Origin of the sequence: Lentzea sp. (genome assembly GCF_036380075.1) — a bacterium.
GTDB lineage: Bacteria > Actinomycetota > Actinomycetes > Mycobacteriales > Pseudonocardiaceae > Lentzea.
Map to the genome: position 1 here is coordinate 1 of NZ_DASVFL010000363.1, position 84153 is coordinate 84153.

The window sequence follows — 84153 nt, forward strand, 5'->3', positions numbered from 1 at the left end:
ACTAGTGGCTCGGCCGGTCGCGAAGCTACCGGCCTTTTCCGGCCGACCCAGCGCCTCGCAAGGGCCCCGAAGTCAAGCCCCAATCGCGGATCGTCGCACAGCGGCGATGAACACCTCTAATTCGTCCGAGTTGCATGACCACGCTGGAACAGGCACCGGGGACAACGCAACAGAACCACGCTGGAACCCCAAAAACGCCGAAAGACCCGGCTCGCCAAGGGCGAACCGGGCCTCTCAGAGGTGGAGCAGGTGGGACGGACTCAGAAGTCCATGCCGCCGGCGTCCGGAGCGGCCGGAGCCGCGTTCTTCTCCGGCTTGTCCGCGACGACGGCCTCGGTCGTCAGGAACAGCGCGGCGATGGACGCGGCGTTCTGCAGCGCGGAACGCGTGACCTTGGCCGGGTCGATGATGCCCGCGGCGACCAGGTCCTTGTACTCGCCGGTCGCGGCGTCCAGACCCTCGCCCGCGGGGAGGTTCTTCACGCGCTCGACCACGACGCCACCCTCGAGACCGGCGTTGACCGCGATCTGCTTGAGGGGAGCCTCGACGGCGACCTTGACGATGTTCGCACCGGTGGCCTCGTCGCCCGACAGGCGCAGACCCTCGAAGGCGGCCTCGGCGGCCTGCAGCAGCGCGACGCCACCACCGGCGACGATGCCCTCTTCGACGGCGGCCTTCGCGTTGCGGACGGCGTCCTCGATGCGGTGCTTGCGCTCCTTGAGCTCGACCTCGGTGGCCGCGCCCGCCTTGATGACGGCGACGCCGCCGGCGAGCTTGGCGAGGCGCTCCTGGAGCTTCTCGCGGTCGTAGTCGGAGTCCGACTTGTCGATCTCGGCGCGGATCTGGTTGACGCGACCCTGGATCTGGTCGGCGTCGCCAGAGCCCTCGACGATGGTCGTCTCGTCCTTGGTGACGACGACCTTGCGGGCCTTGCCCAGCAGCGAGATGTCGGCGTTCTCCAGCTTGAGGCCGACGTCCTCGGTGATGACCTGGCCACCGGTGAGGGTGGCGATGTCCTGGAGGATGGCCTTGCGGCGGTCGCCGAAGCCCGGGGCCTTGACGGCGACGGACTTGAAGGTGCCGCGGATCTTGTTCACGACCAGGGTCGCGAGGGCCTCGCCCTCGACGTCCTCGGAGATGATCAGCAGCGGCTTGCCGCCCTGCATGACCTTCTCCAGGAGCGGGAGCAGGTCCTTGACCGTGGAGATCTTGGAGCCGAACAGCAGGATGTACGGGTCCTCGAGGACCGCTTCCTGGCGCTCGGGGTCGGTCACGAAGTAACCGGAGATGTAGCCCTTGTCGAAGCGCATGCCTTCGGTGAGCTCGAGCTCGAGACCGAGGGTGTTGCTCTCCTCGACGGTGATGACGCCTTCCTTGCCGACCTTGTCCATCGCCTCGGCGATGAGCTCGCCGATCGTGGGGTCAGCGGCGGAGATGGACGCGGTAGCAGCGATCTGCTCCTTCGTCTCGATCTCCTTGGCGTTCTTCAGCAGCTGCTCGGCGATGGCCTCGACGGCCTGCTCGATGCCGCGCTTGAGGCCCAGCGGGTTGGCGCCGGCCGCGACGTTGCGCAGACCCTCGCGAACCAGTGCCTGGGCGAGAACGGTCGCGGTCGTGGTGCCGTCACCGGCGACGTCGTCCGTCTTCTTCGCGACTTCCTTGACGAGCTCGGCCCCGATCTTCTCCCACGGGTCCTCGAGCTCGATCTCCTTCGCGATGGAGACGCCGTCGTTCGTGATCGTCGGCGCACCCCACTTCTTCTCGAGCACGACGTTGCGGCCCTTCGGGCCGAGCGTCACCTTGACGGCGTCAGCGAGGGTGTTCATACCCCGCTCGAGACCGCGGCGGGCGTCCTCGTCGAACGCAATCATCTTGGCCATTGCGGTGTGTTCCTCCGCCTTTGTGGTTTCTGGGCCACTGCGGGCCGGCAGAGCCCACAGCGGAACACGGTGCGATTGGCCAGGTTCGGTGCCCGCGACGGACGACCCCGGAGGGCCTCACCTTCCCAGCCTCACTTCGTTGGCACTCGACTGAGCCGAGTGCTAAGACGTGTTTAGCACTCGGGCACGGCGAGTGCAAGCGACCTCAGGTGACTCTCAGCGTGACGTGCGCACCGGCACGGAGGTGGGCAGCGGCTTGCGCGAGGTCGGGCCCTCGTCGCCGATGTTGAGCGTCGGCGAGGAGTTCGTCTTGGGCTGACGTGCCGGTTCGTCGCCGGGCGACAGGATGATCACCACGATGACGATCACCACGATGGCCACCGCGGCCGCGATGACCGGCGCGAACCAGGCGGGGCGCTCCTTGCGGCCGGACGTGAACGCGCTCACGCCCACCTGGTTCGGCGGGCGCAGGCGGACCGGGTCGGCCAGCGGCTGCTGCTGGTACCCGCCCTGGTAGGGGTTCTGCTGCGGCATCGGGCCCGACACCGGCGACTGGCCCTGGGCCGCGACCGAGCCGGACTGCGGCCCGAGTTGAGCGGGAGCCGAGCCGAGCGCGATCCCGGACAGCGCGACGCGGGCGGCGTCGACCAGCTCGGCGCAGGTCGCGTACCGCTGCGACGGGTCCTTCGAGGTGCCCTTGCGGATGACCTCGTCGATCGCCGGCGGCAACGCCACGAGCTGCGACAGCGCGGGCACGTTCTGGCCCAGGTGACCTGCGATGACCTCCTGCACGCCGCCCTGGAACGGCGGGCGGCCGGACAGACAGGCGAACAGCATGCAGGCCAGCGCGTACTGGTCGGTGCGGCCGTCGACGGGCTCGCCGCGCAGGTGCTCCGGCGCCGCGTAGGTCGGCGACCCGAGGAAATCACCCGTCCGGGTGCGGTGCCCGGTGGCGCCGCGGCGGGTCAGGCCGAAGTCGGCGACGTAGACGTGCTCGCGCGACCCCTCCTTGGTGGTGACCAGCACGTTCGCCGGCTTCACGTCGAGGTGCACGAGGCCCTTGCCGTGCAGCATGTCGAGCGCCTCGGCGACCTGGCCGAGCAGCGTCAGCGTGCGCGCGGGGGTGAGCGGGCCCTCCTTGATGTGGCCCGCCAGGTCCTGGCCGTCCACGAGCCGCATGGCGATGTACAGCAGGCCGTCGACCTCGTCGAAGTCGTACAGCGGCACGATGTTCGCGTGGTCGATGGCGGAGGTGTTGCGCGCCTCGTCGACGAACCGCTCGCGGAACTCCGCGTCGGGCGCGAGGTGCTCACCGATGACCTTGAGCGCGACCTTGCGACCGAGCCTCACGTCCGTGGCCCGGTAGGTCACGCTCATGCCACCGCGGCCGAGCACGCCGTCGATCCGGTAGTGCGCGATCCGCCGTCCGCTCAGGTCCTCCGACACGCGAGGCAGCCTAACGCCCGGCGAGATCGAAGTGCTCGGGGTTGGTCCAAGCTGTGATCAGGAAGGCTCACCCGGCGCGGCGCACGTCCGATGCCTGGCTGCGCCCGTCGCGTCCCGCCTGCACCTCGAACTCCACGCGGTCGCCCTCGGAGAGCGTCCGGAAGCCTTCCATCTGGATCGCCGAGTAGTGCACGAACACGTCGGGCCCGCCGTCGGTTGCGATGAAGCCGTATCCCTTTTCGGAGTTGAACCACTTGACGGTACCGAGAGCCAAGGCTTCCTCCTTCAGATCACGCAAACGCAGAACGCAACGCTAAAAGAAGAAAAGGCACGCGGATACCTCCTTACGGAGTCATGAACGCGAGCTGACTCCGTTGGCGCGCAACCAGGTGGAGAGCCGCCGCGGTCCGCGCGTCTGGGTGATGACCGCGCCGGGACCGGCGAAGTCGAACACCAGACCCTCACCGGTGTGAATGGATTGCACGCCATCGGGGACCGACGGGCGCAGCCGGCATTGCAGGGTGTCCGCGAACGCCACGACGTGGTCACTGCTGATGGTCACGGCCTCCCCCACCGCCAGAGTCACGAGGTCGAGGGCGCCGCAGCAGGCGAGCACGACGGCGCCCTGGCCGTGCGCGTAGTTCAGGAAGCCCTCGGCGCCGCCGAAGAGCGCCTTCATGGGCGGCGACTCCGGGTTCATCGCCACCGTGCTGCTGGACGCGACCCAGCCGTGCCGGGAGACGCACCAGCCGTTCTTCCCGTCGAGCTCGACGAGGTGCAGGTCGCCGGGCAGCACGGGGGCCGCGTCGAGCCAGCCGCCCTCCGCGCCCGCCGTGCACAGCGCCACGGCCTTCGCGCCGGCGCCCTTCACCTCGACCGCGAGCCCGTAGCTCGTGGCCGCGATGGTCATGGGGTCGACCAGCACCATCTCGCCGGGCGCGAGCACGAGCCTCGCCACGCCGAACGTCGGTGTGTGCCTGGTCCTGACCTGCACGAACAACACCTCCGGTGGAGAACTGGGCAAGGCGGTCGTCACGCCCGGCGCGACGTTGGCAGTATGCAGTCGTGCCCCCCACCTCTGTCGCCGAACACCGCCAACGCGTCGCGGAGCTCGTCGGGCTGATGCCCGTGCTCCAGCTGCCGCTCGAGGAGTGCCTCGGGCTGGTGCTCGCCGCCGACGTCATGGCGCCGCTCTCGCTGCCGCCGTTCGACAACTCCGCGATGGACGGGTACGCCGTGCGCGCCGCCGAGCTGGGCGAGCTCCCGGTCCGGCTGCCGGTCGCGGACGACATCCCCGCGGGCCGCGTGGAGCTGACCCCGCTGGAGCCGGGCACGGTGCAGCGGATCATGACCGGCGCGCCGGTGCCGCCCGGCGCGGACGCGGTGGTCCAGGTCGAGTGGACCGACGCCGGCACGGAGGCGGTGACGATCAACCGGGCCGTCGAGGCCGGCGCGAACATCCGCACCGCGGGCGACGACGTGGGCAAGGGCGACCCGGTGCTGGTGGCGGGCACCGTGCTGCGCCCGTCCACGCTGGGGCTGGCCTCGGCGCTCGGGCTGGCCGAGCTGCCGGTGCGCCGCCGCCCGCGCGTGCTGGTCCTGTCGACGGGCTCCGAGCTGGTCGAACCGGGCAGGCCGCTGCTGCCGGGGCAGATCTACGAGTCGAACGGCATGATGCTCGCCTCCGCCGTGCGCGAGGCGGGAGCCGTGGCCCTGCAGCTGCGGTTCGTGCCGGACGACGTCGACGCGTTCCACGAGGCCCTGCGGCCGTACCTGGGCGCGGTGGACGTGATCGTCACGTCCGGCGGGGTCAGCGCGGGCGCCTACGAGGTGGTCAAGGACGCCCTCGCGAGCCACGACGTGGAGTTCACGAAGGTCGCGATGCAGCCGGGCGGGCCGCAGGGCTCCGGCCGCTACGAGGGCCTGCCGGTGCTGACGCTGCCGGGCAACCCGGTGAGCGCGCAGGTGTCGTTCGAGGTGTTCGTGCGGCCCGCGCTGCTGCGCTCGATGGGCCACCCGCAGGTCGAACGCACGACCGCGCGCGCCTCGCTGTCGGCGGGCCTGACCTCCCCCGCGGGCAGGACGCAGTTCCGGCGCGGCCTGTACGACCCGGCGTCCGGCCAGGTCGTGACGCCGGTCGGCGGGCCGGGCTCGCACCTGCTGTCGGCGCTGGCGCTGTCCAACTGCCTGATCGAGGTGCCGGAGGAAGTCACCGAACTGGCTGCGGGGGACGAGGTCGTCGTGAGATACCTGCAGTAGTTCTGGACTACCTGGGGGAAGCACGGCATGAGAGCGGCACTGGGGCTGGCCATGCTCGCGGGGTTCTTCGTGCTCGCGGTGGCCTTGTTCACGGGTTTCGGCTGGGCCGCGTTCACGCTCTTCCAGCGCGGCGAGATCAAGGGCGGCGTGCTCCTCGCGGTGCTGGCGCTCACGGTGGGCGGTTCCCCGCTGCTGGCGATGGCCCTCGCGATGTGGGTGACCCCGCGCCCCGAGGGCGTCGCGCTGACCAGGGCGACGCACCCCGAGCTCTGGCGGCACGTGGACGAGCTGGCGAGGGTCGCCGGCACCCGCGGCCCCGACGACATCCGGCTCGTCGGCAACGCGAACGCGAGCGTCTGGGAACGCAACGGGACGCGGTACATGGAGCTCGGCCTCCCGTTCGTCGCGGGCATGGGCATCGGTGAGCTCAGGTCGGTGCTGGCGCACGAGCTCGGCCACTACGGCGGCGGGCACACCAGGGTCTCGGCGCTCACGCACCGCGCGACGCTCGCGCTCAGGCTCACGGCCGAGCGGTTCGACTCGCTCGGGGTCCTCTACGCGTGGGCCCGCCTGTACGCGCTGGTCGCCGCCTCGGAGAGCCGCAAGCACGAGCAGTTCGCCGACGAGGTAGCGGTCGCCGCGGCGGGCCGGGAGGCGGCGACGCGGGCGATGCTGCGGATCGGTCCGGTCACCGAGGCGTGGAACGACTACCTGCACTGGTACGTCTCGCTCGCCGCGCACGCGGGCCGCACCCCGCCCCTGGTCGAGGGCTTCCGCGCCTACCTGGACCACCCGCGGCGCGTGCACCGGCTGCGGAAGCTGGAACCGGTGCTCGCGGAGCAGGAACCGACGTCGGTGTTCGACAGCCATCCGCCGGTCCGCGAGCGGGTGGCCGCGATGAGGGCCTTCCAGCCGGCCGCGGCGGGAGCGGTGGTCGTGGACGCGATCGACGAACGCCCCGCCCACGTGCTGCTGGACGGCACCGCGCCGGAGCAGGTCGCGGACCTCGTGAAGGTGGCCGGGCCGCCGGTCGCGTGGGAGGAGCTCGTCGCGGCGAGGGCTCCGGAGCTGCTGCGCTGGAACGCGGAGAAGCTCCGGCACGCGGGCAGGGTGAGCAAGATCGGCGACACGCTCGGTGCGGTGCTGACCGCCCTCGAGCAGGGCAGGTTGCACGACCTCACCGGCCGGCCGGTCGACGCGTCGCTGAGGACCGAGCAGGTGCACGACGCCGCCGTCCGCGTCGTGACGGAACTGCTCGGCTGCATGGTCGCTGACCAGCTCGTGACAGCTGGACGAGCGACGCCGGAACTCAACTGGGGCGGCCTGGTCCGGCTGCGCATGCCGGACGGAGCTGCGGTCTACCCGGACGACCTGGTCGAACCCGCCGTCCGTGACGCCAACCAGGTCGCCGGGGCGCGGGCCCGGCTGCGGGCCCTCGGACTCGACGGACCGTGACGGAACGCTCACCCGACGACACTGTTGACTCCATGTGACCGGGATTACACTGGTTGCAGGCGCCGGTCGGCGCGTGCGTTCGTCGGGGGATGCACGGGCCGACCGGCCACTTGTCTTCCCGGCGGTCCCGACGGGCGGTTCGGCGTGTTGCCGTAGCGTGATGCCGCCCGACACCCCACCGACGCTACGGAACCCACAGACACGATGAGCAGCGAGAAGCCCGTCTCCCACTTCCTCGAACTCGCGCGCGGCATGGTGCCGCCGATGCACCCGGCAGGGCGCCCGTTCGTCGCCGGTGCGGCGATCGCGACCCTCCTCGTCCGGCTGCGCTTCAAGCGGCTCGGCGTCGTCCTCGGCCTGGTCACGGCGTGGGTGGCGTGGTTCTTCCGCGAGCCGAAGCGCGTGACGCCGACCCGTCCGAACATCGCCGTGGCCCCGGCCGACGGCACCGTCTCGCACGTGGTCGACGCCGTCCCGCCCGCCGAGCTCGGCCTCGGCACCCAGCCGATGACGCGCGTCAGCGTATTCCTGTCGGTCTTCGACGTGCACGTGCAGCGCGTGCCCGCCGACGGCGAGGTCGTCCAGGTCTCGTACCACCCCGGCAAGTTCCTCTCGGCCGACCTCGACAAGGCCTCCGAGGAGAACGAGCGCAACACCGTGTGGCTGCGCACGGTCGACGGCCACGACCTCGTCGTCGTGCAGATCGCCGGCCTGGTCGCGCGTCGCATCGTGTGCGAGGTCGCCGAGGGCGAGAAGGTCGCCGCCGGCCAGACCTACGGCCTGATCCGCTTCGGCTCGCGCGTGGACCTCTACGTGCCGCGCGGCAGCCGCGTCCTGGTCGAGGCCGGCCAGCGCACCATCGGCGGGGAGACCGTCCTCGCCGAGCTCCCGGAGGCCTGATGGCTCCCAGCGGGCCCGGCGTTCGCCTGCTGCCGAACGCGATCACGGTCCTGGCGATGTGCGCCGGCCTGTCCGCGGTGCACTTCGCGAACGTCGGCATGTGGGGCGCGGCCATCGCCTCGATCGCGGCGGCCGCCGTGTTCGACGGCCTCGACGGCCGCATCGCCCGCCTGCTGGACGCGACGTCGAAGATGGGCGCGGAGCTGGACTCGCTGGCGGACGCCATCTCGTTCGGCGTCGCGCCCGCCCTCGCGATCTACCTGTGGAAGTTCGAGGGCAACCGCGCCGGCTGGGTCATCGCGCTGATCTTCGCGGTCTGCATGGTGGTCCGCCTGGCCCGCTTCAACACGTTGCTGGAGAAGGAACAGCCGCCGTTCGCGAAGGAGTTCTTCGTGGGCGTCCCCGCTCCGGCGGGCGGCCTGCTCCTGCTGCTACCGCTGATCATCGAGGAGCAGGTCCGCACCGACGGCTGGTGGAACTCACCGGTCGTGGTGGGCGTGTGGACGGTCGTGGTCGCGATCCTGCTGGTGTCGCGCATCCCGACGCTGTCCGTGAAGACGGTGAAGGTGCCGCCGCGCGCAGTGGCCCCCCTGCTGGTGGCCGTCGGCCTGCTCGCCGCCGCCGTGATCACGTACCCGCTGGTGGCGCTGATCATCGCGATGGTCGTGTACCTCGCGCACCTGCCGTACTCGGTGCGCCGGTACATGTGGCTCTCCAAGCACCCCGAGGCGTGGACCGTCACCGGGGCCGACCGTCGCGCCATCAAGCGCGCGCACGGCGTGGCTGCTCGTCGCCTCGGCCTGCGTCAGCCGTTGCAGAGCCGCGTGGCCGGTGCAGCCAAGCGCGCGGTGCGTCGTCCACGGCGTGACGCTTCCACCGCTGCTGCGGCGGAGGGCACGGCTCCTACCGCTGGGAACCGGCGGCGGTCCTGGCGGCAGCTGGGGCTGAGGCGTCAGTCGAAGCCCTGATCCTCTTTGCTGTGCTTCCGGGCCGGACACGTTTCGAACGTGTCCGGCCCTCGGCTTTTGAGATCGACTACTCGCCCTCGGTGATTTCTTCCACGATCGCGTCGATGCGCTCATCGGACACGGCGGGCGGCATCCAGTTCAGGCCCGCGGCCCATTCGACGAACTCAGCGGGTAGCGAGATGTTGTAGGTCCTGACGTAGTGGGAGAGATCGAAAGGCCAAATCCAGACTCCATCGGTGCGCGTGCCATAGCGCCCGATCTCCACCTCTTCGTCGGCCAGCACGTCGTAGGTCGGCTCCGTCGTGACGGACAGCAAGTCGGCACGATCGAGGTACTCGGCGATGCGTTCCCGGATCCCGGAGTCACCCCGCGACACACCGTCACGCAAGGACGGAGCGTTGGCCTCCCGCGACGAGAGCTCCCGGAAGTCGAGGAACTGGACACTCATCAGACATCTCTCCGAATCGACGACAGGGGTGGACCCGTGCTTTCCGAACCTCACACCATCCGGAGACGAAGTCGCAAAGGTCCAGCGACCACACCCTGTCCGCACGCACGCTGTTCGTTGATCTCCGACCGACCGCCACGTCCGCCCGCCAGGAACTAGAGTCGTCTTCGTGATCACGCTGACGGCTCGCCTGTCCCCGTCCGCTCTGGACACCCGGCGCGGCGTCGTCCGCCTGCACCCCGAGGTGCTCGACGCCCTGGGGCTGCGCGCATGGGACGCCGTGAAGCTGACCGGTGCCCGCGTCAGTGCCGCCCTCGCCGCCTCCGGAGGCGAGCAGCCGCCCGGTGTGGTGCTCGTCGACGACGTCACGCTGACGAACCTCGGCGTGGTCGAGGGGGCCGAGGTCGTCGTGGCGCCGGTGCAGGTGGCCGGGGCCCGGTCGATCACCGTCGCGGGCTCGCGGCTGGCGACCACCGCGTTGACGCCGGAGCACGTGCGCATGGCGTTGACCGGCAAGGTGCTGACGGTGGGCGACAGCGTGTCGCTGCTGCCGCAGGACCTCGCGCCACCGCCTGGTGCGAACGTGTCCGAGACGCGGCGGAAGCTGTCCAACGCCATCGGCATGACGTGGACGAACGAGCTGATCACCATCACCTCCACCGACCCGGCGGGGCCGGTGGCCGTGCAGCCGTCGAGCGTCGTGGGCTGGCGTTCGGCCTCGGCGCCGGCCGCCGAGGTGACGCCGGTGGTGGTGCAGGAGAAGCACGAGGCGTTGCCCGTCGCGGACCTGGTCGGTCAGCGCGAGCAGGCCAAGCGGCTCACGGAGTGGCTGGAGCTGATGTTCCGGCAGCCCGAGCTGCTGACGAAGCTGGGCGCGTCCGCCCGCCTCGCCGCGATGGTCAGCGGCCCCGAGGGCGTCGGCAAGGCGACGCTGGTGCGCGCCGTGGCCCGGTCCGTCGGCGCGGACGTCGTCGAGCTGGCCGCGCCGAGCATCGCCGTGCTGGAGCCGGGCGCGATGGCGAAGCAGCTCGGTGACGCGATCTCCGTCGTGCCCGAGCAGCCCACCGTGCTGCTGCTGACCGACATCGACGCGCTGCTGCCGACCGCTCCCCCGCCGGTCGCGACCGTGGTGCTCGACATCCTGCGCACGGCCGTGTCCCGCCCGAACCTCGCCCTGGTCGTCACCTCGGCCCGCGCCGAGTCGGTGGACGCCCGCCTGCGCGCGCCGGACCTGGTGGACCGCGAGCTGACGCTCCCCCTGCCGGACGCGGCCGGACGCACCGAGCTCCTGCGCGTGCTGCTGCGCGACGTGCCCGTCCAGTCCGATGTGGACTTCGGCGAGGTCGCCGCCCGCACACCGGGTTTCGTGGCGGCCGACCTCTGCGCACTGCGCCGCGAAGCCGCCGTGCGCGCAGCACTGCGGCAGCGCGAAGCGGCGGAACCCCGCGTGGGACAAGAAGATCTGCTCGGCGCGCTCAACACCGTGCGACCGATCTCCATGTCGGCCTCCGACACCGTCCAGACCGGCGGCCTGACGCTCGACGACGTCGGCGACATGAAGGAGGTGAAGCAGTCCCTGACGGAGGCGGCCCTCTGGCCGCTACGCTACCCGGACTCCTTCGCCCGCCTGGGCGTCGACCCGCCCCGCGGCCTGCTCCTCTACGGCCCGCCGGGATGCGGCAAGACGTTCCTGGTCCGCGCACTGGCAGGCTCCGGCCAGCTGAACGTCCTGACGGTCAAGGGCGCCGAACTGATGGACAAGTTCGTGGGAGAGTCGGAACGAGCAGTCCGCGAGCTCTTCCGCCGCGCCGCAGACGCGGCCCCGGCCCTGGTCTTCCTGGACGAGGTGGACGCCCTGGCCCCACGCCGAGGCCAGTCGTCCGACGCGGGAGTGGCAGACCGGGTGGTAGCCGCCCTCCTGACCGAACTGGACGGCGTGGAACCCCTCCGCGACGTGGTGGTGATCGCCGCGACCAACCGCCCCGAACTGATCGACCCGGCCCTCCTGCGACCGGGCAGGCTGGAACGCCTCGTCTACGTGCCACCACCGGACGCCGAGGCACGCACGGAAATCCTCAAGGCCTCGTCGCGCAACACGCCTCTGGCAAGCGACGTGGACCTGGCGACCCTGGCCACCGAACTGGACATGTACTCGGCGGCAGACTGCGCGGCCCTGGTCCGAGAGGCCGCACTGACGGCAATGCGGGAGTCCCTGGAAGCAGCCGAGGTGACGCAAGCCCACCTGGCGAAGGCCCGCACGGTGGTCCGACCGTCACTGAACCCGGCACAGCTGGCATCACTGGCGGCCTACGCCGCAGGCCGCTAGCAGCAGCAACGCACACCCGGGAGCAATGCGAAGCGAGCTCCTGGGTGATGGCCCATTCTTCGGCGTCGCGAAGCGGCGATGCACCCCGCTCTTTCGTCCGAGGTGCACGCCCACGCTGGAACCCAGCCCTACTTGCTCTTGGAAGCACCCTGATAATCGTTGGTGACGATCAAAATGATCCCGGGCGCGGAAGACTCGATCCCGTCGAACCGGGGCTCGACCCGGGCCCGCAACACCGCAGCCAACTCCTTGGCGGAGGCTTCCTCAGCAGTCCCGGGCCGGAAGTACACGGTGGTGGTCGGGATGGTGCCCTGCGAGTAGTTGCCGGTACCGGCAACGGTCCACCCGTTGGCCCGAACCTCGTCGGACGCCTTGGAAGCCAACCCGGTGATCGTCGAGTTGTTGTAAACCCGAACGGGCTCCTTCGCGACACCCGGCTGGGTGACGGGCGGAGGCGGCACGGCAGCGGACGTGGTGGGCGGGGCCGTGGTCGTGACAGGAGGTGCGGATGACGGCGTTGTCGGCGCGGCCGACGACTCGGTGGACGAAGCCGGGGCAGCGGACGTCGTGGCCGGTGGCGGCGCGGAGGACGACCCCTCCGCGGACGGCGGGGTGTCGGACCCCCCGCCGAACAGGCTGATGACGCCGATCACCAGCGCGACGGCGGCGACGCCGAGCAGGGCGAAGCCGGCGGCCTTGGCGGGACGGGACGGACTTGCGGACTCGGGGGAGGTCATCGGTCCTCGGTGCTCCTGGCGCGTGCGCGCACCCTTTGGCGGCCTGTCCGCACGCCCCGCAGCCGTTTGACCAGCATCGGGTCCGCGGCCAGTGCGGCCTCGGACTCGATCAGACCGTTCAACAGCTGGTAATAGCGGGTGGCGGACATGTCGAACAGTTCCCTGATGGCCTGTTCCTTGGATCCCGAGTACTTCCACCACTGACGCTCGAACGCGAGCATCGTGCGGTCGCGGCTGGTCAAGCCGTCAGCGGAGGTGAGCGTCTCGGTGTGATCCATCTGGCTCCCCACGGTCGCCACACCATCTCAGGTGCGGGCAATTCAATCACGTGATCGTTCCAACCTACCGCGCGACACCGACAGTTTTGGCTCGCTTAAAGTTTGCCCATGGCCGTGCACCGCATCCGCATCGTTGGCAACCCCGTGCTCCACAACCCGACGCGCGAGGTCACCGAGTTCGGCGCCGAGCTCAAGGCTCTCGCCGACGACATGTTCGAGACGATGGCAGCGGCGCGCGGAGTCGGCCTCGCGGCCAACCAGATCGGCATCGACCTGCGGATCTTCGTGTACGACTGCCCCGACGACGAGGGCAAGCAGTACCGCGGCGCCATCTGCAACCCGGTGCTGGAGACGTCCGAGGTCCCCGAGACCATGCCGGACCCGGACGACGACTTCGAGGGCTGCCTGAGCGTGCCCGGCGAGGCGTACCCGACCGGACGCGCCCGGTGGGCGAAGGTGACCGGGCTCGACCTCGACGGGCAGCCGTTCGAGGTCGAGGGCACCGGCTTCTTCGCGCGCTGCCTCCAGCACGAGACCGACCACCTCAACGGCTTCACGTACCTCGACCGCCTCGTCGGCCGGTACAGGAAGGAGTCGAAGCGGATGCTGCGCGACAACGACTGGAACCAGCCGGACCTGTCCTGGGACCCGTCCGACCCCGCCAACTTCGGCGACGACGAGGACTAACGCAGCACCGACTCCACCTGCGCCAGCTCGTCGGCCGTCAACGCGCCGAACGCCAGCGCGCCCGCGTTCTCCTCGACCTGCGCCACCGTCCGGACGCCCGGGATCGGCACCAGCCGGGGAGAACGCGCCCAGAACCACGCCAGCGCGCCCTGCACCAGCGTGCGGCCGCCGGACGTCAGCACGTCCCGCACGGCCTCGCGAGCCGCGAAGTACGACGGTGACGGCTTGCCGTCGACGAAGAACCGCAGCCACGACGGGTTCGTGACGCGCACGTCGTCGGCCGGCAGCTCGGGGAACGTCTCCCGCGCCAGCAGCCCCATCGCGAGCGGGCGGCGGCACAGCACCGCGAAGTCGTGCGCGTACATCTCCGGGTTGTCGAACAGCAGGTTGACGTCGGCCTGCGCCGCGATGCCGTGCTCGCCCTCGCAGAAGAACCGCGCCCGTTCGACGTCGTCCGTGCTCCACCCGTAGGCGCGGATCTTGCCCTCGGCGACCAGCGCCTCGCACTCGTCCCGCAGCGGCCCGGCCTCCTCGAACGACAGGTCGCCGACGTGCAGCTGGTACAGGTCGATCCGATCGGTCCCCAGCCGCCGCAACGACCCCTCGACGGCGCGGCGCAGGTAGGGAACCGACCCCTCGTTCCCGGTCATCCTCTTCGAGGCCGAGTCGAACCCGCAGCCCCACTTCGTGGCGATCGACACCTGGTCACGCACGGTCGCAAGCGCTTGCCCCACGACCGTCTCCGCGTGCCCGCAGCCGTAGACGTCCGCCGTGTCGAACAACGTCACGCCCAGCTCGACCGCCCGCCGCAGCGCCTTCGCCGACTCCGCGTCGTCCGCGGGTCCCCAGCCCACCGGCAGTCCGTCCGGGCCCGAGAACGGGCCGCCCATCGCCCACGTGCCGAATCCCAGCTTCCCCAGTTCCAAGGTCATGCCGACCACCGAACATCCTGGAGCGCGCTCCAGGTCAAGAAACGAGTTGCGGCCGGAGCGACCATCGATGGCATGCCACTCGGAAACATCGTCGCCTTCGTCGCGGCCTCGTTCCTCATCGCACTGTCGCCAGGACCCGGCACGGCCATGGTCCTGCGACAGTCGGTGCACGGGCGGAGGGCCGCGCTGGCGACGGTGTTCGGCATGGAGGTCGGAGTGGCCTGCTGGGCCGTCGCCGCTGCGCTGGGGCTCAGCGTCCTGCTCACGGCGTCCGAGATCGCCTACCACGGGCTGCGGATCGCCGGTGCGGTCTTCCTGATCTACCTGGGCGTGAAGGCCTTGCTGAGCAAGAGCCTGCCGGACGCCGAACCGCCGCCGGCGAGCCGCGCGTTCCGCAGCGGGCTGGTCGTGAACCTGGCCAACCCGAAGCTCGGCGTGTTCGCGATCTCGTTCCTACCGCAGTTCGTGCCTGCCGGGGAGGCCGGCAAGGGGGTTCTGCTCTTCCTCGCCGTCGGCTGGGTCGTCATCGACACCCTCTGGTACCTCGTCATCGTGTCGGTCCTGCACACGATCCGCGGCTGGCTCAGCCGCCCGCGCGTCCGCCCTGCTCTCGAGAAGCTGTCGGGCGGCGTGCTGCTGGCGCTCGGAGTCAGGCTGGTACTCGACCCGCGTTGAGATCGGGTCGCCCCTGCGCCAGAAGAGCTCGGGCAGCCCGGCCAGCTCGGCGAGGGTGTGGCAGGCGGCCATCGTCGCGTAGCCGCCGGCCAGCACGTGCGCGCGGATCCGGTCCAACCGGCCGAACTCGATCACCTCACCGGCGATCAGGAACGGCAGCACCAGCTGCCAGGCCTGCACCACGGCCGGACGACGCCGGTGAGGTGCGCGCAGGGCGGCGCGGGCGACGCGGAGCAGGTGCTCGTTCGCGCTCATCGTGGACGGGTGGGCCGAGTGGTCCCAGTTCCACCGGCGCTCCTCCGTGACCGCGCACCGCACGCACTCGACCGGCCCGGTGCCGAGCTCGGCACCGCAGCGCGAGCACGCCAGCAGCGTCATCGCCCAGTCGACGCACGTCCAGGGGTACTGGCCGACGTCGGCGGAGGTCACCAGCTCGGCCAGCTCCCGGTCCGCGAGCTGCGACGACGTCCGCAGGGCCTCCCAGTCGGCGAGCCAGAACTGGTCGAGCAGCTCGGCGCAGAAGCCGCAGTCGGGGTAGCCGCGTCCGGCCAGCTCCCCGCACGAAGGGCATGCCGAGACCACGGCGGGACGTTGACCGCGACGCGCGCCGGGCGGGAACGGCTGATGATCCGCCACGGGAGAGAACATTAGGGCCAAACCGCGCCCTTGGCAGCTGCGGCGCGCTCTGACTATGGTCGGGTCTCGACAACTCAACAAGAACGCGGGAGCTCGCGCCTGAGCGGGCTGAGAGGGTGACTGGCTGTGCAGCCGGTGTCACCGACCGCCTGAACCTGACCGGGTAATGCCGGCGTAGGGAGGAATGTCGTGACGGCACTTGACGACCGTTCGGTCAAGCCCAGTGTGACCACCGGCCCGATCTCGGGCTCCCGCAAGGTGTACCGCGAGGTCGACTCCGACATCCGGGTGCCCTTCCGCAGGGTGGAGCTGACCAACGGCGAACACGTCGACCTGTACGACACTTCCGGTCCGTATACCGACGAGAACGCGACCATCGACGTCCACAGTGGACTTCCCGCCCGCAGGGCGGGGTGGGTCGCCGCACGCGAACCGATCGGCGGGGCTGTCAGCCAGCTCGCGTACGCGAAGGCCGGGATCATCACCCCGGAGATGCGCTACATCGCCGCACGCGAGAACCTCGACGCGGAGTTCGTGCGCGCGGAGGTGGCCATCGGACGTGCGGTGATCCCGTTGAACCGCAAGCACCCCGAGGCCGAGCCGATGATCATCGGCAAGAAGTTCCTCGTGAAGATCAACGCCAACATCGGCAACTCCGCCGTGTCGTCGTCGATCGAGGACGAGGTGGAGAAGATGGTCTGGGCGACCCGCTGGGGCGCCGACACGATCATGGACCTCTCCACCGGCAAGCGGATCCACGAGACGCGCGAGTGGATCCTGCGCAACTCCCCCGTCCCGGTCGGCACCGTGCCGATCTACCAGGCGCTGGAGAAGGTGAACGGCGACCCGGCGGCGCTGTCGTGGGAGGTCTACCGCGACACGGTGATCGAGCAGTGCGAGCAGGGCGTCGACTACATGACCGTGCACGCGGGCGTGCTGCTGCGGTACGTGCCGCTCACCGCGAAGCGCGTCACGGGCATCGTCTCGCGCGGCGGGTCGATCATGGCCGCGTGGTGCCTCGCGCACCACCGGGAGAGCTTCCTCTACACGCACTTCGAGGAGCTCTGCGACATCCTGCGCACCTACGACGTGACGTTCTCGCTGGGTGACGGGCTGCGGCCGGGTTCCATCGCGGACGCCAACGACGAGGCGCAGTTCGCCGAGCTCAGGACGCTGGGCGAGCTCACGCACATCGCGCGCTCCCGCGACGTCCAGGTGATGATCGAGGGCCCCGGCCACGTGCCGATGCACAAGATCGCCGAGAACGTCCGGCTCGAGGAGGAGTGGTGCGGCGAGGCGCCGTTCTACACCCTCGGCCCGCTGGCCACGGACATCGCGCCGGCGTACGACCACATCACGTCGGCGATCGGGGCCGCGCAGATCGGCTGGCTCGGCACGGCGATGCTCTGCTACGTCACGCCGAAGGAGCACCTCGGCCTGCCGAACCGCGACGACGTGAAGACGGGCGTGATCACGTACAAGATCGCGGCCCACAGCGCGGACCTCGCCAAGGGCCACCCCGGCGCCCAGGACTGGGACGACGCGCTGTCGAAGGCGCGCTTCGAGTTCCGCTGGGAGGACCAGTTCAACCTGTCGCTCGACCCGGACACCGCGCGCTCGTTCCACGACGAGACGCTGCCCGCGGAACCGGCGAAGACGGCGCACTTCTGCTCGATGTGCGGGCCGAAGTTCTGCTCCATGAAGATCACGCAGGACGTGCGGCGCTACGCCGAGGAACGCGGACTGTCCACTGTGGAGGCGATCGAGGCCGGCATGGCCGAGAAGTCGGACGAGTTCGCCGGCACGGGGAACAAGGTCTACCTCCCGGTCGTGGAGACGTCGTGACGCAGGCACCACCCAGGGTCCTCACCATCGCCGGAAGCGACTCCGGCGGTGGTGCGGGCATCCAGGCCGACCTCCGCACGCTCTTCGCGTGCGGAGTGCACGGCTGCGTCGCCCTCACGGCCGTGACGGTCCAGAACTCGCTGGGCGTCACGGGCGTCGCCGAGATCCCGCCGGACACCGTCGCGGCGCAGGTCGTCGCGGTGGCCGAGGACATCGGTCTGCAGGCCGCGAAGACCGGCATGCTGGCGTCCGCGGCGATCATCGAGGCCGTCACGCCGGCACTGGACCGCGTCGGGATCGGCCGTTCGGGCAGGACGCCGTTCGTCGTCGACCCCGTCTCGGCGTCGATGCACGGCGACCCGCTGCTGGCCGACTCGGCGCTGGACGCGTTGCGGGGCCTGCTCTTCCCGCGCGCGACGCTCGTGACGCCGAACCTCGACGAGGTGCGGCTGATCACCGGCATCGCCGTGAAGGACCGCGCGGACCAGCGGGTGGCGGCGGAGGCGTTGCACGCGCTCGGCCCCGAGTGGGTGCTCGTGAAGGGCGGCCACATGTGGGACGACCCGGAGTGCCTCGACCTGCTCCACGACGGCCGCGAGTTCATCGAGCTGCCCGGACCTCGTTACGACACCGCGCACACGCACGGCAGCGGTGACACGCTGGCGTCCTCGATCAGCGCGGCTCTGGCCCTGGGCGCGTCGGTGCCGGAAGCGGTGCGGTTCGGCAAGGACTTCATCGTGCGGTCGGTCGCGGCCGCGTACCCGCTGGGTGCGGGCGTCGGGCCGGTGTCACCGTTCTGGAAGCTCACGGGCTGAGCGGTGATCCGAGTCTTCGCCTGAGAATTTCATTCGCCTTCCGCAAGCAATTCCCGACGACCCGTCAAATTCATCCGCGCATTTCGCCTGCCCCGTCACTTTCACTCGGACAGCCCACGGCTCGAACATGATCCAGGAGTAGGGTCGAACCCGGCCGCCCGACAACGGGGACGGTGCGGCCGGGGGGCTGCCACGAGAAGTGGCCGGCAGGTGCTCGACTTCGTCGGGGGATTCATTCAGCAGCGCGCGCCGCACCGTTTCGCGATGTCTGCAGAGATCGAGCACAGGTCGAAGAGGGATCGATTCGGCAGCGTCGGCGCCGACTTCACGAGGCCACCCCCTGCGCAGAAATGATGAACAGAGGGGTGGAAATGGTCAGAATCAAACGCGCGTCGATTCTCTTGTCCGCCGTGCTCCTGACAGCCTTTTCGGCATCGTTCCAATCGGGCGCGGTAGCGGCATCGGCGCCTGACCTGTCCCGGGCCCAGGCGCAGGAACTGCTTCACCGGTATCTGGCGGAACGGGCGTTCAAGGTCACGCAGCTTGCGGCCGTCACCGCCGGTCAGTCGCTGACCGCCGTGCCCACCACGCCGGCGTTGCGGACACGGCTCGATGCCGAGTCGCACCAGCTCGACCGGGCACGCGCCCTCACCGCGAACACGTCGTGGCGGGGTTACGCGAAGGCCGACGTCAATGTGGTCGTGGACCGTCTCGAAGCCGATGGCCAGTCCAGGGTCGACGTGCACGCCACGGAACGGACGAAGTTGTACTTCGGCAAGGTGGAGGGCAGTGCGCCGCAGTTCGAGGCGTACAGCCTCGGGCACCACTTCGCCTTCGTCCGGCAGGGTGGGGCCTGGGTGCTCGACGCCGCGAAGCCCGAACTGGACGGCGGAGGACCGCCGATGGCGACCCAGTACGGCGTCGAGGTCGCCCGCGAGGACGGCGGCCACAAGCCGTCGTCGTCACCGGGGTCGCTACCGTCCGCGAACGTCACCACCGCGGCCCAGGCGGGAGTCCGGGCTCCCGCGGGTGTGACCGACAAACTCCAGATCGCCAAGTCGGACGTTTCCGCTCAGTACGACTACGGCGCGATGTACAACTACGCGATCGCCCATTGGGACAACTACAACTCGGCCTACCGGACGTTCGACAACGACTGCACCAACTTCATCTCCCAGATCGTGGAGGCCGGGGGCTGGACCCACGAGTCCGGTTTCTACCAGGACAACCACTACTGGTGGTACAACTTCCTGAACCAGACCTACAGCTGGGCCGGCGCGCACAACTGGGGGCTGTACGCGCAGGTGTACTCGCATCGGACGGCGCCACTGGCGAACGTCTACGAGATGCTGACGACCGACGTCCTGCAGGCGGACTGGGAAAACGACGGGAACATCAACCACACGATGATCGTGACCGGATATTCCGGGTCCCCGGGAGCGGCGAGTGAGATCTTCCTGACCTATCACACGACGAACCGGTTGAACGTGCCTTTCTGGGGCTGGCTGCTGCCGCAGGAACCGGGAGCTGTCTGGTTCGCCCACCGCACGTGATGGGATATTCTGCAAAGCCATGAGCAGTCGCCGGCACAGTGCTTGGCAGCGCTTCCGGGGGTGGCCGGTGCTCGTGCTGGTCACCACCGGAGTCGTCGCCGCGGTCGTGGTCGTGCTGCTGGTCTCGCGTGGCTCGTCCGGCGGGGCGCCCACCCGGGAGGAAGCGGTCGCGTCGTACGTGGACGCGGTGAACCGCCGCGACGCGGAGGCCTTGCGGCGCATCTCCGGCAACGACGGTCCGGCCCTCACAGCGGGCGTGCGACGACGGCTCGACGCGTACGGTGGCCGCGAGATCAGGTTGACCGGCTCCGAGATCCTCGACGGCGCCACTCCCGACCACTCGTACGCGGTGCTGTCCGGGTCGATGACCGGTGCCGGAGCCGGCCGGCAGGACTACCGCGAACGCCTTTACCTGCGGGACGAGGACGGCCGCTGGTACGTCGACCTCCGCGAACCGCTGTCCCCGACGGACTCCCGCCCGCTGGCTCCCGCGAACACCGTGCCGTCGACGGGCTGATCGGCCGGAACCTGAGCCGGCCGCTACTTCGGTTCCTCGCCGACCAGCGTCTCCAACGCGTCCAGCGCGTTCACCAGCGCCGAGACGTGCTCGGGCGTGAGCTGCTCGATGCGGCGCTGCAGCTCGCGGACCCGCGCGGACCGCACGCCGGAGACCATCGTCTCGCCCTCGGGCGTGGGGGTGGCGAGCCAGGCGCGGCCGTCCTGCGGGTCGGGTTCGCGCTTCACGTAACCGGCTTCGACCAGCGCGGCGACTATGCGGGAGAGCGTCGGGGGTGCCACGCCCTCCTTGTTCGCGAGGTCGCCGAGGCGCATGGGGCCGCAGCGCGCGAGGGTGGCCAGCGCGGAGACCGCGCCGGGGCCGAGTCCGGGGGAACCGGTGCGTCGCAGCAACCGGGCCAGCCGGCCGATCGCCAGGTACAGGCGCGCGGTCGCGTCCTCGACCTCGGCGTCAATGGGGGCCGTCACGGCTTGTCGTCCTCCTCGGCGGGTTCAGGTGGTCAGCAATCATCCCCCAACACGTGAGTACCCACGGTAGCGACCTCAGAGACCCGGCGAAGACGCTTGGGCCCAAAAGCGCTGCGGAATTCGTCCGGCCAAGCGCGCCAGACGTCCGCCCTCGACCGCACAACGCATGGCGGCGCCCATGCGTTCCGGGTCCTGCGCCCTGGTGACGGCGGTCGCGAGCAGCACCGCCGAACACCCGAGCTCCATCGCGAGCGCGGCGTCGGACGCCGTGCCGATGCCCGCGTCGAGCACCACCGGGACGGACGCCCTGGACGTGATCAGCTCGATGTTGTGCGGGTTGCGGATGCCGAGGCCCGTGCCGATGGGGGAACCCAGCGGCATGACCGTCGCGCAGCCGACGTCCTCCAGCTTCCGCGCCAGCACCGGGTCGTCGCTGGTGTAGGGCAGGACGACGAAACCGTCGTCCACCAGCCGTTCGGCGGCGTCGAGCAGCTCGACCGGGTCGGGCAGCAGCGTCTCCTCGTCGTGGACGACCTCCAGCTTGACCCAGTTCGTCTCCAGCGCCTCGCGCGCCAGCTGCGCGGTCAGCACGGCCTCGGCGGACGTGCGGCAGCCCGCCGTGTTCGGCAGGACCTCGATCCCCAGCCGTCGCAACAACTCCAGCACGCCGGTCTGCCCGGCGGCGTCGACGCGGCGCATCGCCACGGTCGTGAGCTCGGTGCCGGACGCGACCAGGGCGCGTTCCAGCACGGACAGGTTGGCGGCACCACCGGTGCCGGTGACGAGCCTGGACCGGAACTCCCGGCCCGCGATGATCAACGGGTCGTCCACGTCAGCCTCCCTGGACCGCGGTCAGCACCTCGACCACGCCGCCGTCCGGCACGATCGTCTTCTCCCACAACGCCCTCGGCACCACGGCGCCGTCGAGCGCGACGGCGACGCCCTTGTCGGGAGCGCCGACGAGCGACACCACCGCCGCCACCGACGTGCCGTCGGCCAAGTCGCGCGGCGTGCCGTTGACCTGTGCTTTCACGGGCTTCCTCCCTGGAGCAGCTCGACGACGCGGCGAGCGGTGTGCGGGGCGAGCAGGAGTCCGTTGCGGTGGTGGCCGGTCGCGGCGATGACGCCGGGTTCGAGCCTGCGCACGACGGGAACGTTGTCGGGGCTGCCCGCGCGGAACCCCACGGCGGCCTCGGTCAGCGCGTACTCGGTGATGCCCGGCAGCACGGTTTCCGCGTCCCGCAACAGGTCCCGCACGCCCGCGACCGACACGTCGGTGTCGAACCCGGCCTCGTACTGGGTCGCGCCGACGACCAGGCCGTCGTCCCGGGGAACCAGGTACACGGGCCGGCCCGAGACGAGCGCCCGGATGGTGTGCCGCGGCGGTGGCAGGGCTCCAGGCCGGTGGCTGAGCCTCAGGATCTCGCCCTTCACCGGCCGGATCACGTCCTTCAGCGCGGGGTGCAGCTCCCCGCTCCACGCCCCGGCGGCGATCACCGTGACGCGTCCCTCCACATCGGACACCACACCGACGTCCAGACAAGCCTTCCGCAGCGAGGAAAGCAGCAGCCGGTTGTCCACCGCGAGATCACCGGAGGCGTAGACGCCACCGCGCACCGCCGGTCCGAGCGAGGGTTCGAGAGCGCGGATCTGCCGCGACGTCAGCACTTCCCCCGAGTGCCGCAGATCCGCCAGGTCACCGGGCTGGGTCCCGACGGCCAGCGTCCCGGCGGTGAACAGCGGCACGCCGATCGAGGCGGCGAACGCGGGCCACATCGCGAGGGCCTCGACCCCCTGTGCCACCACGTCTTCCTCGCCGGGCCAGGCCTCCGTCGCCGGCGCGAGCATGCCGCCCGCGACCCGTGAACCCGCGTGCGGCGACCCCACGTCGCGCACGGACACCGAGAACCCGGCCCGCGCCGCGGCGAGCGCGACGGACAGGCCGATGACACCGCCACCGAGGACGGCCACTTCCACGCTGCTCAAGGCATTCACGCTCCCTGCGCCGGCATGACCCGGATCAGGTTCGACGGTCGGAGCGAACCACGCTCCCTCTCAGCCCGGTCTTCTCCAGGCTCCCGTGCGGACCAAGGCCAACATAACGGTTAACGTGCGTGCGTGCCAGGACTCGACGGAAACCTGATCAGGCAACGACTCGCCGACGCGACCCTCTACCTCTGCACACCGGACCGGCCCGACCTGGCCGAGTTCGCGGACGCGGCCCTCGCGGGCGGCGTCGACATCATCCAGCTGCGGGACAAGTCGTTGGAGGCCAAGCGGGAGATCGCGGCGATCGAGGTCCTCGCCGAGGCCACCGGACGCCACGGCAAGCTCCTCGCCGTCAACGACCGCGCCGACATCGCGCACGCCGTCGACGCCGACGTGCTGCACCTCGGCCAGGACGACCTGCCCGTCCCGCTCGCCAGGAGGATCGTCGGCGACGACGTGGTGATCGGCCGCTCCACCCACGACGTCGGCCAGATGCGGGCCGCGGCGGAAGAACCCGGCGTCGACTACTTCTGCACGGGCCCGTGCTGGCCGACCCCGACCAAGCCGGGCCGTCCCGCGCCGGGACTCGACCTCGTCCGGGCCACGAAGTCCGCACGGCCGTGGTTCGCGATCGGAGGCATCGACCTCGCGAACCTCCACGAGGTCAAGGAAGCCGGCGCCACCCGCGTGGTCGTCGTCCGGGCCATCACCGACGCCGAGGACCCCCGCGAGGCGGCCAGGTCGTTCAAAGTTGAACTTAGTCGTTGAAATTTGAACTAAACGGCGTACGCTCGGAGACGTGAGCGCACCAGTTCTGTACCTGAGCCACGGGGCACCCCCGCTGGCCGATGACGAGACGTGGACCAGAGAGCTCAGGGACTGGTCCGCTTCCCTCCCGCGCCCGGAGGCCGTGCTCATGGTCTCCGCGCACTGGGAGGAGGCGCCGACGACCATCGGCGCGACCACCACCGTGCCGCTGGTCTACGACTTCTGGGGCTTCCCGCAGCGCTACTACCAGGTCACCTACGCCGCACCCGGCGCGCCGGAACTGGCCGACGACGTGCGCAAGCTCCTCGGCGGACACGTCGAGCAGGACGAGGCGCGCGGTCTCGACCACGGCGCCTACGTGCCGTTGAAGGAGATGTTCCCGGACGAGGACGTGCCGGTGCTCCAGATGTCGCTGCCCACGCTCGACCCGCGGGAGCTGCACGAGGTCGGTCGCAAGCTCGCGCCGTTGCGGGACAAGAACGTCCTGATCGTCGGCAGCGGCTTCATGACGCACAACCTCAGCTGCGTGAACTTCCCGGCCGGACCGGACTACGAGCCGCCGTCGTGGTCGAGGGAGTTCGACGACTGGGCGCACCAGCAGCTGGCGAACGGCGACGTCGACGCGTTGCTCGACTTCCAGCGGAAGGCACCCGCAGCCGGGATCGCCCACCCGCGGACTGAGCACTTCGCCCCGCTGTTCGTGGCGCTGGGCGCCGCGAGCGACGAGAAGGCCCGGACCGGCGTCGACGGCTTCTGGTACGGCCTGTCGAAGCGGTCGGTGCAGTTCAGCTAGCGAGGTCGGCCGGCCGCACCTTCGAGGAACAGGGTGGCGAACCGGCGCGCGGCGGCCGGCGTCGCCACCCGCACGCCGCTGCTCGCCATCAGCAGGAGCACCAGGTCGTCGACCGTGAAGTCCGCGCGCAGCCGGCCCGTCGCCTTGGCCCTGCGCACCAGCTCCGCGAGCTGCCGGAACGCCGTGGAGCGAACCGCCGCGAAGTCGATCGCCGCGGGGAACGCGGTCAGGAACGCCGCCGCGAACCCCCGGTTCAGCACGTGGACGACGCAGACCTCCTCCACGGTGTGGCGGAACCCCTCCCACGCGTCGGCGTGCTCCAGCCCTGCGCCGACCGCGGCCGCGCACGCCGCCATCTGCTCCGAGAACACCTCCACCACCAACGCCTCCTTGGTGGGGAACCGCCGGTAGAGCGTGGCCGGACCGACTTCCGCGCGGCGCGCGATCTCCCGCATCGACACGTCCAGCCCGTCCGCGGCGAACGCCGCGCGCGCGACCTCCAGGATCCGGTCGCGGTTGTCCCTCGCGTCCGACCGCAGGTTCTGAGTCACTTCCGCCGTCACCGTCTCAGTTTGCGCTAAGCGGACGCCCTGTTCCACTACGTTCGCCGCCATGCGAGCACTCCGGTACACCGACTTCGGCCCTGCTGACCTGCTGGAAGTCGGCGAGGTGGCCGAACCCCACCCCGGCGCGGGCCAGATCCGCATCGCCGTCCGCGCGTCGGGCGTCACCCCCGCCGACACCGCGCTGCGGTCGGGCCGGCTCGGGCACCGCGTCCCGCTCCCCCACGTGCCGGGCGTGGACGCGGCGGGCGTCGTCGACGAGATCGGCGAGGGGGTGACCGGCGTCCGACCGGGAGACGAGGTCTTCGGCATCGTCGACCTGCGGCAGCTCGGCGGCGCCAACGCCGACCACGCCGTGCTGGCCGCGTGGGCGCCGAAACCGGCCGCCCTGAGCTGGGAACAGGCGGGTGGTGCCGCGGCGAACGCGGAAACCGCCACCAGGGCGTTGGACCTCCTCCAAGTCGGCGAGGGCACGACGTTGCTCATCGCCGGGGCAGCGGGCGGCGTCGGCACGCTCGCGATCCAGCTGGCCGTCGCGCGCGGCGCTCAGGTGATCGGCACCGCGGGTCCGGCGACGCAGGACTTCGTGGCTGGTCTGGGTGCCACCCCGGTCGTCTACGGCGAAGGCCTGGCGGAGCGGACCGGGAAGGTGGACGCGGCCCTGCACTGCGCGGGCGCGGTCGCGGACCTGGTGCCGATCGCGGGCCGGGTGCTGACGATCGCGGACATGTCGCCGCCGGAAGGCGTCCAGGCGTCGTTCATGGCGGACCCCACCACGTTCCGGCAGGCCCTGCACGGACTCACCGACGCCGCGGAGCTCGCCGGGAAGGGGCTCTTCACCGTGCCGCTCGCCGGAGTCTTCCCGCTGGAGGAAGGCCCGGCGGCGCACAGGCTGAGCGAAACCGGCCACGCCCACGGCAAGATCGTCCTGGTGAACTGAGAACGCCGCGGCACCCGGAGGTGCCGCGGCGCTTCACGAGCTGGAGGACTAGCCGCGCGTCAGGGTGAGGCCGTAGCGCGACAGGATCGGGTTGACCGGCTGGAAGTAGGTCGTGCCGCCGGAAGAGCAGTTGCCCGAACCACCGGACGTGACGCCCTGGGCCTGGCTGTAGTTCGAGCCCGCGACCCACGAACCACCCGAGTCACCGGGCTCCGCGCAGGCGTTCGTGCGGGTGAGACCGCGCACGGTGCCCTGCGAGTAGCTCACCGACTGGTTCTTGGCCTGGACGGTGCCGCAGCGCCAGCCCGTGGTGGAGCCGGACCGGCAGATCGCCGCGCCGACGGCCGCCTCGCTGGAACCCGTGATCGTCACGTTCGAGCCGTTGTAGCGGTTGACCCACGGACGCGGGGTCCAGTTGGAGTTCGTGCGCACCCAGGAGTAGTCGTTGCCCGGGAACGTCGAGCCCGCGAAGGAGCCGGCCGAGACGCGGTTGAAGCCCTGGACGGCCGTGCCGGTGGTGCCGCAGTGGCCCGCCGTGACGAAACCGCCGGTCACGGAGAAGCCGAGGGAGCAGCGTCCGCCGCCCATGTAGATGGCGTCACCACCACGCAGGTCGTACAGCGTCCGCGGGTTCTCGGTGACCTCTTCGACCGTCACGGTCGAACCGATCGACTTCGCGGTGGCGATGAACTTGTCCGCCGCGGCGTCACGGGTGTTCTTGTTGACCTCGACCACGACGGAGTTCGACTTCTCGTCGACCCGCCAGCTCGTGATCGCCGCGGGGGCGCTCATGAGGTCGAGGACCGACTTCGTCCCGTTCAGCTTGCTCAGCGAGTTCGACACGACCTTCGTGTCCGCGCCGGTCACGGAGAGTCCCGGCTTGGTCACGGCGACGGTCAGTCTGCCGCTCGCCTGGTCGATCCACGCTCCGCCGAACGCGTCGCCCAGAGAGGCCTTCGCCTGCTCCGCGGCTTCGCCCGCTTTCTGGTCAGAGGCCAACCGGACGCGTGCCTGGTCAGCGTTCAGGCCCAAATCGCGTTGCATCGCTTGGAGCAATTCGGCCGGGTAGCTCTCCGTGTCGGAACCGGTTGGGGCGACTGGTGCGGCAGGCGCGCCAAACGCCGGTACGCTGAGAGCAGTCACGACTCCGGTGGCGAGCAACACGGCACCGGTTACACGGGCCGCACTCGTGCGGTTCATCAAGACGTCTCCCTCACTTTCGGGTGCAGGGGAACCCGAGAGATCGGTTGCAGGGACCTTCTCTCGGGGGCTCTAGGGGGACGGGTGGTGGGGCGGCGGCAGGGGTCGCCCCACCCCTCCCAATCCCGTCCTCGGTGGTGCCGATCCGAGGGCGCCGCGCTCAAGTGGTGCTTCCACGAGCCTCATCGCGCCCTCCCTCTGTCTCTTTTGGGGCCTAAAACTTCGCCCGTTCGAGTGACGTTTCCGAACTTCCGGCTATGACGCCCGGACCCGTTCGTGGACGAAGTGTGTCACAGCTCACGACAGATCAACTCCGTTGCGTAGCAATTGACAGTTAACTGTCGCTCAACGTAGTGAAGTGATCACCGAATGGGATCGGAAGTAGACGAAGGCGCCGGACTGCCGCTCGGCTGTTCGGAAGTCGTCGTCGAAGAGGGCGGCGCGGTCGTCGTGGTGCTCTCGGCGGGCGACTGACCGGACGTGCTCGGCGGGACCGTGACGGTACGGGTCTCGATCTTGGTCGTCTCGGTGCGCGTCTCGGTCTCGGTGTGGGTGCTCGTGGTGGGTCCGCCGGGGTCGGCGGTGACCGGTTCGCCGCTCACGAGCCGGACGCTCGTCGCGGCGAGGACGGTCACCACGAAGACGAGCAGAGCGCCCACAGCGATTATCTGCCAACGCTTTTCACGTTCCATCGACCGTTGGTAGAACACGGCGCCGACCGTGGTCACCACACTCGCGAGGATGGCACCGACGATGGTGCCGACGAGGTTGAGGCGAAGGCTCAGCACGGCCGCGGTGACGGCGGCGAGCACACTCGCGACGAGCTTGACGGGGGTGATCTTCTCCTTCTCAGCCATGACACACGTAGGACGTTGGGCACAGTTCACGGGTTGTGGCCTGGTGACGTGCATCATCGACGACATGCGCCTGGTGACTCTCGAAGACGTCCAAGCGGCTGCCGCCGCGATCGCCCCGCATGTCGTCCGCACACCGCTGCTGACGTTCGACTCCGGCCTGACGATCAAGGCGGAGAACCTCCAGCCGATCGGCGCCTTCAAGCAGCGCGGTGCCGTGAACGCGTTGCAGCGCATACCTTCCGAGGACCGCTCCCGCGGTGTCGTGGCGTACTCGAGTGGTAACCACGCGCAAGCGGTCGCCTTCGCCGCCAAGACGCTCGGCATCCCCGCGGCGATCGTCGTGCCGGAGAACACGCCGCAGCTGAAGATCGACGCGACGCGCGCGCACGGCGCCGAGGTGTTCGTCGTCGGCATCACCGAACGGGAGTCGCGCGCCGCGGAGCTGGTGGAGGAGCGCGGTGCCACGCTCATCCCGCCGTTCGACCACCCGGACGTCATCGCCGGCCAGGGCACCGTCGGCCTGGAGATCGTCGAGGACTTCCCCGACGTGGCAACGGTTCTGGTGCCGGTGAGCGGCGGCGGCCTGATCTCGGGCGTCGCGACGGCCATCAAGGCGTTGCGCCCCAACGTCCGCGTCGTCGGCGTCGAACCGGAGCTGGCGGGTGACGCCACCGCGTCGTTCGCCGCCGGTGAGCTGGTGCGCTGGGACGCCCACGACCGCGCCCGCACGTCCGCCGACGGCCTGCGCGCCGAGCCCTCGGACCTGACGTGGGCGCACATCCGCGAGTACGTCGACGACTTCGTCACCGTCTCCGAGGACGAGATCCGCGACGCGGTGAAGCAGATCGCCCGCCGCACGCGCGTCGTCGCCGAACCGAGCGGCGCCGTCCCCGTCGCCGCCTACCTGAACCGCGATCTGATGGGCGGACCGACCGTCGCGGTGGTGTCCGGCGGCAACATCGAGCCGGCACTGCTCGCGTCGATCCTCGGATGATCACGTTGTCAGAAGTCCGCTCGGCGGCGGCGGTGATCGCACCCCACGTGGTGCGCACACCGCTGCTGCCGTTCGGTCCTGGATGGATCAAGCCCGAGAACCTCCAGCCGGTCGGCGCTTTCAAGCTGCGCGGTGCGCTGAACGCGTTGGCGCGGCTGACGAACAGCGCGAACGGCGTGGTCGCGTACTCGAGCGGCAACCACGCCCAAGCCGTGGCGTACGCGGCCCGGCTGCACGGCGTTCCCGCCGCGATCGTGATGCCGGACAACACCCCGGCGGTGAAGATCGAGGCCACGAGGGCACTGGGAGCCGAGGTCTTCATCGTCGGCATCACCGAACGCGTCGAACGGGCGGAAGCGCTGGTCGCCGAACGGGACGCGGTGCTGATCCCGCCGTTCGACCACCCGGACGTCATCGCCGGTCAGGGCACGATCGGCCTGGAGATCGTGGAGGACCTGCCGGACGTCGACACCATCGTGGTGCCGATGTCGGGCGGCGGCCTGATCTCCGGCGTCGCCACGGCGGTCAAGTCGCTGCGCCCGGACGTCCGAGTAATCGGCGCGGAACCCGCACTGGCCGCGGACATCGCGGAATCGCTCGAAACGGGCGAACTGGTGCGCTGGGACCCGTTGCGGCGCGCCGAGACGGCCGCTGACGCGCTGAGGGACGAGCCGTCGGCGCTCACCTGGGCGCACATCGCGAAGTACGTGGACGACGTCGTCACGGTGTCGGAGGACGAGATCTTCGAGGCCGTGGGCGCGCTCGCCCGCCGGGCGCGGCTGGTCGCCGAGCCGAGCGGGGCCGTCGCGGTGGCGGCGCAGGCCAAGCTCGGGACCGGCGTCGCCGTCGTCAGCGGCGGCAACGTCGACCCCGCCCTACTGGCGCGCCTTCTCGCCTGACCTGATGTGCGTCGGAGGCCCCTCGACGCCGCAGTGCAGGCACTCGCCGGGGTGCGGCGCCTCGTCCTGCTCGGGCGCGGCGGCCAGCACGCGGTTGTCCACGCCGAACGCCAGCAGGCCGCCGACGATCGCCGCGACCGCGCACAGCACGAGGGCCATCTGCCAGCCCGCGGTCATGACCGACGGGTTCGCGTAGTCGTCGCCGACCAGGCCCACCGCGGCGGGCAGCACGGCCGTGGCCAGCAGGCTTCCGGTGCGGGCCACGGCGTTGTTCACGCCGGACGCGACCCCGGCGTGGTGGTCGGGCGCCGACGCCAGCACGGTCGCGGTCACCGGGGCGACCACGGCGGCCAGGCCGACGGCGAACACCAGGACGCCGGGCAGCACGCCGGTGAGGTACGAGCTGCCGGGAACGGTGTTGCGCAGCAACAACATCCCCAACCCGATGAAGATCGGCCCGGCGACCAGCTGCACCCGCGGGCCGTAGCGCTGCGCGAGGCGGCCCGACGTCGAGGACGCCAGCAGCATCACGATCGTCAGCGGCACGCTGGCCAGGCCGGACGCCGTCGGCGAGTACCCGAGCGAGATCTGGAGCTGCAACACCAGCAGCACCATCACGCCGCCCAGTGCCGCGTACACCAGGAACGTCAGGACGTTGGCGAGCAGGAAAGTCCGGTTCGCGAAGAGCCGCGGCGGGACGAGCGGTTCGGCGGACCGCCGCTGCACCAGCCCGAACGCGATCATCGCGACCACGCCCGCGACCGCGAACACGGACGACTGCTCGACCAGCCCACCCGTCAGCAGCGCGAGCCCCAACGCTCCCACCAGCGCGGACAGGTAGTTCGGGTGCCCGGCCTCGTCGTCCTTCGACTCCGGCACGAACCGCAGCGCCAGGAACACGCACGCGGCCGCGACCGGCAGGTTCACCAGGAACGCGAGCCGCCACGACCAGGCCTGCACGAGCAGCCCGCCGACCAGCGGCCCGATCGCCGTCGCCACACCGGACAACCCGGACCAGGCGCCGATCGCGCGGGACCGGTCCTCCCGGTTGAACGACGACTGGAGGATCGCCAGCGCACCCGGTGTCAGCAGCGCCGCACCGACGCCTTGCAGCACACGGGCGGCCACCAGCACCGGGACGTTCCACGCGGCACCGCACAGCAGCGAGGCCAGGCCGAACCAGATCACGCCGGCCACGTAGACCCGGCGGCGCCCGAACCGGTCGCCGAGCGACCCCGCGATCAGGATCAGCGAGGCCAGCGCGAGCAGGTACCCGTTGAGGATCCACTGCAGGTCGGTGACCGACGCGCTGAACTCCGCCCCGATCCGGGGCAGCGCGACGTTGACGATCGTGCCGTCGAGCATCGCCATGCCCGAGCCGAGGATCGTCGTGGCCAGCACCGCGCGGGCGCGCGGTGTGCCCCAGGCGATCAAAGCGGCCGGTTCAGCGTGGCGACGAACTTGTAGCGGTCACCTCGGTACACCGAGCGCACCCACTCGATCGGGTTGCCCTCGGTGTCGAACGAATGCCGCGACAGCAGCAGCATCGGCAGGCCGATGTCGGCACCGAGCAGCTCCGCCTCCTCCGGCGAGGCGAGCGCGGTCTCGATCGTCTCCTCCGCGTGGCCCATCTCGACGCCGAACCGCTCGGACAGCACCTGGTACAGCGACGCTCCGGGCGCCAGGTACCGGCGCAGGCCGCGGAACCGGCCGAGCGCGAGGTGGGTCGTCTCGATCGCCATCGGCTCGTTGTCGGCCAGGCGCAGGCGGTGCAGTCGCAGCACCTTGGCGCCGGGACGCACGCCGAGGTAGCGGGCGAGCTCCGCCTCAGCCGGCATCTCCGAGGCCTCGATGAGCTTGGACGACGGCACGCGGCCCTGGGCGCGCATGTCCTCTGTGTACGAAGACAGCTGCAACCTCTGGGCGACCTTGGGTTCGGCCGCGAAGGTGCCCTTTCCCTGCACACGGAGCAGGCGGCCTTCCACCGTCAGCTCGGCAAGCGCCTGGCGAACGGTCGTCCTGGAGACGTCGAACTCCGCCGCGAGCGACCGTTCCGTGGGGATCGGCGACCCCGGTGGCAGCGCCCTGAGCAGGTCGAGCAGGTGCCGCTTGAGACCCCAGTACTTGGGTTCGCGTTGCGCACGCGTCCTGGCGTCCACGCCCGTCGCAGGCGTCGTCTCCAGCATGGCCCCTCCTCGCACTCCAAGTCACGCCACACAAGGATGCCTTGTCCACGCCGGTTCGCGCGTGCGAACCCCCGCCAATCGACACAATAAAGGTCCGAGGACTCCGCAACGCTTTGGCAACGCGCTTGACAGGACCGGTGACGCAGCACACGCTGTTCCGCATTGGTCTACACCACTTGGACGTTCCGGCGAGGGCCGGGCTTGGTGAAAGGGCGCGACTGTGAAGGGCTGGAAAGGACTCGCTGCTGGTGCCGCCGCACTGGCAGTGGCCGTGTCCGGATGTGGCACGAGCACGAACAGCGGTAGCAGCACGGAGACCAAAGAGATCACCGTGTGGCTCATGGACGGCTCCGCGCCGACGACCCTGACCGACGCCTTGAACAAGGAGTTCGAGAGCGCGAACGGCATCAAGGTCAAGTACGAGGTCCAGAAGTGGACCGGCATCCAGGAGAAGCTGACCACGGCACTGGCCAGCAGCACGCCCCCGGACGTGATCGAGCTCGGCAACACCCAGACCGCGAGCTTCGCGGACCAGGGCACCCTGGCCGACCTCACGGCGGACAACGGGCAGTTCAACGGCGGTGAGTGGCTCGGCGGCCTCAAGGACTCGCTGACGCTCAACGGCAAGCAGTACGGTGTGCCGTTCTACGCGGCGAACCGCACGGTCATCTACCGCACCGACCTGCTCCAGGCAGCGGGTGTCGCGCAGCCGCCGACCTCGCGCGCCGAGTGGCTCGACGCGATCAACAAGCTCAAGGCCGCCAACGCGTCCAACCCGGACTTCCAGGCCCTGTACCTGCCTGGTCAGTCCTGGTACTTCCTGCTCTCGCTGATCTGGGACGAGGGCGGCGACATCGCCAAGCAGGACGGCGGCAAGTGGACCGGCACGCTCGACACCCCGCAGGCGAAGGCGGGCTTCGAGGCCTACAAGGCGCTCTACGACGCGTCGGCCGCCAAGAAGGTCCCGGCTGACATCGACGAGGCGAAGCCCCAGCAGATGGAGGTCTTCGGCACGGGCAACGTCGGCATGATGGTCGGTCTCCCGTGGGAGCTCGCCGGTGCCGTCAAGGCCAAGCCGGAGCTGAAGGACAAGACCTCGGCGTTCCCGATCCCGTCGAAGAAGGCCGGCTCCGCCGCGCCTGTCTTCCTCGGTGGCTCGAACCTCGCGATCCCGGCCTCCAGCAAGAACGCGGACGCCGCCAAGAAGTACCTGGCGCTGCTGTCGTCCAAGAAGTACCAGGACCAGCTCGCCGAGGGTGGTGCCGTCCCCGGTACCTCGAAGGACACCGCGAAGCTCGCCAGCAACGCGATCGGCAAGGCCATGGCGGACTCGTCCCCCAACGGCAAGGTCACCCCGGTGACGCCGAAGTGGGCGGCCGTCGAGGCGGGCCAGAACCCGCTGAAGGACGCGCTCACCGCGTACCTGACCGGCGCGAAGACGCTGGACCAGGCGACGAAGGACGCGAGCGACGCCGTCACCAAGGCGATGGCCTAGCCACGCCGATATGACGGCCGTCAAGACGACCGAAGCGGCAGCGCCGGCGGGGAACCTCCCCCCGGCGCTGCCGCCTGCCGTGAAGGGTGGCGCACCGAAGCGCCGCCGGGGCAGCACCTTCGACAGGTTGCTGCCCTACCTGCTGCTGGCACCCGCCCTCATCGCGATCCTCTGGCTGATCGGCTGGCCGGTCGTCTCCGTCTTCGTGACGAGCTTCCGCCAGCTGAACCTCGGCGAGCTGGTGCGCGGTGAGGTCGTGTGGACCGGCTTCGACAACTACGCGACCGTGCTCCAGGACGAGCGGTTCTGGACCGTCTCGCTGCGGACCGTCGTGTTCACCGTCGCCGTCGTCGGCGCCTCGGTGGGCATGGGTCTCGGGATCGCACTGCTGATGCGCGTGCTCACCCCGTGGGTGCGGATCGCGTTGCAGATCGCGATGCTGTGCGCGTGGGCGATGCCGATCCTGGCGTCCACCACGGTGTACCAGTGGATGTTCGACCAGAACTACGGCATCTTGAACAAGACGCTGGTGCAGCTGGGTTTCGACTCCTTCGCCGGCTACTCGTGGTTCTCCTCCGGCACCTCGACGCTGTCCGTCGTCGGCGTGCTGATCGTGTGGCAGGCGATCCCCTTCCTCGCCTTCTCGCTCTACGCAGGCCTCGTCGGCATCCCCCGCGACCTCTACGAGGCGGCGGGCATCGACGGTGCGACGGGCTGGCAGACGTTCCGCGCCGTCACGTGGCCGGAGATCAAGTCGCTGCTGATGATGGTGACGTTCCTGTCGACGCTGTGGGACTTCAAGGTCTTCGCCCAGATCTGGGTGTTCCGCGAGGGCGGTCCCAGCGGTGAGAGCACGACCCTGCCGGTGCTGCAGTACCTGGAGGGCATCGCGAAGAGCCACTTCGGCGTCGCGGCCGCGATCTCCGTGCTGATGATGGTGATCCTCGGCCTGATCACGTTCCAGTACCTGCGCAAGCTCCTGCAGACCGAGGAGGGGAAGATCTGATGCTCAAGAAGTCCGCGGCCAACGTCGTCGGTCTCGCACTGGCGCTGTTCTTCCTCTTCCCGACGTACTGGATGATCACGTCGGCGCTCAAGCCCAAGGGCACGACGATCACGTCGGACTACGACCTGATCCCGTTCTCGGTGACGCTCTCGAACTTCGCCACGGCGTGGACGAAGCCGGGCTTCCTGTCGTCGCTGGGCAACAGCCTGCTCGTGACGCTGACGGCGGTGCTCGCCGCGATCATCGTCGGCATCACCGCCGCGGTGGCCATGTCGCGCTTCCGGTTCCGCGGGCGCAAGGGCTTCGTGCTGCTGATGCTGGTGGCGCAGATGGCGCCGTTCGAGGCGTTGCTCATCCCGATGTTCCTGATGATGCGCGACCTCCAGCTGTACGAACACCTGTCGTCGCTGGTCCTCGTGTACTTCGCGGTGACGCTGCCGTTCTGCGCGTGGACGTTGCGCGGGTTCGTCAACGGCATCCCCCTCGAGCTCGAGGAGGCCGCGATGGTCGACGGCTGCGGGCGGTGGGGCGCCTTCCAGAAGGTCACCCTGCCGCTGCTGGGTCCCGGTCTCGTGGCGACGTCGGTGTTCGCGTTCATCACGGCGTGGAACGAGTTCCTGTTCGCCAAGGTGCTGATCCGCAGCCAGGACAGCGAGACGCTGCCCGTGTGGCTGTCCGGGTTCCAGACCGCGTTCGGCACCGACTGGGGCGGCGCGATGGCGGCGTCGGTCCTGTTCACCGTGCCGGCACTGGTGTTCTTCCTGATCGTGCAGCGCAAGATGGTCGCCGGTGTCACCGCCGGTGCAGTGAAGGGATGACGCGTGGATCAGTTGGCCGCAGCCGTTCTGCTTCCCGGTTTCCACGGAACGACCGCCCCCGACTGGTTGCTGCGGCGCGTCGCTGACGGCCTCGGCGGCGTTGTGCTCTTCGGGCGCAACGTCGTCGACGACGCCCAGGTGACCGCGCTGTCGCGCGAACTGCGTTCGGCGCGCCCGGACGTGGTGATCGGCATCGACGAGGAGGGCGGCGACGTCACGCGTCTCGACGCGGGCCGCGGCTCCGAGGTGCCGGGCAACCACGCCCTGGGCGCGGTGGACGACCTCGACCTGACCCGCTCGGTCGCCGCGTCCATCGGCTCGCGGCTGGCCAAGTGCGGGGTCTCGCTCAACCTGGCGCCGTCCGCCGACCTCGTGCTGACGCTGGACGACCCGATCATCGGCGTCCGCGCGTTCGGCTCCGACCCGGTCAGGGCCGCGCGGCACGTCGCCGCGTGGGTCGAGGGTCTGCAGGCGGTGGGCGTCGCCGCGTGCGCCAAACACTTCCCCGGCCACGGTGCGTCCACAGAGGACTCCCACGAGCAGCTCCCGGTGCTCCCCCGCACCGAGGAACAGCTCCGCGCCGTCGAGCTCGTGCCGTTCCGCGCGGCCGTGCAGGCAGGCGTCCGCTCGATCATGACCGGCCACCTCGTGGTCCCCGAGTGGGGTCCGCAGCCGGTGACGTTGAACGAGCACGCCATCGGCCTGCTGCGCACCGAACTGGGCTTCACCGGCGCGGTGATCACCGACGGCCTGGACATGAAGGCGGTCGGCGGCGACCTGGCCCACGGCGCCGTCCGCGCGCTGGCGGCGGGCGTGGACGCGTTGTGCCTGGGTGGCATCGCCCTGGGCGACGACGACCTGCAGTGGCTGATCGACTCGATCGTCGCCGCGGTGAAGTCCGGCGAGCTGTCCGAGGAACGCCTCACCCAGGCGGCCACCCGCTCGCTCGCACTGGGCCTGCCCCCGTCGACCGTGGACGCCCACGACGCTGAGATCGGTCTCACGGCCGCTCGACGCGCTGTTGAAGTGCGCGGCCGGGTTAGTGTCGGGAGCGACCCGGTGGTGGTCGACCTCGTCGTCGACCCGTCCATCGCGGTGGGCGACGTCCCGTGGGGCCTGGGCCCCTACCTGGCCGAGGTGCTCCCCGGCACCGAGGTGATCGCGGCACGTGACATCACGGCCGACGAAGTTGCGAAGACCGCCGGCGGCCGCACGATTGTCGTGGTGACCCGCGACGCGCACCGCCACCAGGCCGCTCGACAACTGGTAACAAACTTAACTAATCTGGGGTTCGAGGTGGTGCACGTCGAGACCGGCGTGCCGGGCCCGGACCTGGGCAGCGTCGCCCGCATCGACACCCACGGCGGTTCTCGGGTGAGCCTCCGAGCCGCGGCCGAGCTGATCCTGAAAGGCACGACATGACCACGCCCCAGCCAGGCAGGCACATGGCGGCGGAGATCGCCGCACAGCCGGAGATCTTCTCGTCCCTGTACGCCTCGCGCGCGGCCATCGCCGAGGTGGCCGCGGTGATCCGCGAACGCGCCCCGCGCTTCGTGCTCTTCGCGGCCCGCGGCTCCAGCGACCACGCCGCCATCTACGCGAAGTACCTGACCGAGGTCCTGCTGGAGCTCCCCGCGGGCCTGGTCTCGGCCTCGACCACCACGTTGTACGGCGCCGAGCCCGACCTGCGCGACGTCCTGCTGGTGACGGTCTCGCAGTCCGGCGGCTCGCCCGACCTGCTGGAGGTCACCGCCTCCTACCGCAGGCGCGGCGCCCTGACCGTGGCCGTCACCAACACCGCCGGCTCCCCCCTGAACGCGGCCGCCGAGCTCTCGGTGGACGTCTCGGCGGGCGTGGAGCACGCGGTGGCCGCCACCAAGACCTACTCGGCCACGCTGCTGGCGCTGTACCTGCTGATCGACGCCGTCCGCGGCGGCAACGGCGAGGCGGCCGCGTCCCTGGGCGAGCTGGCCCAGGTGACCCTGGACGCGTCGGCCCCGACGGTGGAGGAGGCCGTGCGCCGCTACCGGTTCGTGGACCGCGTCCTCACCACCGGCCGCGGCTACTCCTACGCCACGGCCCTGGAAGCGTCCCTGAAGCTGGCGGAGACCTCCTACCTGGCGGCCCGCGCGTACAGCGGCGCGGACCTGCTGCACGGCCCGGTCGCGGCCGTCGACGGCGAGACGGCCGTCCTGGCGATCACGTCCCTGGGCAAGGGCGGCGACTCGCTGCGCGACGCTCTCGACGTGGTGCACCAGCGCGGCGCGGACGTCGTGGCGGTCGGCTCGGCGTCGGAGAAGGTCGGGGCGACCCTGGCCGTCACGATCCCGGAGACGGCCGAGGAGGTGGCGCCGGTGCTGGAGATCCTTCCGGTGCAACGCCTCGCGTACGGCCTGGCACTGGCCCGCGGCGGCGACCCGGACAGCCCGCGGGGCCTGAACAAGGTCACCCGCACCCTGTAGGTCCTCAACGCGAAAGGGCCCGCCCGGAACACCTCCGGGCGGGCCCTTCGTCCGTGCTCAGCCGAACACCGCGGCGATGAGCTTCTGCACCGCCTCCTGGTACACCGCGGCCAGCGACAGGTCCGCGTCGTCGACGTAGTTCAGCGCGGCGGTCAGCGTCTTGCCGCCGTCGGCCGTGGTGTACATCAGCGCGGCGTGGCCGAAGGCGCCACCGTTGTGCGTGACCAGCTTGCCGCTGCCCGAGTCCTGCACGAACACGCCCAGGCCGTAGCCGACCTTCGGGTGCACGTCGAGCATCTCCACCAGCAACGGCGCCGGCAGGAGCTCACCGCGGACCAGCGCGGTGATGAACGTGCTCAGGTCCCGGGTCGTCGAGATCATGTCCCCGCCGCTGGAGATCCACGACGGGTCGAGTCGGGTGACGTCGACCGTCCTCTCCTCGCCGGCGTCGTCGTAGCGGTAGTACGCGTGGGCGTGCGGCTCGTCGATCTCCGGCCCGGCCGGTACCGAGGTGCCGGTCAGTCCGAGCGGTCCGACGACCAGCCGGTCCACCTCCTCGGCGAGGGATCGGCCCGTGACGGCCTCGACCAGCAGCCGGGCCACGACGTAGTTGGTGTTGGAGTAGCTCCAATCCGTGCCCGGCTCGAACCGCGCTGGCTTGCCCAGCGCGAACCGGACGAGGTCCTCCGGCCGGCGGAAGTCGAACCGGCTGTCCACCCACGCCTTGCCCTGCCAGGGGATGCCCGGCGCGACGGTGCCGTCCTCGTAGTACTCGCCGGTGTGGTTGAACAGGCCGCTGGTGTGCTGCAACAGCATCCGCACCGTGATCCGGCCGTCGAACCCGTACTCGGGCAGGTGGCGCGCCACCGGGTCGTCCAGGGAGATCCTGCCCTCCGCGACGAGCTCGAGGACCACGACCGCGACGAACGTCTTGGTGTTGCTGCCGACGCGGACGTGCCCGTTCGGCGGTGGTTCCGCGCTTCCTTCGCGCTCGCTCAGGCCGGCCAGGAAGACCTGGTCACCCCGTTCGTCGCGGACGCGGATCTCCACACCGGTGACCCCGGCGTCGACGATCCCCTGGGCGATCGACTGCAGCTGCTCGGTCATGTTCGTGATCCCTTCTGGTTGGTTGGTCAGAGGCCGCGGGCGGTGATGTCGCCGTAGGCGGTCGTGGCGTGGATGTGCAGTGCGGTCGTGCCGTCGTTCTTGAGGGAGTTGTGGACCCGGCCGTAGGTGGTGCCGGCGTCGAGGGAGGCGGACAGCGCGGTGGCGACGGTGATGTCGCCCTTCTGCGTGCTGATCTCGGCGGAGCCGGTGAGGCGGCCGACGGTGACGTCACCGGCCTGGGTGCTGACCTTCAGCCCGGCGACCTCGTCGATCTTGACGTCGCTCTGCGCGGCCTCGAAGGCGACGTCGCCGAGCCGGCCGACACCGCGGAGCTCGACGGCGGCGGCCTTGGCCTCCACGCGGGAACCCGCGGGCAGCTGGACGGTGATCTCGACGGCCCCGGACGGGCCGAGCGACCTGCCGGCGTCCCCGGTGATCCGCAGGACGCCGTCGGCGAACTCGACGCGGGTCTTCTCGGCGGCCTCGACGTCGCGCCTCTTGGCGGCGTCGGCGGGGCGGACGTCGACGGCGGTGTCGTCGCGGTCGGCGGCGATGAGCTGGACGCGCCCGGCGGGGACGTCGAGGACGGTGGCGATCGGGGCGGGGGTGGCGAAGTTCTGCATCTCGGGCTCCTGCGGCTCGTTGTTTCTGACATCGCAAACGCTACGTTGCGTTCGCAGATGACAGCAACCATGTCCATTGCTCACAGGATGCATCTTTGCAGTTCAAGACGTACTTATTGTTGCAATCAGCTCTATTTTCAACGCAACGATCATCCTCGCGTTCATTGCAATGAACTGATTTTGAACGCTACGGACATGCCGAAGGGCGCCTTCCCCGTGCGACGGGGGAAGACGCCCTTCGGTTCGTTCGTCCCTACTGGCCCGCGGTCGCGTACCCGGCGGCGACCGGCGCCACGGGCACCTCGGCGTCGAACACCACCCGGCCGTCGACCCAGACCTTCTTCGGCCGCAGCTCGTCGTCCCACCAGACGAGGTCTGCGACGGCACCCGGTGCGAGCCGGCCGAGACCGGACTCCCCGATCACCTCGGCCGGCACGATCGTCGCCGCGGCCAGAGCGTCCGCGACGGGCACCCCGACCGAGACGATGTTCCGCACGGCGCGGTCGAGGGTCAGAGCCGACCCCGCGATCGTGCCTTCCGGCGACCGCGGCACACCATCCTCGGTGAGCAGCACGTCCGCACCACCGAGGTGGTAGCGGCCGGGCGGCATCCCCGCGGCGGCGACCGCGTCCGTGACCAGCGCGACCCGCGCCCCGGCCGCGTTGAACACCAGCCTGCACACGTCCGGCCCGACGTGCGCGAGGTCGGCGATCAGGCCGAGCGTGAACCTCTCGTCGACCAGCGCCACCCCGGGCACACCGGGTTCCCGGTGACCGAGCGGACGCTGGGCGTTGAACAGGTGCGTCACCATGCGGGCGCCGGCGTCGGCGGCCTCACGGGTCTGCTCGCCGGTCGCGTCGGAGTGCCCGACGGCCACCAGCACCCCGGCCTCGACGAGACGGCGGACCGCCTCTAGGCCACCGGGCTGCTCCGGTGCCATCGTCACCATCCGCAGCGCACGGCGGAGCGTGTCGTCCTCCAGCAGCGCCGAGATCTGGGCGGGCCCAGGCTCGACCATGAACGACGGGTCGTGCACTCCGGCCCGTTTCGGCGACAGGAACGGTCCTTCGAGGTGCACTCCGAGCGGCCGGGCCCCGACCCCGTCCGGCAACGCGGCCGAAGCCGAGAGGACGGCACGGGCCTGCCTCAGCACCACGTCGACCGGTGCGGTGATCAACGTGGGCAGGAACCGGGTCACCCCGGTCGACGGCAGGGCTTCGGCGACGGCGCGCATCCCGGCGGCGTCCACCTCGGCGAAGTCGACGCCGACGGCGCCGTTCACCTGGACGTCGACCAAGCCCGGCGTCAGCAGTCCGTCGGACAGGACCTCTGCGCCAGGTGGAGCTTCACCGGTGGTCACCTCGACGATGCGGCCGTCCCTGATCCGCACCGAGGCAGGACCGACGATCGTGCGACCGAGCAAAGCGCGCGGTGCTGCGACAACGGCGTCCAAGATCCCTCCTTGAATGGTCCAGACCATTATGGCGACAACAAGGCCCCTCGTCACCTGTCGTTACCAGATAACCATCTCACAGATCATTCGGTGAATGATGGCCAGAAATGCCGGGTTGGCACGAACGTGACCGACTTTGTCGCATACTGGACACCAGACATCCGAGGTCTACGACGAGTTGAGGGTGCCAGTGGCAGTCACCGACGATGCGATCCTGCGCGTCAAGGAGATGATCGTGTCGGGCGAGCTCAAGCCGGGCGACCGCCTCCCACGAGAGGCTGACCTGGCAGAACGCCTCGGTCTGTCCCGCAACTCCCTGCGCGAGGCCGTCAAGGCGCTGTCGCTCGTCCGGGTCCTGGACGTCCGCCAGGGCGACGGCACGTACGTCTCGTCACTGCGCGCCGACGACCTCCTGGGCGCGTTGTCCTTCGTGCTCGACCTGCACCGCGGCGAGGACTCGGTCTTGGAAGTTCTCCAAGTCCGCCGCATCCTGGAGCCCGCCGCGGCCGCCATGGCCGCCCAAAGGGTGGACGCCGACGAGATCGTGAAGCTCCGAGCCCTCTGCGACGCGGCCGAGTCCGCCAAGTCCGTCGAGGAGCTGGTCGAGCACGACCTGGAGTTCCACCGCGCCATCGCCCAGGCCTCCGGCAACGCCTACCTGGCCCAGCTCCTCGACACCCTGGCCGGCCCCACCGTGCGGGTGAGGATCTGGCGCGGCATCACCCAGTCGAACGCCGTGGACCGCACGGTCGCTGAACACCGCGCCATCGTGGACGCCCTGGCCGCGCACCAGCCGGAGCTCGCGCGCTCGTGGTCCACGGTGCACGTGGCCGGTGTCGAGCAGTGGTTGTCAGACCTGGCCTAGGTCGCCGCGCTTGACGACGCGAGATGCACGCTCGCCCGGACGTGGCAGAAACCGGATGAGGGCAAAAAGAAACCCGGCCCACGAGGGACCGGGCGGATATGCCTGAATGCTAGCACGTCGCCGCGCATGCATGCGTGGATCACCAACCGGGCGGCCGCGTGTAGCGACCTGCGGGGTCGGGCAGCTGGTGGTCTTGGTAGTCGGTCGTTGTCAGTGTGCGCCACCAGTGATGACCCGAGCCCACGCCTGTACCGGCGTTCATCGACAACGCCCCCGCCGTGTAGCCGCTGCCCGGGTTGACCACCCCCACCGGCACCCTCCGCCAGGCGTGCTCGACGGGCAGTTTGAGATCGCTGTCGTTGCTGACGAGCACGACAGCGTCGACTGCCGCGGTCAGCACGTCGACGAGCAGGTGAGAAGCGACGTTGACGTCGGAGCCCTTCTCCTCGAACGTCGCGACCGATGCCATGAACAACGCTCCGGGGACTGGCTGCCCCTGCGCCTGCACCTTGATCGGCCAGTCGGGCTGGACCAGCACGGGACGGCCGCGATTGTTCTCGGTGGCCAGGGGACGCTTGATCACCTTGCTGATGTAGTTGCCGTATTCGATGTGGTCCACACTTCGAGCGGCGAGCAACGCCTTCAGGTAGACGTCCTGGTCCTGCGAACCGGATGCGTTGTGGGCTGAACTGATCCTCGCCGTGCAGTAGACGATCCGATCGATGTGGGCGCCCGGCCAGTTCGCGGACTGCTCACCCAGCAAGGAGTTGGCCAGTGCTCGTACGTCGAGCCAACGCCATCCCGCGGTTCCGCGGCCGCAGTGTTTTCTTCCGCCGTAGTACAGGTTGTAGCCATCCACGTAAACGCCCACACGCATTGGCCGAAGATAGACCGCACTTGCACCGGACCCAAACGAGTGAAGGCACCTACATCTGCCGGAGCTGTTCCAAGACCACCCGAACGGCTGGCTGCCCATCGGCCCGGTTCCGCACAACCGCTGACACAGTGCGGAAAACCTGCTGCTTCAACGGCCGCAAAGCCACCCCGGGCCGACGAGCCACGGAAGGCACCAAAGCCACCCCGAGACCGGCCTCGACCAACCCGCACATCACCCCGAAATCATCGCAATAAGCTTGCGCCCGAGGAACGAACCCGGCCGCCCCGCAAGCCCGTTGCGTCAGCTCATGGCAAGAGGCATCGGTCCGAGGCATGATCCACGGCCGATCGGCCAGCACCGAGAGATCCACAGAATCCTGCTGCACCAACGGGTCTGACAACGGCAGTGCGACGTTCACCGGTTCCACGAACAGTTCGAACGACTCGCACGACTCCGGCAGCGAGCGCGGCATGATGTTGTACGAGTGGATCAGGGCGATGTCGACGTCCCCGCGCCGCAACGCCGGCAGCGAAGCCTCCGGCTCCATCTCGTGGACGAACAAGTCCACATCGGACCCGTGTGCCGACCGCAGCACCTGGATCACCCGCGGCAGCAACGCGGCCACCGACACGAACGCGCCGATCCGCACCACGCCCGACACGGACGTTCGCAGAGAAGCCAAGTCAGCTTCGGCGGCCGCCAGCTGATCCAGGACGAGCTGCGTGTGCGCCGCCAGCACGTGTCCGGCACGCGTAAGGGACAACCGCCGCCCGTCCCGTTCGACCAGCGGGACTCCGGCCTCGCGCTCCAGGGCGGCCAGCTGCTGGGACACCGCGGGCGAGGTCACGTGCAGGGCCTCGGCGGCGGCCGTGACCGTGCCGTGGACCGACAGAGCGTGGAGCAACCGGAGCCTGCGCACGTCCAACACAAAGCTGAGCTTAACGTTCCGAGCAGAAACTCTAACTGGAACTTCGCGAACACTGGAGTCACGCTGGAGTCATGTTCGGACGAGTGCTGGTAGCGATGGTCACCCCGTTCACCCCCGACGGTGACCTGGACCTCAAGGGTGCGCAGGAGCTGGCGGCGCACCTCGTCGACAGGGGCGGCGCCGACGGGCTGGTCGTCAACGGCACGACCGGTGAGGCGCCGACCACGACCGACGCCGAGAAGGCGCAGGTCATCAAGGCCGTGAAGGAGGCCGTCGGCGACCGGACGCAGATCCTCGCGGGCGTCGGCACCAACTCCACGCGCCACACCATCGAGCTCGCGCACCAGGCGGAGGCGAACGGCGCCGACGGGCTGCTCGTCGTCACGCCGTACTACAGCAAGCCCACGCAGGAAGGCGTCGAGAACCACTTCCGGCAGGTGGCGAACGCGTCCGGGCTGCCCGCGCTGCTCTACGACATCCCCGGCCGCACCGGCACGGCCATCGACACCGAGACGCTGCTCCGGCTCGCCGAGCACCCGCGGATCGTCGGTGTGAAGGACTGCAAGGTCGACCTGCTCGCGACCGCCCGCGTCATCGCCGAGACCGGGCTCGACTACTACTCCGGCAACGACGAGCTGATCCTGCCGCTCTACTCGATCGGTGGCGTCGGCACGGTCAGCACCGTCGGCCACGTCGTCGGCAACGAGATCAAGGCCATGCTCGACGCCTACGACGAGGGCGACAACAAGGAAGCGCTGCGCCGCCACCAGGCGTTGCTGCCGGTCATCACGGCGATCATGACCCGCGAACCCGGTGCGGTGGCGGTCAAGGCCGCGCTCACCCTGCTCGGGCTGCCGTCCGGACCGGTCCGCGAGCCGCTGGTCGGAGCGACCCACGAACTGATCGACGAGCTCAAGGCCCTCTTCGCCTAGATCCCGTAGACCCGGCGGGCAGTGCCCGAGAAGATCTCGGCCTGCTCGCCGGCGGACAGCTCCGACACCAACTCCTGAGCCGCGCCAAGCCATTCGGTGTACGACGCGGCCAGCAGGCACACCGGCCAGTCCGAGCCGAACATCACCCGCTCGGGCCCGAACGCGTCCAGCACCACCTCGAAGTACGGCCGCAGGTCGGCGACGCTCCACGACTTCCAGTCGGCCTCGGTGACCAGGCCGGACAGCTTGCACGTCACGTTGTCGTGCGCCGCCAGCGACCGGATCAGCTCGGCCCACTCCCCGAGATCCGACCCGATCGCGGGCTTCGAGCAGTGGTCCACCACGAACTCGACCTGCGGCAACGCGGCCACGGTCCGGCGGGCGGCCGGCAGCTGCACCGGTACGGTCAGCAGTTCGTAGACCAGCCCACGCGCGCCCACGGCAGCCAGCCCGTTCCAGACGTCCTTGCGGCACAACCACTCCGGGTCCGGTTCGCTCTGCACCTGGTGCCGGATCCCGCGCAGCCACGAGCCGTGCGCGCCGTCCACCAGCGCGTCCAGCGCGTCACCGACGGCGGGCGAGGTCAGGTCCGTCCAGCCCACCACCGCCGCCACGACGTCGGAGGACGCGGCGACGGCCAGGAACTCCGGTGTCTCCTCCGGCACGCACACCGTCTGCACCAGCACGGATGCCGACACGTCAGGCGCAGCGGCGATGAAGTCCGGTTCCAGGAAAGACCGCCGGATCGCGCCCATGGGCGGGTCGGTGATCCAGTCCTGGTCGCGGACCGACAGGTCCCACAGGTGGTGGTGAGCGTCGACGATCACGGCGTCGGCACCTCCGAACCCAGCAGCCCCGACGACTTCAGCTCCTCCCACAGACCGGGCGGGATCGAGGCCGAGAAATAGGCGGCGTTGGACGTCATCTGCTCAGCGGTCCGCGACCCGATCACCACCGACACGACGGCCGGGTGACCGAGGGCGAACTGGATCGCCACCTCCGGCAACGTCACGCCGTGCCGCGAGCACACCGAGGCGATCTCGCGGGCACGGGCGACCAGCTCCGCGGGCGCGTCCGAGTAGTTGTACTTCGCGTCATCGGCGACGACGGGCTTGGAGAGCAGGCCGGAGTTGAAGACACCGCAGGCCACTACCGAGACCCCGCGCTCGACGCACGCGGGCAGGAACGACGGCAGCGCGGGCTGCTCCAGCAACGTGTACCGCCCGGCCAGCATGACCACGTCGATGTCGGTCTCGCGGACGAACCGCTCCGGCATCTGCCACTGGTTCATGCCGACACCGATCGCGCCGACGACACCCTGCGACCGCAACGACTCCAGCGCCGGGTACGCCTCTCCGAAAGCCTCGTCCCAGTACTCGTCGGGGTCGTGGATGTAGACGATCTCCACCCGGTCCGTCCCGAGACGCTCCAAAGAGGACTCGAGAGATCGGCGGACGCCGTCCGCCGAGTAGTCCCGCACCCGCCGGAACGTGCGCGGGACGGCGAAACCCTCGTCGTCGAACCCGGCACCGTCGGACGGCTCCAGCACCCGCCCCACCTTCGTCGAGAGCACGAACGAGTCGCGCGGCCGACCGGCCAGGGCGGCGCCGAGCCGGCGTTCCGACAACCCGAGCCCGTAGTGCGGCGCGGTGTCGAAGTACCGGACCCCGGTCTGCCAGGCGGCGTCGACGGCACCGGACGCCTCGGCGTCGGAGACCTCGCGGTAGAGGTTGCCGATCGGCGCGCCGCCGAAGCCCAGCCGGGACACGTCGACCTTCACGGCAGCTCCCACACGAGTCGCACAGCGGGTTCGGCGCCGGAGTAGTCGTCCTCGACCTCCAGCAGCTCGGCCATCCGGGCTTGCCACGGGACGTTCGCCGGGTGCGAGGCCAGGAACTGCCGCATGGCCCGGTAGTCGTCCACCTCGACGAGGTGGAACAGCTCGCGCCCGGACCGCCAGATCCGCCAGGAGTGCACCCCGGCCTCGCGCAACGCGCCGTCCAGCTCGGCCGGGATCGTCGCGTGGATCCGGTCGTAGTCGGCCTCGCGCCCGGCGCGAAGCCGGGTGTGCAGTGCAACGGTCTCCACAGAGCTCACTCCTGCTTCTGCCCGGTCGCGAACCGCGTCACGACCAGCGCGAGGATGATCACCGCGCCGTACGAGGCCTTGATGTAGAAGCCGGACACGCCCTGCAGCCGCAGGATCTGCTCGACCAGTCCCAGCATCAGCACGCCCGACAGGGCGCCGAACAGCGTGCCCTTGCCGCCCTGCAACGAGATGCCGCCGATCACCGCGGCCGCGAAGACCTGGAAGATCATGCCCTCGCCCTGCGTGGCGGCCACGGACCCGAGGCGTCCGGTCATCAGGATGCCCGCGACCACGGCCAGCACGGAACCGATGATCAGCACGGTCCACGTCACCCGGTCGACCCGGATGCCGGCGGCACGCGCGGCCTCGGAGTTGCCGCCGATCGCGTACAACGACCGGCCGGCGCGCAGGTACTTGAGTACGAAGATGCCCACGGCGTAGCAGACGATGCAGATCCACACCGCCGCCGGCAGCCCGAGCCACGTCGTGGAACCCAGGTACAGGAACGACTCCGGCACGTCGACCAGCGACTTGCCCTCGGTGATCGCGAGCTGCAGGCCGCGCAGCATCGTCAGCATGCCCAGGGTCACCATGAACCCGGACAGCCCGACCTTCAGGATCAGGAACCCGTTCAGCCCGCCGATCACCACACCGATGAGCAGGCACAACGGCAACGCGAGCCACGCCACCAGCCCGACGTCGAGCCCGCCGGCCGACGACGGGATGATCAGCGCGACGGCCAGCGCGGGCGCGAGGCCGACCGTCGACTCGAGCGACAGGTCCATCTTGCCGACGATCAGGATCATCGCCTGGCCCAGCACCAGCAGCGACAGCTCGCTCTGCTGGGTCAGCACGGCGATCAGGTTCGCGGGAGTCAGGAAGATCGGCGACAGCACGGCGCCGATGACCAGCAGGATGATGATCACCGGGACCAGCGCGAGGTCCTGGTACCGCGCCAGCCGGAACTTCTGCTTTCCCGGCGCGGGTGCCGCCACCGGCGGAGTCATGGCCTTGGTCATTGCGAGCTCATTCCTTCGATGGCAGAGATGAGTTCCTGGTCTCGCCAGCCGCGGGCGAACTCCCGCACGACCCGGCCGTGGAACAGCACCAGGACGCGGTCGCAGACCCGCAGGTCGTCCAGCTCGTCCGAGACGACGATCGCGGCCCTGCCCCGGCGCGCCTGCGCGTCGACGACCCCAAGCAGCGACTCCTTGGACTTCACGTCGACGCCCGCGGTCGGGTTGATCAGCACCAGCACGGACGGATCACCCGCCAGCGCCCGCGCCATCACGACCTTCTGCTGGTTGCCGCCGGACAGGTCAGCCACCGGCTGGTCCGGACCGGCGGCCTTCACGTCGTAGGACGCGATCGCCGTGCTGCCCGCGTCCCGTTGCGCGGCGGGCCAGACGAACGCACCGGCCGTGCTCATCGTCGCGTTCTCTGCGATCGACAGGTCGAGCACGAGCCCCTGGTGGTGCCGATCCCGTGGCACACAGCCGATTCCGGCTTTCAACGCCGAGGGCACGTCACCGCCGCGCACCGCGGTCCCGTTCACCGAGATCGACCCGGACGACGGCTTCCGCAGCCCGTAGACGGTCTCGGCGAACTCGTGCTTGCCCGACGACGCACTGCCGGCGAGCCCGATGACCTCGCCGCGGGTCGCCGACAGCGAGATGTCCGAGAAGTGGTCGCCGCTCAACGACGACACCTCCAGGACCAGCTCGCCGGACGACGGCCGGTCCTCGCCGCCGGGCACGTTCAGGCCGCCGGCCTCGCCGGTCATCGCCTCGATCAGGTCCGGCTTCGACATCTCGGCGACCGGGGCGGTGACGATGTGCCGCGCGTCGCGGTAGACCGTGACCGTCTGGCAGACCTCGTAGACCTCCTGCAGGTGGTGGGAGATGAACAGGAACGTCACTCCCCTGTCCTGCAACGACCTCATCCGGTCGAAGAGCCGCTCGATCGCCGGGCCGTCGAGCTGCGCGGTGGGTTCGTCGAGGATCACGAACCGCGAGCCGACCGACAACGCCCGCGCGATCTCGACCAGCTGCCGCTGCTCGACGGTCAACGACGAGACCAGCGCGTCCGGGTCCACCGCCACGTCGTAGGTCTCCAGCAGCTCCGAGGCCTGCAGGCGCAGCTTCTTCCAGCTGATCAGCCTGCCGCCGAGGTCCTGCCGGTTGATGAACAGGTTCTCGGCGACCGACAGCTCCGGCACGACCGTCGACTTCTGGTAGACGCACGCGACGTGCCTCCGCCACGCCGCGCTGTCGGCGACGGGCGGCGCGGGTTCGCCGAAGAAGCTGACCTCGCCCGCGTCCGGCACCTGCATGCCGGTGAGGACGGAGACCAGCGTCGACTTGCCGGCGCCGTTGCGCCCGACGAGCGCGTGCGACTCACCGGCCCGGATCTCGATGCCCACGTCGTCGAGCGCGAGCGTCTGACCGAACCGCTTCGTCACGCCCCGCGCGATGGCCGCGAACTCGGTCATTTGGCGATCTGGTTGCCCCAGAAGGCCTTGTCGTCCACGTTCTCCTTGGTGATCAGCGGTGCCGCGAGCTGGTCCTCCAACCGGCCGCCGCCGGTGTCGACGATCTCGGAGTCGTGGTCGGTCTTGCCGGGCTGGAACGTCTTGCCCTCCACGGCGGCCTTCGCGTAGAACAGCGCCCACTGCGCGTACAGGTCGGCCGGCTGCGAGACGGTCGCGTCGATCTCGCCCTTGCGGATCGCCTCCAGCTCCTGCGGGATGCCGTCGTTGGAGACGATGAAGATGTGCTTCGGGTCGGTCGGCGGCACGATGAGGTTCTTCTGCCGCAACACCTGCAGCGTCGGCGTGAGGAACGCGCCGCCGGCCTGCATGTAGATGCCGTTGATGTCCGGGTGCTGGTTGAGCCGGGTCTGCAGCGCGGCGGACGCCTTCGGGCCCTCCCAGTCGGTCGGCTCCTCGAAGATCGTGATGCCGGGGTAGTCCTTCTTCATGCAGGCGGCGAACGCCTCGGACCGGTCGCGGCCGTTGATCGACGCCAGCGCGCCCTGGAACTCGACGACCTTGCCCTTGCCGCCCAGCTTGTCGCCGAGGAACTTGCAGGCCTTCTCGCCGTACGCCTTGTTGTCCGCGCGCACGACCATGTAGGTCTTGCCCTTGTCGGGACGGGTGTCGACGGTGATGACCGGGATGTTCGCCTTGTCCAGGCGGTCCAGCGTGCTGGCGATGGCCCCGGTGTCCTGCGGCGCCATGATGATCGCCTTGGCGCCCTGCGACTGGAGCGACTGGGCGTTCGCGACGAGGTTCTCGACCTTGTTCTGCGAGTTGGTCGGGTTCAGCAGGTTGACCCCGAGGTCCTTGGCCTTGTCGGGGAAGTACTTGATGTAGGAGTTCCAGAAGTCGGTGTCGGCACGCGGGTGGTCGGCACCGATCGGGCCGACGCCTCCGCCTCCGGTGCCGGCCGCCCCGCCGCCGCAGGCGGACAGGGTCAGGGCACCGGCGAGGGCGAGGCACACCGCGGCGGTGAGGTTGCGACGCTTCATCGTTGAGCCGCCTTTCAGGACAGCGAGCGCTCAGTTCTGGGGACGCAGGCGCAGACCGTGCATGCCGCCGTCGACGGCGAGGACCGTGCCCGCGGTGGAACCCGACAGCGGGCTCGCCAGGTAGGCGATGGCTCCCGCGACCTCGTCGGCGGAGACGAGCCGGCCGTGCGGCTGGCGCGCGTTCAACGCGGCTCGTTCGGCCGCCGGGTCCGGCGCCGAGTCGAGCAGGCGGCCCACCCACGGGGTGTCCGCCGTGCCGGGGGCGACCGCGTTGACGCGGATGCCCTCGCGCACGTGGTCCGCGGCCATCGCGAGCGTCAGCGAGTACACCGCGCCCTTGCTGGCCGAGTAGAGGGCGCGCTGCGGGAGCCCGGCCCAGGCAGCGATGGAACAGGTGTTGACGATCGCGGCGGACGGCGACTTCCGCAGGTGCGGCAGTGCTGCCCGCGCCACCCGGACCATGCCCAGGACGTTGACGTCCAGGACCTTCGACCACTCCTCGTCGGAGTTGGCCAGGACGTCGCCCTGCGCGCCGATGCCCGCGTTGTTCACCACCACGTCGATTCGCCCGAACCGCTCGACGACCTCGTCGACCGCGGCCTGGACGCTCTCGCCGTCCGAGACGTCCGTGCGGATGCCGACGAGCGGGTCCGGCACGTCCGGGTTGAGGTCAAGTGCCACCGCGGTCGCGCCGCGCGACGAGAGCAGCGTCGCGGTGGCCAGGCCGATACCGGACGCACCTCCGGTGACGACGGCGACGAGTCCCTCGAAGTCAGTCATCCCGGCCCTCCAGCTCCGTCCACACAGGACCTTCGGGGTAGGCGTACTCGACCAGCGTCCGGTCCTTGAGCTGGGCGGAGAAGCCCGGTTCGGCCGGCGCGAGGTAGCGGCCGCGTTCGACGACGGCCGGGTCGAGGAAGTGCTCGTGCAGGTGGTCGACCCACTCGATCACCCGCTCGCCGATCTCGCAGGAGACCGCCACGTAGTCGAAGAACGACAGGTGCCTGACCAGCTCGCACAGTCCGACACCGCCGGCGTGCGGGCACACCGGGACGCCGAACTTCTTGGCCAGCAACAGGATCGCGATGTTCTCGTTCACGCCCGCGACCCGGCACGCGTCGAGCTGGAGCACGTCGATCGCGCCGGCCTGGAGGAGCTGCTTGAACACCACGCGGTTCTGCACGTGCTCGCCGGTCGCGATCTTGATCGGCGCCAGCGCGGCGCCGATCGCGCGGTGCGCCAGCACGTCGTCCGGCGAGGTCGGCTCCTCGATCCAGTACGGGTCGAACGGCGCCAGCTCGCGCATCCAGCTCACCGCCGCGCCGACGTCCCAGCGCTGGTTGGCGTCCACCGCGACGCGCACCTCGTCACCGACGACCGCGCGGGCGAGCTTCATCCGCCGCACGTCGTCGTCGAGGCTGCCGCCGACCTTGAGCTTGATCATGTCGAAGCCGTCGGCCAACGCCTGGCGCGCCAGTCCCGCGAGCTTCTCGTCGGAGTAGCCGAGCCAGCCCGGTGACGTCGTGTAGGCCGGGTACCCGTCGCGGGCGATGGTCTCCGCGCGGCCGGCCTTGCCGTGCTCGGCCGCGCGCAGGATCCGCAACGCCTCGTCGGGGGTCAACGCGTCGCTGAGGTACCGGAAGTCGACGAGGCTGACGATCTCCTCCGGCGACATCCCGGCGAGGAACCGCCACACCGGAAGCCCTGCCCGGCGGGCGGCGAGGTCCCAGGCCGCGTTGACGACGGCGCCGATCGCCATGTGCGCGACGCCCTTCTCGGGTCCGAGCCAGCGGATCTGCGAGTCGCCGATGAGCTCGAAGTACAGCGCCGCCAGGGCTTGCGCGTCCTCGGGCACGTCCTTGCCGACGACGTGCGGTGCAAGCGCCTTGATCGCGGCGGCCTGCACGTCGTTGCCGCGGCCGATCGTGAAGGCGAGGCCGTGGCCCTCCGGGCCGTCGTCGGTCCGCAGCACCACGTACGCGGCGCTGTAGTCGGGGTCCGGGTTCATCGCGTCGGAGCCGTCGAGCTCCCGGGACGTGGGGAACCTGATGTCCAGCACGTCGAGTTCAGTGATCTTGGGCATGGGCTCAGGCCTGCCCGAGGATCTGCCGCTGCCTGCCGAGTCCCTCGATCTCCAGCTCGACGACGTCGCCCGCCCGCAGGTACGGCTTGGGCTCCGGCTGGCCGAGTGCCACTCCTGCGGGTGTACCCGTGTTGATGACGTCACCCGGACGAAGGACAAGGAACTGGCTGAGGTAGCGCACGACCTCCGCGATCGGGAAGATCATGTTCTTGGTGGACGAGTTCTGCTTGATCTCGCCGTTCACCCAGAGCCGCATCTCGAGGTTCTGCGGGTCGGCGATCTCGTCGGCGGGCACGAGGAAGGGTCCGAGCGGGTTGAACGTCTCGCAGTTCTTGCCCTTGTCCCACGTCCCACCGCGTTCGATCTGGAACTCGCGCTCGGAGACGTCGTGCGAGAGCACGTACGCGCCGACGCACGCCAGAGCCTCCTCGTCGGTCTCCAGGTAGCGAGCCGTGCGACCGATGACGACGCCGAGCTCGACCTCCCAGTCGGTCTTCACGGACCGGCGCGGGACGAGCACCTCGTCGTACGGGCCGACGATCGTGTCCGGCGTCTTGAGGAACACCACGGGCTCGGCGGGGATGTCGGCGCCGGTCTCCTCCGCGTGGTCGCGGTAGTTGAGGCCGATGCAGATGACCTTGCCGGGGTGCGCGAGCGGCGGCCCGACCCGCACGTCCTCGGTGCTCAGCGCGCCCAGCTCACCGCCTTCCAGCGCCGCGCGCACGCGGTTGACGCCGTCGTTCGCGAGGAACGCGCCGTCGACGTCGGGGGTGATCGGCAGGAGGTCGTACGTGGTCCCGTCGGCGGTCCTGACTGCAGGACGTTCATCGCCGACCGGCCCGAGGCGCAAGAACTGCACGGCCGTTCCTCCTCTGCTCACACGCATGAAATACATCGGATGTATAGCCCTGCGAGTGCACATCCGTCTAGGCCTTGGCGATAAGTCGTCCGATGACTAACAGGGGTTGATCATGAAATTGGTGGCCGCATCCCTCCTGACAGGCGCGCTGCTGACGCCGTCGGCCCCGATGGAGCCCGTGACGGTGTTCGTGGAGCTGACCTCGGCACCGGCGGTCGAGGCGCGCAGTGCCGACCAGGCGCGCACGGCCAGGGACAGGACCTCGGAGCAGGCCTCGCGAGTCGTGTCGCGGTCCGGCGGCAAGGAGGTGGCCCGCACGACCAACGCCGTGCCCGGCGTGGTGCTGGCGACCTCCCGGACCCGCGTCTCCGACCTGGCGCGGATGCCCGAGGTCCGCGCGGTACATCGGATGACCCCCAAGAAGCTCACCAACGCCTCGGCCGTCCGGCTCACCCGCACGTCCGACGTGTGGAAGTCGCTCGGGCGACTCGGCGACGGCGTGCGGATCGGCGTGGTCGACACCGGCATCGACTACCGGCACGCGGACTTCGGCGGCGGCTCGTTCCCGAACGCCAAGGTCGTCGGCGGCCACGACTTCGCCGGCGACTCCTACACCGGCAGGCCGGGCGCGGTGCCGGAGCCGGACGCCGACCCGGTGGACTGCCAGGGCCACGGCACGCACGTCGCCGGCACCGCGGCCGGGTTCGGGGTGAACGCCGACGGGACGACCTACCGCGGCCAGTACTCGTCGGTCGACCTCGACTCGCTGAAGATCGGGCCGGGAACGGCGCCGCACGCGTTGCTCTACGCGCTGAAGGTCTTCGGCTGCGAGGGCGGCACGAACCTGACCGCGCAGGCGCTGGACTGGGCGCTCGACCCCAACGGTGACGGCGACTTCTCCGACAAGCTAGACGTGGTGAACCTGTCGCTGGGCAGCGACTTCGGCGCGGCGGACGACCCGGACTCGCTGTTCGTGCGCAAGCTCGTGCAGCACGGAGTCGTCGTGGTCGCGGCGGCCGGCAACGGTGGCGACTTCTACGACGTGTCGGGCTCGCCGGGCAACACGCCGGAGGCCATCTCCGTGGCGAACAGCCGCGACGCGTTCTCGATGCTGGACGGCCTGGAGGCTTCCGGGCAGCGGTGGGCCGGTCAGTACAGCCTGAACTACAAGGAAACGGTCGACCTCACCGCACCGGTCGCACATCTGTCGTCCGATGTGGACGGTTGCAAGCCCGTGTCCGAGGACCTCACTGGCAAGATCGTCTGGCTGGAGTGGGACGACAGCGACGCGACCCGCGCCTGCGGTTCCGGTGCCAGGACCGACAACGCGTGGAAGGCCGGAGCGGCCGGGGTGCTGCTGCCGACCGCGTTGCCGACGTTCGCGGCGGGCATCGCCGGCAACGCGCACATCCCCGCGTTCCAGCTGACGGCGGCGGCCTCGAAGGCGTTGCGCCCCGCGATGGAGGCCGGGACGTTGACGGTGCACCTGACCTCGGCGTTGAAGCAGGGCGTCCCGTCGGTGGAGCCGTCGATCGAGGACACGATCACGCCGTCGTCGTCGCGGTCCCGTTCGTCGATCGCCGTGGCCGCGCCGGGCGACACGATCTTCTCCGCCGCGTCCGGGACCGCCTCCGACGGCGTGTCGATGGGCGGCACGTCGATGGCGTCACCGCACGTCGCGGGCATCGCGGCACTGCTGCGCGAGGCTCATCCGCAGTGGACGGTCGCGGAGGTCAAGGCGGCGCTGATGAACACCGCGTCCGGAGTCGTGCGGTCCGCCGACGGCGTGCGGGAGGCCCCGATGCGCGTCGGCGCCGGGCGGGTGGACGGGCTCGCGGCGCTGTCGTCCGACGTGCTGGTGCTGGGCGACGCGTCGTTCGGCACGGTCGAGGCCGGTGGACCGGTGGTGGCGGAACGCGAGCTGCGGCTGGTGAACAAGGGCACCGAGACGGTCTACCTGCACGCCCGGTACGAGCCGGTCACGTCGGTGCCCGGGGTGTCGTTCCAGGTCGCGAAGCCGGAGGTGGTGGTGCCGGCCGGCGGGTCGACGACGGTGACCGTGCGGCTGCGGATCCCCCGCCCGGCCGCGCTGCGCAAGGCCGCCGACCCGACCGTGTCGCTGGACGGCGGACGGCAGTTCCTGGCGGAGGCGTCCGGGCTGGTGACGTTCACGGGTGACCGGACGCTCCGGGTGCCCGCCTACGCGGCGCCGAAGCCCGTGTCGGCCCTGTCGGTGGTGGCCGGCCGCGTCGCCGGGCAGGGCCTGGACCAGCAGGACTACCGGTCGCGCCTGACCGTTCTGCAGCTCGGCGCGAGCTCGCCCCGGCTGCCGGACTGCGATCGCGACCTCCAGGACGACTGCGCCGCGAACCGCACGGCCCGCGGCGGCGACATCCGCTACGCCGGCGCGACGGCGACGCCCGACCTGCTGGCGTTCGGCGTCGCGACCTGGGACACCTGGGCGGACCTCGGCGGCAACACCAAGCCGCAGGTGCGGTTCTCGGTGGGCGGCAAGGACTTCGTGACCACCGCCGTGAAGCAGACCAACGCCGACGGCGACGTGACCGCGGACGTGTGGTCCGCGCGGACCGTCGCGGCCGGGACCGACGAGGTGGTGGACGAGCAGCCGTTGAACGGTTGGGACGGTTCCACGGACACGAACCTGTTCGACAGCGACGTGGTCGTGCTGCCGGTGTCGCGGGCGAAACTGCCGTCCGGCCCCGTCACCTACACCGCCGGAGTGCTCAGCCGGTACACCGCGCCCGCCGACTCCGACGAGCTCGTCGACGTGGTTCCTCCCGCGACGTTCGACTACGGCCTGACCGTCCCGACACTGTCCACTGTGGTCCGTCCGGGTGATCCAGTTGCTCCGGGGACGCTGGTCTTCTTCCACCACAACGCAAGCGGTAACCGAGCCCTGACCTCGTGACACCCGGTTGGGCGTGCCTCCCGCGACCGTCTCTCGGCATACTCGGTCCCTATGGATCTGGTCGTGGGACTCGACGCGGGCGGCACGTCGACGAGGGCGTTGGTGCTCGATCTCGACGGCGCCCGCCTGGGCCAGGGCCTGGCGGGCGGCGCGAACCCGAACTCGCACCCCCCTGCGGTCGCCGCCGCTCACATCACCGAGGCGCTGACCGAGGCCCTCGACGGCCTGGACTCCCGCAAGGTGCGCAGCGGCGTCCTGGGCATGGCCGGCGCGTCGCGGATGGCCGACCCCGCCGTCCTGGACCTGTTCCAGGCGGCCTGGGAACGAGCGGGCCTGCACTGCCCGATGCGCGTGGTCACCGACTGCGAGGCGGCCTTCGCCACCGGCACCTCGTCCCCCGACGGCACGGTCCTCGTGGCGGGCACCGGTTCCATCGCGGGCCGCATCGCCGACCACCGCATGGTCGGCCAGTCCGGCGGCTACGGCTGGCTGATCGGCGACGAGGGCTCGGCGTTCTGGCTGGGCCGCGAGGCCGTGCGGGCAACGCTCCGGCTGCTCGACCTGGACGCACCGCTGGAAGGCCTGGCCACCGCCGTGCTGACCACCGCGGGCGCGCGCAACCGCGGCCAGCTGATCACCGCCGTGAACGCCCGCCCGCCCATCGCGCTGGCCCAGTTCGCACCCCTGGTCAGCTCTGCCTACCACCACGGCGACCCGGAGGCGCTGGCGATCGTGTCGACCGCCGCCCGGTTGCTCGCCGACACCGCCTCGGCCGTGCGGTCGCCTTCCGACACGTCGCCGATCGTGCTGGTCGGGAGCCTGATCAAGACTCCGGTGGGGACGCACCTGAAGCAGGAGCTGCTGGCCCGGTGCAACGCTCAGGTGATCATGGCCACGGAGGGTGCGGCGGGGGCTGCGTGGCTGGCGGCGGTGGACGTGCTGGGTCCGACCGCGCCGCGCCCGGTGTCGTGACGATCCAGCGAACTCGTCGGGTTTTCGATCGGAGTGGCGATCTCCGGTGCACCAGCCGACCGAGTGCCGCCCTCTACTCGCCGGGCGCTGTCGCCGGCAGTCCGATGGAGGCGGCGGCCGCCGCCAGGCGCTTGTCGTAGGTGACGAACGCGGTGACCTTCTTGTCCGACGCCACCAGAACGTCTGCGGTGGCGAGGTGAACAGCGTCCAGCGACCGCAGCATCGGATCGGCGTACGCGGCCGCGGTGGCACGAACAGCAGCGTTGATCTCCACCCGGTGCAACCGGGCCAGCACGCCCGCGACAGCACCCAGCACGCCTGGTGAGCTGCGCCGAAGAGCACGAGGCAACTCGACCTCGATCAGCGCGGACGACACGAGCGCCTGATCCGTGGCGTTGTTCAGCCACTCGACCAGCGCGGCGGTCTCCCGTTCCTCGCGGACGAGTTTCACGACCGCGGCCGTGTCGAGGTAGATCACCAGCGCTCCTCGTCGCGCATTCGCGAGAGCAGCTCACCCGCATCGGCGCCGGGCTCCGCCTTGGCACGCGGCATCGGAATCGGGCCGACCATCGTCGGCGGCGTGACCACACCGGCGACGATCAGGTCGTCGAGCTCACCCTCGACCACCGGCACGATGCGAGCGATCGGCTTGCCCCGGTTGGTGATCTCGACCGTCTCGCCGCGTTCGACGAGCTCCAGCACACCCGCGGTGTTCTGGTTCAGCGTTCGAATGGGGATCTGCTCCATGACACCATCGTACTACTTTTTGTACTACAATGACCTAAGAGGCGGACTCCGGCACCCGCGGATGCCGGAACCCGGGGTGGTCCGCCGGCAACGCCTTCCGCAGCATCCACCCGGACACCAGGACGCACACGATCTGCAACGGCCACGACAACGCGATCCGCAACGTGGCCAGCCAGTACACCTGCGCGTCCAGCCACAACGGCGTGAACACGGCCACCCGCAACGCGTACTGCGCGACCCAAGGCCACGAAGCGATCGAGTAGGCGCGCAAAAGCGCGGGATCCCGCCGCCACCGGGTCTTCTGCCCCAGCAGCGTCCCGACGACGACGCCGAGCAACGGCCACCGCACCGCGATGGACCCGGCCCAGGCCAGCGCCGAGGCCACGTTGGACAGCAGCTGGACCAGGAAGAAGTCCTCGACGCGTCCGGTGTAGAGCGCCACCAGCGACGCCGCCACCACGGCCAGGACGGAGAACACGACGGCTCGGGGCTTCTGGCCGCGGACGAACCGCACGACCCCGATGACCACGCCGCACAGGACGGCGGCGACGGCACCGGCACCGATCGAATGCCCGAACAGCAGCCAGCCCGCGACGAACGCCAGAGGCGGCAGGGTGGCGTCGAGGGCGCCGCCCCGGCCTCCGAGCAGTGATGCGAGCGACTCCTGGCGCACGTCCGTCATGGTTCCAGGGTGCCTTAGGCCAACCTAAGTCAGGTAACGGACCCGTATCGGGGATTGACCGCGGTGAGCCGGGTCACTACCGTCTGCGGAAATCGTCTGGAAAGTTAACAGACAGGAGCGGACCAGTGCGTGCCGGAAGCCCACGACTGCTGCGGGAGATCAACGACCGCGCAGCCATCGAGGCTCTGCTGCGCAACGGGTCGCTCACCAGGTCGGAACTGGAGGGCCTGATCGGCCTCTCCAAGCCGGCGACCGCGCAGCTGCTCACCCGGCTGGAGACCTCCGACACCGTCGTCCGCAACGGGCTGCGGGGCGGTGGGCGCGGGCCGCGGGCCCAGCTGTGGTCGGTCAACGGGACGCTGGCGCACATCGCCGCCGTCGACCTGACGCCCGAGACGGTCGACATCGCCATCGCGGACATCACCGGTGCCGTGCTCACCGAGCACAAGGCGCCGATGCCCGCGAAGCACGGCGTGCTCGAGGCGTTCGTCAGCGCGGTCGGCAAGGCGTGCGGGCAGGCCGGGCTGAGCGCCGACCAGCTGCTGCACGTCGTGGTCGGCTGTCCGGGAGCGGTGAACCCCGCGAACGGCGAGCTCGCCTACGCGCCGCACCTGCCCGGCTGGAGCGGGTTCGACGTGCCCGGCCGGCTGCGCGAGGAGCTCGCGACGTCGGTGAGCGTCGAGAACGACGTCAACCTCGTCGCGCTGGAGGAGATGGTCGCCGGACGGGCCACGGAGGTGCGCGACTTCGTCGTCGTCTGGCCCGCGGACCTCGTCGGCGCGGCCGTCGTCGTCAACGGGGTGCTGCTGCGCGGCGCGTCCGGTGGCGCCGGCGAGATCGACGGGTTGATGATCCCCGACCGCGCGGCCGCCGACACCGACACGGACCGCTCCGGCGGCACGTACGGAGAACTGCTCAGCAGCACGTCGATCTGCAAGCTCGCCAGGGCCCACGGGCTCGCCGCGCGCAACGGCCACGGTGCCGTGCGCAAGGCGTTGGCCGCGGGGCCCGCGGGCCGGGAGTTCCTGGGCGACCTCGCCCGGCGCATCGCCACGGGTGTGGCGAGCGTCGTCGCGGTGCTCGACCCGGAGCTCGTCCTCCTGTCCGGCGACATCGCCCAGGCAGGCGGAACCACGCTCAACGATCTCGTTGCCGCGGAACTGCGGCAACTGGTGGTGCCGCGGACACCTGTCCAGCTGGCGTTGGTGACGGGCAAGCCGGTGCGCAGCGGTGCGCTGCACTCGGCGCTGGCCGTCGCGCGCGAGCAGGTGTTCGGCCTCCCGGCAGCCACCACGGCTCCATTCCGCGGCCCAGTGGTCGCCGGGTCCCCACGTTGATCGAGAAGGAGTGCACATGCGCAAGCACACCCGTGCTGCCTTGCTCTGTGTCGCCGCAGCGCTGACCCTCACCGCATGTGCGGCGGGCAAGGGTGGCGGCGCGAGTACCGACGCCGCGGCTGCTCCTGGCAAGGACGACAAGCTCACGCTCACGGTCTGGAGCAACTACTCCGACCGCGAGTACGAAGAGGTCACCAAGGCCCTCAAGACGTTCAACAAGAAGTTCCCGAACATCGAGATCAAGCACGAGGGCTCGCAGGACGACGACAAGATCACCGCGGGCATCCGCTCCGGCAACACCCCGGACGTCGCGCTGTCGTTCACGACCGACAACATCGGCCAGTTCTGCTCCTCCGGCGCGTTCCAGCCGCTGAAGGCGTACCTCGACCGCGACAAGGTCGACCTGAACCAGATCTCCCCCGCGGTCCAGGAGTACACCGAGTACAAGGGCAACCGCTGCGCGATGCCCATGCTCACCGACGTGTACGCCATGTACTACAACAAGGACCTGCTCGCGAACGCCGGCGTCACGACCCCGCCGAAGACGCTCGACGAGCTGTACGACGCGGCCGTGAAGGCGACGAAGAAGGCGCCCAACGGGGACATCGAGGTCGCCGGTTACCTGCCCACCATGGGCTTCTACGCCAACCGCCCGACCATCCTCGCGCCGTCGTTCGGCGCGGAGTGGGAGAAGGACGGCAAGTCCGCGCTCGCGACCTCGCCCGGCTTCACCGAGATGATGACGTTCCAGAAGAAGCTCGTCGACTTCTACGGCTACGACCAGCTGGAGCGCTTCCGCGCGGGCCTCGGCCAGGAGTACTCGGCCGACCACGCGTTCCACCAGGGCAAGATCGCGATCATGATCGACGGCGAGTACCGCACCGCCTTCCTCAAGGCGCAGGCGCCGCAGATCAAGTTCGGCACGGCCCCGTTCCCGACCTGGAAGCCCGCCGACTACGGCACCGCCTTCACCACCGGCACGATCATGGGCATTCCCAAGGGCGCCAAGAACCCCGGCGCCGCGTGGGAGCTGATCAAGCACCTGTCGTTCGACACCGACACCATCGTCGACCTCTCGAACGCCATCAAGAACGTCCCGAGCACCAAGGCCGCCATGGACAGCCCGAAGCTCGAGGTGGACGAGCAGTTCAAGACGTTCATCGACCTGGCCAAGAGCGACAAGCTCAAGGGCAACCCGGTCACCCCGATCGGTGACGCGCACATCAAGGCCGTGACCGACTTCTCGGTCTCCTACCAGTCCGGCAAGGTCCCGGACCTGGCGGCCGGTCTCAAGGAAGTCGACAAGAACATCGACGACCAGATCGCCAAGAGCGGCAAGTAGGGAACGCCAGCGATGACCGCCACGATCGGCGCGAAGCCCGCCCCCGGCCGGGGGCGGGCCCGTGCCCGCCACCGCCTCGCGGTGCTCGGGTTCATGGCCCCGGCCATCATCGGCTTCGTCCTGTTCTTCGGCTACCCGCTGATCGCCACGGTCGTCTTCAGCTTCACGAAGTACGACCTGATCAACCCGCCGGAGTTCAACGGGCTCGCGAACTACGAGTTCATGTTCAAGGATCCCCTGCTCACCAAGGCGATCGCGAACACGCTCTGGTTCGTCGTGGTGCTCACGATCGCGCGGACGGCGTTCGCGCTGGGCGTGGCGTCGGTCATCGCTCGCCTGAAGTCGGGCGTCGGGTTGATCCGCACGCTCTGCTACCTGCCGTCGCTGGCCCCGCCGGTGGCCGCGACGCTCGTGTTCTTCATGGTGCTGCGCCCCAACGGCGGCCCGGTCGACAGCGTCCTCGGCTGGTTCGGGGTCGACTCGCCGCTGTGGTTCTCCGACCCGGCGTGGGCCAAGCCCGGCATCACGGCGATCATGCTGTGGATCTCCGGCGACCTGATGATCATCATCCTGGCCGCGATCCTCGACGTCCCGCAGGAGCAGTACGAGGCGGCGGAGCTCGACGGCGCCGGACCGGTCCGCCGCTGGTGGCACGTCACGCTGCCGACGATCTCCCCGGTGCTGCTGTTCGGCGTCGTGAACTCGGTGATCCTCGCGTTGCAGCTGTTCACACAGGCGGTCGTCGCGGGGTCGGCCGGCTCGGGAGCGGCGGACGCGACGGGATCGACCAAATATCTCGGGTTTCCGGACAACTCGACGCTGACGTTCCCGGTCTACCTGTACACGCAGGGCTTCCGCTACTTCGACATGGGCTACGCGGCCGCGATGGCCACGGTCCTGTTCGTCATCTCGTTCGCCGTGACCATCCTCCTGGTCCAGCGGATGCGCAAGAACTCCAGCGCTGAGGAAGGGGGTCCGGGAGCATGACCGCCACGCTGACCAAACCGCCGGTCGACGTCCCCGCGGAACCGGAGCAGCCGCGCCGCGGGCGTTCCACCGGCAGCTTCTTGAACTGGGTCGCGACGCACGCGCTCGGTCTCGCGCTCGGCCTGATGTTCGCCACGCCGGTCGTGTTCGTCTTCCTGACCGCGGTGATGTCGGACAACCAGGCGTTCACCTCGGACCTGTGGCCGCGCGAGTGGCACTGGGAGAACTTCGTCGAGGTCTTCGACAAGGCGCCGCTGTTCCAGTACCTGGTCAACAGCCTCACCTACTCGCTGCTCGCGACGTTCGGCATGCTGCTCTCGTCGATCCCGGCGGCGTACGCACTGGCCAAGCTGAAGTGGCGCGGCCGAAACGTGGCGTTCATCCTCGTCATCGGCGCGATGATGCTCCCGCCGCAGGTCGTGGCCGTGCCGCTGTACGACACGTGGTCGTCGCTGGGCCTCACGGGCACGCTGGTGCCGCTCATCGCCCCGTACTTCCTCTTCGACGCGTTCAGCATCTTCCTGCTGCGCCAGTTCATGCTGACGATCCCGCAGTCCTACGTGGACGCTGCCAGGGTCGACGGCTGCTCGGAGTTCCAGGCGCTGGTGCGGATCATCGTGCCGATGGCGAAGCCGGGCATCGCGGCCACCGCGCTGTTCTGCTTCCTCTTCACCTGGAACGACTACTTCGGCCCGTTGCTCTACACCGGCGAGGTCAAGGACCAGTGGACGTTGTCGCTGGCACTGGCGACGTTCAAGGGCATGCACATCGTGCAGTGGAACTCGTCGATGGCGGTGACGTTCCTGACGATGATCCCGGCCGTCGTCCTCTTCGTCTTCGCCCAGAAGTCGTTCGTCAAGGGAATCACGTTCACAGGAGTCAAGGGATGAAACTCACCGTCGTCGGTGGCGGGTCCACCTACACACCGGAGCTGGTCGACGGCATCGCCGGCCGTCGCACCAGCCTGGCGGTGGACGAGATCGTCCTGGTGGACCCGGACGAGCACCGCCTGGGCATCGTCGGCCCGTTCAGCCAGCGGCTCCTGGAGCACGCCGGTCACCCCGCGAAGGTGCGCACCACGACCTCCCTGGAAGAGGGCGTCGAGGGCGCGTCCGCCGTGCTGCTCCAACTGCGCGTGGGCGGCCAGAAGGCCCGCGCGTCGGACGAGACGTTCCCGTTGACCTGCGGGTGCGTCGGCCAGGAGACCACCGGCGCGGGAGGCCTCGCCAAGGCCCTGCGGACCGTGCCGGTGGTCCTGGACATCGCCGACCGCGTCCGCGAGCTCGCGGGCCCGGACACGTGGATCGTGAACTTCACGAACCCGGTCGGCATTGTCACCCGCGCGCTGCTCCAGGCAGGCCACAAGGCGATCGGCCTGTGCAACGTCGCGATCACCTTCCAGCGCTGGACCTCCGCGCTGCTGGGCGTCGACCCGTCCACGGTGGAGCTGGAGCACGTCGGCCTGAACCACCTGACGTGGGAACGCGGCGTGCACGTGAACGGCGTCGACCGCCTGCCCGAACTGCTCGCCGACCACGTCGAGGGCTTGGCCGAGCACATCGGCATCGACGGCGCCCTGATGCGCCGCCTGAATATGGTGCCGTCGTACTACCTGAACTACTTCTACAACCACGACGCCGTCGTGAAGAAGCAGCTCGACTCACCCCCGCGCGCCGAGGTGGTCTCGGCGGTGGAGAAGGAGCTGCTCGACATCTACAGCGACCCGTCGGTCGTGACGAAGCCGGACCAGCTGGGCCAGCGCGGCGGCGCCTACTACTCCGAGGCGGCCGTGCAGCTCGTCCACGCACTGACCGGCGGCGTCGGCGCGGAGAAGCACGTCGTGAACGTCCAGAACAACGGCACGCTCCCGTTCCTCCCGGACGACGCCGTCATCGAGGTCTCGTCCACAGTGGACGCCAACGGCGGCGTACCCCTCCCCGTCCGCCCGGTGGAGCCGTCCATCTCCGGCCTGATCTCGCACGTCACCGCGTACGAGTACCTGGCACTGGAGGCGGCGATTCACGGAGGACGCGACCGAGTGGCGAACGCACTTCTCGCCCACCCGCTGATCGGCCAGCACGCCATCGCGGACCAGCTGGCCGACGAGCTGGTCGCGCAGAACCGCGACCTGCTGCCGTGGGTGAAGGGAGCCTGACGACGATGACGGACCGGGTGCTCGCCATCGACGGCGGGAACAGCAAAACCGCAGTGCTGCTGGTGGACGCGGACGGCAAGGTGCTGGCGCAGGTGCGCGGCCCGGGAGCCCCTCCGCAGACCGTGGGCATGAAGCGCGGCTTGGACGTGTTCGAAGGCTTGGCGCGCGAAGCCGCAGCACAGGCGGGCCTGTCCCCCGACGAGCCGATCGCCCGGCACACGTCGGCCTACCTGGCAGGAGCGGACCTCCCCCGAGAGGAGGAGGACCTGACCCGAGCGATCTCCGAACGAAGCTGGTCCACCACCACCTTCGTGGGCAACGACACCTTCGCCCTGCTACGCGCCGGCACCGCGGCAGCAGGCGGCGTGGCCGTCGTCTGCGGCGCGGGCATCAACGCGGTAGGCGTGTCGCGAGACGGCCGAACCCACCGCTTCCCGGCCCTGGGCGCGATCTCCGGCGACTGGGGAGGCGGCGGCCAACTGGGCAACGACGCCCTCTGGCACGCAGTGCGAGCAGAAGACGGCCGGGGCAAACCCACCCTGCTCCTCCCCGCGCTCCTGAACCACTACAACGAGTCCTCCATCCTCGATGTGGTCGAAAAGATCCACTTCGAGGAACTGGAACTGGACCCGCACGCCCTCTGCCCGTTGGTCTTCGAGGCAGCCGCCCAAGGCGACGAGGTGGCGCTGACCCAGGTGGACCGCCTGATCGAGGAGATCGTCCTCCTCGCCACGGTCTCGATGCGCAAACTGGACCTGATGGACGAGCCGGTGGACGTGGTCCTGGGCGGCGGCGTCCTCACGAACACCGGCGAGACGGTGGTCGGCCCAGTCCGTCAGCAAATCCTGGAAACCGCACCCCTGGCCCAAGTCCGCCTGGTGGACGTCCCACCGGTGGTCGGCGCGGCCCTGCTGGGCCTGGACCACATCGGCGCCGCACCAGCAGCGGAACTGCGCCTCCGCTCCGCCTACGCCGACCGGCACCCGGCAACCACCCTGGACGTGGCGGCCAGCGGCTGATCCCCAGACCCCGTCTCAGGGGGTGAATCGGCGGCGGCGCCCCCTGAGACGGTCCAGCCCCACTGCCCGGGACTTTCGGCGGCGGCGTCCCGGGCAGTGGTCCCACTCTTCCCGCACCGAGCAGCGAGGCCGAAGGCGAGCCCACCACGAGGCCGAAGGCGAGCCGAAGCGAAGGCGAAGCCGAGCAGTCTTGGCTTTGGCTTTTGCTCTTGGCTTTTTCCATGCCCGGCAGGTGGGGTGGTCCCGTCACGAGCAGTGCTGACGCGTTTGCCGCGCCCCACGGAATCGCGCCCAACGCACGCAACAGCAAGCCGCCCAACCCAACAGGCGTGCCATCAACCCGCCCACGGCGCCGGCCCGGTCCTTGATCAGTTGGCGGGGTCCGGGGCGGAGCCCCGCGCCTGAAACAGGCACCCAACACGCCAACGCAACCGGCCCAGCCACTGTGACAAGCACGACACCCCTAAAAATTCCCCACCCCAAAATCCAGACGAATCCACCCGATTCCCCTCAACCTCCCCCGGATCGAGTGGTAAAAGAATCGTCACACATAGCGACTGAACCTACGATGCCGTAACCGACGGTGGCGTAACCAGCGGTTCGTTGTGCATGCTAACTAGTCGCCTGCGAAACGGGAGCCGCAGACAACAGGACAGCGTCGAGCACGAGGGGGATGTAGTGCTGCTGCGATGGAACAGTCTCGTGTCCCTGGGGGACAGCTTCACCGAGGGAATGGACGACCCCGGTCCGGGGGACACCTACGTGGGCTGGGCCGACCGCCTGGCCGGCATGATCGCGAGCCAGGCCCCGGAGTTCCGGTACGCCAACCTGGCGGTCAGGGGCAAGATGCTCCAGGAGATCATCGACGAACAGGTCCCGCTGGCGATCTCGCTGAAGCCGGACCTCGTCACGTTCTGCGGCGGCGGCAACGACATCCTGACCCCGAACAGCGACCCGGACGCCCTGGCCGAGGTCTACGAGGTCGCGGTGGCCGACCTGAGGGCGACCGGCTGCGACGTGGTGATCTTCACCGGCTTCGACACGCGGTCGACGCCGCTGCTCAGGAGCATCCGGGGCAAGGTCGCCATCTACAACACGCACCTGTGGTCGATCGCCGAGCGCTACCACTGCCGGATGGTCGACCTGTGGTCGATGCACGCGCTGCACGACCGCCGCGCGTGGAGCGAGGACCGGCTGCACCTGTCGCCGGCGGGGCACCAGCGGGTGGCGCTCAAGGCCGCCGAGGTGCTCGGGCTGACGGACGACCACTCGTGGAACGAGCCGTGGCCGGCGCTCCAGCAGATCGACTGGGTCACCCAGCGCAAGGCCGACCTGAAGTGGGCCCGCGAGCACGTCGTGCCGTGGATCGGACGGCAGCTGCGCGGTGAGTCGATGGGCGACGGACTGGCGCCGAAACGACCGGAACTGCTGCCGTTGGCCCGCTGCGCGGACGACAACTAGACGACAACCAGGTGAGAAAAAGCCCGACCGGCACTCTCCCCCGAATGCCGGTCGGGCCTTTCACGGCAGGCGCCTTACCCCCTCGGTAATCCCCCACTCGGCTGCCTGCACGTCCAACATCCCATGTTTTGGGACCATCCGACTAAACGCTCACTAAACCTCGGACGACATCGCGTCCAAAGCGGCCCGCACCTCGATCGCACGCACCGAGTTGACCTGCGCGTACAGGCGCAGCGCCTCCGTCAATTCCGCTGCCGCAGCAACGCGTTCCGCCCGCCGGAGCAACACGCCGCCGAGAACGTGCCTGCCGAAGCCCTCCAGGTACGTCACCTCGGCGACGGCGGCCTGGTCGACGACCTGCCGGGCGAGCGACTCGGCCTGGTCCAGCGAACCGGCCTGCAGGTGCAGCTCGGCGAGGTTCGCGAGGCCGCGGACCAACGCCACCTGGTCGCCGGAGCGGCGGTAGACCTCGACGGCGTGCGCCTGGTGCTGCAGCGCCACCTCCACGTGCCCGCGGGCCTGTTCGACCTGCGCCACGTTGTTCAGGCCGTGGCCCTCCCCGACCACGTCCCCCGACTGCTGCGCGAGCTGCACCGACTCCCAGAAGTGCAGCAGCGCCTCGTCGTGCTGCTCCAGCCGGAACAGGACGTCGGCGAGCTGGGCGAGGGTCAGCACCAGGTACTGGCGCTCGCCCAGCTCGGTCGCGAGCCGGTGCGCACGGCGGGCGTCCGGCAGCAGGACGGGACGTCCCAGCCGGGCGTTCGTCGTGTAGGTCGTGTCCAGCATCAGGACCTGGCCGAGGCGGCTCCCCGTCACCTCGGCCGCGGCCAGGCCGAACCCGACCAGCGCCACCCACTCCCCGGTGAGAGCGCGCACGGTCGCGTACGGGTGCAGCAACCTCACCAGCTGCCACACCTGGTCGTGCAGGCCCGCTTCGGCGGACGCGTGGACGACCGCGACGATGTTGGGCCACTCCTGGTCGAACCAGTCGATCGGGTCGGTGAACGCGGGCAACGCCGTGGAACCGTTGTCCCCCAACGTGAAGTCGAGCCCGTCGCGCGCCGGGCGGATGGCCCTGCGGACGTGGTCGCACGCGACGAGGTAGTAGTTCACCAAGCGCCGCAACGAGTCCGCGTCCGGACGGCCGGCGCCGCGCACGTAGAGGCGCACCAGCTCGTGCATCGTGAACCCGTCCGGCCACGGCTCGACCAGCAGGTTGACCTCGACGAGCTGCGAGAGCCGCGACCGGGCCGACTCGACGCGCGTGCGGGTCAGCGCGGCCACGGCGTGCGATGACATCCACCGGCCGGGCGCGAGGCCCACGGACTGGAAGGTCTCGCCGAGCTCGGACGGCAGGTCGCGGGTCGACAGGTCGAGCGCCCGCGACACCCCCATCCCCGCCTCCGGCAGGTCGAGGCCGCGCAACCGGTGACCGTCGTCGGCCAGCTCCCCCACCAGCTCCTCGACCGTCCACTCCGGACTGGTCACGAGCTTCGCCGCCGCCACCCGCAGCGCCAGCGGCAGCCCGCCGCACAGCTCGGCGAGCTTGCGGGACGCCGCCGGGTCCTCCTCCGACAGCGGCCTGCCCAGCACGTCGTCCACCAGCTCGCGCGCCGCGTCGTCGTCCAGCGCGCCGAGCTTGCGGACGCGGGCGCTGTTGGTGACGACCAGCCGTTCCATCCTGCTGCGCGACGTCACCAGCACCACCGACCCGGACCCCGGCGGCAGCAGCGGCTGCACCTGCTCGAACGCGGTCGCGTCGTCCAGCACCACCAGCACGCGGCGGCGGTGGAGCAGCGACCGGTACAGCCCGACGCGGTCCTCCACCGCGACCGGCACACCGTCGGCGGGAACTCCCAGCGCCACCAGGAACCTGGTCAGCACCTCGCCCGGTTCGGCGTCACCGAGCGACGCGAACAGCACGCCGTGCGGGAACATCTCGGGGTTCTCGTGGCCCCACGTGGTCGCGAGCGCGCTCTTGCCGATCCCGGGCGGGCCGGTCAACACCGCCACGGTCGTCGCTAGCAGGTTCCTGGTCGCGCACACGTCGTCCAGCCACGTCTTGTCGTCGTCGCGGCCGAACAACCGCGACGCGGACGCCGGCAGCAGCGCCGGTGCCACGATCCCGGCCCGTGGCGCGACGGGACGGGACTCCACCGGGCCGACCACGCTCAACGACGGGTCGTCGCGCAGCACCTGTTCGTGCAGCGACCGGAGCTGCGGGCCGGGGTCGATGCCCAGCTCGTCGACGGCGCGGCGCTGGAACCGCTGGTAGGCCTCCAGCGCGTCGGCGCGCTGCCCGGAGCGGTAGAGGGCGCGCATGCTGTGGGCGACCAGGCGTTCCCGGAACGGGTACTCGGTGCACAGCCCGCGCAGCTCGCCCACCAGCTCCAGGTGGCGGCCGAGCTCCAGCTCGGCGTCGATGCGCTCCTCCAGCGCCGACAGCCGCAGCTCCTCCAGGTCCGAGGTCATCGGGTCGCCCGGCACGTCGGCGAGCACCGGCCCGCGCCACAGCCCCAGCGCCTCGCGCAGCAGGCCCGCCCTGATGGCGGCGGGCTTGCCGCGGGCGGACGCCACGAGCTGCCGGGCGCGGTGCAGGTCGAGGCGCCACGGGTCGACGGTCAGCTGGTAGCCGGTCGGGGTGGTGCGGATGGTGGCCGACCCGGCGGGGTCCGACTCGTCCAGCACCTTGCGCAACCGCGAGACGTACCCGTGCACGATCGTCCGCGCCGTGGCCGGAGGCGTGTCCGTCCACAGCGCGTCCACGATCTGGTCGATCGAGACGGGTCGGTTCGCCTCGACCACCAGCATGGCGAGCAGTCCGCGCATGCCGCGGCGGCCCAGCTGCACGAGCCGTCCGTCCGCGAGCACCTGGAGTGGTCCGAGCACGCCGAACTCGAGTCCGGTTTTGCTCCGCATACCCCTCCCCCTCCCGCGCTGACGTCGTCACTTCAACAGGTGGGAGGCTCGCCGTCTCAGATACAAGTTCGGTTCGAGTTTCGCCGTTCGCTACTGTTCACCTGTGCCGCGAGATCGGAACTCCGTGGTTGACCGCGGCGCCGGGTGCCTCCTCGGCGGCGCACTCGGTGATGCGCTCGGTGCCCCCGTGCAGTACCTGGGCTGGGCCGACATCCAGCGCGAACACGGCCCGGAGGGTGTCCTGGCCCCGCCGAAACCGGCCCTGTTCACCGACGACACCCAGCTCACGCTGTTCACCGCCGACGGCTACCTGCGCGCGTACGTCCGCGGCAAGCGGACCGGCGAGTGGGAACCGTCCGAGATGGTGTGGCACAGCTACCGGCGCTGGCTGGTCACCCAGCAGCAGCCTGCCCCCGAGCACGGGTCGACCGGCCTGCTGGCCGACGAACGGCTGTACGAGAGCCGCTCGCCGGGCCTGACGTGCCTGCGCGCGCTGGCGGCCGAGACACCGTCCACTCCGGAGAACCCGCACAACGAGTCGTCGGGCTGCAACGGCGTCACGCGCACCGCGCCGGCGGGCTTCGCCCCGTCCGCGGCCATCTCCTACGAGCTGGGCTGCCGCTTCGCCGCACTGACGCACGGCGGCACGGGCGGCTGGGTCTCCGGCGGCGCGCTGGCGCTGCTGGTGCACCTGCTGGCCGTGAAGGGCAGGCCGATCCGCGAGGCGATCGACCAGGTCATCGGCCGGGTGCTGCGCGACGACACGTACACCGCGACCGTGCTGACGCGGGCCGTGGTGCTGGCGGAGGAACACGACGGCGCCGCGTCCGTGCGCGTCGACCGGCTCGGCAGCGGCTGGACGGGCCCGGAGGCGCTGGCGATAGCGGTCTACACCGTGCTGACGCACCCGAAGCCGGCGCAGTTCGTGGACGCGATGCGCGCGGCCGCCAACCACTCCGGCGGCAGCGACGCGACGGCCGCGCTGACCGGCAACATCCTCGGCGCGCTGCACGGCGTGGACGCGCTGCCGCGCGACTGGCTGAGCGGCCTGGAGATGGTCGACGTCTTGGACGCGATGGGCCGAGACCTCGGCATGTCCGCAGTGGGCATGGACTTCAACGAGGACCGCTACGCCTGAGCGGACCGGCTGATCGAACGAGACCGCGCCACGCTTGCGAGTTCGTGCCGGTCGTCCGGTCACCCGCTCGTGCCGGAATCGGCGAAGCCCATTCCGGTGCGAGCGAGTCGGGCGGACGGCCGGCTTTTCGACGAACTCGCCGCCGTCTGCGGAGCAGCGGCCAAAAATACAGAGAGAGCCTGATGCAGCGCGCTCCCGAATTCGCGCTGCAGCAGGCTCTCCCGCACGAAGCAGTTGGTCGACAGCAGGCCGGGTCTTGCCCCGAGCGCGAGCTCCGATCCAGCTCTTGATCAACGAAAACGTGCCCCGGAGTCGAAGCTCCGTTGGCCGAACATGTTAACAGATGTGTACCGGAAGTCCAGGACTGGAGTGCACCTGACGATCTTCGTCGACGATGAACACCGCGCAGTCCTCCTGCGCCGCCGCCCACTCGATCCCGTCCCTGCCCAGCGCGAACGCCGCTGTGGCAGTGGTGTCGGCGATGGCGAGGTCGTCGCAGAAGACCGTGACCGAGAGCAACCCCGTCACGGGCAGGCCGGTGCGGCCGTCGAGGATGTGCTGCCCGCGTTCGTACAACGCTGACGTGGCAACGGCTCCGTCGCGCACGCCGAGCACGACGCTCACCCGGTCGGCGAGGTCGGGGTGCCGAACGCCGACGCGCCAAGGCTTTCCGGGCTCCGGCTCGCCGGCCGTGACGACGTCCCCACCGGCGTTCACGCAGAAGACCGAGGCACCGCCCTCCCGCAGGAGGTCCGCCGCCCGTTGCACGGCCCAGCCCTTCACCACCGCGCACGGGTCGAGGCCGCGGCCCGGCACCCGTGCCGTGAACGCGCCGCCCGTCGACTCCTCGTACCAGTCGCACAGCGACAGCACCTCGACCAGGTCCGGGCTGAGCTCGTCCTGGGTGAGCTCGCCGCGGTCGAGCCGCGAGACCTCGCTGTCGGGCTTGAACGGCGAGAACCGCGCGTCCACCTCGCGCAGCCAGGCGAACGCGCGGTCGGCCAGCGCGGCGTCGCCGTCGCGCAGGTCCACCGAGATCGGCAGGCCCATGACGTGCTCGACGCGCCGCGCGGACACGGTTACTTCGCCCCGTCGAGTGCGGCCTGCAGCGACGCCTTGTAGCCCTCGGAGGTCGCGGTCGCGCCGGACACCGTGTCGATGTCCGCGCTCTGCGCCTTCAGGGCCGACTGCCGCAGCAACGGCAGCGCCATGCGGGTCGGGTTGCTGTTGGGGGCGCGCAACGCCTTCACGTCGGTGATCTTCGTGCCCTGGAGCGTCACCTGCACCTGCACGGTGCCCTCGGACGTGTTCACCGCCGGTCCCGACACGCTCCGGGTCTGCGCCTGCTGCTGGGTCTGCTGTTGCTGGGTGGTCGGCGCCGCAGCGGACGTCTTCGGCGCGGCCGACCCCGTGGTCTTGGGCGCGGTCGTCTGCGGAGCCGGAGCCTGTTGCTGCTGCGGCGTCTCCGGCGCGGCGACCTCGCTCAGCTCGCCGCCGTGGCCCTCGCTCGGCGAGTACAGCCACACCGGCACCAGGCCGGCGACGCTCAGCACCAGAACGGGAATTGCCCTCTTCACGTCGTCAGACCTCTCAGTTGGCCAGCGCGAAGCGCTCGGCGTGGACCTGGCCGGCGGGCACCCCGAGCTCGTCGAGGCTCTTCACCACGGCGTCGGTCATGCCGTTCGGTCCGCAGATGAAGACGTCGCGGTCCTGCACGTCCGGGACGAGCGCGACGAGGTTCTCCGGCCCGAGCAGCGGGCCGTTCGGGGTGATGGTCTTCGAGGAACCGGTGACCAGCCGCAGCACCGCGCCCTTGGCCCGCACGAGGCCCTCGATCTCGCGCAGCAGCACGGCTTCGCGGGGGTCGGTCACCCGGTACAGCACCACGACGTGGCCCTGGATCTCCTCCAGCAGCGCGCGGATCGGCGTGACGCCGACACCGCCGGCGACGAGGAGCGCGTTCGGCTTGGTCTGGTGCATGGTCGTGAAGGCGCCGTACGGGCCCTCGGCGAAGACGCGGGTGCCGACCTTGACGTTGCGGACGTCGGCGCTGCCGGTGCCCAGCGCCTTCGCGGTGAGCCGCAGGTACCTGCCGTTCGGCGCCGCGGACAGCGAGAACGGGTTGGCCTGCCACCAGCGGTCCTTGGTCACGAAGCGCCACAGGAAGAACTGGCCGGCCTTCGCGGGCAGCTGGTCCAGGTCCCTGCCCTCGATGTAGACCGAGACGACGTTGTGCGCCTCGGGCACGACGGCGGCGACCCGGAACTGGTGGCGCCAGTTGCGCCACAGCGGCAGCGCGACGCGTCCGATGAGGACGGACCCGAGGGCGACCGTCCAGAGGATCCACCAGTAGGCGGTGGCGAGCGCGGAGTTGCGGAACGTGCTGCCGACGGCGACCTGGTGCGTGAACGCCAGGAAGATCGCGATGTAGGTGTACAGGTGGACGAAGTGCCAGGTCTCGTAGGCCATCCGGCGCCGCGCGAAGCGGGCGGAGACCACCCCGACGACCATGATGATCGCCCACGCCACGAGCGCGCGGAGGATGCCCTCCAGCTCGGTCGCCTGCCGGACGACCTCCGCGACCGGGCCGTCGTCGCCCGCGTTGCCGAACGCGATGAAGACCAGGTGGCCGATGAGCATCCAGAAGATCGTGAAGCCGGTCCAGCGGTGCCACGCCGTCAGCTTGTCCATGCCCAGGCGGCGGTCGAGCCACGGCAGGCGGGCGACCAGCAGCAGCTGGAACGCCATCGCGAGCGCGCCGTAGAGCCCGGTCAGCCTGCCGAAGTTGACCAGCTTGTTCGAGCCGACGCCGGCGGCGTTGAACAGGTAGGTGGCGAACGCGGCGTTGGCCAGGAGGAACACGTAGAGGCCGGCTTTGGCCAGCACCTTGTGCGGCGTCGCGCGCCCGGCCGGAGCCGGTCGCACGGGGTGCTGCAGGGTGGTCGTCACGGCGGGCTCCTCGATCTGGCGGTCGCTGGTCGTTCGTCGTAGATCCTCAGCGTCCGAGCTGTGGCTCCCCTTTGCGCGGCCTGTCGAGTTCCTGTCGATCGAGCGGGCCGGGCACCGGGTGACGCACCATGAGCACGTGGACAAGGGGAACTCGGTTCGATTGCTCGTCGTGGACGACGAGCCGCACATCGCTGACCTCGTCGCGACGGTGGCCCGGTACGAGGGCTGGCAGGCCGCGACGGCGCTCAACGGCGAGGAGGCCCTCAGAGAGGCCGCCGAGTTCCACCCGGACATCGTGGTGCTCGACCTCATGCTTCCCGACCTGGACGGATTCACCGTTCTCGATCGGCTCCGGTCGGCCGGAGCGATGGTCCCGGTGGTGTTCCTGACGGCTCGCGACGGCACCGCGGACCGGGTGGCGGGCCTCACCAGGGGTGGCGACGACTACCTCGTGAAACCGTTCTCCGTCGAGGAGCTGATGGCCCGGCTCAGGGCCGTGCTGCGCCGTTCGACGGGTCCGTCGTGGAAGCGGTCGGTGCTGAAGGTCTCGGACCTGGTGATGGACGAGGACACCCGCGAGGTCCGCCGTGGCGGCAAGCTCGTGACGCTCACCCCGACCGAGTACGAGCTGCTGCGGTACCTCATGCGCCGCTCGCCGGCCGTGCTGACGAAGGCGCAGATCCTCGACCACGTGTGGGAGTACGACTTCGGGGGCCGGTCGAACGTGGTCGAGCTGGTCATCTCGCACCTGCGCCGCAAGCTCGACGACGGCCGCGAACCGCTGATCCACACCGTCCGCGGCGTCGGGTACGTGCTCCGCAGAGCAGCGGAATGAGGCCCGTGGTCACACCCGTCGGCGAGTGGAGGCTCGGTACCCGCCTCGCCCTCGGTCTCTGCGCGCTCGCGCTCACCGTGTTCGTGATCGTCGGCTGGGTCATGGTGGCGTCGATGCAGACGTTCCTCGACCGCCGTCTCGACGACCAGATGGTGATCAGCCAGACGAGCGCGGTGAAGGAGATCGCCTACTACGGCAAGGTCAGCAAGCTGCCGCCGGACTGGTTCGCCGTCGTCTACAAGATCGAGGACGGCCAGGCGAAGGCCCTGCCGGGAGAGCAGCAGCCGCAGGACCGCGAGGAGTTCGACGACCTCGCGGCGAAGGCGCTGAAGGCGGACACGTTCGCGACGGACTACCTGCGCGACGAGGGGAAGTTCCGGCTGCGCGCCTGCCAGGTCGTGAAGGACGAGTACATCCTGGTCAGCGCGGCCCCGATGCAGGACAGGGACGGCACGATCTCCCAGCTCGTCACGGTCGGCGTGGTCGCGTTCCTGGCCGCGCTGGTCGCACTGGTCGTGGGCGGCCAGGCGTTGATCCGCAAGGGCATGCGGCCGCTGTCGGACATGGCCGACACCGCGCACGACATCTCGTCGCACGACCTGACCGACTCGGCCGACCTCACCGTGCGCGTGGACGGCAGCGGCGGCGGCGTCGAGGTGGAGGAGCTGCGCGAGGCGTTCAACAAGATGCTCGCGCACATCGACTCGTCGCTGGCCGCCCGCACGGCCGCGGAACAGCGCCTGCGCCGGTTCATCGCCGACGCCTCGCACGAGCTGCGCACGCCGCTGACGTCGTTGCGCGGCTACGCGGACCTGTTCAGGTACGCGGCCGCGAACGAGCCGGGCGAGCGCGAGAAGCACCTGGAGAAGCTGCGGTCGGAGGCGGCGCGGATGAGCGTGCTGCTCGACGACCTGCTGCTGCTGGCCCGCTTGGACTCCGCGGCGTCCGAACCGCCGTTGCGCCCGGAGGAGCTCGACCTGGCGGTGGTCGCCGAGGCGGCGGCGGACGCGTTCCGCGCGGCCCGCCCGTCGCACTCGCTGGAGCTCGACGCCGACACGGTGACCATGACCGCGGACGCGACCCGGCTGCGGCAGGTGCTCGACAACCTGCTGACCAACGCGGCCGTGCACACGCCGGCCGGCACGGCGGTACTGCTGAAGGTGACGGCCGAGAACGGCTGGGCGGTGGTGCGGGTGAGCGACACCGGCCCCGGCATCCCGGAGACCGACCAGGCGCGGATCTTCGACCGGTTCTACCGCGTGGACGACTCGCGGACCCGCCAGCGCGGCGGCAGCGGCCTGGGCCTCGCCGTGGTGCGGTCGCTGGTGGAGGCGCACGGCGGCACGATCGAGCTGGCCAGCCGGCCGGGGGCGACGGTGTTCACCATCCGCCTCCCCCGGCACCTCGGCTAGCTCATTCGGCCTGCGAGCTCTGCGCCCACAGGTCGATGCCCGACTCGACGGCGTACTTGTCGATCTCGGCGAGCTCGTCGTCGGTCAACGGCGGCGCCTGCAGCGCGGCGAGGTTCTGCTCCAGCTGCTCCACCGACGAGGCGCCGATCAACGCCGACGTGACGCGCGGGTCGCGGATCGTCCAGGTCAGCGCGAGCTGGGCGAGCGACTGGCCGCGCGAGGACGCGATCTCGTTGAGCGCCCGGATCCGGCGGAGGTTCTCGTCGGTCAGCAGGTCCGTCGACAGCGACTTGCCCTGCGTCGCGCGCGAGCCCTCAGGGATCCCGTCGAGGTAGCGGTCGGTCAACATGCCCTGCGCGAGCGGCGAGAACGCGATGCAGCCCGCGCCGACCTCCTCCAGGGTGTCGAGCAGCTCCGGCTCGATCCAGCGGTTGAGCATCGAGTACGACGGCTGGTGGATCAGCAGCGGCACGCCGGCGTTCTTGAGCAGCTGGGCGGCCTCCCGCGTCTTGGCGGGCGAGTACGACGAGATGCCGACGTACAGCGCCTTGCCCTGCTGGACGGCGGACACGAGCGCGCCCATCGTCTCCTCGAGCGGCGTCTCCGGGTCGAACCGGTGCGAGTAGAAGATGTCGACGTAGTCGAGACCCATCCGCGTCAGCGACTGGTCGAGCGAGCTGAGCAGGTACTTGCGGCTGCCCCACTCCCCGTACGGGCCGGGCCACATGTCGTAGCCCGCCTTGGTGGAGATCACCAGCTCGTCGCGGTACGGCCGGAGGTCGTCCTTCAGGATCTGCCCGAAGGTGATCTCGGCGGAGCCGTAGGGCGGGCCGTAGTTGTTCGCGAGGTCGAAGTGCGTGACACCGAGGTCGAACGCCCTCCGCGCGATCCCGCGGCCGGACTCGTAGGGCCGGTCGCCGCCGAAGTTGTGCCACAGGCCGAGCGAGATGGCGGGCAGCTTGAGACCGCTGCGTCCCGTCCGCCGGTAGGTCATCTGGTCGTAGCGCGCGCTATCCGCGAGGTAGGACATGGTGACCACGATGTCATGTCCCGATGAGACGGACGACTGTTTACCGGTGAACACGACCAGCCTTGCGGACGATCACCCCGCCCCGCCGGCGGAGCCCGCTGCGACACCGGACGGCGAACTGGCGAACGGAGCAGGCCCGTGGGGCCGCTGACCCCCGGCCGGACGTTCGCCGCGGCCTTTACCGGAGCCGTTCGCAAAAGCGAGGATTCGTCATATCGAAATGAGATGAGGGTCCGCCCACCTGGGCGAACCCTCTTCCGCTTTGGAGCCGGCGAGGGGAATCGAACCCCTAACCTTTCGCTTACAAGGCGAGTGCTCTGCCAATTGAGCTACGCCGGCCTGGCGGTGTTCGCGAACATGGTAAGCGCCCGTTGCTGGTGCTCCCTGCGGCGAACGGTCTGCTCTCAGTGTGATCGGATTGCTCCGACCGGAGCCGGACCAACCAACTGAGTGGATCAGAGCGCCGAGCAGGGCGCCTTGACCAGGTCAGGAGGGTAATCGACGGACAGTGATCATGTCCTCCTTTTCGGGTCGCCCGATCGGAGGTGGTCGACGCCACAGCTTCTGTCGAAGTGCCCGTCACGATCGCGCAACGGAGGTGCGAGAGATTTCAACCAACAACCTGCACGGCCCCTCGCTGCCCGACGACACCACTGTTCACCTGGTCCTTGATCTCGCCCTCAGGATCGGTGAGGTCCAAATGTCCAGCGGGGCCGGCGCGGCCGATGTGACAGCGACGATTCTTTCCGTCACCGAGAGCTATGGACTTCCGCACACGGAAGTCGACGTGATCTACACCTCCATCAGCGTGTCGTGCCATCGGGGTACCGAGGCGCCTCCGATCACCGCCGTGCGGGTGGTCCGGCAGCGCAGTCTCGACTACACCCGGCTGGCCGCCGTCGAGCACCTCGTGAACAACCTCGGGCCGATCGAGGACGCCCACGCCGAGCTCGAGGACATCACCAACGCCAAGCACCCGTACCCGCGCTGGGTCGCCACCGCCGCGTGGGGCGGGATGGCCGCCGCGGTCGCGTTCCTCGTCGGCGGCGGGGTGGTACTCGCGCTCACGGCCGCGGCCATCACCGCCGTGGTCGACCGGGTCGGCAGGGTCCTCAACCGCCGCGCGCTGCCGTTCTTCTTCCAGCAGCTGGTCGGCGGCGCGCTCGGAACCGGTGCGGCGCTGGCCGTCTACGCGACCGGGCTGCTCCCCGTGCGCCCGAGCCTGCTGGTCGCCGTCGGCATCGTCGTGCTGCTCTCCGGGCTCGCGCTCGTCAGCACCGTGCAGGACGCGATCTCCGGCTACAACGTCACCGCCGCCGGCCGCACGGTGGAGACCGTGCTGCTCAGCGCCGGGCTGATCGCGGGCGTCGCGCTGGCGATCCGCACCGCCGTCCACTTCGGACTGGACATCAGGCTCAGCGACCCGCTGCCCGCGCTGATCTCCGCGGTGCCGATGCAGTTCGCGGCGGGCGCGGCGACGAGCGCGTTCTTCGCACTCGCCTGCTACGCCCAGCCCCGCGCGCTCATGGCCGCCGCCGTCTCCGGCGCGATCGGCACGGCCGCCTACGGTCTCGCGACGAGCTTCGGCCTGGACGCGCTGCTGGGCTCCGCCGCGGCCGCCGCGATCACCGGGTTCGGCGGCGCGACGCTGACCCGCAGGCTGGGCATCCCAACACTCGTCGTCGCGCAGGCCGGGGTCGTGCCGCTGCTGCCCGGCTGGACCACCTACCGGGGCCTGTTCCAGCTCACGGCCGAGGGCGACCCGGCCGGGCTCAGCACGCTCGTCTTCGCGAGCGGCATCGCACTGGCCCTCGCCGGGGGCGTGGTGTTCGGCGAGTACCTGGCCCAGCCGGTGCGCACCGGTCTGGGTCGTTTGGAACGCAGGTTCGCCGGTCCACGGCTGTCCGGGCCGCTCAGGCCCACCAAGCGTCGGTTGGAGTGAACCTGCTTGTGACCGCCGTTACACGACACGCGACACGTTCGCGTCGGCACTAGCCTGGGCATTTGTGAGCATGGACATTGGCGAGAACGGGGCGGAGTTCGTAGTCGTGGCCAACCGGCTGCCGGTTGACCTGGAGCGTCTGCCCGACGGGACGGAGCGCTGGAAGCACAGCCCAGGAGGGCTGGTGAGCGCGCTCGAACCCTTCCTCCGCTCACACAGCGGCGCGTGGGTCGGCTGGCCGGGCGTGGCCGACGCCGACGTGGCGCCGTTCGAGGACGACGGCCTGCTGCTGCACCCCGTCGAGCTCTCGACCAAGGAGGTCGAGGACTACTACGAGGGGTTCTCGAACGGCACGCTCTGGCCGCTCTACCACGACGTCGTGGCGCAGCCCGCGTTCCACCGGCACTGGTGGAACACCTACGTGAAGGTCAACCAGCGCTTCGCCGACGCGACCGCGAAGGTGGCCGCGCAGGGCGCGACCGTGTGGATCCAGGACTACCAGCTCCAGCTCGTCCCGGCGATGCTGCGCGAGCAGCGGCCCGACCTCAAGATCGGCTTCTTCCTGCACATCCCGTTCCCGCCGGTCGAGCTGTTCATGCAGCTGCCGTGGCGCACGGAGATCATCCGCGGCCTGCTCGGCGCCGACCTGGTGGGCTTCCACCGGCCCGGCGGCGCGCAGAACTTCCTCTGGCTGGCCCGCAGGCTCGTCGGCCTGGAGCCCAGCCGCGGCACGGTCGGCGTCCGCACCCGTCCGGGTGTCGTGCAGGTCGGCGACCGCACGGTGCGCGTCGGCGCGTTCCCCATCTCGATCGACAGCGCGGGCCTCGACGCGGTGGCCCGCCGCAAGGAGACGCAGGCCCGCGCGAAGCAGATTCGAGCGGACCTCGGCAACCCGAAGCGCATCCTGCTCGGCGTGGACCGCCTCGACTACACGAAGGGCATCGACGTCCGGATCCGCGCTCTCTACGAGCTGATCGCGGACGGACGCGTCGACCCCGAGGACGTCGCGATGGTCCAGCTCGCCACGCCCAGCCGGGAGCGCGTCGACCACTACGTGACGATGCGCAAGGACATCGAGCAGTCCGTCGGCCGGATCAACGGCGAGTTCGGGCGCGTCGGCAAGCCCGTCGTGCACTACCTGCACCAGTCGGTGAACCGCGAGGAGCTCGTCGCGTTCATGAGCGCGGCGGACGTCATGGTCGTCACGCCCGTTCGGGACGGAATGAACCTCGTGTGCAAGGAGTACGTGGCCTGCCGATATGATCTTGGTGGAGCTCTGGTGCTCAGCGAGTTCGCCGGCGCTGCCGCAGAACTGACCAGTGCGTTCCTGGTGAACCCCCACGATCTGGACGGTGTCAAGAACGCACTGCAGGCCGCCCTCGACATCGATCCCGCTGAAGGCCGCCGTAGGATGCGCGCGCTGCGCCGCCAAGTCCTCACCCACGACGTTGACCGTTGGGCAAGGTCGTTCCTGGAGGCGTTGGGCACGCAGACCTCGGTCTGAATCCTTTCAGATCCCATGACCCATCGAGTGCTCCAGGAGGGGCGTTGACCGCCGAGGCCCTCCCCGCCGAACTGCGCCGAGCGATCGTCCAGCTCGCGCGGACCCCGCGACTACTTGTAGCCAGCGACTACGACGGAACACTCGCTCCGATCGTGGCCGACCCCGAGCAGGCCCGCCCGCTCCCGGAGTCGGTGAACGCACTGCGTTCACTCGCGTCGCTGCACGAGACCACCTCAGCAGTGATCTCCGGACGTGCACTGCGCGACCTGGCCACGCTGTCCCGTCTACCCGGCGAGGTCCACCTCGTCGGGTCGCACGGTTCCGAGTTCGACGTCGGTTTCGTCCACGCGCTGGACGGTGACGCCAAGGCGTTGCTGCGCCGGCTCGAAGCCGAGCTGGAACAGATCGCCGACGGCCAGGAGGGCGTCCAGCTCGAGGTCAAGCCCGCCTCGGTCGCCGTGCACGTGCGCCGTGCCGCGTCCGAGGCGATCGGCGAGGCCGTGCTGTCGGCCGTCCGCTCCGGCCCGTGCACCTGGGACGGTGTGCAGGTCACCGAGGGCAAGGCCGTGATCGAGCTCGCCGTCGTCGAGACGAACAAGGGCCAGGCGCTCGACATCCTGCGCCACCAGGTCGGCGCCACCGCGGCGATCTTCCTGGGCGACGACGTGACGGACGAGAAGGCGTTCGCGCGCCTGTCCGGCCCGGACGTCGGCATCCGCGTGGGTGCCGGCGAGTCGCTGGCCGAGCACTACGTCGCCGACCCGTCCGACGTCGCGACCGTGCTCGCGTTCCTCCTGGAGGAGCGCAGGGCGTGGCTGCACGGCGACCAGGCCGTGCCGATCGAGCGGCTGACGATGCTCGCGAACGAGCGTTCGGTGGCGCTGGTGACGCCGGACGCCAAGGTGAACTGGCTGTGCCACCCCGAACCGGACTCGGCGGCGATCTTCGCCGACCTGCTGGGCGGACCGGCCGCGGGCCACTTCTCGATCAAGCCGGAGCACGGGTCGCTGCCGCTGGGCCAGCGCTACCTGCCGGGCACGATGATCGTCGAGACCCGCTGGTCGCGGCTCCTGGTGACCGACTACCTGGAGCAGAACCTCGCCTCGCACCGCACGGACCTCGTGCGGCGGATCTCCGGCTCCACGAACGCGGTGATCACGTTCGCGCCGCGGCCCGAGTTCGGCCAGGTGCCGGTGCGGCTGCTGCGCGAACGCGACGGCCTGCGCGTCGTCGGCACCTCGGACCCGATGGTGCTGCGCTCGCCGGGCGTCGACTGGGAGATCACCTCCGACGGCCAGCAGGAGACCGCACGTGCCGTCGTGCGTCCGCGTGAGGGCGCGCCGGTGTTGCTGGAGCTGCGCTGCGGCACGGACGACATCTCCGAGCACCCGCTGAACGAGTCGGTGCGCCGCGACCTCGCGGCGAGCTACTGGTCCGACTGGGCCGCCGGCCTGCACCTGCCGAAGGTGCAGACGGACCTGGTGCTGCGCTCCGCGCTGACGTTGCGCGGCCTCGTGCACAAGGACTCCGGCTCGATCATGGCGGCGGCCACCACGTCGCTGCCGGAGGAGCTCGGCGGCGTCCGCAACTGGGACTACCGCTACTGCTGGCTGCGCGACGGCGCGATGACCGCCGCCGCCCTGGTGTCGGTCGGCTCGTACGCGGAGGCCGACGGCTTCCTGGCGTGGCTGCACGGCGTCCTGGAGACCATCCCGGGCCCGGAGCGCCTGCACCCGCTCTACACGCTGCACGGCACCCAGCTGGGCGCAGAGGCCGTCATCGACACGCTCCCCGGCTACGCGGGCTCGCGTCCGGTGCGCGTGGGCAACCTCGCGAACCAGCAGGTGCAGCTCGACGTGTTCGGCCCGGTCGTCGACCTGGTCGTGCAACTCGCCACCGCGCGCGGCGCGCTGTCGGACGCCGACTGGGCCATGGTCCAGGCGATGGCCGAGGCCGTCTCCCGCCGCTGGCACGAGCCCGACCACGGCATCTGGGAGGAACGGCACGCGCCGCGCCACCACGTGTACTCGAAGGTCATGTGCTGGCTGACCATCGACCGCGCGATCAAGCTCGGCGAGCAGTTCGGCCGCGAGCTGGACCCGTCCTGGGTGCCGCTGCGCGACACGATCTCCACGGACGTGCTGAAGAACGGCTGGAACGACGAGGTCCAGTCGTTCACCACGGCCTACGACGGCGACGACCTGGACGCCGCCTCTCTGTTCGTCGGCCTGTCGGGCCTGATCGACCCGACCGACGAGCGCTTCCAGTCGACGGTGACGGCCATCGAGGCGGAGCTGCGCTCCGGCTCCACGGTCTACCGCTACCACCGCGACGACGGCCTGCCGGGCGACGAGGGCGGCTTCCACCTCTGCGCCGCCTGGATGATCGAGTCCTACCTGCTCACGGGCCGCCGCACCGAGGCAGAGGAACTCTTCGGCCAGATCGTCGCGGCCGCAGGCCCCACCGGCCTGCTCCCGGAGGAGTACGACCCGATCGCAGAACGCTCACTGGGCAACCACCCGCAGGCGTACTCGCACCTGGGCCTGATCCGCTGCGCCCAGCTGCTCTCGCAGTAGCACCCAGCCGCCGCGGTCCACTCAGGGCCGCGGCGGCACCTTCTCGATGATCGTCGCAATCCCCGGCGAGCTCCCGAGCAACGTGATCCGATCACTGCGCACGAGATGCCCCCAAGCAGCCGGCACGAACGGCCGCAACCGCGCCGTGGCACTCTCCCCGGCCTTGAGCACGGGCTTGGACTCGATCCACAACGCCGCCACCCGCTGCTGGTTGCCCGTGACGTCCCAGGTGGGCCGCTCCCCTCGAGCCTGCAACGGCTCAGCGCCCTCAGCCAACGTCAGCGAGACGCGCCACAACCCTTGGATCGACTCCACGCAACGCCACTGGAACCAGGCGTCGTCGCCCTCCATCTGCGTGGCCGCCTCGGCAAGCAGAGCCCAGTACCGAGGCGTCTGCCAAGTGTTCCCACCGAACTCGCCGAGCAGGTCGAGGACCAGCTCCCACTCCTCGAGATCCACGTAGTCGAGCAGGTCAGCGGTACGAACCTCGCGCGGCACCAAGCCCACGGCGAACCGCAACAGCTCACCGATCTCGAGGTCGTGTCTCCCCAACACCCAGATATTCGATCACGCCACCAGAACAGAACAAGGACGCCCCACCGCGAAGCCGAAGGCGAGCCAACGCGAAGCCGAAGGCGAGCCAGGCGCGAAGGCGAAGCCGAGCCGTCCTGTCTTTGGCTTGAAACAGAAGGTTCCGGTGGGGTGGTCCCGTCACGAGCCGTGCCCAGCACTCGCTGCACGTGAGGAGGGGTGTCAACTCGACACGCTGGAGTTGTCCCCGGTTCCCGGACACGGGGTGTTCACGCAGCGTAGGTGATGCGTGTTTCGGTGGGGGTTCGGTAGCCGACTGTCGAATGTAGACGGTTGTGGTTGTAGTAGTGCAGGTAGCGGAAGATGTCGGATCGTGCCTGGTGGCGGGTGGTCCAGGCGGTGGTGTCGATCTCGGTTTTGAGGGTGGCGAAAAAGGCTTCGGCGACGGCGTTGTCGTAGCAGGAGCCTTTGCGTCCGACCGAGGACCGGATCCCGTGGCGGGTGAGGGTGTCGCGGAAGTCGCGGGAGGTGTACTGGGTGCCGCGGTCG

Annotated in this window: 80 protein-coding genes, 1 tRNA gene and 2 riboswitches; of the genes, 39 read left to right on the forward strand and 42 right to left on the reverse strand. The window is 70.1% G+C overall.

Features of this window, described 5'->3' with window-relative positions; all coding sequences use genetic code 11:
- Positions 1–260: 260 nt before the first annotated feature.
- The 4 genes from groL to VF330_RS38265 all read right to left on the reverse strand — a co-directional run bounded on the left by groL (position 261) and on the right by VF330_RS38265 (position 4320).
- Positions 261–1880 carry a chaperonin GroEL gene (groL, locus tag VF330_RS38250; RefSeq protein WP_330856624.1) on the reverse strand — a complete coding sequence of 540 codons (1620 nt, stop codon included), beginning with the start codon at positions 1878–1880 and terminating at the stop codon, positions 261–263.
- Positions 1881–2096: 216 nt separating this feature from the next.
- Positions 2097–3326, reverse strand: coding sequence for a serine/threonine-protein kinase (locus tag VF330_RS38255; RefSeq protein ID WP_330856625.1), 1230 nt, complete (start codon positions 3324–3326; stop codon positions 2097–2099).
- 67 nt (positions 3327–3393) lie between these two features.
- Positions 3394–3600: a cold-shock protein gene (locus tag VF330_RS38260; RefSeq protein ID WP_030470913.1), complete on the reverse strand. Its 207-nt coding sequence runs from the start codon at positions 3598–3600 to the stop codon at positions 3394–3396.
- A 78-nt stretch (positions 3601–3678) separates the two neighbouring features.
- Entirely contained in the window at positions 3679–4320 is a 642-nt protein-coding gene (locus VF330_RS38265) for an AIM24 family protein (protein WP_330856700.1), read from the reverse strand.
- Positions 4321–4391: 71 nt separating this feature from the next.
- Between VF330_RS38265 and glp the strand changes: the two genes are divergently transcribed.
- From glp to pssA, 4 genes are all read left to right on the forward strand, one after another.
- Positions 4392–5585 (forward strand): gephyrin-like molybdotransferase Glp, encoded by a 1194-nt coding sequence (gene glp / locus VF330_RS38270; protein WP_330856626.1) that lies wholly within the window; start codon positions 4392–4394, stop codon positions 5583–5585.
- 27 nt (positions 5586–5612) lie between these two features.
- On the forward strand, positions 5613–7040 hold the full coding sequence (locus tag VF330_RS38275) for a M48 family metallopeptidase (protein WP_330856627.1): 1428 nt from the start codon (positions 5613–5615) through the stop codon (positions 7038–7040).
- A gap of 204 nt (positions 7041–7244) precedes the next feature.
- The gene (locus VF330_RS38280; protein ID WP_330856628.1) at positions 7245–7940 is read left to right on the forward strand and encodes a phosphatidylserine decarboxylase; all 696 of its coding nucleotides are present in this window, start codon (positions 7245–7247) and stop codon (positions 7938–7940) included.
- Positions 7940–8908, forward strand: coding sequence for a CDP-diacylglycerol--serine O-phosphatidyltransferase (gene pssA / locus VF330_RS38285; RefSeq protein ID WP_330856629.1), 969 nt, complete (start codon positions 7940–7942; stop codon positions 8906–8908). Before VF330_RS38280 ends, pssA begins: the two co-directional genes overlap by 1 nt.
- Positions 8909–8975: 67 nt before the next feature.
- Here pssA and VF330_RS38290 read toward each other — a convergent pair whose 3' ends face one another.
- Positions 8976–9356 carry a hypothetical protein gene (locus VF330_RS38290; RefSeq protein WP_330856630.1) on the reverse strand — a complete coding sequence of 127 codons (381 nt, stop codon included), beginning with the start codon at positions 9354–9356 and terminating at the stop codon, positions 8976–8978.
- A gap of 169 nt (positions 9357–9525) precedes the next feature.
- On the opposite strand from VF330_RS38290, the gene VF330_RS38295 reads away from it, so the two are divergent.
- Positions 9526–11682: an AAA family ATPase gene (locus tag VF330_RS38295; RefSeq protein ID WP_330856631.1), complete on the forward strand. Its 2157-nt coding sequence runs from the start codon at positions 9526–9528 to the stop codon at positions 11680–11682.
- 128 nt (positions 11683–11810) lie between these two features.
- On the opposite strand, the gene VF330_RS38300 is transcribed toward VF330_RS38295, so the two are convergent.
- A complete protein-coding gene (locus VF330_RS38300; protein WP_330856632.1) occupies positions 11811–12419 on the reverse strand; it encodes a LytR C-terminal domain-containing protein in 609 nt (202 codons plus the stop codon).
- Entirely contained in the window at positions 12416–12697 is a 282-nt protein-coding gene (locus VF330_RS38305) for a DUF3263 domain-containing protein (RefSeq protein ID WP_330856633.1), read from the reverse strand. Before VF330_RS38305 ends, VF330_RS38300 begins: the two co-directional genes overlap by 4 nt.
- Positions 12698–12805: 108 nt before the next feature.
- Here VF330_RS38305 and VF330_RS38310 point away from each other — a divergent pair, with 108 nt between their 5' ends.
- A complete protein-coding gene (locus tag VF330_RS38310; RefSeq protein ID WP_330856634.1) occupies positions 12806–13384 on the forward strand; it encodes a peptide deformylase in 579 nt (192 codons plus the stop codon).
- Here VF330_RS38310 and VF330_RS38315 read toward each other — a convergent pair.
- Positions 13381–14316, reverse strand: coding sequence for an aldo/keto reductase (locus VF330_RS38315; protein ID WP_330856635.1), 936 nt, complete (start codon positions 14314–14316; stop codon positions 13381–13383). The two genes, VF330_RS38310 and VF330_RS38315, sit on opposite strands and share 4 nt — an antisense overlap.
- A gap of 72 nt (positions 14317–14388) precedes the next feature.
- Here VF330_RS38315 and VF330_RS38320 point away from each other — a divergent pair, with 72 nt between their 5' ends.
- From VF330_RS38320 to VF330_RS38345, 6 genes are all read left to right on the forward strand, one after another.
- The gene (locus VF330_RS38320; RefSeq protein ID WP_330856636.1) at positions 14389–14991 is read left to right on the forward strand and encodes a LysE family translocator; all 603 of its coding nucleotides are present in this window, start codon (positions 14389–14391) and stop codon (positions 14989–14991) included.
- Between the two features lie 256 nt (positions 14992–15247).
- Positions 15248–15529, forward strand: a complete 282-nt coding sequence (locus tag VF330_RS38325; protein WP_330856637.1) for a hypothetical protein — start codon at positions 15248–15250, stop codon at positions 15527–15529.
- Positions 15530–15702: 173 nt separating this feature from the next.
- Positions 15703–15825: riboswitch (TPP riboswitch) on the forward strand.
- The gene (gene thiC / locus VF330_RS38330; protein ID WP_330856638.1) at positions 15817–17472 is read left to right on the forward strand and encodes a phosphomethylpyrimidine synthase ThiC; all 1656 of its coding nucleotides are present in this window, start codon (positions 15817–15819) and stop codon (positions 17470–17472) included. (Overlaps the previous riboswitch by 9 nt.)
- A complete protein-coding gene (gene thiD / locus VF330_RS38335) occupies positions 17469–18287 on the forward strand; it encodes a bifunctional hydroxymethylpyrimidine kinase/phosphomethylpyrimidine kinase (protein WP_330856639.1) in 819 nt (272 codons plus the stop codon). The genes thiC and thiD overlap by 4 nt, the downstream gene beginning before the upstream one ends.
- 578 nt (positions 18288–18865) lie before the next feature.
- Entirely contained in the window at positions 18866–19840 is a 975-nt protein-coding gene (locus VF330_RS38340) for an amidase domain-containing protein (protein WP_330856640.1), read from the forward strand.
- A 19-nt stretch (positions 19841–19859) separates the two neighbouring features.
- A complete protein-coding gene (locus VF330_RS38345; protein WP_330856641.1) occupies positions 19860–20357 on the forward strand; it encodes a hypothetical protein in 498 nt (165 codons plus the stop codon).
- 23 nt (positions 20358–20380) lie between these two features.
- Here VF330_RS38345 and VF330_RS38350 read toward each other — a convergent pair whose 3' ends face one another.
- The 4 genes from VF330_RS38350 to VF330_RS38365 all read right to left on the reverse strand — a co-directional run bounded on the left by VF330_RS38350 (position 20381) and on the right by VF330_RS38365 (position 22819).
- The gene (locus VF330_RS38350) at positions 20381–20824 is read right to left on the reverse strand and encodes a MarR family transcriptional regulator (RefSeq protein WP_330856642.1); all 444 of its coding nucleotides are present in this window, start codon (positions 20822–20824) and stop codon (positions 20381–20383) included.
- Between the two features lie 75 nt (positions 20825–20899).
- On the reverse strand, positions 20900–21655 hold the full coding sequence (locus VF330_RS38355; RefSeq protein WP_330856643.1) for a thiazole synthase: 756 nt from the start codon (positions 21653–21655) through the stop codon (positions 20900–20902).
- Between the two features lies 1 nt (position 21656).
- On the reverse strand, positions 21657–21857 hold the full coding sequence (gene thiS, locus VF330_RS38360) for a sulfur carrier protein ThiS (protein WP_330856644.1): 201 nt from the start codon (positions 21855–21857) through the stop codon (positions 21657–21659).
- The gene (locus VF330_RS38365) at positions 21854–22819 is read right to left on the reverse strand and encodes an FAD-dependent oxidoreductase (RefSeq protein ID WP_330856645.1); all 966 of its coding nucleotides are present in this window, start codon (positions 22817–22819) and stop codon (positions 21854–21856) included. Before VF330_RS38365 ends, thiS begins: the two co-directional genes overlap by 4 nt.
- Positions 22805–22916: riboswitch (TPP riboswitch) on the reverse strand. (Overlaps the previous gene by 15 nt.)
- A gap of 26 nt (positions 22917–22942) precedes the next feature.
- On the opposite strand from VF330_RS38365, the gene thiE reads away from it, so the two are divergent.
- On the forward strand, positions 22943–23581 hold the full coding sequence (gene thiE / locus VF330_RS38370) for a thiamine phosphate synthase (RefSeq protein ID WP_330856646.1): 639 nt from the start codon (positions 22943–22945) through the stop codon (positions 23579–23581).
- Positions 23582–23612: 31 nt separating this feature from the next.
- Positions 23613–24374: a class III extradiol ring-cleavage dioxygenase gene (locus tag VF330_RS38375; protein ID WP_330856647.1), complete on the forward strand. Its 762-nt coding sequence runs from the start codon at positions 23613–23615 to the stop codon at positions 24372–24374.
- Here VF330_RS38375 and VF330_RS38380 read toward each other — a convergent pair.
- Positions 24371–24937 carry a helix-turn-helix domain-containing protein gene (locus tag VF330_RS38380; RefSeq protein WP_330856648.1) on the reverse strand — a complete coding sequence of 189 codons (567 nt, stop codon included), beginning with the start codon at positions 24935–24937 and terminating at the stop codon, positions 24371–24373. The genes VF330_RS38375 and VF330_RS38380 overlap by 4 nt on opposite strands.
- A gap of 49 nt (positions 24938–24986) precedes the next feature.
- Here VF330_RS38380 and VF330_RS38385 point away from each other — a divergent pair, with 49 nt between their 5' ends.
- Positions 24987–25877 carry an NADP-dependent oxidoreductase gene (locus VF330_RS38385; protein WP_330856649.1) on the forward strand — a complete coding sequence of 297 codons (891 nt, stop codon included), beginning with the start codon at positions 24987–24989 and terminating at the stop codon, positions 25875–25877.
- A 48-nt stretch (positions 25878–25925) separates the two neighbouring features.
- Here VF330_RS38385 and VF330_RS38390 read toward each other — a convergent pair whose 3' ends face one another.
- On the reverse strand, positions 25926–26876 hold the full coding sequence (locus VF330_RS38390; protein ID WP_330856650.1) for a S1 family peptidase: 951 nt from the start codon (positions 26874–26876) through the stop codon (positions 25926–25928).
- A 563-nt stretch (positions 26877–27439) separates the two neighbouring features.
- Entirely contained in the window at positions 27440–27934 is a 495-nt protein-coding gene (locus VF330_RS38395; protein ID WP_330856651.1) for a hypothetical protein, read from the reverse strand.
- Between the two features lie 64 nt (positions 27935–27998).
- Here VF330_RS38395 and VF330_RS38400 point away from each other — a divergent pair, with 64 nt between their 5' ends.
- Together VF330_RS38400 and VF330_RS38405 are read left to right on the forward strand one after the other, a co-directional pair.
- Positions 27999–28928 (forward strand): threonine/serine dehydratase, encoded by a 930-nt coding sequence (locus tag VF330_RS38400; protein ID WP_330856652.1) that lies wholly within the window; start codon positions 27999–28001, stop codon positions 28926–28928.
- Positions 28925–29827, forward strand: coding sequence for a threonine/serine dehydratase (locus VF330_RS38405; RefSeq protein ID WP_330856653.1), 903 nt, complete (start codon positions 28925–28927; stop codon positions 29825–29827). Before VF330_RS38400 ends, VF330_RS38405 begins: the two co-directional genes overlap by 4 nt.
- On the opposite strand, the gene VF330_RS38410 is transcribed toward VF330_RS38405, so the two are convergent.
- Complete coding sequence (locus VF330_RS38410; RefSeq protein ID WP_330856654.1) at positions 29804–31261, reverse strand: MFS transporter; 1458 nt, start codon at positions 31259–31261, stop codon at positions 29804–29806. The genes VF330_RS38405 and VF330_RS38410 overlap by 24 nt on opposite strands.
- Positions 31258–32013 (reverse strand): GntR family transcriptional regulator, encoded by a 756-nt coding sequence (locus tag VF330_RS38415; RefSeq protein ID WP_330856655.1) that lies wholly within the window; start codon positions 32011–32013, stop codon positions 31258–31260. The genes VF330_RS38410 and VF330_RS38415 overlap by 4 nt, the downstream gene beginning before the upstream one ends.
- 220 nt (positions 32014–32233) lie before the next feature.
- Here VF330_RS38415 and VF330_RS38420 point away from each other — a divergent pair, with 220 nt between their 5' ends.
- The 5 genes from VF330_RS38420 to VF330_RS38440 are packed head-to-tail and all read left to right on the forward strand — an operon-like array spanning position 32234 to position 37794.
- Positions 32234–33508 carry an extracellular solute-binding protein gene (locus VF330_RS38420; RefSeq protein WP_330856656.1) on the forward strand — a complete coding sequence of 425 codons (1275 nt, stop codon included), beginning with the start codon at positions 32234–32236 and terminating at the stop codon, positions 33506–33508.
- A 10-nt stretch (positions 33509–33518) separates the two neighbouring features.
- Positions 33519–34514 (forward strand): sugar ABC transporter permease, encoded by a 996-nt coding sequence (locus VF330_RS38425; RefSeq protein WP_330856657.1) that lies wholly within the window; start codon positions 33519–33521, stop codon positions 34512–34514.
- The gene (locus VF330_RS38430; protein ID WP_330856658.1) at positions 34514–35332 is read left to right on the forward strand and encodes a carbohydrate ABC transporter permease; all 819 of its coding nucleotides are present in this window, start codon (positions 34514–34516) and stop codon (positions 35330–35332) included. Before VF330_RS38425 ends, VF330_RS38430 begins: the two co-directional genes overlap by 1 nt.
- A 3-nt stretch (positions 35333–35335) precedes the next feature.
- Positions 35336–36754 (forward strand): glycoside hydrolase family 3 protein, encoded by a 1419-nt coding sequence (locus VF330_RS38435; protein ID WP_330856659.1) that lies wholly within the window; start codon positions 35336–35338, stop codon positions 36752–36754.
- A complete protein-coding gene (locus tag VF330_RS38440; RefSeq protein ID WP_330856660.1) occupies positions 36751–37794 on the forward strand; it encodes an SIS domain-containing protein in 1044 nt (347 codons plus the stop codon). The genes VF330_RS38435 and VF330_RS38440 overlap by 4 nt, the downstream gene beginning before the upstream one ends.
- A gap of 57 nt (positions 37795–37851) precedes the next feature.
- Here the strand turns inward: VF330_RS38440 and VF330_RS38445 are convergent, their stop codons facing one another.
- The 3 genes from VF330_RS38445 to nagA form a co-directional block, all read right to left on the reverse strand.
- Positions 37852–38901, reverse strand: coding sequence for a serine hydrolase domain-containing protein (locus tag VF330_RS38445; protein WP_330856661.1), 1050 nt, complete (start codon positions 38899–38901; stop codon positions 37852–37854).
- 26 nt (positions 38902–38927) lie between these two features.
- On the reverse strand, positions 38928–39524 hold the full coding sequence (locus VF330_RS38450; protein ID WP_330856662.1) for a DUF4097 family beta strand repeat-containing protein: 597 nt from the start codon (positions 39522–39524) through the stop codon (positions 38928–38930).
- Positions 39525–39777: 253 nt separating this feature from the next.
- Complete coding sequence (nagA, locus tag VF330_RS38455) at positions 39778–40977, reverse strand: N-acetylglucosamine-6-phosphate deacetylase (RefSeq protein ID WP_330856663.1); 1200 nt, start codon at positions 40975–40977, stop codon at positions 39778–39780.
- Positions 40978–41167: 190 nt separating this feature from the next.
- Between nagA and VF330_RS38460 the strand changes: the two genes are divergently transcribed.
- Positions 41168–41842, forward strand: a complete 675-nt coding sequence (locus VF330_RS38460) for a FadR/GntR family transcriptional regulator (RefSeq protein WP_330856701.1) — start codon at positions 41168–41170, stop codon at positions 41840–41842.
- Positions 41843–41981: 139 nt separating this feature from the next.
- Here VF330_RS38460 and VF330_RS38465 read toward each other — a convergent pair whose 3' ends face one another.
- On the reverse strand, positions 41982–42719 hold the full coding sequence (locus VF330_RS38465; RefSeq protein WP_330856664.1) for an NYN domain-containing protein: 738 nt from the start codon (positions 42717–42719) through the stop codon (positions 41982–41984).
- Positions 42720–42768: 49 nt separating this feature from the next.
- A complete protein-coding gene (locus VF330_RS38470; RefSeq protein ID WP_330856665.1) occupies positions 42769–43647 on the reverse strand; it encodes a LysR family transcriptional regulator in 879 nt (292 codons plus the stop codon).
- 71 nt (positions 43648–43718) lie between these two features.
- Between VF330_RS38470 and dapA the strand changes: the two genes are divergently transcribed.
- Entirely contained in the window at positions 43719–44579 is an 861-nt protein-coding gene (gene dapA / locus VF330_RS38475) for a 4-hydroxy-tetrahydrodipicolinate synthase (protein ID WP_330856666.1), read from the forward strand.
- On the opposite strand, the gene VF330_RS38480 is transcribed toward dapA, so the two are convergent.
- From VF330_RS38480 to VF330_RS38520, 9 genes are read right to left on the reverse strand one after another with little or no spacing between them, the layout of a single operon-like run.
- Entirely contained in the window at positions 44576–45406 is an 831-nt protein-coding gene (locus VF330_RS38480) for an amidohydrolase family protein (RefSeq protein ID WP_330856667.1), read from the reverse strand. The genes dapA and VF330_RS38480 overlap by 4 nt on opposite strands.
- A complete protein-coding gene (locus VF330_RS38485) occupies positions 45403–46359 on the reverse strand; it encodes an aldo/keto reductase (RefSeq protein ID WP_330856668.1) in 957 nt (318 codons plus the stop codon). Before VF330_RS38485 ends, VF330_RS38480 begins: the two co-directional genes overlap by 4 nt.
- The gene (locus tag VF330_RS38490) at positions 46356–46667 is read right to left on the reverse strand and encodes an L-rhamnose mutarotase (RefSeq protein WP_330856669.1); all 312 of its coding nucleotides are present in this window, start codon (positions 46665–46667) and stop codon (positions 46356–46358) included. Before VF330_RS38490 ends, VF330_RS38485 begins: the two co-directional genes overlap by 4 nt.
- A gap of 5 nt (positions 46668–46672) precedes the next feature.
- Entirely contained in the window at positions 46673–47686 is a 1014-nt protein-coding gene (locus VF330_RS38495; RefSeq protein ID WP_330856670.1) for an ABC transporter permease, read from the reverse strand.
- Entirely contained in the window at positions 47683–49158 is a 1476-nt protein-coding gene (locus VF330_RS38500) for a sugar ABC transporter ATP-binding protein (RefSeq protein ID WP_330856671.1), read from the reverse strand. The genes VF330_RS38495 and VF330_RS38500 overlap by 4 nt, the downstream gene beginning before the upstream one ends.
- Positions 49155–50195 (reverse strand): sugar ABC transporter substrate-binding protein, encoded by a 1041-nt coding sequence (locus VF330_RS38505; protein ID WP_330856672.1) that lies wholly within the window; start codon positions 50193–50195, stop codon positions 49155–49157. Before VF330_RS38505 ends, VF330_RS38500 begins: the two co-directional genes overlap by 4 nt.
- 30 nt (positions 50196–50225) lie before the next feature.
- Positions 50226–50975, reverse strand: a complete 750-nt coding sequence (locus VF330_RS38510) for an SDR family oxidoreductase (protein WP_330856673.1) — start codon at positions 50973–50975, stop codon at positions 50226–50228.
- Positions 50968–52278: an enolase C-terminal domain-like protein gene (locus VF330_RS38515; protein ID WP_330856674.1), complete on the reverse strand. Its 1311-nt coding sequence runs from the start codon at positions 52276–52278 to the stop codon at positions 50968–50970. Before VF330_RS38515 ends, VF330_RS38510 begins: the two co-directional genes overlap by 8 nt.
- A 4-nt stretch (positions 52279–52282) precedes the next feature.
- Positions 52283–53137, reverse strand: coding sequence for a fumarylacetoacetate hydrolase family protein (locus VF330_RS38520; protein ID WP_330856675.1), 855 nt, complete (start codon positions 53135–53137; stop codon positions 52283–52285).
- 112 nt (positions 53138–53249) lie between these two features.
- On the opposite strand from VF330_RS38520, the gene VF330_RS38525 reads away from it, so the two are divergent.
- Both VF330_RS38525 and VF330_RS38530 read left to right on the forward strand, forming a co-directional pair.
- Positions 53250–56066, forward strand: coding sequence for a S8 family serine peptidase (locus VF330_RS38525; RefSeq protein WP_330856676.1), 2817 nt, complete (start codon positions 53250–53252; stop codon positions 56064–56066).
- Between the two features lie 51 nt (positions 56067–56117).
- Entirely contained in the window at positions 56118–57038 is a 921-nt protein-coding gene (locus VF330_RS38530; protein ID WP_330856677.1) for an N-acetylglucosamine kinase, read from the forward strand.
- Between the two features lie 73 nt (positions 57039–57111).
- On the opposite strand, the gene VF330_RS38535 is transcribed toward VF330_RS38530, so the two are convergent.
- From VF330_RS38535 to VF330_RS38545, 3 genes are read right to left on the reverse strand one after another with little or no spacing between them, the layout of a single operon-like run.
- Entirely contained in the window at positions 57112–57516 is a 405-nt protein-coding gene (locus tag VF330_RS38535; protein WP_330856678.1) for a type II toxin-antitoxin system VapC family toxin, read from the reverse strand.
- Entirely contained in the window at positions 57513–57785 is a 273-nt protein-coding gene (locus tag VF330_RS38540) for a type II toxin-antitoxin system prevent-host-death family antitoxin (protein WP_330856679.1), read from the reverse strand. Before VF330_RS38540 ends, VF330_RS38535 begins: the two co-directional genes overlap by 4 nt.
- A gap of 34 nt (positions 57786–57819) precedes the next feature.
- Positions 57820–58467, reverse strand: a complete 648-nt coding sequence (locus VF330_RS38545) for a DUF3159 domain-containing protein (RefSeq protein WP_330856680.1) — start codon at positions 58465–58467, stop codon at positions 57820–57822.
- A 125-nt stretch (positions 58468–58592) separates the two neighbouring features.
- Between VF330_RS38545 and VF330_RS38550 the strand changes: the two genes are divergently transcribed.
- From VF330_RS38550 to VF330_RS38580, 7 genes are all read left to right on the forward strand, one after another.
- Entirely contained in the window at positions 58593–59804 is a 1212-nt protein-coding gene (locus VF330_RS38550) for an ROK family protein (RefSeq protein ID WP_330856681.1), read from the forward strand.
- A 16-nt stretch (positions 59805–59820) separates the two neighbouring features.
- Positions 59821–61146 (forward strand): ABC transporter substrate-binding protein, encoded by a 1326-nt coding sequence (locus VF330_RS38555; RefSeq protein WP_330856682.1) that lies wholly within the window; start codon positions 59821–59823, stop codon positions 61144–61146.
- 12 nt (positions 61147–61158) lie between these two features.
- Complete coding sequence (locus tag VF330_RS38560; RefSeq protein WP_330856683.1) at positions 61159–62133, forward strand: sugar ABC transporter permease; 975 nt, start codon at positions 61159–61161, stop codon at positions 62131–62133.
- On the forward strand, positions 62130–63023 hold the full coding sequence (locus tag VF330_RS38565) for a carbohydrate ABC transporter permease (RefSeq protein ID WP_330856684.1): 894 nt from the start codon (positions 62130–62132) through the stop codon (positions 63021–63023). The genes VF330_RS38560 and VF330_RS38565 overlap by 4 nt, the downstream gene beginning before the upstream one ends.
- Entirely contained in the window at positions 63020–64288 is a 1269-nt protein-coding gene (locus tag VF330_RS38570; protein ID WP_330856685.1) for a 6-phospho-beta-glucosidase, read from the forward strand. Before VF330_RS38565 ends, VF330_RS38570 begins: the two co-directional genes overlap by 4 nt.
- Positions 64289–64293: 5 nt before the next feature.
- Positions 64294–65307 (forward strand): N-acetylglucosamine kinase, encoded by a 1014-nt coding sequence (locus VF330_RS38575; RefSeq protein WP_330856686.1) that lies wholly within the window; start codon positions 64294–64296, stop codon positions 65305–65307.
- Positions 65308–65988: 681 nt separating this feature from the next.
- Complete coding sequence (locus tag VF330_RS38580) at positions 65989–66768, forward strand: SGNH/GDSL hydrolase family protein (protein ID WP_414675542.1); 780 nt, start codon at positions 65989–65991, stop codon at positions 66766–66768.
- 153 nt (positions 66769–66921) lie between these two features.
- Here the strand turns inward: VF330_RS38580 and VF330_RS38585 are convergent, their stop codons facing one another.
- Positions 66922–69687 carry an AfsR/SARP family transcriptional regulator gene (locus VF330_RS38585; RefSeq protein ID WP_330856688.1) on the reverse strand — a complete coding sequence of 922 codons (2766 nt, stop codon included), beginning with the start codon at positions 69685–69687 and terminating at the stop codon, positions 66922–66924.
- A gap of 103 nt (positions 69688–69790) precedes the next feature.
- Here VF330_RS38585 and VF330_RS38590 point away from each other — a divergent pair, with 103 nt between their 5' ends.
- The gene (locus VF330_RS38590; protein ID WP_330856689.1) at positions 69791–70825 is read left to right on the forward strand and encodes an ADP-ribosylglycohydrolase family protein; all 1035 of its coding nucleotides are present in this window, start codon (positions 69791–69793) and stop codon (positions 70823–70825) included.
- A 336-nt stretch (positions 70826–71161) separates the two neighbouring features.
- Here VF330_RS38590 and VF330_RS38595 read toward each other — a convergent pair whose 3' ends face one another.
- Genes VF330_RS38595 through VF330_RS38605 form a run of 3 tightly spaced genes read right to left on the reverse strand, consistent with a single transcriptional unit; the run spans position 71162 to position 73774 of the window.
- Positions 71162–71902, reverse strand: coding sequence for an FAD:protein FMN transferase (locus VF330_RS38595; RefSeq protein WP_330856690.1), 741 nt, complete (start codon positions 71900–71902; stop codon positions 71162–71164).
- A 2-nt stretch (positions 71903–71904) separates the two neighbouring features.
- Positions 71905–72402, reverse strand: coding sequence for an FMN-binding protein (locus VF330_RS38600; RefSeq protein WP_330856691.1), 498 nt, complete (start codon positions 72400–72402; stop codon positions 71905–71907).
- A gap of 13 nt (positions 72403–72415) precedes the next feature.
- Entirely contained in the window at positions 72416–73774 is a 1359-nt protein-coding gene (locus VF330_RS38605; RefSeq protein WP_330856692.1) for a ferredoxin reductase family protein, read from the reverse strand.
- A 136-nt stretch (positions 73775–73910) separates the two neighbouring features.
- Between VF330_RS38605 and VF330_RS38610 the strand changes: the two genes are divergently transcribed.
- Both VF330_RS38610 and VF330_RS38615 read left to right on the forward strand, forming a co-directional pair.
- The gene (locus VF330_RS38610; protein WP_330856693.1) at positions 73911–74609 is read left to right on the forward strand and encodes a response regulator transcription factor; all 699 of its coding nucleotides are present in this window, start codon (positions 73911–73913) and stop codon (positions 74607–74609) included.
- Positions 74606–76021, forward strand: a complete 1416-nt coding sequence (locus VF330_RS38615; protein ID WP_330856694.1) for a HAMP domain-containing sensor histidine kinase — start codon at positions 74606–74608, stop codon at positions 76019–76021. Before VF330_RS38610 ends, VF330_RS38615 begins: the two co-directional genes overlap by 4 nt.
- A gap of 1 nt (position 76022) precedes the next feature.
- Here the strand turns inward: VF330_RS38615 and mgrA are convergent, their stop codons facing one another.
- Positions 76023–77051 carry an L-glyceraldehyde 3-phosphate reductase gene (gene mgrA, locus VF330_RS38620; RefSeq protein ID WP_330856695.1) on the reverse strand — a complete coding sequence of 343 codons (1029 nt, stop codon included), beginning with the start codon at positions 77049–77051 and terminating at the stop codon, positions 76023–76025.
- Positions 77052–77314: 263 nt separating this feature from the next.
- Positions 77315–77390, reverse strand: a tRNA-Thr gene (locus tag VF330_RS38625).
- A gap of 175 nt (positions 77391–77565) precedes the next feature.
- Here VF330_RS38625 and VF330_RS38630 point away from each other — a divergent pair.
- The 3 genes from VF330_RS38630 (at position 77566) to otsB (ending at position 83073) form a co-directional block, all read left to right on the forward strand.
- The gene (locus tag VF330_RS38630) at positions 77566–78993 is read left to right on the forward strand and encodes a threonine/serine ThrE exporter family protein (protein WP_414675541.1); all 1428 of its coding nucleotides are present in this window, start codon (positions 77566–77568) and stop codon (positions 78991–78993) included.
- A 70-nt stretch (positions 78994–79063) separates the two neighbouring features.
- A complete protein-coding gene (locus VF330_RS38635) occupies positions 79064–80497 on the forward strand; it encodes a trehalose-6-phosphate synthase (protein WP_330856702.1) in 1434 nt (477 codons plus the stop codon).
- A gap of 44 nt (positions 80498–80541) precedes the next feature.
- Positions 80542–83073, forward strand: a complete 2532-nt coding sequence (gene otsB / locus VF330_RS38640; protein WP_330856697.1) for a trehalose-phosphatase — start codon at positions 80542–80544, stop codon at positions 83071–83073.
- A gap of 21 nt (positions 83074–83094) precedes the next feature.
- Here otsB and VF330_RS38645 read toward each other — a convergent pair whose 3' ends face one another.
- Together VF330_RS38645 and VF330_RS38650 are read right to left on the reverse strand one after the other, a co-directional pair.
- The gene (locus VF330_RS38645) at positions 83095–83628 is read right to left on the reverse strand and encodes a hypothetical protein (RefSeq protein ID WP_330856698.1); all 534 of its coding nucleotides are present in this window, start codon (positions 83626–83628) and stop codon (positions 83095–83097) included.
- A 245-nt stretch (positions 83629–83873) separates the two neighbouring features.
- Positions 83874–84153: integrase core domain-containing protein (locus VF330_RS38650; RefSeq protein ID WP_330856699.1), on the reverse strand; the 280-nt coding region annotated here is incomplete at its 5' end.

Coding starts and splice junctions, on each gene's coding strand:
- groL (WP_330856624.1), bottom strand. CDS start 1,880: ATGGCCAAGATGATTGCGTTCGACGAGGACGCCCGCCGCGGTCTCGAG.
- VF330_RS38275 (WP_330856627.1), top strand. CDS start 5,613: ATGAGAGCGGCACTGGGGCTGGCCATGCTCGCGGGGTTCTTCGTGCTC.
- VF330_RS38280 (WP_330856628.1), top strand. CDS start 7,245: ATGAGCAGCGAGAAGCCCGTCTCCCACTTCCTCGAACTCGCGCGCGGC.
- pssA (WP_330856629.1), top strand. CDS start 7,940: ATGGCTCCCAGCGGGCCCGGCGTTCGCCTGCTGCCGAACGCGATCACG.
- VF330_RS38290 (WP_330856630.1), bottom strand. CDS start 9,356: ATGAGTGTCCAGTTCCTCGACTTCCGGGAGCTCTCGTCGCGGGAGGCC.
- VF330_RS38300 (WP_330856632.1), bottom strand. CDS start 12,419: ATGACCTCCCCCGAGTCCGCAAGTCCGTCCCGTCCCGCCAAGGCCGCC.
- VF330_RS38305 (WP_330856633.1), bottom strand. CDS start 12,697: ATGGATCACACCGAGACGCTCACCTCCGCTGACGGCTTGACCAGCCGC.
- VF330_RS38310 (WP_330856634.1), top strand. CDS start 12,806: ATGGCCGTGCACCGCATCCGCATCGTTGGCAACCCCGTGCTCCACAAC.
- VF330_RS38315 (WP_330856635.1), bottom strand. CDS start 14,316: ATGACCTTGGAACTGGGGAAGCTGGGATTCGGCACGTGGGCGATGGGC.
- VF330_RS38320 (WP_330856636.1), top strand. CDS start 14,389: ATGCCACTCGGAAACATCGTCGCCTTCGTCGCGGCCTCGTTCCTCATC.
- VF330_RS38345 (WP_330856641.1), top strand. CDS start 19,860: ATGAGCAGTCGCCGGCACAGTGCTTGGCAGCGCTTCCGGGGGTGGCCG.
- VF330_RS38385 (WP_330856649.1), top strand. CDS start 24,987: ATGCGAGCACTCCGGTACACCGACTTCGGCCCTGCTGACCTGCTGGAA.
- VF330_RS38395 (WP_330856651.1), bottom strand. CDS start 27,934: ATGGCTGAGAAGGAGAAGATCACCCCCGTCAAGCTCGTCGCGAGTGTG.
- VF330_RS38400 (WP_330856652.1), top strand. CDS start 27,999: ATGCGCCTGGTGACTCTCGAAGACGTCCAAGCGGCTGCCGCCGCGATC.
- VF330_RS38405 (WP_330856653.1), top strand. CDS start 28,925: ATGATCACGTTGTCAGAAGTCCGCTCGGCGGCGGCGGTGATCGCACCC.
- VF330_RS38415 (WP_330856655.1), bottom strand. CDS start 32,013: ATGCTGGAGACGACGCCTGCGACGGGCGTGGACGCCAGGACGCGTGCG.
- VF330_RS38425 (WP_330856657.1), top strand. CDS start 33,519: ATGACGGCCGTCAAGACGACCGAAGCGGCAGCGCCGGCGGGGAACCTC.
- VF330_RS38430 (WP_330856658.1), top strand. CDS start 34,514: ATGCTCAAGAAGTCCGCGGCCAACGTCGTCGGTCTCGCACTGGCGCTG.
- VF330_RS38440 (WP_330856660.1), top strand. CDS start 36,751: ATGACCACGCCCCAGCCAGGCAGGCACATGGCGGCGGAGATCGCCGCA.
- VF330_RS38445 (WP_330856661.1), bottom strand. CDS start 38,901: ATGACCGAGCAGCTGCAGTCGATCGCCCAGGGGATCGTCGACGCCGGG.
- VF330_RS38450 (WP_330856662.1), bottom strand. CDS start 39,524: ATGCAGAACTTCGCCACCCCCGCCCCGATCGCCACCGTCCTCGACGTC.
- VF330_RS38465 (WP_330856664.1), bottom strand. CDS start 42,719: ATGCGTGTGGGCGTTTACGTGGATGGCTACAACCTGTACTACGGCGGA.
- dapA (WP_330856666.1), top strand. CDS start 43,719: ATGTTCGGACGAGTGCTGGTAGCGATGGTCACCCCGTTCACCCCCGAC.
- VF330_RS38495 (WP_330856670.1), bottom strand. CDS start 47,686: ATGACCAAGGCCATGACTCCGCCGGTGGCGGCACCCGCGCCGGGAAAG.
- VF330_RS38500 (WP_330856671.1), bottom strand. CDS start 49,158: ATGACCGAGTTCGCGGCCATCGCGCGGGGCGTGACGAAGCGGTTCGGT.
- VF330_RS38505 (WP_330856672.1), bottom strand. CDS start 50,195: ATGAAGCGTCGCAACCTCACCGCCGCGGTGTGCCTCGCCCTCGCCGGT.
- VF330_RS38510 (WP_330856673.1), bottom strand. CDS start 50,975: ATGACTGACTTCGAGGGACTCGTCGCCGTCGTCACCGGAGGTGCGTCC.
- VF330_RS38515 (WP_330856674.1), bottom strand. CDS start 52,278: ATGCCCAAGATCACTGAACTCGACGTGCTGGACATCAGGTTCCCCACG.
- VF330_RS38525 (WP_330856676.1), top strand. CDS start 53,250: ATGAAATTGGTGGCCGCATCCCTCCTGACAGGCGCGCTGCTGACGCCG.
- VF330_RS38530 (WP_330856677.1), top strand. CDS start 56,118: ATGGATCTGGTCGTGGGACTCGACGCGGGCGGCACGTCGACGAGGGCG.
- VF330_RS38540 (WP_330856679.1), bottom strand. CDS start 57,785: ATGGAGCAGATCCCCATTCGAACGCTGAACCAGAACACCGCGGGTGTG.
- VF330_RS38545 (WP_330856680.1), bottom strand. CDS start 58,467: ATGACGGACGTGCGCCAGGAGTCGCTCGCATCACTGCTCGGAGGCCGG.
- VF330_RS38555 (WP_330856682.1), top strand. CDS start 59,821: ATGCGCAAGCACACCCGTGCTGCCTTGCTCTGTGTCGCCGCAGCGCTG.
- VF330_RS38560 (WP_330856683.1), top strand. CDS start 61,159: ATGACCGCCACGATCGGCGCGAAGCCCGCCCCCGGCCGGGGGCGGGCC.
- VF330_RS38565 (WP_330856684.1), top strand. CDS start 62,130: ATGACCGCCACGCTGACCAAACCGCCGGTCGACGTCCCCGCGGAACCG.
- VF330_RS38570 (WP_330856685.1), top strand. CDS start 63,020: ATGAAACTCACCGTCGTCGGTGGCGGGTCCACCTACACACCGGAGCTG.
- VF330_RS38575 (WP_330856686.1), top strand. CDS start 64,294: ATGACGGACCGGGTGCTCGCCATCGACGGCGGGAACAGCAAAACCGCA.
- VF330_RS38585 (WP_330856688.1), bottom strand. CDS start 69,687: ATGCGGAGCAAAACCGGACTCGAGTTCGGCGTGCTCGGACCACTCCAG.
- VF330_RS38615 (WP_330856694.1), top strand. CDS start 74,606: ATGAGGCCCGTGGTCACACCCGTCGGCGAGTGGAGGCTCGGTACCCGC.
- mgrA (WP_330856695.1), bottom strand. CDS start 77,051: ATGTCCTACCTCGCGGATAGCGCGCGCTACGACCAGATGACCTACCGG.
- VF330_RS38630 (WP_414675541.1), top strand. CDS start 77,566: ATGTCCTCCTTTTCGGGTCGCCCGATCGGAGGTGGTCGACGCCACAGC.
- VF330_RS38635 (WP_330856702.1), top strand. CDS start 79,064: ATGGACATTGGCGAGAACGGGGCGGAGTTCGTAGTCGTGGCCAACCGG.